General features: G+C 69.9%; 126 protein-coding genes, 3 tRNA genes, 1 other RNA gene and 1 pseudogene (2 of these 131 running past the window's edge). 38 read left to right on the top strand and 93 right to left on the bottom strand.

Going from position 1 to position 105,674, the window contains the following annotated elements; all coding sequences use genetic code 11:
- A protein-coding gene (locus LHJ74_RS15210; RefSeq protein ID WP_260218552.1) for an HNH endonuclease signature motif containing protein crosses the window boundary here: on the bottom strand, positions 1-177 show its 5' end (the start). 900 nt of this gene lie to the left of the window's left edge; 177 of the gene's 1,077 nt are visible here — the first part of the coding sequence; its start codon is at positions 175-177; its stop codon lies off the left edge, out of view.
- Between the two features lie 111 nt (positions 178-288).
- On the bottom strand, positions 289-756 hold the full coding sequence (gene bcp / locus LHJ74_RS15205; RefSeq protein ID WP_260218551.1) for a thioredoxin-dependent thiol peroxidase: 468 nt from the start codon (positions 754-756) through the stop codon (positions 289-291).
- A 147-nt stretch (positions 757-903) separates the two neighbouring features.
- Here bcp and LHJ74_RS15200 point away from each other — a divergent pair, with 147 nt between their 5' ends.
- Both LHJ74_RS15200 and LHJ74_RS15195 read left to right on the top strand, forming a co-directional pair.
- Positions 904-1,227: a DUF3618 domain-containing protein gene (locus tag LHJ74_RS15200; protein ID WP_260218550.1), complete on the top strand. Its 324-nt coding sequence runs from the start codon at positions 904-906 to the stop codon at positions 1,225-1,227.
- Positions 1,228-1,411: 184 nt separating this feature from the next.
- Positions 1,412-1,714, top strand: coding sequence for a GroES family chaperonin (locus tag LHJ74_RS15195; RefSeq protein WP_260218660.1), 303 nt, complete (start codon positions 1,412-1,414; stop codon positions 1,712-1,714).
- Between the two features lie 13 nt (positions 1,715-1,727).
- On the opposite strand, the gene LHJ74_RS15190 is transcribed toward LHJ74_RS15195, so the two are convergent.
- Positions 1,728-2,048 (bottom strand): DMT family transporter, encoded by a 321-nt coding sequence (locus LHJ74_RS15190; RefSeq protein WP_260218549.1) that lies wholly within the window; start codon positions 2,046-2,048, stop codon positions 1,728-1,730.
- Positions 2,049-2,269: 221 nt separating this feature from the next.
- Positions 2,270-4,780, bottom strand: coding sequence for a transglycosylase domain-containing protein (locus LHJ74_RS15185; RefSeq protein WP_260218548.1), 2,511 nt, complete (start codon positions 4,778-4,780; stop codon positions 2,270-2,272).
- 294 nt (positions 4,781-5,074) lie between these two features.
- Here LHJ74_RS15185 and LHJ74_RS15180 point away from each other — a divergent pair, with 294 nt between their 5' ends.
- Genes LHJ74_RS15180 through LHJ74_RS15170 form a run of 3 tightly spaced genes read left to right on the top strand, consistent with a single transcriptional unit; the run spans position 5,075 to position 7,717 of the window.
- Positions 5,075-5,887, top strand: a complete 813-nt coding sequence (locus LHJ74_RS15180) for an ABC transporter permease (protein ID WP_260218547.1) — start codon at positions 5,075-5,077, stop codon at positions 5,885-5,887.
- Positions 5,888-5,930: 43 nt separating this feature from the next.
- Entirely contained in the window at positions 5,931-6,695 is a 765-nt protein-coding gene (locus LHJ74_RS15175; protein ID WP_260218659.1) for an ABC transporter permease, read from the top strand.
- Positions 6,696-6,715: 20 nt separating this feature from the next.
- A complete protein-coding gene (locus LHJ74_RS15170; RefSeq protein ID WP_375546760.1) occupies positions 6,716-7,717 on the top strand; it encodes an ABC transporter ATP-binding protein in 1,002 nt (333 codons plus the stop codon).
- Between the two features lie 169 nt (positions 7,718-7,886).
- Here LHJ74_RS15170 and LHJ74_RS15165 read toward each other — a convergent pair whose 3' ends face one another.
- Entirely contained in the window at positions 7,887-9,194 is a 1,308-nt protein-coding gene (locus LHJ74_RS15165; protein ID WP_260218546.1) for an SGNH/GDSL hydrolase family protein, read from the bottom strand.
- A 173-nt stretch (positions 9,195-9,367) separates the two neighbouring features.
- Between LHJ74_RS15165 and LHJ74_RS15160 the strand changes: the two genes are divergently transcribed.
- The 4 genes from LHJ74_RS15160 (at position 9,368) to LHJ74_RS15145 (ending at position 12,996) form a co-directional block, all read left to right on the top strand.
- Positions 9,368-10,699 (top strand): DUF445 domain-containing protein, encoded by a 1,332-nt coding sequence (locus tag LHJ74_RS15160; RefSeq protein ID WP_375546751.1) that lies wholly within the window; start codon positions 9,368-9,370, stop codon positions 10,697-10,699.
- 190 nt (positions 10,700-10,889) lie between these two features.
- Positions 10,890-11,198, top strand: coding sequence for a DUF6412 domain-containing protein (locus LHJ74_RS15155; RefSeq protein WP_260218544.1), 309 nt, complete (start codon positions 10,890-10,892; stop codon positions 11,196-11,198).
- Positions 11,199-11,281: 83 nt separating this feature from the next.
- Positions 11,282-12,031 carry a YidC/Oxa1 family membrane protein insertase gene (locus tag LHJ74_RS15150; protein ID WP_260218543.1) on the top strand — a complete coding sequence of 250 codons (750 nt, stop codon included), beginning with the start codon at positions 11,282-11,284 and terminating at the stop codon, positions 12,029-12,031.
- A gap of 113 nt (positions 12,032-12,144) precedes the next feature.
- Entirely contained in the window at positions 12,145-12,996 is an 852-nt protein-coding gene (locus tag LHJ74_RS15145; protein ID WP_260218542.1) for a fumarylacetoacetate hydrolase family protein, read from the top strand.
- Positions 12,997-13,192: 196 nt separating this feature from the next.
- Here the strand turns inward: LHJ74_RS15145 and LHJ74_RS15140 are convergent, their stop codons facing one another.
- The 5 genes from LHJ74_RS15140 to LHJ74_RS15120 all read right to left on the bottom strand — a co-directional run bounded on the left by LHJ74_RS15140 (position 13,193) and on the right by LHJ74_RS15120 (position 18,156).
- A complete protein-coding gene (locus tag LHJ74_RS15140; protein WP_260218541.1) occupies positions 13,193-14,281 on the bottom strand; it encodes a Gfo/Idh/MocA family oxidoreductase in 1,089 nt (362 codons plus the stop codon).
- Positions 14,282-14,388: 107 nt separating this feature from the next.
- The gene (locus LHJ74_RS15135; RefSeq protein WP_260218540.1) at positions 14,389-15,168 is read right to left on the bottom strand and encodes an HAD-IIA family hydrolase; all 780 of its coding nucleotides are present in this window, start codon (positions 15,166-15,168) and stop codon (positions 14,389-14,391) included.
- Between the two features lie 42 nt (positions 15,169-15,210).
- On the bottom strand, positions 15,211-15,705 hold the full coding sequence (locus tag LHJ74_RS15130; RefSeq protein ID WP_260218539.1) for a hypothetical protein: 495 nt from the start codon (positions 15,703-15,705) through the stop codon (positions 15,211-15,213).
- Positions 15,706-15,908: 203 nt separating this feature from the next.
- Positions 15,909-16,778: a pentapeptide repeat-containing protein gene (locus tag LHJ74_RS15125; RefSeq protein WP_260218538.1), complete on the bottom strand. Its 870-nt coding sequence runs from the start codon at positions 16,776-16,778 to the stop codon at positions 15,909-15,911.
- An 886-nt stretch (positions 16,779-17,664) separates the two neighbouring features.
- A complete protein-coding gene (locus LHJ74_RS15120) occupies positions 17,665-18,156 on the bottom strand; it encodes a hypothetical protein (RefSeq protein WP_260218537.1) in 492 nt (163 codons plus the stop codon).
- A 122-nt stretch (positions 18,157-18,278) separates the two neighbouring features.
- Between LHJ74_RS15120 and LHJ74_RS15115 the strand changes: the two are divergent.
- Positions 18,279-18,721, top strand: a pseudogene (locus LHJ74_RS15115) (transposase); the annotation flags it as partial.
- Positions 18,722-19,192: 471 nt separating this feature from the next.
- Here the strand turns inward: LHJ74_RS15115 and LHJ74_RS15110 are convergent.
- Positions 19,193-20,530: a hypothetical protein gene (locus tag LHJ74_RS15110; protein ID WP_260218536.1), complete on the bottom strand. Its 1,338-nt coding sequence runs from the start codon at positions 20,528-20,530 to the stop codon at positions 19,193-19,195.
- Positions 20,461-20,730 (bottom strand): hypothetical protein, encoded by a 270-nt coding sequence (locus tag LHJ74_RS15105; protein ID WP_260218535.1) that lies wholly within the window; start codon positions 20,728-20,730, stop codon positions 20,461-20,463. The genes LHJ74_RS15110 and LHJ74_RS15105 overlap by 70 nt, the downstream gene beginning before the upstream one ends.
- Before the next feature lie 168 nt (positions 20,731-20,898).
- Here LHJ74_RS15105 and LHJ74_RS15100 point away from each other — a divergent pair, with 168 nt between their 5' ends.
- The 3 genes from LHJ74_RS15100 to LHJ74_RS15090 all read left to right on the top strand — a co-directional run bounded on the left by LHJ74_RS15100 (position 20,899) and on the right by LHJ74_RS15090 (position 23,550).
- Positions 20,899-21,666 carry a hypothetical protein gene (locus LHJ74_RS15100; protein WP_260218534.1) on the top strand — a complete coding sequence of 256 codons (768 nt, stop codon included), beginning with the start codon at positions 20,899-20,901 and terminating at the stop codon, positions 21,664-21,666.
- 5 nt (positions 21,667-21,671) lie between these two features.
- Complete coding sequence (locus tag LHJ74_RS15095; protein WP_260218533.1) at positions 21,672-22,349, top strand: class F sortase; 678 nt, start codon at positions 21,672-21,674, stop codon at positions 22,347-22,349.
- A 115-nt stretch (positions 22,350-22,464) separates the two neighbouring features.
- The gene (locus tag LHJ74_RS15090; protein WP_260218532.1) at positions 22,465-23,550 is read left to right on the top strand and encodes a glycoside hydrolase family 6 protein; all 1,086 of its coding nucleotides are present in this window, start codon (positions 22,465-22,467) and stop codon (positions 23,548-23,550) included.
- Between the two features lie 158 nt (positions 23,551-23,708).
- On the opposite strand, the gene glxA is transcribed toward LHJ74_RS15090, so the two are convergent.
- Together glxA and LHJ74_RS15080 are read right to left on the bottom strand one after the other, a co-directional pair.
- Positions 23,709-25,715 (bottom strand): radical copper oxidase GlxA, encoded by a 2,007-nt coding sequence (gene glxA, locus LHJ74_RS15085; protein WP_260218531.1) that lies wholly within the window; start codon positions 25,713-25,715, stop codon positions 23,709-23,711.
- Positions 25,712-27,673 carry a glycosyltransferase family 2 protein gene (locus LHJ74_RS15080; protein ID WP_260218530.1) on the bottom strand — a complete coding sequence of 654 codons (1,962 nt, stop codon included), beginning with the start codon at positions 27,671-27,673 and terminating at the stop codon, positions 25,712-25,714. The genes glxA and LHJ74_RS15080 overlap by 4 nt, the downstream gene beginning before the upstream one ends.
- Before the next feature lie 457 nt (positions 27,674-28,130).
- Between LHJ74_RS15080 and LHJ74_RS15075 the strand changes: the two genes are divergently transcribed.
- Together LHJ74_RS15075 and LHJ74_RS15070 are read left to right on the top strand one after the other, a co-directional pair.
- Entirely contained in the window at positions 28,131-28,811 is a 681-nt protein-coding gene (locus LHJ74_RS15075) for a nucleoside/nucleotide kinase family protein (protein ID WP_260218529.1), read from the top strand.
- An 83-nt stretch (positions 28,812-28,894) separates the two neighbouring features.
- Complete coding sequence (locus tag LHJ74_RS15070) at positions 28,895-29,929, top strand: ABC-2 transporter permease (RefSeq protein ID WP_260218528.1); 1,035 nt, start codon at positions 28,895-28,897, stop codon at positions 29,927-29,929.
- 66 nt (positions 29,930-29,995) lie between these two features.
- On the opposite strand, the gene LHJ74_RS15065 is transcribed toward LHJ74_RS15070, so the two are convergent.
- Positions 29,996-30,069, bottom strand: a tRNA-Lys gene (locus tag LHJ74_RS15065).
- Positions 30,070-30,372: 303 nt separating this feature from the next.
- On the opposite strand from LHJ74_RS15065, the gene LHJ74_RS15060 reads away from it, so the two are divergent.
- From LHJ74_RS15060 to LHJ74_RS15050, 3 genes are read left to right on the top strand one after another with little or no spacing between them, the layout of a single operon-like run.
- Positions 30,373-31,725 (top strand): extracellular solute-binding protein, encoded by a 1,353-nt coding sequence (locus LHJ74_RS15060; RefSeq protein WP_260218527.1) that lies wholly within the window; start codon positions 30,373-30,375, stop codon positions 31,723-31,725.
- The gene (locus tag LHJ74_RS15055; RefSeq protein ID WP_260218526.1) at positions 31,722-32,669 is read left to right on the top strand and encodes a carbohydrate ABC transporter permease; all 948 of its coding nucleotides are present in this window, start codon (positions 31,722-31,724) and stop codon (positions 32,667-32,669) included. Before LHJ74_RS15060 ends, LHJ74_RS15055 begins: the two co-directional genes overlap by 4 nt.
- Positions 32,666-33,538 carry a carbohydrate ABC transporter permease gene (locus LHJ74_RS15050; RefSeq protein WP_260218525.1) on the top strand — a complete coding sequence of 291 codons (873 nt, stop codon included), beginning with the start codon at positions 32,666-32,668 and terminating at the stop codon, positions 33,536-33,538. The genes LHJ74_RS15055 and LHJ74_RS15050 overlap by 4 nt, the downstream gene beginning before the upstream one ends.
- Positions 33,539-33,648: 110 nt before the next feature.
- Here LHJ74_RS15050 and LHJ74_RS15045 read toward each other — a convergent pair whose 3' ends face one another.
- The 6 genes from LHJ74_RS15045 to ehuB form a co-directional block, all read right to left on the bottom strand.
- A complete protein-coding gene (locus LHJ74_RS15045) occupies positions 33,649-34,815 on the bottom strand; it encodes an aldose epimerase family protein (protein ID WP_260218524.1) in 1,167 nt (388 codons plus the stop codon).
- Between the two features lie 205 nt (positions 34,816-35,020).
- The gene (locus tag LHJ74_RS15040; protein ID WP_260218523.1) at positions 35,021-35,779 is read right to left on the bottom strand and encodes an IclR family transcriptional regulator; all 759 of its coding nucleotides are present in this window, start codon (positions 35,777-35,779) and stop codon (positions 35,021-35,023) included.
- A 227-nt stretch (positions 35,780-36,006) separates the two neighbouring features.
- Positions 36,007-36,822 carry an ectoine/hydroxyectoine ABC transporter ATP-binding protein EhuA gene (gene ehuA, locus LHJ74_RS15035; protein WP_260218522.1) on the bottom strand — a complete coding sequence of 272 codons (816 nt, stop codon included), beginning with the start codon at positions 36,820-36,822 and terminating at the stop codon, positions 36,007-36,009.
- A complete protein-coding gene (gene ehuD / locus LHJ74_RS15030; RefSeq protein WP_260218521.1) occupies positions 36,812-37,462 on the bottom strand; it encodes an ectoine/hydroxyectoine ABC transporter permease subunit EhuD in 651 nt (216 codons plus the stop codon). The genes ehuA and ehuD overlap by 11 nt, the downstream gene beginning before the upstream one ends.
- Positions 37,459-38,199 carry an ectoine/hydroxyectoine ABC transporter permease subunit EhuC gene (gene ehuC, locus LHJ74_RS15025; RefSeq protein WP_260218657.1) on the bottom strand — a complete coding sequence of 247 codons (741 nt, stop codon included), beginning with the start codon at positions 38,197-38,199 and terminating at the stop codon, positions 37,459-37,461. The genes ehuD and ehuC overlap by 4 nt, the downstream gene beginning before the upstream one ends.
- Before the next feature lie 2 nt (positions 38,200-38,201).
- The gene (gene ehuB / locus LHJ74_RS15020) at positions 38,202-39,110 is read right to left on the bottom strand and encodes an ectoine/hydroxyectoine ABC transporter substrate-binding protein EhuB (protein ID WP_260218520.1); all 909 of its coding nucleotides are present in this window, start codon (positions 39,108-39,110) and stop codon (positions 38,202-38,204) included.
- 123 nt (positions 39,111-39,233) lie between these two features.
- Here ehuB and LHJ74_RS15015 point away from each other — a divergent pair, with 123 nt between their 5' ends.
- The gene (locus LHJ74_RS15015) at positions 39,234-39,734 is read left to right on the top strand and encodes a DUF3830 family protein (RefSeq protein WP_260218656.1); all 501 of its coding nucleotides are present in this window, start codon (positions 39,234-39,236) and stop codon (positions 39,732-39,734) included.
- On the opposite strand, the gene LHJ74_RS15010 is transcribed toward LHJ74_RS15015, so the two are convergent.
- Positions 39,715-41,175 carry an amidase gene (locus tag LHJ74_RS15010; protein WP_260218519.1) on the bottom strand — a complete coding sequence of 487 codons (1,461 nt, stop codon included), beginning with the start codon at positions 41,173-41,175 and terminating at the stop codon, positions 39,715-39,717. The genes LHJ74_RS15015 and LHJ74_RS15010 overlap by 20 nt on opposite strands.
- 131 nt (positions 41,176-41,306) lie before the next feature.
- Entirely contained in the window at positions 41,307-42,269 is a 963-nt protein-coding gene (locus tag LHJ74_RS15005; protein ID WP_260218518.1) for a D-2-hydroxyacid dehydrogenase, read from the bottom strand.
- Positions 42,270-42,482: 213 nt separating this feature from the next.
- Here LHJ74_RS15005 and LHJ74_RS15000 point away from each other — a divergent pair, with 213 nt between their 5' ends.
- From LHJ74_RS15000 to LHJ74_RS14990, 3 genes are all read left to right on the top strand, one after another.
- Complete coding sequence (locus LHJ74_RS15000) at positions 42,483-43,526, top strand: maleate cis-trans isomerase family protein (RefSeq protein ID WP_260218517.1); 1,044 nt, start codon at positions 42,483-42,485, stop codon at positions 43,524-43,526.
- Positions 43,527-43,675: 149 nt separating this feature from the next.
- Positions 43,676-44,398 (top strand): maleate cis-trans isomerase family protein, encoded by a 723-nt coding sequence (locus tag LHJ74_RS14995; RefSeq protein ID WP_260218516.1) that lies wholly within the window; start codon positions 43,676-43,678, stop codon positions 44,396-44,398.
- Between the two features lie 190 nt (positions 44,399-44,588).
- The gene (locus LHJ74_RS14990) at positions 44,589-45,659 is read left to right on the top strand and encodes an LLM class flavin-dependent oxidoreductase (protein WP_260218515.1); all 1,071 of its coding nucleotides are present in this window, start codon (positions 44,589-44,591) and stop codon (positions 45,657-45,659) included.
- Between the two features lie 398 nt (positions 45,660-46,057).
- Here the strand turns inward: LHJ74_RS14990 and LHJ74_RS14985 are convergent, their stop codons facing one another.
- Positions 46,058-47,824 (bottom strand): putative bifunctional diguanylate cyclase/phosphodiesterase, encoded by a 1,767-nt coding sequence (locus LHJ74_RS14985; protein ID WP_260218514.1) that lies wholly within the window; start codon positions 47,822-47,824, stop codon positions 46,058-46,060.
- A gap of 349 nt (positions 47,825-48,173) precedes the next feature.
- On the opposite strand from LHJ74_RS14985, the gene LHJ74_RS14980 reads away from it, so the two are divergent.
- A complete protein-coding gene (locus LHJ74_RS14980) occupies positions 48,174-49,439 on the top strand; it encodes a M6 family metalloprotease domain-containing protein (RefSeq protein WP_375546750.1) in 1,266 nt (421 codons plus the stop codon).
- 54 nt (positions 49,440-49,493) lie between these two features.
- Here the strand turns inward: LHJ74_RS14980 and LHJ74_RS14975 are convergent.
- From LHJ74_RS14975 to LHJ74_RS14960, 4 genes are all read right to left on the bottom strand, one after another.
- A tRNA-Lys gene (locus tag LHJ74_RS14975) sits at positions 49,494-49,567 on the bottom strand.
- 24 nt (positions 49,568-49,591) lie between these two features.
- Positions 49,592-50,206: a bifunctional DNA primase/polymerase gene (locus tag LHJ74_RS14970; protein WP_260218513.1), complete on the bottom strand. Its 615-nt coding sequence runs from the start codon at positions 50,204-50,206 to the stop codon at positions 49,592-49,594.
- Between the two features lie 126 nt (positions 50,207-50,332).
- Entirely contained in the window at positions 50,333-50,689 is a 357-nt protein-coding gene (locus LHJ74_RS14965; protein ID WP_260218512.1) for a DUF8844 domain-containing protein, read from the bottom strand.
- 111 nt (positions 50,690-50,800) lie between these two features.
- A complete protein-coding gene (locus LHJ74_RS14960; protein ID WP_260218511.1) occupies positions 50,801-51,709 on the bottom strand; it encodes a phosphatase PAP2 family protein in 909 nt (302 codons plus the stop codon).
- Positions 51,710-51,958: 249 nt separating this feature from the next.
- Between LHJ74_RS14960 and LHJ74_RS14955 the strand changes: the two genes are divergently transcribed.
- Positions 51,959-52,555: a histidine phosphatase family protein gene (locus LHJ74_RS14955; RefSeq protein ID WP_260218510.1), complete on the top strand. Its 597-nt coding sequence runs from the start codon at positions 51,959-51,961 to the stop codon at positions 52,553-52,555.
- Between the two features lie 42 nt (positions 52,556-52,597).
- On the opposite strand, the gene LHJ74_RS14950 is transcribed toward LHJ74_RS14955, so the two are convergent.
- A complete protein-coding gene (locus tag LHJ74_RS14950; protein WP_260218509.1) occupies positions 52,598-54,265 on the bottom strand; it encodes an NsdA family TPR-like regulatory protein in 1,668 nt (555 codons plus the stop codon).
- A gap of 170 nt (positions 54,266-54,435) precedes the next feature.
- On the opposite strand from LHJ74_RS14950, the gene LHJ74_RS14945 reads away from it, so the two are divergent.
- Both LHJ74_RS14945 and LHJ74_RS14940 read left to right on the top strand, forming a co-directional pair.
- Positions 54,436-54,885: a hypothetical protein gene (locus LHJ74_RS14945; RefSeq protein ID WP_260218508.1), complete on the top strand. Its 450-nt coding sequence runs from the start codon at positions 54,436-54,438 to the stop codon at positions 54,883-54,885.
- Positions 54,886-55,288: 403 nt separating this feature from the next.
- Complete coding sequence (locus LHJ74_RS14940; protein ID WP_260218507.1) at positions 55,289-56,239, top strand: spermidine synthase; 951 nt, start codon at positions 55,289-55,291, stop codon at positions 56,237-56,239.
- Between the two features lie 132 nt (positions 56,240-56,371).
- Here the strand turns inward: LHJ74_RS14940 and LHJ74_RS14935 are convergent, their stop codons facing one another.
- From LHJ74_RS14935 to LHJ74_RS14920, 4 genes are all read right to left on the bottom strand, one after another.
- The gene (locus LHJ74_RS14935) at positions 56,372-57,793 is read right to left on the bottom strand and encodes a GH1 family beta-glucosidase (protein WP_260218506.1); all 1,422 of its coding nucleotides are present in this window, start codon (positions 57,791-57,793) and stop codon (positions 56,372-56,374) included.
- A 106-nt stretch (positions 57,794-57,899) separates the two neighbouring features.
- A complete protein-coding gene (locus tag LHJ74_RS14930) occupies positions 57,900-58,736 on the bottom strand; it encodes a carbohydrate ABC transporter permease (protein WP_260218505.1) in 837 nt (278 codons plus the stop codon).
- Positions 58,737-58,747: 11 nt separating this feature from the next.
- Positions 58,748-59,779 (bottom strand): carbohydrate ABC transporter permease, encoded by a 1,032-nt coding sequence (locus LHJ74_RS14925; protein WP_260218504.1) that lies wholly within the window; start codon positions 59,777-59,779, stop codon positions 58,748-58,750.
- Positions 59,780-59,795: 16 nt separating this feature from the next.
- The gene (locus LHJ74_RS14920; RefSeq protein WP_260218503.1) at positions 59,796-61,106 is read right to left on the bottom strand and encodes an ABC transporter substrate-binding protein; all 1,311 of its coding nucleotides are present in this window, start codon (positions 61,104-61,106) and stop codon (positions 59,796-59,798) included.
- A gap of 191 nt (positions 61,107-61,297) precedes the next feature.
- On the opposite strand from LHJ74_RS14920, the gene LHJ74_RS14915 reads away from it, so the two are divergent.
- A complete protein-coding gene (locus LHJ74_RS14915; RefSeq protein ID WP_260218502.1) occupies positions 61,298-62,329 on the top strand; it encodes a LacI family DNA-binding transcriptional regulator in 1,032 nt (343 codons plus the stop codon).
- Between the two features lie 100 nt (positions 62,330-62,429).
- Complete coding sequence (locus tag LHJ74_RS14910; RefSeq protein WP_260218501.1) at positions 62,430-63,098, top strand: M23 family metallopeptidase; 669 nt, start codon at positions 62,430-62,432, stop codon at positions 63,096-63,098.
- Between the two features lie 133 nt (positions 63,099-63,231).
- Here LHJ74_RS14910 and LHJ74_RS14905 read toward each other — a convergent pair whose 3' ends face one another.
- Positions 63,232-64,602 (bottom strand): glycoside hydrolase family 5 protein, encoded by a 1,371-nt coding sequence (locus tag LHJ74_RS14905; protein WP_260218500.1) that lies wholly within the window; start codon positions 64,600-64,602, stop codon positions 63,232-63,234.
- 407 nt (positions 64,603-65,009) lie between these two features.
- Between LHJ74_RS14905 and LHJ74_RS14900 the strand changes: the two genes are divergently transcribed.
- Together LHJ74_RS14900 and LHJ74_RS14895 are read left to right on the top strand one after the other, a co-directional pair.
- On the top strand, positions 65,010-66,089 hold the full coding sequence (locus LHJ74_RS14900; protein WP_260218499.1) for a LacI family DNA-binding transcriptional regulator: 1,080 nt from the start codon (positions 65,010-65,012) through the stop codon (positions 66,087-66,089).
- A gap of 616 nt (positions 66,090-66,705) precedes the next feature.
- Positions 66,706-66,963, top strand: coding sequence for a helix-turn-helix domain-containing protein (locus tag LHJ74_RS14895; RefSeq protein ID WP_260218498.1), 258 nt, complete (start codon positions 66,706-66,708; stop codon positions 66,961-66,963).
- Position 66,964: 1 nt separating this feature from the next.
- Here LHJ74_RS14895 and LHJ74_RS14890 read toward each other — a convergent pair whose 3' ends face one another.
- The 8 genes from LHJ74_RS14890 to LHJ74_RS14860 all read right to left on the bottom strand — a co-directional run bounded on the left by LHJ74_RS14890 (position 66,965) and on the right by LHJ74_RS14860 (position 70,430).
- Positions 66,965-67,087: a hypothetical protein gene (locus tag LHJ74_RS14890; RefSeq protein ID WP_260218497.1), complete on the bottom strand. Its 123-nt coding sequence runs from the start codon at positions 67,085-67,087 to the stop codon at positions 66,965-66,967.
- A 51-nt stretch (positions 67,088-67,138) separates the two neighbouring features.
- The gene (locus tag LHJ74_RS14885; RefSeq protein ID WP_260218496.1) at positions 67,139-67,342 is read right to left on the bottom strand and encodes a hypothetical protein; all 204 of its coding nucleotides are present in this window, start codon (positions 67,340-67,342) and stop codon (positions 67,139-67,141) included.
- A gap of 87 nt (positions 67,343-67,429) precedes the next feature.
- Positions 67,430-67,627 carry a helix-turn-helix domain-containing protein gene (locus tag LHJ74_RS34415; RefSeq protein ID WP_375546749.1) on the bottom strand — a complete coding sequence of 66 codons (198 nt, stop codon included), beginning with the start codon at positions 67,625-67,627 and terminating at the stop codon, positions 67,430-67,432.
- 99 nt (positions 67,628-67,726) lie between these two features.
- Complete coding sequence (locus LHJ74_RS14880) at positions 67,727-68,107, bottom strand: hypothetical protein (protein WP_260218495.1); 381 nt, start codon at positions 68,105-68,107, stop codon at positions 67,727-67,729.
- Complete coding sequence (locus tag LHJ74_RS14875; RefSeq protein ID WP_260218494.1) at positions 68,094-68,339, bottom strand: hypothetical protein; 246 nt, start codon at positions 68,337-68,339, stop codon at positions 68,094-68,096. The genes LHJ74_RS14880 and LHJ74_RS14875 overlap by 14 nt, the downstream gene beginning before the upstream one ends.
- Entirely contained in the window at positions 68,336-68,680 is a 345-nt protein-coding gene (locus tag LHJ74_RS14870; RefSeq protein ID WP_260218493.1) for a DUF6415 family natural product biosynthesis protein, read from the bottom strand. The genes LHJ74_RS14875 and LHJ74_RS14870 overlap by 4 nt, the downstream gene beginning before the upstream one ends.
- Positions 68,677-69,060 carry a recombinase family protein gene (locus LHJ74_RS14865; protein WP_260218492.1) on the bottom strand — a complete coding sequence of 128 codons (384 nt, stop codon included), beginning with the start codon at positions 69,058-69,060 and terminating at the stop codon, positions 68,677-68,679. Before LHJ74_RS14865 ends, LHJ74_RS14870 begins: the two co-directional genes overlap by 4 nt.
- Before the next feature lie 137 nt (positions 69,061-69,197).
- A complete protein-coding gene (locus LHJ74_RS14860; RefSeq protein WP_260218491.1) occupies positions 69,198-70,430 on the bottom strand; it encodes a helix-turn-helix domain-containing protein in 1,233 nt (410 codons plus the stop codon).
- A gap of 491 nt (positions 70,431-70,921) precedes the next feature.
- Here LHJ74_RS14860 and LHJ74_RS14855 point away from each other — a divergent pair, with 491 nt between their 5' ends.
- The 3 genes from LHJ74_RS14855 to LHJ74_RS14845 all read left to right on the top strand — a co-directional run bounded on the left by LHJ74_RS14855 (position 70,922) and on the right by LHJ74_RS14845 (position 71,709).
- Positions 70,922-71,128, top strand: coding sequence for a hypothetical protein (locus LHJ74_RS14855; protein WP_260218490.1), 207 nt, complete (start codon positions 70,922-70,924; stop codon positions 71,126-71,128).
- Between the two features lie 105 nt (positions 71,129-71,233).
- Positions 71,234-71,416 carry a hypothetical protein gene (locus LHJ74_RS14850; RefSeq protein ID WP_260218489.1) on the top strand — a complete coding sequence of 61 codons (183 nt, stop codon included), beginning with the start codon at positions 71,234-71,236 and terminating at the stop codon, positions 71,414-71,416.
- A gap of 74 nt (positions 71,417-71,490) precedes the next feature.
- Positions 71,491-71,709: a hypothetical protein gene (locus tag LHJ74_RS14845; protein WP_260218488.1), complete on the top strand. Its 219-nt coding sequence runs from the start codon at positions 71,491-71,493 to the stop codon at positions 71,707-71,709.
- A 64-nt stretch (positions 71,710-71,773) separates the two neighbouring features.
- On the opposite strand, the gene LHJ74_RS14840 is transcribed toward LHJ74_RS14845, so the two are convergent.
- From LHJ74_RS14840 to LHJ74_RS14705, 28 genes are all read right to left on the bottom strand, one after another.
- Entirely contained in the window at positions 71,774-72,502 is a 729-nt protein-coding gene (locus LHJ74_RS14840) for a collagen-like domain-containing protein (RefSeq protein ID WP_260218487.1), read from the bottom strand.
- Complete coding sequence (locus LHJ74_RS14835; RefSeq protein ID WP_260218486.1) at positions 72,499-72,747, bottom strand: hypothetical protein; 249 nt, start codon at positions 72,745-72,747, stop codon at positions 72,499-72,501. The genes LHJ74_RS14840 and LHJ74_RS14835 overlap by 4 nt, the downstream gene beginning before the upstream one ends.
- Positions 72,748-72,780: 33 nt before the next feature.
- Positions 72,781-73,101, bottom strand: a complete 321-nt coding sequence (locus LHJ74_RS14830; RefSeq protein ID WP_260218485.1) for a hypothetical protein — start codon at positions 73,099-73,101, stop codon at positions 72,781-72,783.
- A gap of 2 nt (positions 73,102-73,103) precedes the next feature.
- Positions 73,104-74,048 carry a peptidoglycan recognition protein family protein gene (locus LHJ74_RS14825; protein ID WP_260218484.1) on the bottom strand — a complete coding sequence of 315 codons (945 nt, stop codon included), beginning with the start codon at positions 74,046-74,048 and terminating at the stop codon, positions 73,104-73,106.
- A gap of 10 nt (positions 74,049-74,058) precedes the next feature.
- A complete protein-coding gene (locus LHJ74_RS14820) occupies positions 74,059-74,565 on the bottom strand; it encodes a hypothetical protein (RefSeq protein ID WP_260218483.1) in 507 nt (168 codons plus the stop codon).
- Positions 74,566-74,577: 12 nt separating this feature from the next.
- The gene (locus tag LHJ74_RS14815; protein ID WP_260218482.1) at positions 74,578-78,417 is read right to left on the bottom strand and encodes a hypothetical protein; all 3,840 of its coding nucleotides are present in this window, start codon (positions 78,415-78,417) and stop codon (positions 74,578-74,580) included.
- Positions 78,417-80,450, bottom strand: coding sequence for a hypothetical protein (locus LHJ74_RS14810; RefSeq protein ID WP_260218481.1), 2,034 nt, complete (start codon positions 80,448-80,450; stop codon positions 78,417-78,419). The genes LHJ74_RS14815 and LHJ74_RS14810 overlap by 1 nt, the downstream gene beginning before the upstream one ends.
- An 84-nt stretch (positions 80,451-80,534) precedes the next feature.
- On the bottom strand, positions 80,535-80,996 hold the full coding sequence (locus LHJ74_RS14805; protein ID WP_260218480.1) for a hypothetical protein: 462 nt from the start codon (positions 80,994-80,996) through the stop codon (positions 80,535-80,537).
- A gap of 1 nt (position 80,997) precedes the next feature.
- Positions 80,998-81,411 (bottom strand): hypothetical protein, encoded by a 414-nt coding sequence (locus LHJ74_RS14800; RefSeq protein ID WP_260218479.1) that lies wholly within the window; start codon positions 81,409-81,411, stop codon positions 80,998-81,000.
- 5 nt (positions 81,412-81,416) lie between these two features.
- Entirely contained in the window at positions 81,417-81,842 is a 426-nt protein-coding gene (locus tag LHJ74_RS14795; protein WP_260218478.1) for a hypothetical protein, read from the bottom strand.
- A gap of 5 nt (positions 81,843-81,847) precedes the next feature.
- Entirely contained in the window at positions 81,848-82,603 is a 756-nt protein-coding gene (locus tag LHJ74_RS14790) for a hypothetical protein (protein ID WP_260218477.1), read from the bottom strand.
- The gene (locus LHJ74_RS14785) at positions 82,603-82,902 is read right to left on the bottom strand and encodes a hypothetical protein (RefSeq protein ID WP_260218476.1); all 300 of its coding nucleotides are present in this window, start codon (positions 82,900-82,902) and stop codon (positions 82,603-82,605) included. The genes LHJ74_RS14790 and LHJ74_RS14785 overlap by 1 nt, the downstream gene beginning before the upstream one ends.
- Entirely contained in the window at positions 82,899-83,354 is a 456-nt protein-coding gene (locus LHJ74_RS14780) for a hypothetical protein (protein ID WP_260218475.1), read from the bottom strand. The genes LHJ74_RS14785 and LHJ74_RS14780 overlap by 4 nt, the downstream gene beginning before the upstream one ends.
- The gene (locus tag LHJ74_RS14775) at positions 83,351-83,734 is read right to left on the bottom strand and encodes a hypothetical protein (protein WP_260218474.1); all 384 of its coding nucleotides are present in this window, start codon (positions 83,732-83,734) and stop codon (positions 83,351-83,353) included. The genes LHJ74_RS14780 and LHJ74_RS14775 overlap by 4 nt, the downstream gene beginning before the upstream one ends.
- A 4-nt stretch (positions 83,735-83,738) precedes the next feature.
- The gene (locus tag LHJ74_RS14770; RefSeq protein ID WP_260218473.1) at positions 83,739-84,788 is read right to left on the bottom strand and encodes a hypothetical protein; all 1,050 of its coding nucleotides are present in this window, start codon (positions 84,786-84,788) and stop codon (positions 83,739-83,741) included.
- Positions 84,789-85,290: 502 nt separating this feature from the next.
- Positions 85,291-85,701: a hypothetical protein gene (locus LHJ74_RS14765; RefSeq protein ID WP_260218472.1), complete on the bottom strand. Its 411-nt coding sequence runs from the start codon at positions 85,699-85,701 to the stop codon at positions 85,291-85,293.
- An 85-nt stretch (positions 85,702-85,786) separates the two neighbouring features.
- Entirely contained in the window at positions 85,787-87,163 is a 1,377-nt protein-coding gene (locus LHJ74_RS14760) for a phage major capsid protein (RefSeq protein WP_260218471.1), read from the bottom strand.
- A gap of 11 nt (positions 87,164-87,174) precedes the next feature.
- Complete coding sequence (locus LHJ74_RS14755) at positions 87,175-88,242, bottom strand: head maturation protease, ClpP-related (RefSeq protein ID WP_260218470.1); 1,068 nt, start codon at positions 88,240-88,242, stop codon at positions 87,175-87,177.
- Positions 88,242-88,547: an endonuclease VII domain-containing protein gene (locus tag LHJ74_RS14750; protein WP_260218469.1), complete on the bottom strand. Its 306-nt coding sequence runs from the start codon at positions 88,545-88,547 to the stop codon at positions 88,242-88,244. The genes LHJ74_RS14755 and LHJ74_RS14750 overlap by 1 nt, the downstream gene beginning before the upstream one ends.
- Before the next feature lie 786 nt (positions 88,548-89,333).
- Positions 89,334-90,878, bottom strand: coding sequence for a phage portal protein (locus tag LHJ74_RS14745; RefSeq protein WP_260218468.1), 1,545 nt, complete (start codon positions 90,876-90,878; stop codon positions 89,334-89,336).
- The gene (locus LHJ74_RS14740; RefSeq protein ID WP_260218467.1) at positions 90,878-91,051 is read right to left on the bottom strand and encodes a hypothetical protein; all 174 of its coding nucleotides are present in this window, start codon (positions 91,049-91,051) and stop codon (positions 90,878-90,880) included. Before LHJ74_RS14740 ends, LHJ74_RS14745 begins: the two co-directional genes overlap by 1 nt.
- A complete protein-coding gene (locus LHJ74_RS14735) occupies positions 91,048-92,550 on the bottom strand; it encodes a hypothetical protein (RefSeq protein WP_260218466.1) in 1,503 nt (500 codons plus the stop codon). The genes LHJ74_RS14740 and LHJ74_RS14735 overlap by 4 nt, the downstream gene beginning before the upstream one ends.
- Entirely contained in the window at positions 92,534-93,040 is a 507-nt protein-coding gene (locus tag LHJ74_RS14730; RefSeq protein ID WP_260218465.1) for a hypothetical protein, read from the bottom strand. Before LHJ74_RS14730 ends, LHJ74_RS14735 begins: the two co-directional genes overlap by 17 nt.
- A gap of 166 nt (positions 93,041-93,206) precedes the next feature.
- Positions 93,207-93,518 (bottom strand): hypothetical protein, encoded by a 312-nt coding sequence (locus LHJ74_RS14725; RefSeq protein WP_260218464.1) that lies wholly within the window; start codon positions 93,516-93,518, stop codon positions 93,207-93,209.
- 15 nt (positions 93,519-93,533) lie between these two features.
- Positions 93,534-93,605, bottom strand: an RNA gene (locus LHJ74_RS14720) — hammerhead ribozyme type II.
- A gap of 1 nt (position 93,606) precedes the next feature.
- A complete protein-coding gene (locus tag LHJ74_RS14715) occupies positions 93,607-93,969 on the bottom strand; it encodes a DUF3846 domain-containing protein (RefSeq protein ID WP_260218463.1) in 363 nt (120 codons plus the stop codon).
- A gap of 32 nt (positions 93,970-94,001) precedes the next feature.
- Entirely contained in the window at positions 94,002-94,133 is a 132-nt protein-coding gene (locus LHJ74_RS14710) for a hypothetical protein (RefSeq protein ID WP_260218462.1), read from the bottom strand.
- On the bottom strand, positions 94,130-94,492 hold the full coding sequence (locus LHJ74_RS14705; RefSeq protein WP_311203297.1) for a DUF6011 domain-containing protein: 363 nt from the start codon (positions 94,490-94,492) through the stop codon (positions 94,130-94,132). The genes LHJ74_RS14710 and LHJ74_RS14705 overlap by 4 nt, the downstream gene beginning before the upstream one ends.
- A 100-nt stretch (positions 94,493-94,592) precedes the next feature.
- On the opposite strand from LHJ74_RS14705, the gene LHJ74_RS14700 reads away from it, so the two are divergent.
- Positions 94,593-94,787, top strand: a complete 195-nt coding sequence (locus LHJ74_RS14700; protein ID WP_260218461.1) for a hypothetical protein — start codon at positions 94,593-94,595, stop codon at positions 94,785-94,787.
- A complete protein-coding gene (locus LHJ74_RS14695; protein ID WP_260218460.1) occupies positions 94,784-94,969 on the top strand; it encodes a hypothetical protein in 186 nt (61 codons plus the stop codon). The genes LHJ74_RS14700 and LHJ74_RS14695 overlap by 4 nt, the downstream gene beginning before the upstream one ends.
- A 39-nt stretch (positions 94,970-95,008) precedes the next feature.
- Here LHJ74_RS14695 and LHJ74_RS14690 read toward each other — a convergent pair whose 3' ends face one another.
- The 13 genes from LHJ74_RS14690 to LHJ74_RS14630 all read right to left on the bottom strand — a co-directional run bounded on the left by LHJ74_RS14690 (position 95,009) and on the right by LHJ74_RS14630 (position 101,126).
- The gene (locus LHJ74_RS14690) at positions 95,009-95,203 is read right to left on the bottom strand and encodes a DUF8847 domain-containing protein (RefSeq protein WP_260218459.1); all 195 of its coding nucleotides are present in this window, start codon (positions 95,201-95,203) and stop codon (positions 95,009-95,011) included.
- 70 nt (positions 95,204-95,273) lie between these two features.
- Entirely contained in the window at positions 95,274-95,864 is a 591-nt protein-coding gene (locus tag LHJ74_RS14685) for a hypothetical protein (RefSeq protein WP_260218458.1), read from the bottom strand.
- A 127-nt stretch (positions 95,865-95,991) separates the two neighbouring features.
- The gene (locus LHJ74_RS14680; protein WP_260218457.1) at positions 95,992-96,120 is read right to left on the bottom strand and encodes a hypothetical protein; all 129 of its coding nucleotides are present in this window, start codon (positions 96,118-96,120) and stop codon (positions 95,992-95,994) included.
- 87 nt (positions 96,121-96,207) lie between these two features.
- Complete coding sequence (locus LHJ74_RS14675; RefSeq protein ID WP_260218456.1) at positions 96,208-96,408, bottom strand: hypothetical protein; 201 nt, start codon at positions 96,406-96,408, stop codon at positions 96,208-96,210.
- 27 nt (positions 96,409-96,435) lie between these two features.
- Positions 96,436-96,699: a hypothetical protein gene (locus LHJ74_RS14670; RefSeq protein ID WP_260218455.1), complete on the bottom strand. Its 264-nt coding sequence runs from the start codon at positions 96,697-96,699 to the stop codon at positions 96,436-96,438.
- Positions 96,699-97,613 carry a hypothetical protein gene (locus LHJ74_RS14665; RefSeq protein WP_260218454.1) on the bottom strand — a complete coding sequence of 305 codons (915 nt, stop codon included), beginning with the start codon at positions 97,611-97,613 and terminating at the stop codon, positions 96,699-96,701. Before LHJ74_RS14665 ends, LHJ74_RS14670 begins: the two co-directional genes overlap by 1 nt.
- Position 97,614: 1 nt before the next feature.
- Positions 97,615-98,001, bottom strand: coding sequence for a hypothetical protein (locus tag LHJ74_RS14660; RefSeq protein ID WP_260218453.1), 387 nt, complete (start codon positions 97,999-98,001; stop codon positions 97,615-97,617).
- 19 nt (positions 98,002-98,020) lie between these two features.
- Positions 98,021-98,617 carry a hypothetical protein gene (locus LHJ74_RS14655; RefSeq protein ID WP_260218452.1) on the bottom strand — a complete coding sequence of 199 codons (597 nt, stop codon included), beginning with the start codon at positions 98,615-98,617 and terminating at the stop codon, positions 98,021-98,023.
- Positions 98,610-99,032 (bottom strand): hypothetical protein, encoded by a 423-nt coding sequence (locus LHJ74_RS14650; protein ID WP_260218451.1) that lies wholly within the window; start codon positions 99,030-99,032, stop codon positions 98,610-98,612. Before LHJ74_RS14650 ends, LHJ74_RS14655 begins: the two co-directional genes overlap by 8 nt.
- A complete protein-coding gene (locus tag LHJ74_RS14645) occupies positions 99,029-100,429 on the bottom strand; it encodes a hypothetical protein (protein ID WP_260218450.1) in 1,401 nt (466 codons plus the stop codon). Before LHJ74_RS14645 ends, LHJ74_RS14650 begins: the two co-directional genes overlap by 4 nt.
- Before the next feature lie 54 nt (positions 100,430-100,483).
- A complete protein-coding gene (locus LHJ74_RS14640; RefSeq protein WP_260218449.1) occupies positions 100,484-100,702 on the bottom strand; it encodes a hypothetical protein in 219 nt (72 codons plus the stop codon).
- 65 nt (positions 100,703-100,767) lie between these two features.
- Positions 100,768-100,941, bottom strand: a complete 174-nt coding sequence (locus tag LHJ74_RS14635) for a hypothetical protein (RefSeq protein ID WP_260218448.1) — start codon at positions 100,939-100,941, stop codon at positions 100,768-100,770.
- Entirely contained in the window at positions 100,941-101,126 is a 186-nt protein-coding gene (locus tag LHJ74_RS14630) for a hypothetical protein (RefSeq protein ID WP_260218447.1), read from the bottom strand. The genes LHJ74_RS14635 and LHJ74_RS14630 overlap by 1 nt, the downstream gene beginning before the upstream one ends.
- A 128-nt stretch (positions 101,127-101,254) precedes the next feature.
- Here LHJ74_RS14630 and LHJ74_RS14625 point away from each other — a divergent pair, with 128 nt between their 5' ends.
- The 3 genes from LHJ74_RS14625 to LHJ74_RS14615 are packed head-to-tail and all read left to right on the top strand — an operon-like array spanning position 101,255 to position 102,208.
- Positions 101,255-101,608: a helix-turn-helix domain-containing protein gene (locus tag LHJ74_RS14625; protein ID WP_260218446.1), complete on the top strand. Its 354-nt coding sequence runs from the start codon at positions 101,255-101,257 to the stop codon at positions 101,606-101,608.
- Positions 101,598-102,029 (top strand): DUF6221 family protein, encoded by a 432-nt coding sequence (locus LHJ74_RS14620; RefSeq protein ID WP_260218445.1) that lies wholly within the window; start codon positions 101,598-101,600, stop codon positions 102,027-102,029. Before LHJ74_RS14625 ends, LHJ74_RS14620 begins: the two co-directional genes overlap by 11 nt.
- Positions 102,026-102,208, top strand: coding sequence for a hypothetical protein (locus LHJ74_RS14615; protein ID WP_260218444.1), 183 nt, complete (start codon positions 102,026-102,028; stop codon positions 102,206-102,208). The genes LHJ74_RS14620 and LHJ74_RS14615 overlap by 4 nt, the downstream gene beginning before the upstream one ends.
- A gap of 57 nt (positions 102,209-102,265) precedes the next feature.
- Here the strand turns inward: LHJ74_RS14615 and LHJ74_RS14610 are convergent, their stop codons facing one another.
- From LHJ74_RS14610 to LHJ74_RS14565, 10 genes are all read right to left on the bottom strand, one after another.
- Positions 102,266-102,439 carry a hypothetical protein gene (locus LHJ74_RS14610; RefSeq protein WP_260218443.1) on the bottom strand — a complete coding sequence of 58 codons (174 nt, stop codon included), beginning with the start codon at positions 102,437-102,439 and terminating at the stop codon, positions 102,266-102,268.
- A gap of 200 nt (positions 102,440-102,639) precedes the next feature.
- A complete protein-coding gene (locus tag LHJ74_RS14605) occupies positions 102,640-103,056 on the bottom strand; it encodes a hypothetical protein (protein ID WP_260218442.1) in 417 nt (138 codons plus the stop codon).
- Between the two features lie 124 nt (positions 103,057-103,180).
- Positions 103,181-103,462, bottom strand: a complete 282-nt coding sequence (locus LHJ74_RS14600; protein WP_260218441.1) for a hypothetical protein — start codon at positions 103,460-103,462, stop codon at positions 103,181-103,183.
- A complete protein-coding gene (locus LHJ74_RS14595; protein WP_260218440.1) occupies positions 103,459-103,890 on the bottom strand; it encodes a hypothetical protein in 432 nt (143 codons plus the stop codon). The genes LHJ74_RS14600 and LHJ74_RS14595 overlap by 4 nt, the downstream gene beginning before the upstream one ends.
- Positions 103,891-103,922: 32 nt before the next feature.
- Positions 103,923-103,995, bottom strand: a tRNA-OTHER gene (locus LHJ74_RS14590).
- A 26-nt stretch (positions 103,996-104,021) separates the two neighbouring features.
- Positions 104,022-104,378, bottom strand: coding sequence for a hypothetical protein (locus LHJ74_RS14585; protein WP_260218439.1), 357 nt, complete (start codon positions 104,376-104,378; stop codon positions 104,022-104,024).
- Complete coding sequence (locus tag LHJ74_RS14580) at positions 104,378-105,250, bottom strand: hypothetical protein (RefSeq protein WP_260218438.1); 873 nt, start codon at positions 105,248-105,250, stop codon at positions 104,378-104,380. The genes LHJ74_RS14585 and LHJ74_RS14580 overlap by 1 nt, the downstream gene beginning before the upstream one ends.
- Positions 105,247-105,378, bottom strand: a complete 132-nt coding sequence (locus LHJ74_RS14575; RefSeq protein WP_260218437.1) for a hypothetical protein — start codon at positions 105,376-105,378, stop codon at positions 105,247-105,249. Before LHJ74_RS14575 ends, LHJ74_RS14580 begins: the two co-directional genes overlap by 4 nt.
- Positions 105,372-105,665, bottom strand: a complete 294-nt coding sequence (locus LHJ74_RS14570) for a hypothetical protein (RefSeq protein ID WP_260218436.1) — start codon at positions 105,663-105,665, stop codon at positions 105,372-105,374. Before LHJ74_RS14570 ends, LHJ74_RS14575 begins: the two co-directional genes overlap by 7 nt.
- Positions 105,659-105,674, bottom strand: the final stretch of a protein-coding gene (locus LHJ74_RS14565) for a hypothetical protein (protein WP_260218435.1). Its footprint extends 893 nt past the window's final position; only the last 16 of its 909 coding nucleotides appear in the window; its start codon lies off the right edge, out of view; the stop codon is at positions 105,659-105,661. The genes LHJ74_RS14570 and LHJ74_RS14565 overlap by 7 nt, the downstream gene beginning before the upstream one ends.

The raw sequence follows: 105,674 nt of genomic DNA, 5'->3' as shown, positions 1-105,674 counted from the left end.
CCAGGGGCTCTTCTTCTTGAAGTGGCTGGTGTCGATTCCATGGGAGCGCACGTGCTCCTGAACGACGCGCCGCCTTCCCCCGCTGGGCCGGAAGCCCATTCGGCGCAGCAGCTCCGCCCAGGAGGTGGAGGCGGTCACAGCCTCGGTCAGCACCTCAAGGTCGTAGATCCCGGGCATGCGCGCTCCCCCTCCGCTTGCTCTGCGGCGTGCGTGTGTTCTGGTCTCGCAAGGGAGAACGAGCGGAGGGCCTGCGGGTTACGCCGTGCGAGTGGGTGGGGAGGGGGGCGGTCAGATGTGGAGGTCCTTGATGAGTTTGGCGACGTGGCCGGTGGCCTTGACGTTGTAGAGGGCGTGTTCGACCTTGCCGTTCTCGTCGACGATGACGGTCGAACGGATGACGCCGGTCACTGTTTTGCCGTAGAGCTGCTTTTCGCCGAAGGCCCCGTACGCGTCCATGACCTCTTTTGACGGGTCGCCGACGAGGGTGACCTTCAGGCTTTCCTGGTCACGGAAGGCGGCCAGCTTCTCGGGCTTGTCCGGGGAGACGCCGATGACGTCGTATCCGGCGCCCGCCAGCAGCTCCAGGTTGTCGGTGAAGTCGCAGGCCTGCTTGGTGCAGCCGGGGGTCAGCGCGGCGGGGTAGAAGTAGACGATGACCTTGCGGCCGGTGTGGTCGGACAGGGAGACCTGCTTGCCGTCCGCGTCGGGCAGGGTGAAGGCGGGGGCGGTGTCGCCGGGCTGCAGTCGCTCGCTCATCGGTGCTCCTTGGAGGTCGGTGCCGTACGGGACGAGGGTAGCGAGCTGTCCGTTCGGGGGAGCCGTGGGGCGCGGGCGGTGCGAAGCTGACAGACTGTCCGGTAGGAGAGCAGGCCGAGTGCTACGAGCAGCGACGGAGGCAGCGCGGTGTCGGATGCCAGGACCCCGGTGGACATCGAGGCGGACATCGTCCGCAGGCGGCGGGATCTCGCGGTCGCGCTGGACGAGATCGCCGTGCGGGTGCACCCGCAGACGCTCATGGGTGACGTCAAGGCCAAGGCCGCCGCGAGCGTCGACCGGACGGTGGGTCGCGCCTACGTCGCCGTGAATCAGGGCGTGTCCGGGGTGCGGGCACAGTTCGTCGGTGAGGACGGCTCGCCGCGTATGGAGCGGATCGTGCCGGTGGCTGTGGTGGCGGCGGTGGTGACGGGCGGGCTGTGTTTCCGTTCGGCCAGGCGGCGACGGCGCTGACCCGTCGCCCGGCCTCCGGGCCCGGCAGGATCCAAACGAGAGACCCTGAGCCTGGCCACCAGCCGCCGGTCGCAGCCGCCACGGCCCAGCGGCCCGTGGCGGCGCGGTCCTGTTATACGGTTCGGCCGTGAGTTCCCTGACGCCCGCATCTGATTCCCCGCGGCACGACAAGCTGCCGATCCGGATGCTGCACGACCGTGTACTGGTCCGTACGGACATCCCGGAGGGCGAGCGACGTTCCTCGGGCGGCATCGTGATCCCGGCTACGGCCGCGGTCGGCCGCCGCCTGAACTGGGCCGAGGTGGTCGCCGTCGGGCAGAACGTACGGACGGTGGAGCCGGGCGACCGGGTCCTGTTCGACCCGGAGGACCGGGCCGAGGTCGAGGTGCGCGGTGTGGCGTACGTGCTGATCCGCGAGCGCGATCTGCACGCGGTGGCGGCCGAGCGGTTGCAGGGGTCCGAGGACTCCACCGGCCTGTATCTGTAGGCCGGTCGGCCCGTCAGTGTCCTGAGGTGGCCTTGAGGCCGACGATCGCGACCAGCAGCAGGCAGACGAAGAAGATCCTGGCCGCTGTCGCGGGCTCGCCGAGCGCGAACATGCCGATGAGTGCGGCTCCTGCCGCACCGATGCCCACCCAGACGCCGTAGGCGGTGCCGATGGGCAGCGTGCGGGCGGCCTGGGAGAGCAGGAACATGCTGGCGGCGAAGCCCGCGATGGTCAGGACGCTGGGCACCAGCCGGGTGAAGCCTTCGGTGAACTTCAGGCCGATCGCCCAGCCGACCTCGAGCAGACCGGCGAGTGTGAGCAGAATCCAGGCCATGACGGCACCTCCGTGGTGGGAACTGATACGGGGTGCGTCGTCTTTCCTGATGAGCGAATGGGCGGATGAGCTGGTCCCCACTGCCCTGCTGCGTTCTGCGACCCGGTACGGCGCGTCTCGTCGGATCAAGACCCACCGTAGCAAACCCGGCCCGGAGGCCGCCTCCGACGCCCGGCCCGGTCCGACGCCCGGCGCGGGTCACTCCGCCGGGCCGGCCCGGCTCAGGTGTCTCCGCCCTCGGTGACCCCGCCGTCCGGTTCCCCGTTCGTGCCGCCGGGATCGCCGCCTTCGGTGACTCCGCCGTCCGCGCCTCCGGGGTCGCCGCCACCTGGGCCACCGCCGCCCGGATCGCCGCCGCCGGGGTCACCCCCGCCGGGGTCGCCGATGCCGCCCGTCCCTTCGGTTCCTCCGCTTCCTTCGGTGGTCCCGTCGGTGCTGCCGCCGACGGCGCCGCCCGTCGTCGGGTCGTCGGGGTCCGGGGGGATCTCGGTGCCGGGGTCGCCCGGTGTCTCGGGCTCACCGGGGGTGTCCGGGGGGTCGTTGGCGGGCGGCTCGGTGCCGGGGAGGCGGTCGGTGGGCCGCGTGGTGGGCTGGGTGTCGCCCGTGGGGGACTCGGGCGGGCGGCTGGAGCCGTCGTCGCTGGTCTTGAGGTCGAAGTCCTTCTCCGGTTCGCCGTCCAGCGCGTCTGCCGTGTAGGCGCCCCAGATCTGGGCGGGGAAGCCGCCGCCGTTGATCCGGGGGAGCCCGGCCGCCCCGTACAGCGGTTCGTGCCCGCCCTCGGGGTTCTGGCCCATGACGCTGATGACGGTGGCCAGGTCCGGGGTGTAACCGGCGAACCAGGCCGCGCGGTCCTCTTCGGCGGTGCCGGTCTTGCCTGCGGCGGGGCGTCCGGCGCTCTTGGCGGCGGTGCCGGTGCCGCCCTCGACGACGCTCTGGAGGATCGCGGTGGTGGAGTCGGCCGCGTTCCGGGGCACGGCGCGTTCGGTCGCACGCTTGGGCAGACTGATGACCTCGCCGCCCCGGGTGGCCTTCTTCACCAGGCTGTGGTCGCGGTGCTCGCCGTGCCGGGCGAGGGTCGCGTACGCCTCGGCCATGTCGAGGGTGGAGGCGGTGGCGACTCCGAGGGCGATGGAGCCGTCGGCAGGCATGTTCGGGGTGTCCTTGGGCAGACCGAGGTCGATCGCGGTGTCCTTGACCTTCTGCGGGCCGACGTCCACACCCATCTGGGCGAAGACGGAGTTGACCGACTTGTCCATCGCGGTGATGACGGGGATCTGGCCGTAGGAGCGGTCGTCCTCGTTGGCGGGCGCGTAGTCGGTGCGGCGGCCCTCGCTCATCACCTCGCGCTTGTTGGTGCCGTCGTAGATCGTGCGGGTGCCGATGGCGCGGCCGTCCTGGGTGGTGGCGTCGTTGCGCAGCGCGGCCGTGTAGATGAACGGCTTGAAGGTGGAGCCGACCTGGTAGTCGGTACGGGTGGCGTTGTTGACGTACTGCTTGAGGAAGTCGACGCCGCCGTACATCGCGACGACCTCGCCGGTCTTGGGATCGATCGAGGTGCCGCCGGCGCGCACGAAGTCGTCCACGTCGCGGTCCTTGCTCAGCTGCGACATCAGCTGGTCGTCGACCGCGTCGACGAGGGCGTCCTGCTTGTCGGGGTCGATGGTGGTGGTGATGCGGAAGCCTCCCGCGCGCAGGCGCCGCTCGTCGATGATGTCGTTCTCGATGAGGTAGTTCCGCACCGCTTCGACGAGATAGCCGCGCTGCCCGGAGAGGGCGTTCGGCGGCTTGTACGGGCCGGGCTCGGGGAACTTCATCGCGTCCCGCTTCTTCTGCCCGAGCCAGCCCTTCTCGGTCATCCCGTCGAGCACGTAGTTCCAGCGGGCGAGGGCGCGCTCCCTGTTCTCCGGGTGGGCGTGGGTGTCGTACGCGCCGGGGGCGTTGACCAGGGCCGCGAGATAGGCGCTCTCACCGGTGGTGAGGTCTTCGGCGGACTTGCCGTAGTAAGCGTGCGCTGCCGCCTGGATGCCGTAGGCGTTGCGCCCGAAGTAGCTGGTGTTGAGGTAGCCGAGCAGGATCTCCTCCTTGCTCACCTCGTTGTCGAGCTTCAGCGCGATGAAGAACTCCTTGGCCTTGCGGCTGAGGGTCTGGTCCTGGGTGAGGTAGTAGTTCTTCACGTACTGCTGGGTGATCGTGGAGCCGGACTGCTTGTCGCCGCCCGTGATCATGTTCCAGCCCGCGCGGGTCATGGCGGTGAGGTCGACGGCGGATTCGTTGTAGAAGTTCCGGTCCTCGGCGGCGAGCACGGCGCGCTGGGCGCTCTTGGGGATCTGGGAGAGGGTGACGATCTCCCGGTTGATCTCGCCGTCGCGGGCGATCTGGGTGCCGTCGGAGTAGAGGTAGACGTTGTTCTGGGCGGCGGCGGCCTTGTTGGGTGCCGGGATGTCGACCAGCAGATAGCCCGCGACGAGGCCGCCCGACAGGATGAGCACGATCATCAGGAACGAGCCGACCACCAGGCGCCAGGTGGGGATGAGGCGCCGCCAGCCGGTCCGCCGCCGCGCTGCCTTGGCAGGTTTGCCTGCGCTTTCCGGGCTGCCTGAGCTTTCCGGGCTGCCTGAGCTGTCGGAGCCACCGGAACTGCCTGAGCTGCCCTGTCCTCCGGCTTCGCCCGCTGATCCTGTGTCCGGCCGGGACTTGTGGCCCTCGGCCGCGTCGTTCGGCTCGTCACTCATCGCTGCAGGCACTCCTCGTCCAGAGTCGGGCGATTCGTGTCGTACGCCCCATAAGTCACTCTCGCATCATCCATGCCGTACCCCGTCCGCCCGTGAACGGCCACACCGTCGACGGCCACACCTGTGACAACGGTGGCTGCCTCCGTGCGTGTCCCCTCACCCGGTCGAGTGAGTTCGGCGTGCGGGAAATCCGATCGCTGCGTGCCGGTCAGGTCGGTTAGGCTCGCGTGCTTCGGCCGTTTCCTGCTGCCGTACGGAAGTACTACTGGGTAGACGGAGGAGCGGCCCAAAAGGATGCGCCATCTTCCGCTCTATTTCGCCGTCCTGGGCAGCAGCTTCCGCCGGTACTCCACCTACCGGCTCGCGACGGCGGCCGGAGTCTTCACCAACACGGTCTTCGGCTTCATCGTCGCCTACACCTATATCGCGCTCTGGTCGCAGCGTCCGGAGCTGGGCGGGTACGACCAGGCACAGGCGCTGACCTTCGTCTGGCTGGGGCAGGCGCTGCTCGCCGCGACGGCGCTGATGGGCGGCGGTGCGCAGGAGGAGCTGGAGGCCCGCATCCGGACGGGTGACGTGGCCGTGGACCTCTACCGGCCCGTCGACCTGCAGGCGTGGTGGCTGGCCGCCGACCTGGGCCGGGCGGCGTTCCAACTGCTGGGACGCGGGATCGTGCCGATGCTGGTGGGTGCGTTCGCGTTCCAGCTGGCGCTGCCCACAGCACCGCTGACCTGGGCGGTGTTCGCCGTCTCCGTCCTGCTCGCGGTGGTCGTCGGCTACGCGCTGCGCTATCTGCTGGCCCTGACCACCTTCTGGCTGATGGACGCGGCCGGGCTCAGCACCGTGGGCGTCCTGCTCAGCATCTTCTTCTCCGGGATGCTGCTGCCGCTCACCGTCTTCCCGGGCACCTTCGGCGAGGTGGTACGCCAGCTGCCGTGGGCGGCGATGCTCCAGGTGCCCGCCGATGTGCTGCTGGAGGAGCGCGCGGGGGCGGGCAGCCTGGCCCGCGCGCTCGGTTTCCAGGCGGGGTGGGCGCTGGTGCTGCTGGCGGCGGGGCGCGCCCTGCAGTCCGTGGCCACCAGGAAGGTGGTGGTGCAGGGTGGTTGAGCGGATCTGGTGGGGGACGCGGGCGTACTGCCTGATCGTCGGGATGTGGGTAAGGGCGACGCTGACCTACCGCACGTCCTTCCTGATGATGGCGGTCGGGAATCTGGTCACGACCCTCCTCGACTTCGCCGCGATCGCGATCATGTTCATGCACGTCGACGAGCTGGGCGGGTTCTCCCTGGCGGAGGTGGCCTTTCTCTACGGCACCTCCTGCACGGCCTTCGGGCTCGCCGATCTGCTGCTGGGTTCGCTGAGCAGCATCGGCAGCCGGGTGCGCGACGGCACGGTGGACACGCTGCTGGTGCGCCCGGTGCCGGTGCTGGTGCAGGCCGCCGCGGACCGTTTCGCGCTGCGCCGGATCGGACGGATGCTCCAGGGCCTGCTGCTGCTGGGCTGGGCGCTGTCCGGGCTGGACATCGACTGGACACCGGTGAATGTGCTGCTGGTGCCCGTGATGCTGCTGAGCGGCGCGGCGATCTTCGCCGCCGTGTACGTGCTGGGCGGCGCCTTCCAGTTCTGGGCGCAGGACGCGGCGGAGGTGCAGAGTGCCTTCACCTACGGGGGGACGACGCTGCTGCAGTATCCGCCGACGATCTTCGCCGAGGACCTGCTGCGCGGGGTGACGTTCGTGGTGCCGCTGGCGTTCGTCAACTGGCTGCCCGCGCTCCGTGTGCTGGGCCGGGACGATCCGCTGGGGCTGCCCGGCTGGGTGGACTTCGCGTCCCCCGCGGTGGCCGTGGCCTGCTGTGCGGTGGCGGGGCTGGCCTGGCGTGCCGGACTGCGCGGCTATCAGAGCACGGGGAGTTGAGGAGGCGCGGCATGGACGGCATGGACGGTGTGGACGGTGTGGGCCGCATGGCCAAGCGGGAGCGAAGCGGCGACTGCATCGAGGTCGAGGGCCTGGAGAAGGTCTTCCGGGTGCGCCGCCGCACCGGGCCGCTGCGCCGTGAGCGCCGCGAGGTGCGGGCTGTGGACGGCATCAGCTTCACGGTGCCACGCGGCCAGATCGCCGGTTTCATCGGGCCGAACGGCGCGGGGAAGTCGACGACCATCAAGATGCTGACGGGGATCCTGACGCCCAGCGGCGGCCGGCTGCGGGTGGCCGGTATCGAGCCGTCCAGGGACCGGACCAAGCTCGCGCGCCGGATCGGAGTCGTGTTCGGGCAGCGCACGACCCTGTGGTGGGATCTGCCGCTGCGCGACTCGTATGCGCTGGTGCGGCGGATCTACCGGATTCCGGAGGCGCGCTACCGGGCGAATCTCGAGCGGTGTGTCGAACTGCTGGATCTGGGGGCGCTCCTGGAGGTGCCCGTACGGCAGCTGTCGCTGGGGCAGCGGATGCGCGGCGACATCGCTGCCGCGCTGCTGCACGATCCGGAGGTGCTGTATCTGGACGAGCCGACGATCGGGCTCGATGTCATCAGCAAGGCCCAGGTGCGGGAGTTCCTGCGCGTGCTGAACGAGGAGCGGAGCACCACCGTGGTGCTGACGACTCACGACCTGACCGATATCGAGCAGCTGTGCGAACGCGTGGTGGTCATCGACCACGGGCGGCTGATGTACGACGGCTCGCTGGCGGGGCTGCACGAGGTGGGCGAGAGTGAGCGCACCCTGGTGGTGGATCTGGAGCGGGAACTGCCGCCGATCGAGGGCGTGCCGGGTGCCCGGACCGTACGTACCGAGGGGCCGCGCCAGTGGCTCGCCTTCGCCGCCTCGGCGAGTGCCGCGCCGATCGTGTCGCGGATAGCGGCCGACTATCCGCTGGTGGACCTCTCGCTGCGGGAGCCGGACATCGAGGCGGTCATCGCGAGGATGTATGCCGGTCGCTAGTGCTGTGGCCGGGAAGGTTTACCGGGAAGTGCGCGGCGTCCGGTGCGGTTCCTCGCAAGGCGGAGGATCGCCCTCGTAGTGGGCTACTCGGGCGACTCCGACAACGCGGCGAGGGGCCGTGCCGGGCGTCGCGAGCCGGTGAACCTTCCCGGCCACAGCACTAGCTGTGTCAGAGCTTCGCCGGGGTGGAGTCCCGCAGCTGTGCCACGTCGACGGCCTGGGCCATGGCGCGGTAGCCGTTGTCGCTCGGGTGCAGGTGGTCGCCGGAGTCGTAGGCCTTGCGCAGCCGCTCCGGGTGGGCGGGGTCGCGCAGCGCCGCGTCGAAGTCGACGACCGCGTCGAAGACTCCGCCCGCGCGTATCTGCTGGTTGACCGCCTGCCGGATGGCGTCCAGCCGCGGCTCGTAGCCACGGTGCCCGCCGAAGGGGGTGAGGGTGCCGCCGAGCACCTGGAGGCCCCGCTCGTGCGCCTGCTCCGTCATCTGCCGCAGACCTTCGACGATCTTGTCGGGGTCGCTCTGGCGGGGCCCCTTGAGTATGTCGTTGAGGCCCATCTGAATGATCACGGCTTTGGCACCCGTACGGGAGAGGACGTCCCGTTCCATCCGCAGCAGGCCGCTCGGGCCGTTGTTGGGGTAGTACTTGTTGCCGTCGATCAGTATCCGGTTGCCGCTGATGCCGCTGTTGAGCACGCTGTAGCGCGGTGCCTGGCGTTCGGTGCGCAGCCGTTGGGAGAGGAAGTCCGTCCAGCGGCGGTTGGCGCCGGGACTGGAGGTGATGCCGTCGGTGAGCGAGTCGCCGATCACCACGACGGAGCCCTCGGCCTCGGTGCTCCACACGTCGATGCCGGTGAGGTAGCGCCAGTAGGGGATCTGCTTGGTGAAGGCGGTGCCCGCGGTCTGCTCTGCCTGGTCGCCCTGTGCGAGGTAGCTGGTCTGGCGCGCGTACGGGTGGTACGTCACCGGGCCGGAGGTCCTGGGGGAGTACGTGGTGATCAGCAGGTCGGCCGCGGCGGGGACGTTGAGCCGGACCGCGTCGCTGGTGACCCGGCCACCCGGAGGGATCGTCACCGAGCGCTTCTCGCCGAAGGTCAGCAGCCGCATGCTGCCCGAGGCCGCGGTCGGGTTGCTGGGCGCGGCGGCCAGCGCCAGGCTCGCGTGAGTGATCGTCAGCGGGCTGTTGCCGTAGAGGTTGGAGAGGTGGATGCGGGCCCGGCTGCCGCCGACGGAGCTGTGCGCCACGTTGCGTATGGACGTGTCGCTGATGCCCTCGTGGGTGTCCGGCTCCGCTGCCGCCGCGGCGGCGGACCAAGTGCCGACCCAGGTGCCGGCGGAGGCCGGATCGGCCGGGTCGCGCGGAGACGGGGCGGCGTTGATGTCATCCTTCGAACCTCCGACACCGATGAATATCGCTGTCGAGATCAGCACCACCACGGCCGCCAGTCCGGCCAGCAGGGCATAACCCATGTTTCTGGTCATGCTCGGTGAATCCCCTCGGGCGGACGGAGCCCGGGCTCCGGGCGGTCGGCAGTGTCATGATCCCACGGTTGGAGCAGCGCCCCGCACGCAGAGACGCGAGGAACCCCTAGATCGTTCCTCCCGTTGCGCGGATTGGGACAATGGGGGAACCGGGGGCTGGACAGGTGGAGTGGATGGAACGGTCAAAAACGGGTGAAGTCGCTGCCGATGACAGCGTTCATGTGAGCGCACTCACAAGCGGTCCTGGCGTGTTCACGGCGGCCGACGAGGAGAAGCAGCGCGGCGTACGCGCGATGAAGGCGATCGCGACCGGAGCCCTCGGGGTGATGGCGCTGATCTTCGTCCTCGCCACGTGGGCCAAGAACTCGGGTGCCGGAGGCTGGGCGGGCTACGTCGCGGCGGCGGCCGAGGCGGGCATGGTCGGCGCGCTCGCCGACTGGTTCGCCGTCACAGCGCTGTTCCGGCGGCCGATGGGCCTGCCGATCCCGCACACGGCGATCATTCCGACGAAGAAGGACCAGCTGGGTCAGAGCCTCGGCGAGTTCGTCGGAGACAACTTCCTCGCGGGGGAGGTCGTACGGGGGCGGCTGCGCAGTCTGGGCATCGGCGCCAGGCTGGGTACCTGGCTCGCCGAGCCCGAGCACGCGGACCGGGTCACCGAGGAGCTCGCGACCGCCCTGCGGGGCGCGCTCACGGTGCTCCGTGACTCCGATGTGCAGGCCGTGGTGGGCGAGGCGATCACCCGCCGGGCCGAGGCGCAGGAGATCGCGCCCGGGCTGGGCACGATGCTGGAGAAGATCGTCGCGGACGGCGGGCACCGGAGAGTCGTGGACCTGGTCTGCACGCGGGCCTGCGACTGGCTGGACGAGCACGGCGATTCGGTGATGGACGCGGTGAGCGGTGGTGCGCCCGGCTGGACGCCCCGTTTCGTCGACCGCAAGATCGGCGAGCGCGTCTACCGGGAACTGCTGCGCTTCGTCACCGAGATGCGCGACATGCCCGAGCACCCGGCGCGCGGCGCCGTGGACCGCTTCCTCACGGACTTCGCCCAGGATCTGCGGACGGACCCGGAGACCAGGGAGCGGGTGGAGCGGCTCAAGCGGGATGTGCTGGGGCGCGGCGAGGTCCAGGAGCTCATCGCCTCCGCCTGGTCGTCCGTACGCGGCATGATCGTCGCTGCGGCGGAGGACGAGCGGAGCGAGCTGCGGGTGCGCGCCCGTGCGTCGCTGCTGTCGCTGGGCGCCCGGATGTCCGTGGACGGGCGGCTGCAGGGCAAGGTCGACGGGTGGATCGAGGGTGCGGCGGTCTATGTCGTGACCACCTACCGGAGGGAGATCACCTCGTTGATCACGGATACGGTGGCGGGCTGGGACGCGGAGCACACTTCCCGGAAGATCGAGGCCCACATCGGCCGCGACCTCCAGTTCATCCGCCTCAACGGCACGGTGGTCGGCGCGCTGGCGGGCCTGGTGATCTACGCGGTCTCGCATCTGCTGGGGGCGTAGTGCCGCGCGGCGGCCGGGTGTTGTCCGGTGGCTTGGCCACTTGGGTGGCGGTGGCGGGAGCGGGAACCGCCCGCACCGCTCGCGCGTTGACGGCTGTAGCGGGCAGGTGCGCAGAGGTCCGGTGACCGGTGTGGTCCGCACGGAGTGTGGTCCGCACGGCTGGTGCCGATGCCGAGGGGAGGGCAGCGACATGTGGGGTCGGGGTTTCGCCGGCCGCGCGGAGTGGTGCGCGCTGTTCCTCCTGCTTGCCGAGTTCCTCCTCTGGCAGACGGGCCTGACGGGCGGGCTGGCCCTGGCGGCCACCGCGGCCGTCGGTCTGACCTTCGCCGTCTGCTTCCTGCCGCTGGCCCGTCCGGTCGGCTCCGCCCCGCCGGGCCGAATACGTACGGTCCTGCGCGACCGCGCCCTCCGGGTGGCCTTCCTGCCACAGCGCGACCCTGACGCCGCGGGCAGCACCAGGCCCCGGGCTCCGGGCCGTCCGATCCGGACGGCCGCGTAGGCGCACGCACAGTCTGAGCCTGCGTGGCTCGTCACGCCGCATTTCTCCTGCCGGCACGACGAGACCTCGTGGAGGGCTCCCGCATGTCTTCTTCTTCCTCTTTCTTCGACGGCGCCGCTTCTCTGGTGATGTCCCTGTCGGAGTCGCTCGACCCGGTGTTCCACGCCCAGGCCACGGCCGTGGCGATCGTCCTGTGCACCATGCTGGTGCGGCTGGCGCTGCATCCGCTGGCCCGTGCCGCCGCCCGCGGAGAGGGGGTGCGTGCCGAACTGGCGCCGCAACTGGCCAAGCTGCGGCACCGGCACGGCTCCGACCCGGAGCGGATGCGACGCGCGGCGGCGGAGCTCTACACCGGCCGTGGAGTCTCGCCGGTGGCGGGCTGCCTGCCGATGCTGCTGCAACTGCCGGTGTTCTTCGTCATGTACCACCTGTTCACGACGGACGGGGAACTGCTCGGACAGCAGCTTTTCGGCACCCCGCTCGGCGGGCGGTGGGCCGACGCGCTGGGGGACGGCGGTGTGTTCGGGGCGCAAGGGCTGGTGTACGCGGGGCTGTTCGCTGTCATCGGTGCCGTGGCCGTCTGGACGTACCAGCAGGCCCGCCGCTCGGCTGCCCAGGCTTCGGCTGCCCAGGCTTCGACCGGCCGGACGCAGGACGTCCCCGCCGCGCCCGGTGCCGCCGCGATGGCCCGCTGGCTGCCGCTGCTCTCGTTCGGGACTCTGATCACGGCGGCGGTCGTACCGCTGGCCGCCGGGCTGTACCTGGTCACCACGACCAGTTGGACGGCGGTGGAGCGGGCGCTGCTCCAGCCGCTGCGCCGTCCCAGCAGGTGAACACGGGGTTGTGAAGCCGCGCCCGCTCCTGGAGGCTGCCGGGTGGCCTCTCAGAGGCTTGGCCGAATCCGCCTCGATGGCCGTCCCCATCGTTCATGACCACGGGAGTGATTGTGAAGCTGCTGCGTGTGGGAACGAAGGGGGCCGAGCGCCCGGCTCTGCTCGACGCCGAGGGGACGCTACGCGACCTGTCCGGTGTGGTGCCGGACATCGACGGGGCGCTGCTCGCGGACGATGCCGCACTCGCCTGGGTGCGTGCGGCGGCCGCGGAGCTGCCCGTCCTGGACGCGACGGGCCTGCGGACCGGCCCGCCCCTCGCCCGTATCGGCAAGATCGTGTGCATCGGGCTGAACTACCACGATCACGCGCGGGAGACCGGCGGGGCCGTGCCGGCTGAGCCCATCCTCTTCATGAAGGCGCCGGACACGGTCGTCGGTCCGGACGACACGGTGCTGGTCCCGCGCGGCAGTGTGAAGACGGACTGGGAGGTCGAACTGGCCGTCGTGATCGGCCGTACGGCCCGCTGGCTGGAGACGGACGAGGAGGCGCTCGCTGCGGTCGCCGGATACGCCGTCGCACACGACGTCTCGGAGCGCGAGTTCCAGATCGAGCGCGGCGGCCAGTGGGACAAGGGCAAGAACTGCGAGACCTTCAACCCGCTGGGCCCGTGGCTGGTGACCTCCGAAGAGGTGCCCGATCCGCAGGCGCTCGCGTTGCGGCTGTGGGTCAACGGCGAACTGCGGCAGGACGGCAGCACGTCCGAGCAGATCTTCCCGGTGGCCGAAGTCGTGCGCTATGTCAGCCGGTTCATGACGCTTTATCCGGGAGACGTCATCAACACCGGTACTCCGGCCGGTGTCGCCATGGGCCAGCCGGACCCCAAGCCCTATCTGCGGGCGGGTGATGTCGTCGAACTGGAAATCGACGGCCTGGGCCGCCAGCGCCAGATGCTCAGGGACGCGTAGCGCGTAGCGGGCGAGCTCGGCGGGGCCGCGACTCGCCGCCTACGAGGGCGGTCCTCGGCCGCGCGAGCCGTGCCCCGCCTGCGGCGGAGAGCCCCGGCACCAGCCTTCCCGGCCCGGCAGCCGGGGAGGCGCCTCCTGCGGGCTGTCCTCGCAGTTCCCCCGGACAGACGCTCGTGGGCGGCTCCGCGCGATGCGGTCAGTCGCGGGCGGCGGTCAGCGGCACCGTGTCGCCCGAGGCCGCCGCGTGGCGGGCCGCTTCGAGGACCCGCAGGGTGGCCGCCGCCTCCCGCGCGGTGACGGGCGGCGGTCCGCCGTCACGCAGGGCCGTGGCGATCGCGGCGTAGTAGGCGGGATAGTCGCCGTCGAGGCTGCGGACCGTGCGAGCCCCCTCAAGAGTTCCGAGGGTGCCCCAGGCCGTTTCGGGCTCCACGCCCCACGGCTCCCCGCGCTGCGGGCGGGCCCCCGCCCGCAGCGCCGCCTCCTGCGGATCGAGGCCGTGCTTGACGTAGGCGGCGCGGCTGCCGAGCATCCGGAAGCGGGGACCGAGCTGTGCGGCGACCGAGTTCATCCACAGGTGTGAGCGGACGCCGCTCTCGTGGGTGACCGCCAGGAACGTGTCGTCGTCTGCCCCGGCCCCCGCCCGGCGGACGTCCGACTCCGCGTAGACGGAACGTGCCGGTCCGAAGAGTGTCAGCGCCTGGTCGACGAGATGGCTGCCCAGGTCGTACAGCAGCCCGCCGATTTCGGCCGGGTCGCCCGACTCCCGCCAGCCGCCCTTCGGCTGGGGCCGCCAGCGCTCGAAGCGTGACTCGAAACGGTGCACTTCGCCGAGCGCGCCCTCGTCGAGGAGCGCGCGCAGTGTGAGGAAGTCGTTGTCCCAGCGCCGGTTCTGGAAGGCGGAGAGCAGCAGGCCGCGTTCGTCGGCGAGGGTGGCGAGCGCGTCCGCCTCAGCCGCCGTCGCCGCGAGCGGCTTGTCGACGACGACGGCGAGGCCCGCTTCGAGCGCCCGGCGGGCGAGCGGCACATGGGTGCGGTTCGGCGAGGCGACCACGATCAGGTCGAGGGGCCGCGCCCCGGCGTCGGCGAACAGTGCGTCGGCCGACGCGACCGTACGGACGCCGGTGCCGTGTTCGTCGTGGATCTGCCGCTGGCGGGCCGGGTCGGAGGTGACCACCGCGTCTAGCGCGAGACCGCTGGTGGCGGCGATGAGCGGGGCGTGGAAGAAGGATCCGGCCACGCCGTAGCCGATCAGGCCGACGCGCAGGTCACTGGTGGCAGCATGCATGCGGCCCACCTTGCCACAGGGGCACCGGCGGCGGCCGGGGCGCCAACGACGGCCTGCCACGCCGCGTCACTCTCTGCCTGCCTGACAGCCCGTCGGATGGCCCACGATCAGATGCGGTCCACCAGGTCCGCGATCGAGTCCACGACCGTGGTCGGCCGGTACGGGTACTTGTCGATGTCACTCTTCGTGGTCAGCCCGGTGAGGACGAGGAAGGTCTCCATCCCGGCTTCGAGCCCGGCCAGTACGTCCGTGTCCATCCGGTCACCGATCATGGCGCTGCTCTCGGAGTGCGCTCCGATGACGTTCAGGCCGGTCCGCATCATCAGCGGGTTCGGCTTGCCGACGAAGTACGGCTCCTTCCCTGTGGCCTTCGTGATCAGCGCAGCCACGGAACCTGTCGCGGGCAGTGCGCCATCCGGCGACGGTCCGGTGTTGTCCGGGTTGGTGGCGACGAACCGGGAGCCGTTGTTGATCAGGCGGATGGCCTTCGTCAGCGCTTCGAACGAGTAGGTCCGGGTCTCGCCCAGGACCACGAAGTCAGGCTCGGCGTCGGTCATCACGTAAGCCGCGTCGTGCAGGGCCGTGGTCAGGCCGGCCTCGCCGATGACGTACGCGGTACCGCCGGGGTGCTGGGTGTCCAGGAACTTCGCGGTGGCAAGGGCGGAGGTCCAGATGTTCTCCACCGGCACTTCGAGCCCGATCCGGTTCAGACGGGCGTGCAGGTCCCGGGCGGTGTACATCGAATTGTTGGTCAGCACCAGGAAGGGCCGGCCGGAGTCGCGCAGCTTCTTGATGAAGGCGTCGGCACCGGGGATCGGGACGCCCTCGTGCATCAGCACCCCATCCATGTCGGTGAGCCACGATTCGATGGGCTTGCGCTCTGTCATGAGGGCGGACTCCTGCCGTACGCGGACCATGGGACACCCATGCTATGCATTCGTCCTCCGCAGGGATCTCCCTGACGGCAGGCGCAGCCGGTCACCGGCCGCAGCCGCCTGCTGCGCCCGCGCATTCACGACGGTCTGCTGCGCGATCACTGGTGCCGCTCGTCGGCGTCGCACGGCTCCGCCGAGCCCGACGCGGACGCGGGCTCTCGGATGGCGCGCCGCATTGCGGTGAGAACGGGACCGGCGACGGGCGGTGCCGGTACCGCGCCATGGCACCCGCAGCATGATCTCCTTGAGCGCGACGGTGGCCCGGTCGGTGGTGCCCTCGCGCAGGCGTGGCCATCCGGCGCCACCAGCGGTCACGGCCTCCCAGCCGGGTTCGGCTCCGTGGCGCGTCAGGCGTTCTCCGTACCGCTCCACCGAGTAGTGCGGCTGGTGCAGTTGGTCGGCCCGTACCTCCGCGTACACCTCGATCAGCGTGTTCCACACGGCCTCAATGTCGGTGGCGTGGCGCAGCTCCAAGCCTTCACTCGTCACACTCCAGGTGCGGGTGTAGGGGACTGGACGCGGCGGTCAGGCGAAGAGCATTGCCGAAGTCGTGCAGCATGCCGGACACACGGGGGTGCTGACCGGTGGGCTCGGCGGGGACCCTGCCGAGGACGAATCCCACAGCGCGCACCTCGGATGTGATTTCCCGGGCCGGAAGCTACCGGCGTGTGCTCCACCGAAGGCGAACGGCGTCACCTGAGGGCACCGGTCAGGTCGGCATCGGTCAAGTCGGCGTCCTCCAGGTTCGCGCCGCGCAGGTCAGCACCCGCCAGGTTCGCGCCGGATAGCTTCGCCCGGGTCAAGTCTGCGCCGTGCAGAGGCACACCGGCTAGCCACGCCCCGGTCAGGTCCGCGTCTTTCAGGCGTATGCCACGCATGTCTCCGCCCAGCGCCGAACCGGCCAGGTTCGCCCCGACGAGGTTCGCCCCGACGAGATTGCAGTCGCCGAAGTTCACACCGGAGAGGTCCGAGCCGCGCATCCCCGCCCCGGCCAGGTACGCGCCGCGCAGGTCAGCGCCCCTCAGGTCGGCATCAGAAAGGTAAATCTTGCCGGAGTCGCTGCGGTGGTCGCGGCGGCCGATCGCCGAGAGGGCGGCCTGTAGGTCCCCCCGCAGCCGCACCTGCTGCCCGGACGTCTGCCCGTAAGCCTCTCCCATCGCCGGGTGGGCGTCTTCGTCGCGAGAACGCTCGCGGACGAACGCGGCCAGAACCGCCATCACCGCACCGTGGTCGCGCGGCGAGTCGCGGGCGATGCGCTCCAGCGCGTAGATGCCGCCGAGCCGCACCTCCAGGCTTGCGGAGCCTAGCTGCTCGACCGTCGTGGTGTAGCGGTCGGTCACCTGCTGCTGCTGGCTGAGCCGGTAGGTACGGGCCGTGTAGAACACCGCCACCGTGGCGAGCAGGCCGGCACCCGCCTGAAGCATGCGCCCCCGCACGTTGTTCTTCGCTTGGGCGTCCTGCTCACCGGTCAACCCGTGAACGCCGTCGACATGCTCGACCACCCACCCGGCTCCCGGCCCGAAGATCCACAAAGCCAGGCCTGCCGTCACCACACCGGGCACGATCCATCCTCACCATGGCCTCCTGCGAGGCTGCGTGTCCGCCATGACGGCACAGCTTACGACCTGGTGCACGATAGCCAGTGGATCAGCGAGCGGCGTCATGGGGCTTCGGATCCAAGGCGGAGGAGGGAGGCGACGCGGAGCGTCGTCGACGGCCGGGGGTGCGGCCTGCTGGTGGGTATGGGCGGGCGGCAGCCGTACCCGAGCGATCTGCCGGATGAGGCGTGGGAGCTGATCCGGCCGGTCATCACCGCGTGGAAGGGGCGGCTTCCCTCGGGCAGCGGGCACGAGGGCGACTACGACATGCGGGAGATCGTCAACCGGCTCCTGTATCTGGCCCGCACCGTCCTGCCAGTGGCGCTATCTGCCCCACGACCTGCGCATGGAAGCGGCGGCCAGAGCGTGGGCGAGCCGCCGCGCTCGGCAGGTCGTCCCGGTCGGCCAGCATCTGGTCCTGCATCTCGCGGCCCTCCGCGACCAGTTGGTCCCCTACTCCGTGAGCATCAGCCAGGGCGTGCGCCACACCGGCCAACGTGCGGGCCGTCTTCTGGAAGGAGGCGGAAGCCATTTTCAAGGCCGACGCCGACCCCAACTGCTGTCCCGCAGAGCGTGTATGTACGGCTGTCCCCTCAAGACGGCTTCGAGGGCGTCGAAACTGTGGTCTGCCGCCAGGTACAGCCTGGCGGTCTTCCCCTCCTCGGGGGGTGGGCCTATGATCCCGCCGTCGACAACCGTGACTCCGGGCGGGAAGCTCTGCGCGCTCCGCTCCATCCGGATCGGACTGATGGCGTGGGCGTCCACGTACATGCCCTCAAAGCCTTGGTCAGAGACACTGGTCGCGATGTCCTCCGCCGCGTGTGGTGGGCAGATGGAAAGGACGACGTCGCTACGCCGCAGGGCTTATGGCGAGTCGCCGTTCGAACTGACTCAGTCGTCGCGCGACACTTTCGGTCCGGCGACGTGCTGCGACAGGAAGTACGCAATGCACCTCGGCAGCGGCTCCGTCCGCGTCGCCACGACCCAAGCGCGCCATCGCCAGGTCCAGGCGGGCCAGCGCCAGTTCCCCGGCTCTGCGCTCTGCCAGCTCGGCCATTTCGAACATCCCGATGGCTTCCTCGGCGCGCCTCTGAGCATCGGTGAGTGCAGGCTCCGTGCCCAGCCACAGATGAGTTGTGCTCGCGTAGAAGAGTTGTTTGGCCAACGGGAAAGCCATCATGCCGCCGGGCAGGTTGTCGTTCTCCAGGAGCTGGTCGCGTAGGTTCTCGGCGTTCTGCAGGTTGCGCGAAGCTTCGGTTAGATCGTTGAGCTGACCGTACGCACGGGCCTGTGTCTCAGCCGCCGGATAGGCACCCAGGTCAAAGCCGGCGTTGGCCAGCACCCCGCAGAGAACACCTGCGGCGAAGTACAGGTCCCGTGTGTGTTCCGGGGGTTGCTTTCCTTCGAGGAGCTCGAAGGTTGGTCCCGCAGGCCGCGGGCTTCCATGAAGACCGGATCTGTTCCTATCTGGCGACCGTCCTGGACTGCTTCTCGCGCCGGGTGGTCGGCTGGTCGATCGCCGGCCATATGCGTACCGAGCTCGTCGCCGACCCGCTCAAAGACGCCGCACCGACCCGCGGCAGCCCGGAGGGTGCACAGTTCCATTCCGATCACGGGGCGCAATACACGTCAAAAGACTTCGCCAGGCTCTGCAAAGATCTGGGGGTGACCCAGTCCATGGGCGCCGTCGGGACCTCCGCGGACAACGCTGCCTGCGAGAGTTTCCACTCATCCCTGAAACAGGAGATCCTCCAGGGCGCGCCCAGCGCTGGGACGGAGTCCCCAACTGCCGCCGCAGAGTGTTCCGTTGGCTCAATCAGTACAACACCTGGCGACGCCACTCGGCCATCGGGCAAGTCTGCCCGTGCAGTTCGAACGCCAACACGAACTGCGGTCAAGTAACATGAAGCGCACCGCATAAGCGCATGAGTGCATGAGCCGGGTATCTGTCATCCGGGAAGGGGGTGCCCTTCCGGTAATGCTGTGGGGATGAGATGACGAACAGGGAAAGTAAGTGGGAATCACTACAGGGTGGCGGATTCCTCAAGGGCTCCGCCGCCGGGTTGAGCGAAATGCTCCTCGGGTGGCGATCGCTCTTTCTCGGTTGTTGTGGAACCTTGGCCGGCTTCATAGGGGCCATCACCAACAAGGGCCTCACCGTGCGATTGACGCTCATAGCGATCGGCTGCGTGTCGCTCATTCTTTCGACAGTTTCGTGGAAATACATGAAGCGCCAACAGAGCGAGCGGAATGTCCAACGTGGCAATAGGTAGACCCGATCTCCCGAAACGGCCCGCCAGGTGTGCCGGATCTGCCCCGCCGGGCGACGGGGAACCCGGCGCCCCGGGACTTCACCGCCCGTGTGGCGAACAGCAGGGTCAGCCCTTGCCGCCCGCGTCGTAGCGGGCAAGTACGGGACGCCGTGGCGGGTTCCCGGTGGGCGAGGAGTTGTTGAAGATCACGACTCCCGCCGCGAGGACGGTCCGGGTGCCGGGGATCAGTCGCGTCGTGGCGATGTCAAACGGCTGCTTGAAGTCGTACCTTCGTTTCGGCTTCGGCACCTCGGACGGCTCGGGCAGCCGGCCCGGGTCGTGCAGCTTGTGCACCTTCCCGTCCTCGGTGCGGCGTGTCCGCGAGTCCAGGAGCAGCCCGCCCGTTCCGTCGGGGACGGTCTCGGCGGTCGAGAGGGCACGGCCGAACTCGGGAGTGCGCACTTTCGTCCACGCAGCGCCGTCACCGGTCAGCACGACGCTCTCGTCGTCGGGCTCGTTGTCCACCTCGCCGTGGTTGAAGCCGTGGCGGCCGAGCGCCCACAGACGGCCGCTCACGGGGTCGTGAACGAGGGTGTCGAGCGTGGCGGACGCCTCGGGCGGCACGGGGTCGGGGAAGTGGTACGAGGGGGTGTCGAGCCGCTGCCAGGCGCCGTCCGCCCACCGGGCCGTGGCGGGCTGCGGGTAGCACTCCCCCTGACCGCACTCGGTGTCCACCGATCCGGCCACCCAGGCGCGGGGGGTGCCGTCCTCGGCGGGCGCGGCGGCGAGAGCGGCGGCGGGGAAGGGGAGAGCGGGGACATCCCAGCGTTTCCCGTCCCAGTGCACGACCTTGCCGTAGGGGCTGGCCCACAGGTGCGCCCCCGAGGCCACACACCAGGCGCCTTCCGTCGCCCCGTCCGACCATCGGCCGCCCTTGACGGCCGGGGGGTCGGGTAGCCGCTGCCACGACCCGCCCTTCCGGCGGAACACGGCGAGCTGTCCGTCCTCCCCCGTGCGCTGCGCGAGCCAGACCTCGCCGGGCGCGCCCGCGGCCAGTGCGCAGGAGGAGCGCCGGCCACCCGCTTTCAGCTCGTCGGGCGGCGCGGGCTCGCTCCACCGCTTCCCGTCCCAGTGCTCGAGGAACGGAGCGGAGGATTGTTTCTCCCGCGTCCCCAGCAGCCACACGTCGTCCCGCGACGTGACGGCGAGTGCGTGGTAGGAGGCGTTGTGCTCGGGCGAGAGCCGCGTATAGCGCCAAGCCCCGTCCGTCGATCTGGCCGAAGCGGTGTCGGCGGCGGGCGGGGCGTCGCCGAGCCGGGCCGCGTCGGTGGCGGACGGGGTGGGCGAAGGCTGTTTCTTCCCCTTCTCGCCCGACTCGTCCTTGGCACAACCGGTCAGCGCTGCGACCCCGGCGGCAGCGGCCACGCCGATGAGCGTGCGCCGGGTGGGCAGGGAAGCATCCATGCGCAACGACTGTAGTACCGGATCACCGGCCCACCGGGGGTGCGGGCGAACATGATCCCGTGCACATCGCGCCAGTAGTCCTCGCACACGCCTTGCGGGAGGTCGGTGCGCCACCAGCAGAGAGCGGTCAAGGCGCGGTCGGCGGCGTTCTCGTCGTGGTCGGCCGTGCCCACCACGTCACACGCGTGTCCGTTCGCCATCGCAGTCTCCGCCCTGCCTCGTCCGGCTCCCCTCCACCACGCTGACGGATCGCGTGCAGCAGCGCCACGGCGCGGGGCGATCGGGTGAGTGCGGGCCTGAACGGACTAGCCGGGCGTGCGGGGCGGCACCGGGAGGTGGATGTTCGGGGGAGCGACCCGGAGGTTCCCATGGCCCGGACATCACTTCCCCACGCCCGACGCGGTTCACTGTGCGCCACCGCGCTGACCGCTTCGGTGCTGACCGTCTGCACCGCGGCGGTCGGCGCGCTGCCGGTCGCCGCCGGCACCGCCGCCGCGGCGTCCGCCGCCGTACCCGCGCCCGCACCGCTGCCCGAACCAGGGGCTGAACCAGGGGCTGAACCAGGAGCCGAAGCGGAGGGGGAAGCTGAGCTGGAGGCCGAAGCGGAAGCCGAAGGCGAACTGGAGATGCGGGGGGACGACCCCACCGGCGGGAAGCCCGGCGGCGGCCGGGTCGAGGTCACGCCGCGCAAGGCCAAGCCCGGCGACTGGGTCGATCTGCGGGTCGACTTCTGCGCCGACGACGAGACCGCGCTCGCGGCCTCCGACGCCTTCGTGCGCGACATCCAGCTCGAACCGGCCGACGAGGGTGAACTCGTCGGCACCGCCCGCATCCGACCCCGGGCCAAGCCCGGTTCGTACGAGATCACCGTCGACTGCCAGGTGGTGGTCGATACCGGCCAGGGCCGGGGTACCGTCACCGTCGTCGGCGGGCATCACCGATCGGACAAGCCCACCACCCCCGCGTCCCCGGTCGCGCCGGTGCGCGCGGGCGGCGGCGGCACCGCTGAGGAGTCCACCGGCGGCACGAGCGCCGCGCGGACGGCGGGCCTCACCCTGGCCGGCGGCGCGGTGGTGCTGGGAGCCGCGGCGTTCGCCGTGCGGCGCAGGCGTGCGGCGGACCCGACCAGGCGCTGAGCCGCATGGCCGGGGAAGACGAACCGCCCACCCGTGACCGCAGCCGGTTCCTCACCGGCGCCGTCTGGGCGGTCCTGCTGCTGGGACTGTGGCTGTGGGGACGTGACATCACCGGCGGGGTGACCGACGGCGGGGTCTTCGGCGACGGGTCGGTGACGGGGAGCCGGTCCGGTGAGGGACCGCCGCTGCCCGACGCCCACGACCCGTTGGAGGGCACGGCCCGGCCGGTGCAGATCGACATCCAGGATCTGGGTATCCACGCCTCCGTCATCCCCCGCTCGCTTGATTCCGGCGGTGCCGTCGCCGCGCCCCCGTACGCCACGCCCCAGGTGGTGGGCTGGTACGGCGACGGTCCCACGGCGGGTGCGGAGGGCGCGGCCGTCCTGGTCGGGCATGTCGACACCGACCGGCGGCGTGCCGTCTTCTACTCGCTCAGCAGCGCCCAGCCGGGTACCGAGGTCGAGGTCACGCGTGGCGACGGGCTGGTGGCGGAGTTCACCGTCGAGTCGGCGGAGGTGGTGGGGCGTGCGGAGTTCGACGCCGGCGAGGTCTACGGTCCCCGCGAGGACGGGCGTGCCGAGCTCCGGCTGCTCACCTGCGGCGGTACCTTCGACCGTGACCAGCGGGCGTACACCTCCAATGTGGTGGTCTCCGCCTACCTCACCGGGACCCGTCGCAGCTGACGTACGGCCGGTCGGAGGAGGGCCGGATGACGGCCGCGACACGTTGCGGGCGTGCCCGCCGCCTGTGCAACGATGATGGTCATGACCTGTCCTGGTCTTCTCCGAGGGGGAGTGCATGTACGGCACGAACGCCGACCGGACGCACCGCGGCGCAGCACCGGGCGCACGCGCCCGGTTCGTCTCCGGAAGCGCGTTGCTGGGTGCGGCGGCGCTGCTGCTCACGGCCTGCTCGTCCTCTTCCTCGGGATCCTCGGATTCCTCCGACTCCTCCGACGGCGGCTCGTCCGACGGCAACGCGTTGAAACAGCGTCCGAAGGCCCAGGCCCCCTACTGGGTGAACCCGGACGGCAGCGCGGCCGAGCAGGCCGAGGAGTACCGCGAGGGCGGCAAGGAGGAGAAGGCCGCGCTGATCGAGGAGATCGCCGAGCAGCCGGTGGCCGAGTGGATCGGCACCGAGGACCCGGAGGCCGAGACCCGTGCCCTGACGGAGGACGCCGAGAAGGCCGACCGCGAGGCGCTGTTGGTCCTCTACAACCTGCCCCATCGTGACTGCGGCCAGTACTCCCAGGGCGGCGCGGGCAGCGGCGACGAGTACCGCGAGTGGCTCGGCAAGGTCATCGACGGCATCGGGGACCGCGCCGCCACCGTCGTCGTGGAGCCCGACGCGCTGCCGCACCTGCTCCAGGAGGGCTGCACTCCCGAGGAGTTCCACGAGGAGCGTTACTCGCTGCTCAAGGAGTCCGTCGAGAAGCTCACGGAGCTGCCGCACACGAAGGTCTATCTGGACGCGGGCAACCCGGACTGGGTGCGGGATCCGGGCGGGCTGGTGGAGCCGCTGCACCGGGCGGGCATCGAAGCGGCGGACGGCTTCGCGCTCAACGTCTCCAACTACCAGTCGACGACATCGAACGTCGCGTACGGCAAGAAGCTCTCGGCGATGGTCGGCGACAAGCCGTTCGTCGTGGACACCAGCCGGAACGGCAACGGCCCGGCGAAGGGCAGCGGTGAGGAGACCTGGTGCAATCCGCCCGGCCGGGCGCTGGGCGAGGAGCCGACGACCGAGACGGGCGACGAGCTGGTGGACGCCTACCTGTGGATCAAGCGGCCGGGAGAGTCGGACGGCACCTGCAAGGGCGGTCCGAAGGCGGGCGAGTGGTTCCCGGAGTACGCGCTCGACCTGGCCCGGAACGCTGACGGCTGACGCCCGGTCAGGCATTGAGGTTGCCGGGCGCGCCCTGCGTCTCCCCGGCGACGCGAAGGTGCCCCGCGCCCGTCCGCTGAGGAGGGGCGCGGGGCACCGTCATGTGCGGCGTGCGCGGTCTGCCGCGCGGGTCCGCAGGGTCCGAAGGGGCACCGGCCTCAGTCCCCCGGGGTGTCCGGCGGTGACTCGGGCACCGTGGGGTGCGAATCGGCGTTCGCGTCCACGGGAACCTTCACCCAGACGGCCTTCGAGGGCACGCCCTCGCCGTCCACGGCGTTGACCATGTACCAGCCGGGCGGCACCAGCGAGGGATCGTCCGGGAGGGTGACCTCGATCCCGTCCGGGGTCTTCTCGTAGTCCAGCGCGATGGACCGCTGTTCGACGTTGGTGACGTGGGTGAACGCGCCGGGCCGGATCAGCCGCATCTTCTCGACGGACTCCGCGTCCTTCGTGCGGAAGGCCACCGACTCGCCGAGCCGCACCGTCTTGCGCGGCTTGCCCGCGTCCTTCAGTTCGGGGCGCTCGCCGTCCTGGTGGAGATAGGGCGGCGTGTAGATCTCCATCCGCTGGTCGAAGGTGCCCGGTTTGGTGTTGGCGTCGTCGGCGAACAGCGAGTCGGAGCCGAAGGTCATCACCCGTCCGTCGGGCAGCAGCAGCCCGCCGGAGTGGTAGTTGCGGCCCACCAGCGGGTCGGCGACCTCGCGGAACTCGTTCTTCTCGGGGTCGTAGAGCGCCGCCTTGAGGACGTTGCTGCCGCTGCGCCCGCGGTATTCGCCGGAGCCGTTGGTGGTCAGCACCGTGTCGTCGGGGAGGATGACGCTGGTCGGGTAGCGGGCCTCCGAGTAGAGGTCGGGGCCGTCCCTGAAGCGCGGGTTGTCCTCGGTCAGGTCCGCGATGCGGGTCTTCGCTGTCGACTTGGGGCTCTCCCCGACGCCTCCGCCGCCGAGCACCATGTACTTCTGGTCCTGGGCCGGCGGCAGCAGTACGGACATCGAGGTCTCCAGGATGTCCGGGTCGCTCATTCCTGGCACCTCGGTGAACTCGTTGCTCCCCAGGTCCCACACTCCCGGCACCCGCCCCTTGTCGGCCGGCCCGTATCCGGCGTTGGAGCCGGTGTAGAAGACCTTGCCGCCCTGGGCGAGGAAGAGCGCGGGGTAGGTGGGGAAGAAGCGCTTACGGGGGAGGTAGCCCCACTTCTTCGTCTTCGGGTTGTAGACCTCGTTCTTGCCGGGTACGACCTGGCCGATCTCGTCGAGCCCGGAGACGGAGAGGACCGAGCCGTCCTCCAGGGTGGTCAGGGTCGGATACCAGCGGGCCTCACCCATCGGGTCGACGGTGATGTAGCGCTCGGCGACCGGGTCGAACTCGTAGGTGTCCTTGATGCCCTGGAAGTCCTTCTTGTCGAAGGACAGCTTCTGGGCGATGCCGTAGAGGTTGTCCTTCTCGCCGGCCTTGAGGCCGTGGATCCGGTACTGGTCCTGGGTACCCGTCTGGTGCTCCTTGCCCTTCTCGGGGGCTTCGACGTACACGCGTGCGCTGCTGGGTGTGACGCTCACCTCGCCGGTGACCGGGTCCGCCTGCTTCTTGGCGCGCGGCACGAGCACGTTGCTGTGGGCGACGAACGTCTTGCCGTTCTTCCGACCGGTGAAGCGGGTGCCCTTCTTCAGGGTCTTGGCCTTGTCCGGGTTCTCGTTGTAGACGATCATCAGGCCGCCGGCCTTCTCGACGTCGCCCTCCAGCGTCTCGTAGCGCTGGGTGCCGCCCGCGACGAGCAGCTTTCCGTCCGGCAGCTGGGTGTGACCGGCGCAGAAGAGGTCGGCGGGCGTGTCGACGTTCTTGTAGCTGTTCTTCACCGGGTCCCACAGCACGGTGCGGAAGGTGCCGGCGTCGAACATCTTCGAGTCGTTTCCGGAACCGGCGATCAGCAGGACCTTGCCGGTCTTCAGCAGGGCGGCGTGAATCGTGTTGATCTTGAATTCGTCCGGGACGTTCACCACGTCCCAGTGTCCGTTCTCCGCCTTGTACCCGGGCTGGTTGATCTTGTAATCGTGGTACTTGTCCGTGGTGAAGTTGTAGAGCGCTGGACCGTTGAAACCCGCCAGTACGAGCACTGCCGCCGCACCGATCGCCAGGCGACGGGTACGGCGGCTCGGGCGGTAGTTCATTGTTCACGTCCCCCAAGGGCGATTTGCATGGTGTGTTCCGAGCTTGCGGAGGGCGGCGTACGCGGCTGGCCGACGCCCTGCACCGGAGGCATGCCGTCGGACGGGGGCCGCTGCCCGCGCCTCCGCCCATGCTTGCGCTTCTTGCGCTCGGCACGGACGGTGACGCGCCAGCCGATGATCGGCGCCGCCGTGATCAGCAGCGCCAGCGCGGCCCAGGTGAGCATCGCCGGATGGTCGTGGCCGAGGTAGAACGAGCCGCCCAGCGAGCCGCCGAACACGGCGATGAAGAAGAGGTGGATCCGGAAGGTCCCGAAGAGCGTGTCGGGACTCGAGGAGTCGCCCTTGGGCGTCACCACGAACTTGCTCTTGCGGCGCAGCACCGTGTCGAAGAGTGAGCGGGCGTAGATCGGCGCGGAGAGGGCCGACATCAGCATTCCGGCCAGGCCGCCGGAGCCCTCGGGTTCGTGCGGGGAGACGTTGTGGCGGCGGTTCCAGATGTAGAGCCCGATCTGGAGGGCGGTGGCGTTGCCGTACAGCATCATCCACATCGCCGGGTCGATCTGGACGCCGGAGGCGCCCATCCCCAGGAAGAGCGCGCAGCTGAGGGCGGCCAGGATCCAGTTCATCGCCGAGATCGGGTAGAAGATCATCAGCATCGTGTAGTTGAAGAGCTTCCCCGGCCCCAGCGTGAACACGCCGCGCCAGTACTGCTTGAAGATCGTCTCGTAGGTGCCGCGGGACCAGCGCAGCTGCTGGGTGAAGAAGTCCGTCCAGGCGTTCGGGCCCTCGCCGACGGCGAGCACGTCCGGGGTGTAGACCGAGCGCCAGCGGTGGCCGGTCTCCTGGTTCCGCGCCCGGTGCATCTCGAAGCCGGTGGCCATGTCCTCGGTGATGGAGTCGTAGAGCCCGCCGATGCCCTTGAGGGCCTTGATGCGGACGGCGTTGCTGGTGCCGACGAACATCGGCGCCTCGTAGTGGTTCCCGGCGCGCTGGATGAGGGCGTGGAAGAGGAACTGCTGGCTCTCCGCCGCCTTGGTGACGAAATTGTCGTAGTTCCCGTAGACCTGGGGGCCGATGACGAAGCCCACGTCCGGGTCGCGGAAGTAGCCGAGCATCCGCTCCAGGTAGTTGGGCAGCGGTACGTGGTCGGTGTCGACGGAGGCGAAGTAGTCGTAGGCGTCGCCGTGCGCGTCCAGCCAGGCGTTGTAGTTGCCGTGCTTGGTCTTCGCGCGGTGCGGCCCCTTCGCCTGGTTCCACTGGGCGACACCCTTGCGGGTGAAGTGGCGTACGCCCAGACGGCGGCAGACCTCCTTCACCTCCGGGTCGTCGCCCTCGTCCAGCAGCCAGACGTGCATCAGGCCGCGGTGCCGGATGCGTACGGCCGCCTCGAGGGTCTTGGTGACCATCTCCAGCGGTTCCTTGCCCGGCACGAACGAGGTCAGGAAGGCGACGCGGGTACCGGCCTCGGGCACCACCGGGACGGGGTCCTTCGCGACGAGGGTTGCGTGCGCGTTGGAGAGGACGTTCAGCGTGCGGAAGAGCTCGATCAGGCCGATGGCGACCAGCATCACTATGTCGAGCTTCAGCACGAGGTCCGAGACCTGGTCCCCTTCCCGGTCCGTCCAGTGCTGCGGCTGCATCAGCCATACCAGCAGTCCGGCCGAGAGCAGCGGGGCGAGGCACAGCAGCACGGCGGCGCGGATGCGGTGCGGCTCGTCGGCCAGCAGGCTGCGGTACTTCACCCGGTAGGGCCGGTCCGCGGGCGGCTGGGTGAGCGGGCCGGCGAGGCGGCTGTAGTGCTCGTAGTCGTAGCGGGGGAGGGCCTTGCGCGGCCACCGCGGCGCACGGCCCACGCCTCCGCTGCCCGTGCGCTGATGGCGCGGCAGTCGCAGCCGGGTGGTCTGCGACGGGTCGGCAACGGCCTGCGGTGGCCGGGCGCCTTCAGGCGTCGACGTCATAATCCTTCCCCCTGTGCACGGCGCTCCGCGCGTCCTCGTTCTCGCCCACGTCTTAGCTCTGCCACGGCAGCGGTGGTCTTCCGCTTCCGGGCTGCTGACCACAAGAGTGCGGGCGCGGCACTCCGGTTCCGTATCACGCGGAGTCATTCGCGCCTGTGGGAAGTGCCTTCGGCCTTCGGTCACATATTCCGGCCAAGTGGTCTTGCTGCGCGCTGACTCTACGGCAGGCTTTCGCGGGAAAGCGCATGATCGCAAGAATCTAATACGGTGTTTTGCCTATTTTGGACTGTATGGGCGGGACAGTTGTGACGGAAGTGTCGATGGACGGTGCAGGCTGGGTGGTTGCATCGCAACCCGGAGTAAGGGTTGGGCCTGTGGTTCGGGGGGGCGCGCGGACCCGCGCGCAAGCCGGTCGCTTGCGGCAGCATGGACGGGTCACCGACCCCCGGGAGCCCGGATGGACCTCGCTGAAATCCTCGAAGCCGCCTGGCAGGTGCGCCGCGACACGGCACACCCGCGTGCCGTACTCGGCCTGGCCGGCGCGCCCGGCGCGGGCAAGTCCACCCTGGCCCGCACCCTGGTCGCGGAGCTGACCGAACGGCACGGCCAGGGCAGTGTCGCCTATCTGCCGCTGGACGGCTTCCACCTGTCGGACCCTCAGCTGACCAGGCTGGGCCTGCTGGACAGGAAGGGCGCACCCGCCACCTTCGACGTACGGGGTTACGCGGCGCTGCTGACCCGCGTCGCGGGGTGCCGGGAGCACGACATCTATGTGCCGGACTACGACCGCGTGGTGGACGCCCCCATCGCCGCCCGCCATGTGGTGCGTCCGAGGGCGGAGCTGATCGTCACCGAGGGGAACTACCTCGCCTGCGACCTGCCCGGCTGGCCCGAGGCCCGGCGCCACATCGACGCGCTCTGGTACGTCGACGCGCCCGACGCCGTACGGGAACAGCGCCTGACGGAGCGCCAGCTGACTCAGGGGCGCGACCGGCAGACGGCGCGGGACTGGATCCGCCGGAACGACATGCCCAACGGGGAGGTCGTCAAAGCCTCGCGGGGGAACGGCTGTGTGAGCCGCCACCTCGCCTGCCCCGTCAGCGGCGGCCCGGCCGCTCCAGGCCCGCAGGAGGGCTGATCGGGCCGCGCGTGCCGCCCGGTCCGCGGGTGTGACGTGCGGTATGCATGGGGACACATCGCCCGCAGAAGGACTTCTCCCCCATGCGCCACAGCCCGCTCGCAGCCGAACTGCGTGACGCGATCACCCCGCGCGCCTTCTTCCTCATGGTGGGAGTGCTCCTCGTCCAGCTCGGCTTCCTGCTCTCCTACGTCGGGGCCTTCCACCACCCGGACGCGCAGCGCATCCCGCTCGCCGTCGCGGCACCCGCCGAGGTCGCCGAGCGGCTGGACGGGCTGCGCGGCGAACCGGTCGAGACGACCCTCGTACGCGACCGGGGGGAGGCCAGGGAGCGGATCATGAACCGCGACGCCCAGGGCGCGTACGTCATGGACCAGCAGGGGACCCAGGACATCCTGCTGATCGCCTCGGCCGCGGGCAGCTCGGTGGCCCAGGCGATCACCGAGGTGGGCAGCCAGTTCGCCAAAGCGCAGCAGCGCACCGTCAGAACCGAGGACGTCGCCCCGGCGAACGCGGGGGACCGGGGGAGCCTGAGCGCCTTCTACCTCGTCATCGGGTGGCTCGTCGGCGGCTATCTCGCGGCCTCCATGCTCGGCATCACGGCCGGTGCGCGCCCTGCCAACACCCGTCGCGCGGTTTTGCGGCTCGCCGTCATGGTGGTCTACGCGGCGCTCTCCGGCCTGGGCGGCGCGCTCATCGTCGACCAGGCGCTGGGCGCCCTGCCCGGCCACTTTCTGGCGCTGTGGGGGATCGGCACGCTGGTGGTGCTGGCGGCGGGCGCGGCGACGATCGCGCTCCAGGTGATGTTCGGTGTGATCGGCATCGGCCTGGCCATCGTGGTCTTCGTGGTGCTCGGCAACCCGAGCGCGGGCGGCGCCTATCAGCGCAGCATGATCCCGCCCTTCTGGCGCACGATCGGCGACTGGCTGCCACCGGGTGCCGGTACGACCGCGGTGCGTCACAGCGTCTACTTCGACGGGAACGCGATGGCCGGCCCGATGTGGGTGCTGGCGGTGTGGACGGTCGCGGGCGTGCTGCTCACGCTGTTCTTCGCGGCCCGTCACCGCGACACCGAACCGCCCGCGCTGGGGCCCTACCATCCGGGTGCCTCCACCTGAGGGGCAGCGCAGGGCGCACGAAAAACCGCAGGTCGGCGTGATCGCCGACCTGCGGTCTGGTGTCTGTGCGCCGTCAGGGACTCGAACCCCGGACCCGCTGATTAAGAGTCAGCTGCTCTAACCAACTGAGCTAACGGCGCCGGATGACAATGTCATCTTACCCGCTCCGCGGGAGTGCTCCGGACCGCCGCCGCTCACCGGGTTGCCGAATGCCGGCCAGTGGCTCGAACGGCAACTCAGGCAGCGGGGAAGCGTGCGTCAACGCGTTGCGCAGGAAGAGAAGCAAGTGAGGTCAGGGGTTCGGCCTGCCGAACAACTTCGGGAATCTTTACCGGGACTTCGCCGAAGGTCTGTCCGAACCGTTGACGTGTTCCATCGCCGACCTTACGGTCCCGTTCGAGACTGCGATCGCCTTTCGAAATACCGAACAGAAGTGAGCCGCAATGTCGATATCTCTCCCGAGCCGCCGCGGTGTGCTCGGCGGGCTGGGGGCGCTCGCCGTCACGGGCAGTTTCGGACTCGCCGCCGCGAACCGCAGCGCCTCCGCGATCGCCTCGGACGCGGACGTACGAGTGCGCTACTGGAACCTGTTCTCCGGCGGCGACGGCGCCAACATGATCGCGATGCTCGACGCCTTCCGCGAGGAGAACCCCCGCGTCGAAGTGAAGGACTCGACGCTCCAGTGGGGCAGCCCGTACTACACGAAGCTGGCGATGGCGGCCGTCGGCAACCGCGCCCCTGACCTCGCCGTGATGCACCTGGGCCGGATCCCCGGCTTCGCGCCGGGACGCCTGCTCGACCCGTGGGACCTGCGGCTGCTGGCCGAGTACGGCGTGCGGAAGGAGGACTTCGACCCGCTGCTGTGGAAGCGTGCGGTCGTCGACGGCAAGCTCTACGGTCTGCCACTCGACGTCCACACCCAACTCTGCTTCTACCGCCGCGACGTGTGCGAGAAGGCGGGGCTGCTCGGCGAGGGCGGCGGTCTGGCGGCGGTCACCTCGCCCGAGGACTGGTTCAGGGCCCTCAAGGCCGCCAAGAAGGCAGTCAAGGGCGGCGTCCACACCATCGGCATTAAGGCCAACATGCCGGACTTCTCCTGGTGGTTCTTCCTGTCCTTCTACACGCAGCTCGGCGGCACCGTCCTGAGCGCCGACGGCCGCGAGGTCACCTTCGACACCGACAAGGCGACGCAGGTCCTGGAGTTCCTGCGGCAGCACATGACCGACGGCTACACCACGCCGATCGGCATCGCCGACGCCGAGAGCTTCGTCAACGGCTCCGCCTTCACCTGGGAGGGCAACTGGTCGGTGCCGGTCTTCACCGGCGCCAAGCTCGACTACGGCGCGACTCCGCTGCCGGCCGTCTTCGGCAAGCCCGCCACCCACACCGAGTCGCACTGCTTCGTCCTGCCGCACCAGTCGGAGCGCGGCGGCGCCACCAACGAGAGCGCGCACCAACTCGCCGCCTATGTCATCAAGAATGCCACCGACTGGGCGCTGGGCGGCCATATCCCCGCCCATCTGCCGACGCTGAAGGACAAGAAGTACCTGGCCCTGAAGCCGCAGTCCGAGTACGTCTCCGCGATGGACCACATGGCGGTCGAGCCGTCGGCCTGGTTCTCCGGCTCCATCGGCCTTCTCGGCCAGCGCATGGGCCCCGTCATCGCCTCCTCCAACGTCGGCTCCACCAAGCCGGAGGCCGCGGCCCGGAGCATGAAGGCCGTGCTCGAGAAACTCGTCGAGATGAAGAACCCGATGGAGGGCACGTCCGCGCGCGAGGGAGGTGCCGCCGCATGAGCGCCGTCGACACCGTGGTGGCACCGGCCGCCGTACGCTCCGCCCGGGCGGTGGACGCCGATTCGCTCCGGGCCCGGATGACCCGCAAGGTCCAGCACGGCGGCTGGTTCGTCGCCCCGTTCCTGGTGCTGTTCGCGCTGTTCGTGCTGCTGCCGATCGGCCGCGGGCTGTGGCTGAGCTTCACCGACTCCAACATCTCCGGCACAGACGCGAGTTTCGTGGGCTTCGACAACTACCGCGAGGCCTTCGAGGACCCCCTCATGTGGGACACCCTCGGCCACAGCGCGTACTTCACCCTGCTCGTGGTGCCCTGCATCGTCGTTCTCGCGTTCCTTCTCGCGGTGCTCGCCCATCACATCGAGCGTGCCAAGTGGCTGTGGCGGCTGTGCTTCTTCGCCCCGTTCCTGCTGCCGTCGACGGTCGCCGCGAACCTGTGGCAGTGGTTGTTCAACCCGGGCACCGGCATGATCAACCACGTCTTCGGGCTCGAGACCCCGTGGTTGACCGACAAGTCCTTCGCCATGATCGCCGTCGTCATCACCACCCTGTGGTGGACGGTCGGCTTCAGCTTCCTGCTGTTCCTGGCCGCGCTGCAGAACATTCCGCAGCATCTGTACGAGGCCGCCTCCCTCGACGGCGCCAACGCCTGGCACCGCATGGTGCACATCACCCTGCCGATGCTGCGCAACATCACCGGGCTGGTGGTCACGCTCCAGGTGCTCGCCTCGCTCCAGGTCTTCGACCAGGTCGTGGTCATGCAGGACTTCGGGCCAGGACCGGAGGAGAGCACCCGGACCTTCGTCCAGTACACCCTTGAGCAGGGCTTCACCGCATACCGCGTGGGCTACGCCTCCGCGGTCTCCATGATTTTCTTCTTGATCATCGCAGTCGTCGCCCTCGGCCGGATGTGGCTTCTGCGCAAGCGTGAGGAGGGCGTGCGATGACCGCCGCCACCGTCGTACGGGTCAAGAACCCGAAGCGCCCGAAGAGCAAGTGGACGCCGGGCCAGATCGTGCTCACCTCGCTGGGCGTCCTCGTCTCCGCGGCGTGGATGACGCCGCTGCTGTGGGCCCTGCTCACCTCCCTGAAGTCGGAGACGGAGGCCGTCGAGGTGCCCACCCACTGGGTGCCCGAGGAGTGGACGGCCCAGGCGTGGAAGGCCCTCTTCGAGAGCGGCAACATCACCAACTGGTTCGTCAACTCCCTCGTCGTCTCGGTCTGCGTCACCTTCATCGTGCTCATCGTCAGCGCACTCGCCGGGTACGGTTTCGCACGCACGGAGTTCCGCGGCAAGAACGCCCTGCTCGGCCTGGTGATGGCCGGCCTCATGGTGTCTCCCGCCGTGCTCGGTGTGCCGCTCTTCTCGACGGTCCAGTCGATGGGGATGGTCGACACCTACTGGGGCATGATCCTTCCGCAGTGCGCGCCCGCGGCGATGGTCTACATCCTCTACAAGTTCTTCCAGTCCATCCCGCGCGAGTTGGAGGAGGCCGCGTTCATCGACGGCTCGGGACGCTGGCGGGTCTTCTTCACCATCATCCTTCCGCTGTCCAGGCCCTCGCTCTCGGCCGTCGGGATCTTCACCTTCATCTCGTCCTGGAACAACTTCCTGTGGCCGTACATGGTGACCAACAACCCCGACCTGATGACCATGCCGAACGGCATCGCGACCGTCATGAACTCCTACGGAATCCAGTGGGCGCAGCTGATGGCCGGTGGCCTGATGGCGGGGCTTCCGCTGGTCATCGTCTTCGTCTTCTTCCAGCGCCAGATCGTCAGCGGTGTGGCGCACACGGGCCTCGCCGGTCAGTGACGGCCCGGTCTGCCCGGCGCCTGGTTCAAGATCCCTACCGGGTCACACCCCCGGGCGGCGACGGGTACGGCGCTCCGGGACGGCGCGCCGAGCGCCGTCCCGGAGCAAGCTCAGCGGGCGGCGAAAGTGTGGAGTGTGCTGGACCGGTACGTCTCACCCGGTCGCAGGACCGTGCTGGGGAAGTGGGGCTGGTTGGGCGAGTCGGGGAAGTGCTGGGTCTCCAGGCACATCCCGTCTCCCTGCCGGTAGGTGCGCCCCGAGGTGCCGGTCAGGGTGCCGTCCAGGAAGTTACCGGAATAGAACTGCACACCCGGCTCGGTGGTGGCCACCCTCATCACGCGCCCCGACCTGGGATCGCGGAGGGTCGCGAAGTGCTCGGGGCCGTCCGAGAGGCCCTTGTCCAGAACCCAGTTGTGGTCGTAGCCCTGGGCTGTGACCAGCTGCTCGTGGGCGTCCCGGATATCCTCGCCGACCGTCTTCGTCCGCCGGAAGTCGAAGGGCGTGCCCGCCACCCTGGCGAGTTCACCGGTGGGGATGAGGGTCGTGTCGGTCGGCGTGTAGCGGCCGGCGGCGAGCCGCAGCTGGTGGCCGAGGATGTCTCCGCTGCCTTCGCCCGCGAGGTTGTAGTAGGTGTGGTTCGTCAGATTCACCACGGTGGCCCGGTCGGTGGTCGCCGCGTAGTCGATCCGCCAGTCGCCACGGTTGGTGAGCGTGTAGGTGACGGTCACCCGCAGGGTGCCGGGGTAGCCCATCTCGCCGTCGGCGCTCGTGTAGTGCAGCCGCAGGCCGACGTCCGACGAGCGGCGGTCCGCGAACGGCTCCACGTCCCAGACTCGCTTGTCGAAGCCCTTGGCGCCGCCGTGGAGGCTGTTCTCGCCGTCGTTGACGGACAGCTGACGGGTGCGTCCGTCGAGGGTGAAGCGGCCCTGCGCGATGCGGTTGCCGTACCGCCCGATGAGGGCGCCGAAGAAGGTGGTGGCGGTGAGGTAGTCGTCGAGGTTGCCGAAGCCCAGGGAGACGTTGGCGTACCGGCCCCGGCGGTCCGGCAGTTCGAGGGACTGGACGATGCCACCGTAGGAGAGGACCTTCATGCGGGTGTGGCCGTTGGCCAGGGTCCAGCGATGGACCTTGGTGCCGTCGGGGAGCCGCCCGAAGAGCTCCTTGGTGGGCTTCCGCCCGCGGCCGGAGCCGTTCGACGCGTACGCCGTGTCCGCGGCGGCCACGGCGATTCCCGCGGCGGCGGCAGCCGCGAGGACCGTGCGTCTGCTCGTTTCCATGTGTGTCTCCAGACGAGGGGAGGAGGGGAGAGGGCGAGTGCGTGATGTTCGGCATTCCGTACAGCGTTCGGAGCACTGGACGTGGAACAGTCCGGGAGGTACTGACTGTTCGATATTTCGTCACATGTTCGAAATGGTGGCGTGACGGTATTCAGGGGGATGGCGGTGTGTCAATGGGTTGCGCAGAGGGGCTGCTGACGCGGGCTCAGATGACCAGCGACAGCATCACCGGTGCCGCCCGCTGGTTGAGGGCCTCGGCCGCCTTGCGGAGCCGGTGGGCGTCCTCGACCGGGAGGGAGAGCGCCAGGCAGCCAACCGACGCCCCGGCCGTCACCGGCACCGCCGCGCAGACGGTGCCCACCGCGTACTCCTGGAGGTCCAGCACCGGCACCGTGGGCGGCTGCTGGTCGAGGGCGTTCAGCAGCAGCCGTTCGTCGGTGATGGTGCGGGAGGTGAGCCGGGCGGTGCGGTGCCGGGAGAGATGGTCCTTGCGGCCGTCGTGGTCGAGCTGGCCCAGCAGGCACTTGCCGATCGCGGTGGCGTGCACGGCGGAGCGGAAGTCGACCCACTCGTTGACCATCGGGGTGCTGGGGCCGTCGGCGTACCGCATGACCTCCAGCTCGCCGTTCGTGTAGCGGCTGAAATAGACCGCGGCACCGAGGGAGTCACGCAGATCGGAGAGCGTGCGGTCCAGCCGCTCGCGCAGTGCGCGCCCACGGTCGCCACCGGAGCCCAGCAGTACGAGCGACTCGCCGACGACGTAGCTGCCGTCCGAGATCTGCTCCAGATAGCCCTCGCGGCGCAGCATCAGCAGCAGATGCGCGAGATGGCCCGAGGGCAGCCCCGTCTCGCGGCTGAGCTGTTCCTCGTCCACTCCGTCGCTGTGTCCGGCGACTGATTCGAGCACGCGCAGCGCGTACTGCACCGAATGGAACGGCGCGGTCGGTTCCGGCCTGAGCGCCACGGTGCCCCCTGAGGTTGTGACCGTCTGCTTCGTGACCTGAGCGGGGGGTCACGGCATATGTATCACGATAGCGGTCAACAGGGCCCGGGGAGCGGGGTGTCGCTGCTATCGGCATATGCCATACGCGGGTGCGGCCCCTGTTGTCCCCTTTCGCGGGGTACAGGGGCCGCAGTCGGATGAGCTGTCCTCAACGGGCCCGGGGGGCTCGGCGAGCGCTCACCGCCTACTCAAAGGACCGCGCTCAGGAACTCTCTCGTGCGTTCGTGCTCCGGGTCGGAGAACATCTTCTCCGGCGAGCCGGACTCGATCACCCGGCCCGCGTCGAACATCAGAACGTCGTCGGAGATGTCCCGCGCGAAGTTCATCTCGTGGGTGACGACGAGCATCGTGATGTCGGTTGTGTGCGCGATGTCGCGGAGGACGTCGAGCACACCGGCCACCAGCTCGGGGTCGAGCGCCGAAGTGACCTCGTCCAGCAGCAGCACCTGCGGGCGCATCGCGAGCGCGCGGGCGATCGCGACCCGCTGCTGCTGGCCGCCGGAGAGCTGGCTCGGGTACTTGTCGAGGTGCTCGGTCAGACCGACCAGTTCGACGAGTTCCCGCGCGCGCTCCTCGGCCTCGTCCTTGGAAAGCCCGAGCACGTGCACCGGCGCCTCGGTGATGTTGCGCAGCACGCCCATGTTCGGGAAGAGGTTGAACTGCTGGAACACCATGCCGATGTTCTTGCGCACCTCCCGGATGTGCGTCTCGCCCGCCGGGACCAGCTTGCCGTTGCGCTCCTCGTGGGTGAGGTACTCGCCGCCGACCTTGATGGTGCCCTCGTCGGGCTTGAGCAGGGTCATCAGCAGCCGCAGGATCGTCGTCTTGCCCGATCCGGAGGGCCCGATGAGGGTGACGTGCTTACCGGAGGAGACCGTGAAGTCCAGGTGGTCCAGGACGACGTTGCTGCCGAACCGCTTCATCACGCCGTCGAAACGGATCAGCTCGCTGCCGTCGGCAGCCGGGTTCGGAGTCTCTTTGGAAGTGCTGTTCTCAGCGGACAAGACGACGCTCCAGGGCTCGAAGAAGAAGAGAAGCCGGGTAGGCGATGACAATGAAGGCGACTCCGACCACGGTCAGCGCCTCGGTCGTGAAGGTCTCATTGCTGTACGCCTGGGCTTCGCCGAGCATCTCGAAGGCCCCGATGACCGCGATCATGGGGGAGTCCTTGAGCATGGAGATGACGTAGTTGCCCAGGGCGGGGATGACCCGGCGGATTGCCTGCGGCAGGATCACCGCGGTCCAGGTGCGGGTCTTGGGCAGGCTGAGCGCAGTGGCCGCCTCCCACTGTCCGGCTGGCACGCCCTCGATCCCGGCGCGGTAGACCTCAGCGGTATAGGTGGAGTAATGCAGCCCGAGACCGACGATGCCGGTCGCGAGCGGGGACATCGAGGGACCCCACTCCGGTACGACGTAGAAAAGGAAGAACAGCTGGACCAGCAGCGGCGTGTTCCGGATGAACTCGGTGACCGCGATCACCGGCCAGCGGATCCAGATCAGCGTGGAGCGCTGCGCGATGGCCCAGACCAGACCCAGCGAGAAGGCGATGAGGGAGCCGATGGCAAGGGCCTGCAGGGTGACCAGCACCCCGTCCCAGAACCTCGGCATGAAGTCGTCGACATTCGACCAGTCCCACTTGTTCATCCCATACCTCCTGCGACCTGGCTGCCGGCCTGGTCGGTCTCACCACGCGCGCTGAGCTTGCGGCTGATGAGCCCCGGCTTCTTCTCGGGCAGCTGCCCGATTCCCCGCTTCGCGTGCCGCTCCAGCGCCCGCATGCCGCGGGTCAGGACCCACGCCATCGCGAAGTAGATGACCAGCAGCAGGGTGTAGATCGGGGCGCTCTCGTTACTGCCGAGCCGGACCAGGTTGCCCGCGAAGAGCATGTCCGCGACGGTGATCGTGGAGACCAGCGCCGTGCCCTTCAGCAGCTCGATCAGCAGGTTGTTGAACGGTGGGATCATCTCGGGCCACGCCTGCGGGAGTTCGATACGCCGCAGCCGCTGCATCCGGGTGAAGCTGAGCGCGATGCCCGCCTCACGCTGCGCGGGCGACACCGCCGCGAGCGCGCCGCGTACCACCTCGGAGCCGTACGCGCCGTAGGTGAGGCCCAGTGCGCTCACACCGGCCCACATGGGGACCAGCTGCCACCCGAACAGCGGCAGCGCGAAGAACATCCAGAACATCAGCACCAGTGCCGAGGTGCCGCGGAAGATCTCGAAGTAGGTACCGGCAACGAAGCGCACGATCCAGAGCTGCGAGGTGCGCAGGGTGCCGATGATGAAGGCGACCGCGGCGGCCAGGGCGGCGCTGTACAGCGTCACCTGGATGGTGATCCAGATGCCCGGCAGGAACCAGGTGGTGAACATGCCAGAGGTCATCATCAGCCACACAGCTCCTTCGCGGTCTTGTGGGTCATCTCGTTCATACCGAAATCGAAGGGTTTGACGATCTTCAGGAGCTCCTCGAAGTTGTTCTCCTTGAGCCGGTGGATCTCCTTGTTGAACTCGTCGCGGAAGTTCTTCTCCGAGAGGCGGAAGGCGAAGCCGCCGGCGCCGTACTGCGGTTCACCGTCGACCGTCGGCTGGAACGCCTTGGTGGCCTCCGCCCGCCGGGAATTCTCGACAACGCCCTGCACGGTGACGTTGGTGCCCGCGAAGGCGTCCACCCGGCCCGTCTCCACCGCACTCAGACCTGCAACCTGGTCCGGCAGGATCAGGATGTCCTTGACACCCGCCGCCTCGGCGTACGCAATCTCCGCGTATGCCTTGCCGGTGGCCATCTTGAGGCCCTTCTCAGCAATTTCCTCGTATGTCTTGATCCCGTGCGGATTGCCCTTCTTGACGATGAAGGAATCCAGCATGATGTAGTCCGGATCGGCGAAGAGCACCTGCTCGCATCGAGTGGGATTGATGTACATCCCGGCCGAGACGATGTCGAACTGCTGGGCCTTGAGCCCGGGGATCAATGCTCCGAAATCCACCGGGATCGCCTTGACGTCCGGGACGCCGAGCCGCTTGAAGACGACCTTCGCGATCTCCGGTGCCTCACCCGTCGGGTCGCCGTCGTCGTCGATGTACCCGAACGGCGGCTCGCTGGCGATGCCGACCTTCACGGATCCCTGGTCACGCAGGCGCTCCAGCAGATCGCCCCCTTCCACCTTCCCTTCGTCCGGTGCCCGGCTGCATCCGGCTACGCCGAACGCACCCAGGGCCGCTGCACCCGCAAGCAGTGAGCGGCGGCTGAACCCTTTTCCGATGAATGGCGTACTCGCCCTAAGTGGTGGAGCCATGGGCGCGCGGCTACCCAAGCTGCCGAGAGTTATGCGGATTGTTTCCGGCCCTTGATGTGGTCGTTGTCGTGTTGACCGCTGCGTCAGTATTGACACGTAAACCACCAGCCTTGGGAGGCCATGATGCCGGACCGCTTCATCGAAGTGTCCCTGGACAAGCGGGGTGTGAGCTGCACCGCGAAGCTGCTCGACGACCGCGCACCCGTTACCTGCGCGGCAGTGTGGAACGCACTGCCGCTCGGCGGTGATGTCTACCATGCCAAGTACGCCCGGAATGAGATCTACGCGCTGATTCCGCCCTTTGCCCCGGAGGAGCCACCGCTGGAGAATCCCACCATCACGCCTATTCCGGGTGACCTGTGCTATTTCACATTCAGTGAGACGCAGTTGGGCACCAAGTCCTACGGCTATGAAGCGGAGGCCGATCACCAGGGCCGGAAGACGGTGATCGACCTCGCGCTCTTCTACGAGCGGAACAACCTCCTGATCAACGGTGACGCCGGCTGGGTGCCCGGTATCGTCTGGGGAAGCATCGTGGACGGTCTCGACCGGATGGCCGACGCCTGCCAGGACCTCTGGCGGGCGGGTGCCCTCGGCGAGACCCTCAGCTTCCGGCGGGCGTAGCCCCGGCTACTCCAGACCACGCCCCCCCGGGCCCGGCTGCCATCGCGGGCCCGGGGATGTCGGCGACCCCTGCCGCGTACAGAGCGTGGGCCGCGCGCAGCACCAGCGCGTCCTGGTGCCGCGCGGCGACCAGCTGCACGCCCACCGGCATGCCGTCCCCGTCCACCCCGCAGGGCAGTGAGCAGGCGGGCTGCTGCGTCATGTTGAACGGGTAGGTGAAGGGCGTCCAGCTCGTCCAGCGCGGGTTCGGCGCACCCGCCGGGACCTCGACCCCGCCCTCGAACGCCGTGGTCGGCATCGTGGGGGTCACCAGCAGGTCGAAATCGCGGTGGAAGTCGCCCATCGCCTTGCCCAGCGCCATCCGTACGTCGACCGCCGCCAGATAGTCCACCGCACTCGCCCGCAGCCCCTCCTCGCAGACCTCGCGCAGCCCCGGGTCCAGCGCCGCCCGCTGCTCCTCGCTGAAGTGCTGGGTGATCCGGGCGGCGCCGCTGAACCACAGGGTGTGGAACGCCTCGACCGGATCCGGCAGCGGCGGATCGGTCTCCTCGACCCGCGCGCCCAGCTCCGCCAGCCGCTCCACCGCGCGCCGCACCGCTGCGGCTACCACCGGATCGACCTCCACCTGCCCGCCCAGCGTGGGGGAGTAGGCGATCCGCAGCCCGGCGACACCCTCGGACAGTCCGTCACGGAAGCTGCCCGTCACCGGGCCGAGCTGCGACCAGTCACGCGGGTCGGCTCCGGTGATCACATCCATCAGCAGGGCGGCGTCCGCCGCGTCCCGCGTCATCGGGCCGACATGCGCCAGCGTGCCGAAGGCACTCGCGGGATACATCGGCACCCGCCCGTAGGTCGGCTTCAACGCGAAGATCCCGCTGAAGGAGGCCGGGATACGGACCGAACCGCCCGCGTCCGTACCCAGGCTCAGCGGACCCGCGCCCAGTGCGACGGCCGCCGCGCTGCCCCCGCTGGAGCCACCCGCGGTACGTGCCGGGTCGTACGGGTTGCCGGTGGCGCCGTGCCGAGGGCTGTCGGTCACGCCCTTCCAGCCGAACTCGGGCGTGGTCGTACGGCCGACGAAGACCGCACCCTGCTCGCGCAGCCTGGCCACTGAAGGGGCGTCCTCATCCCACTCCTGGCCTTCCTCCCGCACCGACCAGGAACCCTTGAGGGTCGGGACGCCTCGCTGGAGCAGGATGTCCTTCACGGTCACCGGTACTCCGTCGACAAGACCGGTGGGCGCGCCGCGCCGCCAGCGGTCCTCGCTGGCGCGCGCCTGGGCGAGCGCCTCCTCCGCGTTCAACCGGACGAAGGCGTTCACCTTCGGCTGGACGGCTTCCGCGCGATCGAGCGCGGCCCGGGTCACCTCAAGCGGTGAGAAGTCACGGGCGGCGTATCCGGCGATGAGCTGGACCGCGGACAGCGCGGTGAGATCGGACAACGAGTCCTCCTCGAATCGGGTGAAACAAGCGGGACATGCGGGACGGGCAAGGCGTGGGGGGAGGGAACAGGCGTGGGGGAGGGAACAGGGCACGCGGCACAGGCCGGGCGTGCGGGGTGCGGAGGCCGGGCTCAGCTGCCCGGCACGTACCCGAGTTGCTTGTCGACGACGTTCAGCAGGGGCTCACCGGCATCCCACCGGTCGAAGTTGTCAAGGAACTGCTCGGCCAGGTCGTCCCGCCAGCCGAGGGTGTCGCCGCTCATGTGCGGCGAGATCAGCAGCCCCGGCACATCCCACAGCCCGCTCTCCACCGGCAGCGGCTCCTCGTGGAAGACGTCCAGCGCGGCTCCGGCGATCCGGTGCGACAGCAGCGCGTCGACGAGGTCGGCCTCCACCACGTGCTGCCCGCGGCCCACATTGATGAAGCGCGCCTCCGGCTTCATCCGGGCGAACGCGGAGGCGTCGAACATGCCCCGCGACGCGTCGGTGAGCGGCGCCACACACACCACCCAGTCGGCTTCACCCAGCAGAGTGCCGAGGGAGTCACCGGAGTGCACCCGGCCGAAATCAGGATCGCCGGACCGCTCCGTACGCCCGACGAGGTCGACGGAGACACCGAGCGCCATGAGGGTGCGGCCGATCTTCCGGCCGATGGGGCCCGAGCCGACGACCACCGCCCGAGTGCCCGCGACCCGGAGTGTCTCCCGGTGCCGCCAACGTCGTTGCCGCTGCAATTCCCGGCTGCCGTGGAAGTCCTTGGCCATGGCGAGCACGAGCCCCGCGACGTATTCGGCGATGGGCTGGTCGAAGACACCGCGGGCATTTGTGAGAACCGTCTCGGAACCGGCCAGCTCGGGCAGCAGCCGGTCGACGCCCGCGCTCGGTGTGTGGACCCAGCGCGGACGGCGGCCGGGGCCGGACCACGCCTCGCGCACGGCGTCCGAGAGGAAGTCCCACACGAGCAGGACGTCGGCTTCCGGCAAGCGCTCTGCCAGCGACTTCTCGTCCGCGTGCAGCACGCGGGCACGATCGGTGAGGCGGTCGAGCCGCGGCAGTGGATCAGCATCCAGGACAAGAACACATGTTTCGGACATAGGAAGTAAACCATTTCGAAACGAAGGGCGGCTGGGCTGTGCGGACGGGCGCGGGGACAGCGCGCGGATGGTGTCGCAGATGCGAGGATTGACCACGGTAGGGACGGCGAACTACCTTCGTCAACAAAGGCATCTGTCCCGGCGTTCCCGGCGTCTGACCGGTTATCTCTTTCTTTGGCCCGTGCCACCCCTCCGTCTCTTTTGGGGCTCGAAATGGATGTCTCCTTCCTCGGTGGACCGCAGCCGCAGCGCGGCGTCGGAATCGTCGCGCCGTTCGACTTCGCGCTGGATCGCGAGCTGTGGCGCTGGGTGCCCGACGATGTGTCGCTCCACCTCACACGCACACCCTTCGTCCCCGTCGAGGTCAGCCTCGACCTGGCCCGTCTCGTCAGCGAACACGAAACGCTGCACGAGGCCGTACTCGCGCTGACCGCGGTGGCCCCTGAGGTCGTCGCCTACGCCTGCACCTCCGGAAGCTTCGTCGGTGGCACCGCGGGAGAGAAGGCGATGACCGTGGCCATGCAGCAGGCCGGAGAGGTGCCTACCCTGACCACCTCGGGCGCGCTGCTCGAAGCGCTGCGAGAGCTCGGCGCACGCCGCGTCGCCGTGGTCACCCCGTACACGAAGTCGGTAACCGACTCGCTGGAGGACTACCTCGGCGAAGCGGGCATCGCGGTCACCGGGCGCAGCTATCTCGGGCTGACCCGGCACATCTGGAAGGTCCCGTACCGGGACGTCGTCGACATGGCCCGCGAGGCGGCCGTCGACGCCCCGGACGCGCTCTTCATCAGCTGCACCAACCTGCCGACCTACGACGTCATACCCCAGCTCGAAGCGGAGCTGCGGATGCCGGTCCTCTCGGCGAACCAGGTGACGATGTGGGCGGCGCTGCAGCGGATCGGCAAGCAGGCGGTCGGCCACTACCAGGCGCTGCTGGACCCGGTGGCGCGACGCGGCCCGGCGGCGATGGCGCCGTCGGAGCCCTACGGGCCGTACGAACCGCTGGAGAGCCACGGTCCGGGTGAGCAGCAGTACACCCCCGGCCCCGGGGAGCAGTTCGGTCCGGGCGAACCGGTGGACGCCGGCCCGGTGGACACGGCCCCCGCGGATCTGGCGCATCCCGCGGGCCCGGCCGGGCCGGAGGCCGCACTGGCCGGTGCGGACCAGGGCGGCGGCGCCGAGCCCCTGGATCCCTACGACCCGCCGTATCCTCCCGCCGGTCCCGACGACCGGGCCGCGGGCCAGCCACCAGTGTGAGTTGAATCACATTGACCGGGGTGTCCGAGTGGGCGCCCCGGCGAGCGTACGTGCGCGCACGGGCGGGTTGACCCCGTCCGAGCAGTGACCGACCGAGTACCGCATCCCTCCACCGGCACGAACCGGTGGTTCCACGCGAAGGAGCACACATGGCACAGGCGGTGGGGTTCCTCTACCCCGGATACTCCGCGGAAGACGACTTCCCGCGCCTCGAAGGCATCCTCCGGGAGGCCGGCGCCGACGTACGGCTGCCGCTGGTGCATACGGACATCGGTGAGGACGCCCACCGGGTCGACGCCCTGCTGGAGATGGGCTCGGCGGCCCGGCTCGCCGCCAAGGTCGAGGAGGTGAAGGCACTCGGCGCGGAGGCGGTCGTCTGGGCCTGCACCAGCGCCAGCTTCGTCTTCGGCTGGGACGGCGCGCACCAGCAGGTCCGCGAGCTCTCCGGCACCTCGGGCCTCCCGGCCTCCAGCACCTCGTTCGCCTTCGCCCAGGGCGTACGCGCGCTGGGCGTCGAACGGGTCGCCATCGCGGCGACCTACCCGGAGGACGTCGCGGAGCTGTTCACCGACTTTCTGAAGGCCGCGGGCGCGGAGGTGGTGGCGATGCGCGGAAGCGGCATCATCACCGCCGCCGAGGTGGGCACCTGGGGCCTCGAAGAGGTCCTCGCCCTCGCCCGTGGCGGCGACCACCCGGACGCCCAGGCGGTCCTGCTGCCCGACACGGCACTGCACACGGCGGCCTGGATCCCCCAGCTGGAGGAGGCGCTCGGCAAGCCGGTCCTCACGGCGAACCAGGTGACAGCCAGGGAAGGGCTCCGGCTGCTCGACGTCACGGTCCGCGCACCGGCCCTGGGCACGCTCTTCTCCTGACGTGCGTGCGGCCCGCCCGGCGGGGCGAGCCGCTCCGGCCCCGCCCCGCCGGGCCACCAGCCGGTGGCCGGGCGGGCCGGGACCGGTGGCCGGGAATAGCGCGCCGCCGCGCCGGGTTGGCCCCGGCGTACGTGCAGGTAGCGCAGGCGCGTCTTCCCGGCCTGCGGACGATGGAGGAGGCGGGCCGCCCGTGGCCGACGAAGGCACCGACGACATACGCGGCGAAGCGAGGGGCACCGCGCCCGTGCCGCTCTCCGTGCTGGACTTGGCGACGGTCGGGGAGGGCTTCACCGCCGGAGACGCCCTCCGCACCTCCACCCGCATCGCCCAACTGGCGGAGCAGCGCGGCTTCACCCGCTTCTGGGTGGCCGAGCACCACTCGATGCCGGGTGTCGCCAGCTCCTCCCCCGCGGTGATCCTCGCCTATCTCGCCGCGCGCACGGAGCGCATCCGGCTGGGCTCCGGCGGCGTCATGCTGCCCAACCACGCCCCGCTGGTCATCGCCGAGCAGTTCGGCACGCTGGAGGCGCTGGCCCCCGGCCGCGTCGATCTGGGGCTGGGCCGGGCGCCCGGCACGGACGGCGCGACCGCCGCCGCGCTCCGGCGCGGCGACAGCACGCGCGAGGGAGCCGACGAGTTCCCCCAGCAGCTCGCCGAACTGACCCACTTTCTGGACGGCGACTTCCCCCAGGCCCACACGTACTCCCGCATCCACGCAGTCCCCGGCCCGGTGCAGGGCGGCACCGCACGGCCGCCGGTGTGGCTCCTCGGCTCCTCCGGCTTCAGCGCGCGGCTCGCCGGTTCCCTCGGCCTGCCCTTCGCCTTCGCGCACCACTTCTCGGCCGCCAACACCCTTCCCGCGCTGGAGCTCTACCGCGAAACCTTCCGCCCGTCCGCGGTGCTGGCGGAGCCGTACGCGGTGATCGGCGTCTCCGCCCTGGCGGCGGAGGAGGAGGCGGAGGCCCATCGGCAGGTGCTCACCGGCGCGCTGTCCATGCTGCGGCTGCGCACCGGGCGCCCGGGGCTGATCCCGACGCCCGAGGAGGCGGAGGACTACGCCTTCAGCCCCATGGAGCGTGACTTCGTGGACGGCTGGCTGGGCAACATCATCAAGGGCACACCGGACGCGGTACGGGAGGGGCTGGACGCGCTCGTGAAGCGCACCGGAGCGGACGAGCTGATGATCACGGCCAACGCCCACACCCCGGACATCCGAGTCCGCAGCTACGAACTCATCGCGAACGCCTACGCCATGCCCTGAGGGCTCATCCCGTAATCCCGTGATCCACCAGGGATCACGGGACAGCTCTTAGAGCCCCTGACAGAATGGGCGGTCGATCAGCTTGCGGCGTCTGGTGCGTGCGCTCGCAAGGCGGAGGATCGTCCTCGTACTGGGCGTACATGGACGACTCCGACAACGCGGCGAGCGCGCGTGCCAGGCGTCGCAAGCCGACCGCCCATTCTGTTAGGGGCTCTTAGCCCACCTGCCCCTCTTCCCGCGCGCCCGCGCTGCCGCGCGGGGTCCGACGACGGCCGCACCCCCGCCGGGCTGATGGGGGTGGCGGCCGGTGGCCGCCACCCCCGTGCCGCCGCCGCGGCGCGCAGCCACCGCGAACTGGGTCCGGCGGAATCCGCGACGGCGGGAACCGGGCGTACGGCTCACCCCAGGAGCGCCGTGATTCCCTCAGGTGCCATCGGCCTGGCGTAGTACCAGCCCTGCCCCGAGTCGCAGCCGATCCGCCGCAGCCGTTCCGCCTGGGCCTGGCTCTCCACGCACTCGGCCGTCACGGTGAGACCGAGCTTGTGTGCGAGCTGCACGAGGGCCGTGACGATCGTCTCGTCGGCGGGGTTCAGATGCCGGGCGGTACGGAAGCCGCGTACGAAGGTGCCGTCCAGCTTCAGGGTTCGTACCGGAAGGCGGCTGAGGTAGGCGAGGTTCGAGTAGCCGGTGCCGAAGTCGTCGATGGCGATCCGGACGCCCATCTCGCTGAGCGCGTGCAGCGCCTGGAGCGGGCGCCCGGCCGAGCCCATCACCGCCGATTCGGTCAGCTCCAGCTGGAGCAGGTCGGAGGGCACGCCGGTCTGCTCCAGGATGCGCTGGACGTCCGTGACCAGATCGGAGTCCCAGACCTGACGTACGGCCACGTTGACGCTGACGAAGACCGGCCGTCCGGGGTGTGCGTCCAGCCAGCGGCGTGCCTGGCGGCAGGATTCGGTGAGCACCCAGCGGCCCAGCGGGACGATCGCGCCGTTCTCCTCGGCCAGCCCGATGAAGCGGTCGGGGCCGAGTGTGCCGAAGCGGGGGTGGCGCCAGCGCACCAGGGCCTCCACGCCCTGCAGCGTGTCGTCCCCGAAGTCCATGATGGGCTGGTACTCGAGCACGAACTCGCCCCGTTCGACCGCCGGGCGCAGCGTGCTGGTGAGCGCCTGCCGTGTCATGCGGTGGGCGTTGCGCTCCGGGTCGAAGAGCGTCCAGCGGGCCTTGCCGTCCGCCTTCGCCCAGTAGAGCGTGGTGTCGGCGGCCTGCATGAGCCCCGTCGCGCTGGTGCCTGCGGATTCCCGTTCCAGTACGCCGATGCTGGCGGAGACCGCGAGGCGCTGGCCGCCCAGCTCGAAGGGCTGCTGGAGGGCGAGCAGCACGGTCTGGGCGAGCCGGGTGAGCTGGTCGGTCCCGGTCGAGCCCTCCACCAGCAGTGCGAACTCGTCGCCGCCCAGCCGCGCCACCAGGTGGCCGCCCTCCTCGCCGCAGCGCAGGAGCCGCTGGGCGACCGCGTCGAGCAGTTGGTCGCCGACCGGATGGCCGAGGGTGTCGTTGACGGCTTTGAAGCCGTCCAGGTCGAGGTAGCACAGCCCGATCCGTCCGGTGGCGGATTCGGAGAGGGCGGCGGAGAGCCGTTCGAAGAACAGCGTGCGGTTGGGCAGCCGGGTGACCGGGTCGTGCATCTGGAGGTGGCGGAGCCGCTGCTGGAGGGCGCGCCGCTCGCTGATGTCGACGACGGACAGCAGCGCCTCTCCGCGGCGGGGATCCGCTTGGCGCACGGTCGGGGCGACGGTGATCTCGGCCCACAGGGGGTGTCCGTCGGCGTGCTTGAGCCGCCGTGTGCAGGACATCTCCGGAGCACGTCCGCGCAGCGCCTCCTCGTAGTCGCCGTGCGCGCGGGAGTCCAGGTCGAGTCCGGGGAGGCCCGCCACGGGGGCGGCGATCAGACCGTCCGGAGCGGCACCGAGCAGGCGTTCGAGCGCGCGGTTGGCGCTGCGTACGTGGCCATGGCCGTCGAGCACGGCCATGGCGGTGTGGGCGGCGTTGAAGGCGGCCCGGAAGTCGCTCTCCCGGGGACGGGTCTCCTCACTTTCCGTGAGGGTGTGCGCTGGTGTGGTCGAAGCCTCGTGCGAGGCTTCGCCTGGTCCGTCGGAGGGTCCGTTCACCGATCACTCCTGCGGTCACTCGTCGCGTGCGGACCAATCGAGCGACCGACCGTAGGCCATCCGGAGGCAGATCCGCGCTGGAAATGTGGCGATCATAGAGGTTCGTGCGGTACGCGATCCAGCCTCCGGGCGGTACTTCTGACACTCGGTCGAGTGTTGTCGGAGGTACGCACGAAAGAGAATGATCGATTCTGCACCGCAGCCGGAAGTGAGTGGTCAAGCACGACCAGAACTACTCCGAGTAATCATATTGTGGGTGACCCAACCGGCGTAGCCAAATACGGCGAAAACAGAGTAAAGAAGACATCGTGGGTGAGAACCGTAGCTTCCCACCCCGCGAGGTCCACACGTGGCGCGATCGGCTGTACCCGAGGGGGTGGCCCGGCGACGCCCGTGGCGGCGTACCGCGTGCGTGCTCAACTCGTTGACGGCCATCGTCTGGACGGCGCTCGCCGCCGGACCGTCCACCGCCGCGGCCGTGGTGGGCTCCTGCGCCCTCCCGCGCACCGGCGCCCACCACTCCGAGGGGCTCGACACCTGGAACTCCGACTACCCGCGGCCCGTCCGCCCTCTCGACGCGCTGATGCTCTTCCTCTCGTTCCCGGACCGGGAGCCCTCCGTGACCACGGACGCACTGGTCGCCGATCACTTTCCGGTCACCTCGGACTTCTTCGCCCGCGCCTCCTACGGCCGCCTGGAGCTGCGGCCCCGGCCTCGGGAAGTCTGGGTCCCGATGCCGGCCCCCTCCACCGCCTACGGAATACGGCGGGACTGGGACGCCGAACTGCGCACCGCCTTCCTGCGCGACGCCGTGGCGACTGCCGACCCTCTGGTGGACTTCGGCGACTACGACCTCGTCTATCTGGTGGCTGACCCGCACGCCCCGGGGGTGAACTCGGATGCCACCAAGGTGGTGAACTTCGACGAGCCCATGGTTGTCGACGGCACGGAGATACGGCGCATCGTCACCGTCTTCGAACAGCACCCGCCCGACCGGAACGTCCTCGCCCATGAGACCGGGCACGTCTTCGACCTGCCCGACCTCTACCGCCGTCCCGGCGACGGCAAGGGCGACTGGGACACCCATGTGGGGGACTGGGACCTGATGGGCAGCCAGTTCGGACTGGCCCCCGACCTCTTCGGCTGGCACAAGTGGAAGGTGGGCTGGCTCCGGTCGTGGAACGTGGACTGCGTACCCGCGGAGTCCGGCACCACCTGGCACACGCTGCGGCCGCTCGGCGCGCCGATGGGGGCCGCGGCCGGTCCGGGCGGTGACGCCCGCCTGATCGTGGTCCGTACCGGCACCTTCGAGGCGCTGGCGATCGAGGCGCGCACCCCCTTGGGGAACGACGCCGGGATGTGCGGCGAGGGAGTGCTGCTCTACCGGGTCCGGGCCGACGCGGCCTCGGCGGACGGCCCGGTGCAGGTGATCGACGGACATCCGGACAGCGAGGGCTGCCAACCCGACTCCGTCTATCCGCCGCTCGCGGACGCGACGCTGAAAGCGGGTGAGAGCTACGACACGGATGCGGGCGGGGGAGTGCGGGTGGAGGTCGGCGAGCCCGCGACGGGCGGCGGCTGGGATGTGAAGGTGACCAGGGGGGAGCGGCAGTGAGGACGGGAGACGCGGAAGGCCCCCTCGTCTGCACGAGGGGGCCTTCGCTGTCTGTGCGCCGTCAGGGACTCGAACCCCGGACCCGCTGATTAAGAGTCAGCTGCTCTAACCAACTGAGCTAACGGCGCCTGCTGACGTTGTAGACCCTAGCATCAGGATCCCGCGTAGTGAAAATTGGTTCTCCCCCCGCCGCCACCGCCCCCACCTGCACGGGAGGAGCGGAGGGTACGCACGCAGGCCCAGAGCAGCAGTTCCGGGCCAGGCAGCCACGGATGCCGTACGCCGGGGGGCACCAGCCAGCGGGAGGGTCCTGCGGGGAGACGGCAGGGCGGCGCCTCCCCGGCCGAGGCGTCCGGGATCAGGGCAGGCACGGTCACCGCGTCGCCGAGTCCGTGGCACAGCAGCGGGGGGAACGCCGCCCCCTCGGCGTCGCTGCGCCACTCCTCCCAGCGCAGCAGGGCGGGCAGCCGGTCCGCGGTGCCGGGCGCCGCGAACAGCAGCAGCCGCCCGCGGTGAACGGCGACCGGTCCGCTGCCGCGCCCCCGGGACCAGAGGCAGTCCAGCAGCGCGCGCCCCTGGTGTGCCGGGGTGCTCGCCACATCGAAGACGGAGCCGCACGGCAGCACGCTGGGTGCACCGGGGCGGAGCGCCCACAGGGCGTGGACACTGCGGGGGAAGCGGCTGGCGGAGGCCAGCCAGTCGGCACCCTCGGGGGTGACGGGTGCGGCGGGGGCGACGTTCGCTGCGGGGCCGACGGGATCGCTCATGACGAACAGGTCTACCCGTCTCCTCGGAGGGAATTCCATGAATCGCCGGAAACCGGGACGGGGCGGAGTGCGTTCGGGTACTCTCCGCGTTCGCCCGCACCCCCTCCGTGGTGCTTGGGGCAGAGGTCAGGCGCGCTTCCCCAGCAGCTCGCGGCCGAACTCGATCATTTTGCGGGCGTAGTCCTCCGTCCAGTCCGCGCGCTGGGCGATCACGTCGTCGGGCAGCCGGTCGAACCGCTTGGGGTCGGCGAGCTGCGCCGCGGCTATCGCCTGGAACTCCATCGCGCGGTCGGCAGCCGCCCGGAACGCCAGTGTCAGTTCGGTCGAGCGTTCCAGCAGCTCACGCGGGTCCTCCAGCGAATCAAGATCGAAGAAGTGCTCGTCGTCGGGCGCCGGCGCCGCAGGTTCGTAGAGCAGCGGTGCGGGGCGCCGGAAGCGCGGCGTGCCGCCGGGCTGGTCGGGAGCCGTGTGCGGCTCTGGCATAGGAGGACCTCCAGGTTCGGGTGCCGCCGTCCATTGTCGCGCGTCGCGCAAGCCCCCGGGATGGGGCGTGGATCCGAACGGCGACGGCAGCGACGGCAGCCAGACCTCGGGTCAGCGCGCCGCGGGCTCGGAGGCGTCGGCCGGCCCGGACGCCCCGCCGTGCTCGGGACTGCTGACGCTGCGCGGGGTCTGCGCCCCGCGCTGGAGCACGATCCCCGACCCCGACGAGTACAGGCCGGGCCACAGCCGCATCCCCGCCCGTACCCCAACGACCCGCACCGCCGCGATACGCAGCGCCTCCGCGCCGCGTATCGCCGGACGGGCCAGCGCCGCGCCCAGGCCCATCACCGCCACACCGGCGGCGGCGTCCAGGAAGTAGTGGTTGGCGGTGCCCATCACCACGATGACGATGCACAGCGGGTAGGCGACCGCCAGGACGCGCAGCCAGGGTGACGGGCGGCCGTACCGCCACAGAGCCACCCCGCACCACAGTGCCCAGCCGACATGGAGGCTCGGCATCGCCGCGTACTCGTTCGTCAGCCCGCCCAGCCCCTGCGGCGCGCTGGCCTCGGCGCCCCACCAGCCGTAGTCCCCGTACTGCGCCATGGTGTCCGTGAAGCCGTACGCGGCGTCCAGCAGCCGGGGCGGGCAGGTCGGATAGAGGATGAAGCCGACAAGGCCGATCAGCGTGGAGGTCATCAGCCAGCTGCGCAGCGCGCGGTAGTGGGCGTGGTGGCGCTTCCAGACCCAGACCAGCACCGCCGGGGTCACCAGGTAGTGCAGCGTGGCGTATATGTAGTCGGACGGTATGCCCAGCCACGCCTCGGCGGTGAAGAGGCGGTTCAGCGGGTGCTCGAAGTTCAGCCGCAGATCCTGTTCGAGTCTGAGGATCGCGAGGCCGTGGTCCACCGCCTCCGACGCGTCGCCACGTGCGAGGAGCCGGCCGGCGGAGTAGAGCGAGTAGATCAGGATGATCACCGGCAGCTCCGTCCACCAGCGAGGTCGGTGGCCCTGGTGCATCCGATCGCTCTCCCACGGTCGTTACGGTTGGGCGGCGGGCGTCTGACCGGGTGGCGTACGCCGTGAGAAAGGACGCTGCCGTCAACCGAGTGGTTGACGGCTGGGGCGTGTTTCTCGGATCGCCGCAGGCCGGCGGCGATCCGAGAAAAACGCCCCAAGCCGAAGTGATGAGGTACCGGGGTGGTCCCGGGCGATTCCGGGCGGTTGACGGGGTGTTCCGCACCCCGAGGCGAGAGATGGAGAGAGTCGATGGCAGCGCGCATCATGCTGGTCCGGCACGGCGAGACGGAGTGGTCGGCGACCGGACGGCACACGGGCAGGACCGATGTCCCGCTGCTGGAGGAGGGGCGGCGGTCGGCGAAGCTGCTCGGCGAGCGCCTGCGCGGCGCGCCGTGGCACGGACTGCCGGACGCCGAGGTCCGCAGCAGCCCGCTGGTGCGGGCACGCGAGACCTGCCGGCTGGCGGGCTTCGGCGACCGGGCTGAAGACTGGGACGCGCTGATGGAGTGGGACTACGGCGCCTACGAGGGCCTCACCACCGAGGAGATCAGGGAGCAAGCCGGAGCGGACTGGTTCATCTGGCGTGACGGCGTCGCGGACGGCGAGCATCTCGGCGCGCTCGCGGCACGGGCCGACCGCGTCGTGGAGTGGGCCCGTTCGGCCGACCGCGATGTGCTCGTCTTCGCGCACGGTCATGTGCTGCGGATGCTCGGCGCCCGGTGGCTCGGCTACGAGCCGGCGTTCGCCGCGCGCATCCGGCTGGATCCGGTGTCCCTGTCCATCCTCGGCTGGGCCTACGACGCGCCCGCCATCGAACGCTGGAACGACACCGGCCATCTGGGCTGAGAGCCCTTCGAGTGACGTCGGGCCGGGCGGCCCCGCAGCCGATCAGCGTTGCGGTGGGAGGAAGAGCGGACGAACCGGGGGCGGTTCCGTGCCGTGCTCCGGTGACGGGCGCGGCTTGCGCAGGAAGGCCGCGACCGCGGGCTCGCCCCGGTACGGCTCGAGCCGCCGGGCCGCCGTCGCGATCATGGCACGGATGCGGGTGGAGCGCACCGGAGAGGTCCTGGAGGCGGCCCCGGTCCTGGAGGCGGCCCCGGACCTGGAGGCGGGGGCGGTCCTGGAGGCGGCCCCGGGGGCGGACCCTTCGCCCGGCGGCAGGTCCGCCGCACCCGCGGGCGTGTCGCCGAGCAGCTCCAGCGCCTCCGACGCTGCGGCGGCAGCCTCCTCCGGCTGGCGCCGGGCGGCCAGATCGCCCGCCAACTCAGCGGTGAACAGCGCCCTGTTGCGCAGAAAATGGGGATCCTGGAGGGCGACCGCCCGCCGCGCGTGGCTGATCGCCGCGTCCCAGACCCCCAGCGCGGACCAGCACTGGGCCTCGAGCCCCTCCAGTTCGGCCTCGCCGAAGAAGGTCATCCAGCCCGGGTCCGCGTCGGAGGAGCCCCGTGCGTACAGCGTGCGGGCGTGGCCGAGCGCCGCCAGGCACCCCGTACGGTCACCCATACCGGCCCAGCCGCCCGCCTCGCGCAGCGCGAGCAGCGACAGCAGGCGGGCCGAGCCCAGCTGCCCGGCCGCGCGTGCCCCGGCCTGCGCCGCCCATACGGCCTCACGGGGGCGCCCCGCGTCCCGGGCCAGGAAGGCGCTGTTGCAGAAGGCGTGCGCCTCGACCGCCGGATCGGCGGCGATCCGCGCGGTGGCGAGTGCTTCGGCGTAGTGCGAGCGCGCGTCGTCGAAGCGGCGCGAGTCGTGCGCCAGCCAGCCCACAGAGAGGGCGAGTTCACCCACGCCCGCGTGCAGCCTCTCGGAGACCGCGCGGCTGCGCGCACCGACGTCGAGCAACTCGTAGGCGCCGCGCAGCGAATCGCAGGCGCGGGCATAGAGATCGTCGGCGCCCTGCCGGTCGTCCAGCAGCCGGATGTGCCGTACGGCCCGCTCCACCGCCCCGACCTCGGCCGCCCCGACCCGTTCGGGGCGGGCGGAGGCGGCCGTGCCGTCGGTTCGCCCGAGGGGCTTGGGCGCGGCACCGCTCAGTGAGACTGCTGCCAGGGCGACCGGGCCGCCGGTCATGAACGCGCGACGTAGCACGTCGCTCTCCTCGTCGATCGCGGACTGCTCGTGGATCTCGGGCTCGGGGTGGACGGGGCCGGGCGTGTGGCTGTCGGGCTCTTCCGGGGAGGAGGGACGTCCGTGCTCCGGGACGGGTTGAGTACGGCGCGTCGGTGCGGACGGGGGCACGTGCTCACCTCCGCACGCCCCTTGGGCGCGCGCGGCACGGCCGCGGACTGACTCCCGGGGTGCGAAGCCCATGTCCGCGAGCGTGCAGCCCGGGAACATGTGCAGGAACACCCGCTCGTACGCGTAGTTCGGACACCGGATCTCTCCGGCCTCCACCCGCCCGACGTAGCGGGCGTCACAGCACACCCGCTCGCCGATCTCCCGCGCCGACCTGCGGACGGCAGCCGCGAACTCGCCCGGTGAGAGGCGGCCACGCAGCTGGCGGAAGGCCGAGTTGGGCCCCTGGGGTGGACCCGGTGACGTAGATGGTGACGACGCCATGGCGGGACCGTACCGGCTGTGACGGGACTGCCACGCAGGGTTTGGCCACAAAAGGGAGATCTCTCCCGCGATCTGCCATGAACTGCCATCCTTTGCAGCGTTCCGCCGCCGTAGCGGTTGACGCGCTGAGGCGTTGGACTGTGCACATCGACTGCGGAGGAGTGGTCCCCTTGCTGGACACCGGAGTAGCTGCTGCGTACGGAGCGGGTACCGGCGTCGCGCCCGGCCTCGGGGAGCCCTGCGACCTGGTGACCGTGCCGGTCCGGCAGGGCCTGGAGGCCGTGGACATCCTGCGACTGCGTGCCGGAGTCGGCCCCGTGCTGCACGACGGGGCCTGCGACACGCTCGGCTTCCTGGTGCCACCCGGCACGGCGGCGGGCTGGGACGTACCCGGCAGCGCCTGCACGTCGACGTACGGGAACGTGCACGGAAGCGGGGACCTGAGCGACGACGCCGGCGGCGACGCGAGCGGCGGCGGAAGCAGCCGGACGCCAACATCCGGCGTCGGCTGGCTGGTGCCGCCGGAGGGCGCGTACACGCGGGCCACCGAGCCGTCCCGGCTTCGGGCGGCCCTCGGCCAGGCCGCCCGTACGATCGAGGCCGTCGACCGCTCCCGCTAGGCCCTGTCCGGGCGATCTTCTCGGGCCTGCGACGCCCGGCATCCGTCCCCTCGGCCCTGCGGGCCAGGGGAGCCCCCATCCTCGCTGCGTTGTCGGAGTCGCCCGAGTAGCCCACTACGAGGGCGATCCTCCGCCTTGCGAGGCGTCCCCTGCCTGCGGCGTGGAGACCCCATGCACCGGACGCCGCGAGCTTCCCGGCAAACCTCCCCGGCCACAGCACTGGGGCCGGTCGGCGGACGAGGACGGATGTCGCGGTGCGGTGGTCGTCTGCGCCGCCGGACTCTGTCCGGTGTGGTTGCCCGCCGTGGCGGCGGAAGATTCCCGGGGCCGGGGCCGGGGCCGGGGCCGGGGCCGGGGCCGGGCCCCAGGCCCGGCTCGTACGGATCCGGCTCATAATGGCCACGTGGCCAAGAACAGACGCACCCGGCAGAGCGGTGAGGCGCCAGGTGCGCGGCGGACCAGGCAGCGCCGGGAGCCGCTCAGCGAGCAGGTCGACGGCGGGCTGGCCCGGCTTGAGCCCGATCCGGACCGGCCGCACGGCTGGACACTGCTGCTGGACGGCGCCCCGCAGTCGCATGTCGACCTCGACGACCCCGCCTATCTCGACTTCGCCTACCAGCGCAGGCTCGGCCATGTCATCGACCTCGCAGCGCCGCCCGGACGGCCCGTACGCGCGCTCCACCTCGGCGGCGGCGCGCTCACCCTCGCCCGCTACACCGCCTTCACCCGGCCCCGCTCCACCCAGCAGGTGGTGGAGCTGGACGGCGCGCTGGTGGGGCTGGTGCGGCGCGAGCTTCCCTGGGACGGCGGCTGGCGGATACGGGTGCGCACCGGCGACGCCCGGGCCGCGCTGGCACGCATCCCCGACGGCTGGGCGGACCTGGTCATCTGCGATGTCTTCGACGGAGCCCGCACCCCGGCCCATCTGACGAGCGGCGAGTTCCTCACCGAGGCCCGCCGCACGCTCGGGCCGCACGGCTGCTACGCCGCCAACCTCACCGACGGATCGGGCTCGGGGTCATCCGCCGGCGCCGGCTCCGGGCAGGGTTCGGGCGCCGCGCCGCCCCTCGCACATCTGCGGGCGCAGACGGCAACCGCACAGGCGGTCTTCGGCCAGGCGTGCCTGATCGCTGATCCGGCGGTGCTGCGCGGGCGGCGCTTCGGCAACGCGATACTGCTCGCCGCCGACCACGAACTGCCGCTCGCCGAGCTGACCCGGCGTACGGCGGCGGACGCGCACCCGGGCCGGGTGGAGCACGGACCAGCACTCACCGACTTCACGGGCGGGGCGCGCGCGGTGAGCGACGCGACGGCCGTACCGTCCCCAGCGCCCCCGGCGACGGCTTTCGGTTAGGGCGGCAGCGGCAGCCTCAGCCCAGCCCAGCAGCCCAGCCCAGCCGTAGCCCCAGTCGCAGCGCTTTCCGCGAGCGCAGACGCGGGCTCCCGCGCGGTGGCCGCGCGGGAGCCGGTGCCGTTCGGCCGTCGTTCAGCCCTCCGGCAGTGCCGGGATCTCTCCCGTGCGAGCCAGTTCCGCGTACCAGCGGGCACTGGACTTGGGAGTGCGCTGCTGCGTCTCGAAGTCGACGTACACCGTGCCGAACCGCTTGCCGTAGCCGTACGCCCACTCGAAGTTGTCCAGCAGCGACCACAGGAAGTAGCCCCGCACGTCGGCGCCCTCGTCAATGGCCTTCAGGATCGCGTGGAAGTGCCGTCGCAGATAGCTGATCCGCTCCGGGTCGTGCACCCGGCCATCGGAGTCCATCTTGTCGTCGTACGCGGCACCGTTCTCGGTGACGTAGAGGGGGAGTCCGGGCGCCTCGCGCGAGAAGCGGAGCAGCAGGTCGGTCAGGCCGCTGGGGTCGATGCTCCAGCCCATCTCGGTCTGCTCGCCGGGCGGCTGGTGGAAGGCGACCCGGTCGGCGGCCGGCCAGGGCGAGTGGGTGCTGTCGCCGTGCCCGTCGTGGCGCTCCACCACCTTGTCGCCGAGGACGGCCGAGACGACCGAGGGCGTGTAGTAGTTGAGGCACAGCCCGTCGAGCGGCTGCTGGATCGCGGCGAGGTCCCCGTCCCGTACGAAGGACCAGTCGGTGAGCCGTGCCGTGTCCGCGAGCAGGTCCTCGTCGTATGCCCCGTGCAGCATGGGCCCGGAGAAGACCCGGGTGGCCAGCGCGTCGATGCGGCGGGCCGCGTCCTTGTCCGCCTCCGAGTCGGAGTGCGGGCGTACGGCTGCCGGGTTGAGGCTCACCGTCACCCTGGCGCTCGCGGGCAGGGTCTCGCGGAGCACCTGTGTGCTCAGCCCGTGGGCGAGGTTGAGGTGGTGCGCGGCGCGCAGGGCGTCGGCCGGGTCGGTGCGGCCGGGGGCGTGCACGCCGGAGCCGTAGCCCAGGAAGGCGCTGCACCAGGGCTCGTTGAGGGTGGTCCACATCTGGACCCGGTCGCCGAGGGCTTCGGCGACGAGGAGCGCGTAGTCGGCGAACCGGTACGCGGTGTTCCGCTCGGGCCAGCCGCCCGCGTCCTCCAGATCCTGCGGGAGGTCCCAGTGGTAGAGCGTCAACAGCGGGGTGATGCCCTTGGCCAGCAGCTCGTCGACGAGCGAGCGGTAGAAGTCCAGACCGCGCTGGACGGCGGGGCCGCGTCCGGTGGGCTGCACGCGGGACCAGGAGACGGAGAAGCGGTAGCCGGACATGCCCAGTTCGGACATCAGTGCGACGTCGTCGCGGAAGCGGTGGTAGTGGTCGCAGGCGATGTCGCCCGTGTCGCCGCCCGCGGTCTTGCCCGGGGTGTGGGAGAAGGTGTCCCAGATGGACGGAGTGCGCCCGTCCTCCCGGGCGGCGCCTTCCACCTGGTAGGCGGCGGTGGAGGTGCCCCAGAGGAAGTTCGTGGGGAACCGTACGGAGGGGTCGGTCATGGAAGCGCTCCCATTTGTCGACAGTAGGAACAGTGAGGGGGTGGCAGGGGGCGAGGGCCGGGGCGGGAGAAGGCAGAGGGGACGGGCCGCGCGGGAGGCGCAGTGATCAGCCCTTGACCGCCCCCTGCATGATGCCGCCGACGATCTGCTTGCCGAACAGTGCGAACGCGATCAGCAGTGGCAGAGTGCCCAGCAGCGCGCCGGCCATGATCACCGATTGGTCGGGGATGTATCCCTGGCCGAGTCCGGTGAGCGCCACCTGCACCGTGGGGTTCTCCTGGGTCAGCGCGATGATCGGCCAGAAGAACTCGTTCCACGCCATCACGAACGTCAGCATCCCCAGTACGGCCATCGCGGGGCGTGCCACGGGGAAGACGATGTGCCAGACGATGCGCAGGCTGTGCGCGCCGTCCATCCGGGCGGCCTCGATCAGCTCCGTCGGCAGGGCGTTCACAAGATACTGCCGCATGAAGAAGACACCGAAGGCGCTCACCATCATCGGCAGGATGACCGCCTGCAGCTGGTTGGTCCACTCCAGCTCGGCGATCGCCATGAACAGTGGGACGACGCTGAGCTGAGGCGGCACCATCATCGTGCCGATCACGATGACGAGCAGGAAGTTCTTGGCCCGGAAGCGCAGTTTGGCGAAGGCGAATCCGGCAAGTGTCGCGAAGAGCACGGTCGAGAGGGCGATCGAGCTCGACACGATCGTCGTGTTCAGCAGCGCCTTGCCCATGTTCGCGTCGGTCCAGGCGGTGCTGAGGTTGTCGAAGAGATTGCCGCCGAACCAGAACGGCGGCGGGGTCTCGGCGAGTCGGGAGTTGTCGCGCGAGGCGGCGATCGCGGTCCATACGAGAGGGAAGAGCGAACCGAGGGAGAAGACGATCAGGATCGCGTAGGTGATCCGGCCGCCATGCAGATGTTTTCCGGCGCGTTGAGCCATGGCGTACCGCCTCACTGACTTTTCTGGAGCCGGCGGCTGATCAGCCAGTTGACCAGGCCGATCACCACCAGGATCAGGAACATCGTCCAGGCGATGGCGGAGGCCCGGCCGAGATGGAAGTTGAACCAGCCCTGTTCGTAGAGGTAAAGCCCCAGGGTCTGGAACTGATGCCTGTTGCCGCCGGTCTGCGTCCCGCCGAAGAGCAGGGGTTCACCGAAGAGCTGGGTCGCCCCGATGGTGGAGACGATGACGGTGAAGAGGATCGTCGGGCGCAGCGCGGGAATCGTGACATGGATGAACTGCTGCCAGCGGGTGGCACCGTCGAGTGCGGAGGATTCGTACAGGTCGTTGGGAATCGCCTGCATCGCCGCCAGATAGATCAGCGTGTTGTAGCCCGTCCAGCGCCAGATCACGATCGTGGACACCGCGAACTGGGAACTGAAGGTTCCGTTCCGCCAGTCGATATTGTCGATTCCCACGGAACCGAGTGCCCAGTTGATCATCCCGTAGTCACGTCCGTAGAGCATCGCGAACACCAGGGTGGCGGCGGCCACCGAGGTTGCGTACGGCGTGAGCACGGCGATCCGGAAGAACATCGATCCGCGCAGCTTGTAATTGAGCAGATGTGCCAGTCCGAGTGCCATCAGCAGCTGCGGAACGGTGGACATCACTCCGATGGTGAAGGTGTTCCGCAGCGCCAGCCAGAAGAACTCGTCCTCCCACAGGCGGGAGAAGTTGTGCATTCCGGCCCATTCCATGTGGGTCGGATCGTGCAGCGAGACCCGGTGGAGCGAGGCCCAGCCCGTGTAGAGCAGCGGGAAGAGCCCGAAGGCGGCGAAGAAGAGAAAGAACGGCGAGAGGAAGAGATAGGGGCTCCAGCGGGTGTCCCGCTGATAGCGCCGGCTGCGCCGGGCGGCCTTGCGTTCCTCTGGGGAGAGTTTCCCCGGTGCGGGCGAGGGTCCGGGCTTGCGGGCCCGAAGTCGCGGCCGGGCCGCGCCCCCCGGGGAGGCGGGGGGCGCGGCGTCTTGGTGTTCGGTGGTCATGCGGCGGCCGCCCCGGTCACGAATCGAGTGCGTTGTCGATCGACTTCACCGCGGCGTTCCAGCCGTCGTCCGGTGATGAGCCGTTCTCCACCTGCCGGATGCCCTCGGCGATCTTCTCGTTGATCAACTGGTCCTTCGGGCCCAGGATGGAGATCGGGATGTCCTTGGCCGCGTCGGAGAAGATCGTTCCGATCGGTGCGTCGCCGAAGTACTCGTGCGTGGCGTCCTTGACTTCGGGCAGGTCGAAGGCCGTCTGGGAGCTGGGGAAGCTTGCCTGCTTCTGGAAGAGCTTCGCCTGCTGCTGCGGAGCGGTCAGCCAGGTGGCCAGCTTGACGGCCTCGTCCTTGTTCTTCGCCGCTTCGGGTACGGAGAGGAACGACCCGCCCCAGTTGCCGGGCTTCGGGGCAGCGGCGACGTCCCACTGGTCCGCGCTCTTCTCGCCCGCGTTCTCCTTGATGTGACCGAGCATCCAGGGCGGACAGGCGACGGTGGCGAAGTCGCCGTTGGCGTACGCCTGGTTCCAGCCGGTGTCGAACTGCAGGAGCTTGGACGTCATGCCGCCCTCTGCGGCCCGCATCGCCAGATCCCAGGACTCCTTGACGGACGCGCTCTCCTTGAAGATCACGTCGCCGTTCTTGTCGTAGTTCTTCTTCGCGTAACTGTTGATGGCTCCGTTGTAGAGGCCCGCGGCGCTGTCCATGTAGTTGGTGCCCTTGGGCGCCTTCTTCATGTACGTCTCGCCCGCGTCCACATACTTCGACCAGTCACCGGCCCACAGCTCGCTCACCTCCTTCCGGTCCGTGGGCAGCCCGGCCTCCTTGAAGAGGTCCTTGCGGTAGCAGATCGCCATCGGTCCGATATCGGTGCCCAGGCCGATGACCTTGCCGCCCTCGGCGGTCGCCTGGTTCCACTTCCACGGCAGGTAGTCCTCTTTCTCGACTCCCGACGCCTTGCCGAGGTCGACGAACTTGTCGGCCTGGATGGTGGCCAGTTCGTTGATGTTGGCGACTTCGATGGCCTGGATGTCCTGTACACCGCTGTTCGCGGAGAGGCGGTTCAGCAGCGCGGGGTAGTAGTCCTCGTTCCGCTCGGTGGAGCTCTCCTTGATGGTCACATGGGGGTTGAGCTTCTCGTATTCGTCGTAGAGACCGGCCTGCTTGTAGCCGAAGACTCCGAAGACGCCGACGGAGACGGTGACCTTCTCCCCGTCACCGCCCGAACTGTCGCTGTCGGAGGAACAGCCCGCGAGCAACCCGGCGCTGAGTGCGGCGGATATGCCCAGCGCGGCCAGGCGGAATGAGGATGAGCGGGTTCTGCTGAGGTGCATCGCGACCTCCCGTGCGTACGGGACATGAAGGGATGGAGTGGCATGGTGCGCTTTGGGAGCGCTCCCACACGTTGATGCGTTGAAGAGTTGCGGACCATGGGCGGGGTGTCAAGGACTGCGACACGGATTCGCCCCGAACGAGATGTAGTTGAATGAAACCGACGTCGGGCATGGGGGCAGGTGAGGTGTGTATGGGAGCGGTACGCGGGCGCCGCGTGGTCAGACCCACGCTGGAACAGGTCGCCGTCCGGGCGGGGGTCGGCCGCGGTACGGTGTCCCGTGTCATCAACGGCTCACCCCTCGTGAGTGACCGTACGCGCGCCGCAGTCGAGGCCGCCGTCGCCGAGCTGGGTTACGTGCCCAACCGTGCCGCGCGTGCCCTCGCCGTCGGCACCACGGACGCGATCGCGCTCGTCGTGCCCGAGCCCCAGACGCGCCTCTTCTCCGAGCCCTACTTCTCCGGCATTCTGCGCGGCGTGAGCGCGGAACTCGCCGACACGGACATGCAGTTGCTGCTGACTCTTGTACGCGATCAGCGCGAGCGCGAGCGCTTCGAGCAGTTCGTCTCGGCGCACCGGGTCGACGGCGTGCTGCTGGTCTCCGTGCACGGCGACGATCCGCTGCCCGACCTGCTGGAGAGCATCGAGATGCCCGCGGTGCTCAACGGCCGCCGCTCCGCCGAGGAGCCGCTGGCCTACGTCGACTCGGACAACGCGGGCGGTGCCGTACTGGCCGTGGAGCATCTGATCGGGCGCGGGCGGCGTGCGATCGGGACGATCACGGGGCCGCTGGACATGTACGCTGCGAAGTGCCGACTCGACGGCTACCGCGAGGCGTTGCGGGCTGCGGGCCGGGAAGACGACGAATCGCTGATCGCCCATGGGGACTTCACGGAGGACAGCGGGCGCCGCGCCATGCGCGAACTGCTCACCCGTGCACCCCAGGTCGACGCCGTCTTCTGCGCCTCGGACGTGATGGCCGCGGGTGCCCGGATGGCGCTGCGCGAGGCGGGCCGTACGGTGCCGGGCGAGGTGGCACTCATCGGCTTCGACGACTCCTCGGTCGCCCGGCACATGGACCCGCCGCTCACGACGGTGCGCCAGCCCATCGAGGAGATGGGGCGCGCGATGGCGCGGGCGCTGCTGGACGAGATCGGGCAGCGGGCGGCGGACCGGCCCCACGCGGTGCTGCCGACGGAGCTGATCCAGCGCGAGACCACCTGAGCCGGGCAGGAGCATCACGGCTCGCATCACTCACCGTGATGTCACTCCGACGGACGGTTCCCGGGTGCGGAGAAGCGGCCGCTGTCATCTGCTCGCAGATATGAACTCAGCGACTCGACGGTCGGCAGCGGCACTGCGTCGCGTGGTCTGCGGGGCGGTGGTGACCTCACTGTTCACCGGTGGCACCTGTGGCGCGGCGGCAGCTTCGGCCACCACACCGGAGCAGCCGCACGGACACCTGCACGGCAACCTGCACGGCCACCCCCATGGTCAGCCCGCGGACACGGAACCCTATGCGGTCGGCGGCCCCTGGCAGTCGCAGCGCGCCCGCGTCTACGGCGAATGGCCCGCGGGGTCGCCGGATTCATGGTCGCGGCCGGCGGCGAACTCCCGGGTCTCCGCACCGTACGGAATCCCGGGGAACTGGAGCGCGGGCCACCACACCGGAATCGACTTCGCCGTCCCGGTCGGCACTCCCGTGCGGTCGGTCGGAGCGGGCACCGTCGTCTCCTCCCGCTACTCCGGTGATTACGGAAACATGATCATCATCCGCATGAAGGACGGGAAGTACACCTACTTCGCCCATCTCTCGAAGCGCTATGTGCGGAAGGGCGACCGGGTGAAAGCGGGCACGCTGCTCGGGAGGTCGGGCAACACCGGCCGCACCACCGGGCCTCATCTGCACTTCGAGGTCCGGGCGAAACGCGCGTACGGATCGGACGTCGACCCCGTCCCCTACCTGGCCCGGCACGGTATCCGCATCCGCTGACGCGCCTTTCGGACATGACCGGTCCCCGGCCCTGATGTGCGGGACCGGGGACCAGTGTCGGCCGGCGGCTCTGGCCGTGCGTACGGCTGCCGTCTCAGCCGTGGCGCACAGCCGTGACGCTCAGCCGTGGCGCTCAGCCGTCGGCACCGACGGAGATGCCGGTGGATGTTCCGGCGCCGCCCAGCGGCACCTCGTGATCGAGTCCGACGAACTTGCCGTCGGCCTGCCACAGCGCGGACTTCAGGAAGGCGTACTTCTCCTCGTCCCAGGTCGTCCAGTCGTGGTTGAGCAGGCCCCCCGTGTCACCGGAGTTGGGGTTCAGGCACCAGAAGGTCTGGTGGATCTCCTCCTCGACGATGAAGTCGCGGATCGCCTCCATCCACTTCTGGTTCTCGCCGCCGTCGAGCCGCCCGCCCCACTCGCCGATCAGCAGCGGTGAGGTGCCGTTCTCCTGCAGATAGAACCAGTTGGGCTGCCAGACGTCCCTGATGAGGGATGCCTTGTCCCATTCCCCTTCGAACCAGGGCTGCTGGGAGACGGCCGGCCCGTAGTCGTGCGGCGAGTAGACGAGTTGGTCCTGGTGTCCGCCCAGGTCGACCGGGTGGTCGGCGACGCCGCGCAGGTTTCCGCCCCACCAGTTGAAGTGGTAGTCGTCGCCGTTGGCGGACTGCCAGTCCGCTCCGTCGACCGGGTAGATCTCTATGCCCTCGCAGAGGATCAGCAACTCCGGGTTGATCGCCAGCATGCGTTTTCCGGCGGTCTCGCAGGCATGCTTGAAGTTGTCCTGATCCGTCGAACCGTCCCACTTGGCGCGCGGGGACTGCTGGTGCTGGCCGTGCGGCTCGTTCTTCACGTCCATCGCGAGGATGGTGTCGTCGGTCTTGTAGCGGTCGGTCACCCACTCCCAGGCGGAGTAGAAGTCCTCCGAGGTGATGCCGTCCTTCCACCACACCGGGTAGACGTGTCCGGCGTTGTCGGCCTCCGCGCTGTGCACGTCCAGCATCACCTTGATGCCGTACTCGTCACACAGCTTCAGCCAGTAGTCGAAGACCTCGAGGGTGGTCTTGCCCTCCAGTTCGGGATTGGCGTAGGTGTTGACCGCACTGGAGGTCGCGTCCTGGCCGTTCTTCCACTCCAGCAGCAACTGCGTGCTGATCGGCACCCGGAGCATGTTCATGCCCCGCTCGGCCATCGACGCGGTGAGGGTCTCGATGTTGGCGGACCACAGGCCGTGGAAGACGCGTTCGGTGGTGTTGAAGCCGAACCAGTTGGTGCCCGTCATCCACACCTCCCGGCCGTCCTTGTCGACGACTTTGCCGCCCTCGGTGTGCAGCCAGTCGTCGCCCTCGGCCGCGCGGGTCTCCCCGGCGCGGGCGGCGGGTTCGGCCGCGGAGGACGAGGAGCCGGTGAGCGGGGCCAGCAGGACCCCTGCCAGTGCGGCGGCGGTGAGACCGGCCAGCAGGCTTCTCCGGTGCCCTCTCTTTGTCCGTAAGGAGGTGCGCACTCGGGTGTTCCTTTCTGTCGGCTGTGGGGCGTGGGGTGTCGGTGGCGATCTTTTGGGAGCGCTCACACGGCGAGCGCGACGGCGGTGAGAGGGCTGCGCGACTTCTCTGTGGAGGGCCTCCGCTAGTGTGAGCGCTCCCATAGCCGTCCGGTGGTCCTTCCTCCGGAACGGCGAAGGGCAGTGAAACGGGTGGATCGTGCGAGGTGAGCCGCGCGGAAGGGTCGCATTGCGACAGGGGCATGTCAGGTGACAGCTCCACCGTCCGCGTAGGGAACGTTGCACCGGCGGTGCCGTGTGTCAACGGTTCCGGGAGGGATTCCTGCGCCGGGCACGCTGGACGTGCCCCTACGGGCCAGGCTTCCGCCCGGCCTTGACGAGTACGATCCCCACAACCGGGAGGGGCTGGTTTGAGCAGGTCCGACGGTCGGCCGGAGCGTTCCCGGCCGACGCTGGAAGAGGTAGCCGCGGCGGCAGGCGTGTCCCGTGGCACGGCCTCACGGGTCGTCAACGGCTCGCACCGCGTCAGTGACGCGACCCGGGCCAGCGTCCAGGAGGTGGTGCACCGCCTCGGATACGTACCCAACGCGGCGGCCCGCAGCCTGGTCACCCGGCGGGCGGAGTCGGTGGCCTTCATCGTTGCCGAAACCGAGTCCCGGGTCTTCCACGAGCCGTTCTTCGGCCGACTGCTCCGCGGTGCGAGCCAGGGACTCGCCGCCACCGGCCTGCAGTTGGTACTGGTGATGGCCTGGACGGCGGGCGAGCGCTCCCGCGTCGAGCGCTATGTGCACAACGGTCACGTCGACGGTGTGCTGCTCAGTTCGCTGCACGGAGACGACCCGCTGCCCGAGCGCCTCGCGGCTTCGGGCCGCCCGGTGGTGCAGGCGGGGCGGCCGTGGACGCCGCTGCGCGGGGTGGACTACGTCGACTCGGACAACGTGGGCGGCGCCCGTACGGCCACCGAGTACCTGCTCCGGCAGGGCAGGCGGAGGATCGCCACGATCGCCGGGCCGCAGGACATGGTGCCCGGCGTCGACCGGCTCACCGGCTACCGCGCCGCGCTGCGCGGCAGCCGGGCGGTGCCGTCCGGCCTCGTCGCACAGGGCGACTTCAGCCGGGAGAGCGGCGAGCGCGCGATGGAGGAACTGCTGGCCCGCAACCCGGATGTCGACGCGGTGCTGGCCGCCAGCGACCTGATGGCGCTCGGCGCCCTGCGCGTCCTGCGGGCCTCGGGGCGCCGGGTGCCCGAGGACGTCGCCGTCATCGGATACGACGACTCGGAGGTCGCCCGCAACGCTGAGCCCGCGCTCACCTCGGTCTGCCAGGACATGGAGCAGATGGGGCGGGAGATGGTGCGGCTGCTGGTCGGCAGGCTGGAGGCCGCTCCCGGGGGCGCCGGCGGGCAGGCGGGAGGCGACGGGGCGGGGGCACCGGCGCCCTCTCCGCCGCTGGTACTGCCGACGGAGCTGGTGGTACGGGCCAGCGCCTGACTCCGGTCCCGCCAGGCAGGGTCCCGCCCGGTCCCGCCCGGTCCCGCCCGGTCCGGCCCTGGCCCGTCGTCCGGCCGGCAGGACGGGGCTGCGCCCGCCTCACCGGCCTCCGAACTGGCCCGCCGCACCAGCATGCTGGCGGGCAGCGCGGTGAGCTGGGACACGAAAAAGGCCCCTGCCTCGAATCCCCAGGCAGGGGCCTTGATCAACAAGGGTGAATGACGGGACTTGAAACCGTTCCTTGAACATACTGTGACCTGCAACGATGCTGGAAACCCGGACATATGGGGGCGATCTAGTTGACGCCAGTTGACGCAGATTGACGCCCACGGACGCCAATTCGGCCCCTGTGTTCCCGTGGGAACAGGCAGCAGCCGCACAGCCCAGGTGCGCCAGAGGGTGAATGTCTTCGCCCCTTACCGCAGCGCGCATGACTGAGCCCCGGCTGATCAGGCCGGGGCTCAGCGTGGCCCCGCGCGGTCCGCCTGGGGGCAGGGTCCGCGCGGGCCGTATACGGGGTTGGCGGGTGGTCACCGGCATACCCGTCAGGACATGATCCAAAACTGATGCACGGGGTGATACTGACTTTCGATCATGGTCCGACCAGCGTGTCACGGTGCACCATTCGTCCGACCCTCCTCCGCCCTGGCTACTCCAGCAGCGCCTTGACATCGGACGCCGGATCGCCGCCGCGCGCATGGAAGCGAACCTGACGCAGGAGGGGCTGGCCGAACGGATCGGATCCAGCCGGTCGACGGTGGTGCGGATCGAGCTGGGCATCACCAGCACGCCGCTGGACCGCCTGCTGCACATCGCGCGGGCCCTGGGCGTACCGCCCGCGCAGCTGCTGCCCGACGACCAGGCGCCGGAGTGAGTCAGCGGACGGCGGCGGTGTACGCCAGCAGTCCCACCCCGCCGGCCACCACCAGCGCGAAGCAGATCCACCAGGCGGGCACACCGAAGAAGCGGGTGCCCTCGCCGTCGCCATGCGGCGGCATGCCAGCGCAGTCCGGGTCCTGGCACGTGCGCACTTCGCGGACCTTCATCGTCTACCGCCTCCGGGTTCGGATCAGGACGGCCGTCACGATACCGACCGTGAGGGGCGGTAAGGCGGCGATCATGCAGCCGGACGAGCCTCCGGCTGCTCCCTGGTCTCCGCCGGGGCCGGGCGCGCGGTGCTGCCCGGACTTCTTCGAGTGCTTGCCGTCGGTGGTGCCGTCGGCTCGGTCCTGGTATTCGCTGTAGTCGCTCACGCGTACCTCCGGTCTCTGGGTGTGGGCAGCGTCCGTGGGTGGTCGTGGCCGTGGTGCCGCCGCCGGACAGCACCACGGGGCGGGGCGCTAGGACCGAAACTTCACGTTTGCGTCAGCCAGGATCCCGTGGACGAATCCATAGGATCTGCCGCACTCTGCCGCTATCTGCCGGATGGCCTTCTTGTCCTCGGTGTAGGCGGCAACAACTAGCGCCGCGACATCTGCCCGCTGATCAGCGGGCAGCCACTTCCCTTTGGGAAGGGGAGGGAGATCAATCTTCGACATCATTTTCCTTTCTCACAGGTGCTTGCGGGCGGGGTGCGCCGGGGAGCGGGTGGTGGTTCCGGCCGTCCGCTACGGGGGAGCAGGCGGCCGGAACCGGCCTCAGAGGATCGGGCCGCGGGTTGCCAGCTCTTGCCGCAGCGCCTCCATGGTGGGGTCAGTGACCTGCCACGAATGCCCGCTCGGATGGGCGTGGAACAGCGTGCACGCGTCCCCGGACTCGTCTCCGGTGGTGGTGCCCGGGCACGGGTGACGCATGACGAACTCCCCGCCGCCCGGCCCCCACATCCACCAGATCGTCAGCTCCGGCCCAGGTCTCTTGAGATCGCAGATGAACGTCGCATGACGGTCGTCGTGGTCCTCGGCCAGTTCGCAGAGTGCCCAGCCGGGCTCAGCCGAGTCGAGCAGGGGCACCATCTGTGGTGGCGGGTGTACCTCGTCCGCAGCGGTGCATCGCAGGAGACCCGGGTCAGCGGTAGCCATCGGGCGGTGTCCTCTCGGTGTCGATCGCGGCGAGATCGCCAGCGAGCCACGTGTGGCCGGCACCGTGGAGCAGCAGGCTGCGGGCGCACGGCAGGCAGCAGAGTGGAGCTTGGGCCGGGCTGGAGCCGCGCTCGGCGTAGGTGACGGTGATGCGTTCGTCCGCGTGCTGCTTGCAGTGGCAGCAGGGGCCTGCGGGCTTGAGGATGTCCGCCGCGCGGGGGCGGGGGCTCACTGCTTGGCCCCGATGTGGTCGAGCAGTGCGGTGCAGTCGGCGGCGAGGTGGCTGACCTGAATGTGGGCGGTCAGCGGGTCGACGGCGCGGGGTTTGGCGAGGACGCCGCGGAGGAGGCTGACGCGGGACTGGAACTGCCACCACTCCAGCGAGTCGTGCCACAGTTCGGCGCCCGCGGCCTCGGCAGCGGGAAGCAGCGCCTCCGCGTGGGCGCGCAACTCGGCCTCGAGCGGAGCCAGGTCGGGGCGGCCGGGGAGCGCCAGCGTCTCCTGGGCACGCTCGATCGCGGTCCGCACCGCCTCGACGTCCACCGGGGTGCCGGTGGACGGTGCGGCGGTCACGGAGTGCACTCTCCGTCGTGGGTGCACTCGGCGACGGACACGGCGAACGCGTTCCGATCCGCCAGCCAGTCGAGCAGCCGCCTTCGACCGACCACGCACAGGCTGGGGACGACGAGACCGCGTACGTGCCCTGACTCGATCAGGAGCCGGATCCGGGGCCACTCGGAGCGGGACTCCAGGGATGCGCCAGCGGGGCCGTCGTCGGTGACCTCTTCGGTGACGTCCCAGTCCCGTGCGTGCGCGTAGCGGCGTAGCTCGGCGAGGTCTTCGGCTGCACTGTCGCGGGGGTGGGTGGCCACGTACAGGGCCACGCTGGTGCGGGCGAGGCTTGCTTCGGCGAGGTGTCGTCGTCGCCGGGTCTGTCCCTCTGTCCTCTGCATGTGGGTAACGGTCCCGCTACTGAGCGTGGCTGTGAAGAAGCGAGGCGGACGACTCCCGCCATTCGCAAGGCTGGGAGTCGTCCGCCTCGGAGGACCGTTAGCGGCTCAACTACACAGAGTCGTCCGCTGCATACCAGTCACAGCGCTGTCTTCGCTGTCGCCTGCGCGAAACCGGTGCCGGTGTGCCCGCCGATCAACTTCGAGACGCGCCGCAGTCGTGCGGTGCTCGCTCGCCCTACCTTGTCCGCGATAACCCCCGGCAGTGCCTGATGCCGCGCCCACTCCGGGGACCGGACCAGCGCCTCCTCCAACGTGTCCAGGCTGGCATCCCACATCCGCGCGTCAGCCTGCGCCATGCTCTTGTCCAGGGCGTACCGGTTGCGTGCCGCATCCGTCAGGCCCGACACATCCCGGATCGACTCCGCCAGCGCCAGCGCCTTCCCGGACTGCCCCAACGACACGTTGACGCCCACAGCCTGCGTGGTCGCGGTCACCGGCCCGAACAGCGTCCCGTGGGCCCGGTGTTCGCTGCCCATGCGGGCGCCCGTCGCATGCGACTGCGACAGGAAGTCCGCCGCACGCTCCTTGTCTCCCATGCGGCTCGCCACGACCGCTGCGAAGTTGACGTGCGAGCCGTACGCCGTGAGCTCGTCGGAAGTCGCCCGCGAGAACTTCGGCTCGATGTCGATCGCCGACTTCTCCGCGAGCTTCAGCGCCTCGGCGAGCCTTGCGTCCCGCAGGTACACCCAGGAGCGGCCCGAGGTCACCAGCGCCTCGCGGATCCCGTCCCCTGCCATCTGCGCAGCGTGCTGGGCGTGGCCGATCGCGGCGTACGCCAGGTCGCGCACGCCCAGCAGGTTGGAGACGTAGGCACTGACCCGGTACGCGTCCGCCAGCGCGCCCCACGCGGCGGCCTGCTCACCGGCGGGCTGGGCGTGGAGGTGAGCGGCGGCCTCCTTCAGTAAGGGGGACGCAAGCGCGCCCGCCTCGGAATACCGGCCCTGCCAGTACGTGGACCAGCAGCGCTCCGTCATGGTGCGCAGCTGGGCCAGCGTGGGCTCCTCCTCGGTGTCGGGCAGGGCGCCTGCGGCCGTGTCGTGAACGGCGTGAGAGAGGGTGCGGAGCATCGCCCGGTCTTCCCTGCAGAGGGAACGCCGAGGTGCCTGCTGCCCGAGGATGACGGAAGTGTCGACACCCAGAGAGTCGGCGATGGCCAGGAGGGTGGGGAGGGAGAGGGTCTTGTCCTGCTCCGCTTTCTGGATTGTGACGACCGAGAGGCCGGTCATCTCCGCGAGTTGCGTCTGCTTGATCTCCCTGCCTCGGAGGATCTTGATGCGCTCGCCGGTGCTGTAGTCAGACCACTGCGGCATAATGAACTCCGTTCTGACGTAGACACTCAGAACGGTACGCGCGGCCGACGCCGCACGGTAGCGATTGGCCTCCACCAGGTAAGGGTGGAGGCCATCGCCATGTCGGGGGCTCGTGCTCCCGTGCGCCCCTCCCGCAGCCTGCGCGGCGCCGCTACGCTGCGCCCCATGACCGACCGACGCACATACTGGACAACCGTCAAACAAGAGCCGCGCCAGACCGACCGGCACACCCCCCACATGGCATGCCCCCGCATGTGCGGACGCTCCATGACCGGCACCCCAGACGGCCCCCTCGTCCGATGGTCCTGCGAATGCGGATACGTCATCCACAGCTGAGGAGACCCCGATGAACTGCGGAGAATGCGGCCAGGCCATGCAAGCCGTCCCCAACGGCAACGGCGTGCTGTGGATCTGCCCCAACGGCCACACCCGAGACGGCAGCCAGTAACACCCGACGTGCGCGCGGTGGGGTCCGGCCGCACTCTGGCCTCATGGCCCACGCCCGGATCGTCGTCTACCCGCCGTCCCCCACCGGCGGCAGGCGAGTACGCGCAGACGGGGAAGCCATCGGCATCGCCCACAGTGAGCGCGATCTGCTGGAGTTCTTGCGCAGGATCGGCCTCGACCCCGGTGACGTCGACCTGGACGACACTCACCTGATCGAGTGGCTCGGCGGCGGACCAGACGTGTGGCTGTGACGGCGCTGGTGATGCGGGTTCACCACTTGACACCTTGCATCACGTGCTGCAAGAATGAGGTCATAGCCAAGGGCAACCGCCCAAGGCAAGGAGAAGGAGCCTCCAATGACCATCACCCGCAGCGACGTCCGCCACCAGGTCGCCACCGCCACCGACGCCTCCGAGGGCACCTACGACGTGGACGCCATCGTCGCCGAGATCATCGACCAGCACGGCGCCGTCGACATCGACACCCTCGACCACGACGAGTTCTGGGCGACCGTCGGGAAGCACGCCACGGACGCCTGACCGAGGCACGACGAGCGGCCCGCCCCGGATGGTCCCCGGTGGCGGGCCGCGCCAGTACGGAAGGAGCCCGCACCATGCCCGACGATACCGAGCTGTGGAGCATCGCCGAGGCAGCCGAGTACCTCGGCATCAAGCCCTCATCCGCACGCGGGCAACTCTCCCGCTGGGGCGTACGCGGAACACACCGCGTAGGCACCGACGGACGCGCCCGCGCCTACTACCCCGCCGCCGCCGTACGCGCAGCCCATGCAGCCCGACCCGGCCCCGGCGCCCGCACCGACCGCACCACCTGACCCCGGACACGACGAAGCGCCCCCGCTGCCCGCCCGTGAGGGCAGAGCAGCGGGGGCGTGGTCGTCACGGGTACTGGCGGCGGTCGACGGCGAGCGCTTTCGGCCCGGAGTTGCCGGGCTGGTCGGGGTCGGGTGCTCCGTCCCTCCGGCACACCAGCGCATCCGGATCATCAGCCGGGGCCTGGAGGCTGTAGCCGTCCGGGCAGGTGGGACCAGCGGGCCCGGTTTCCCCGGCGGGGCCGCGCTCACCCGCAGGACCCTGCTCACCCGCCGGACCCCGCTCGCCTCCCGGCCCAGCGGGGCCTGGTGGTCCAGCAGGACCGGTCTCACCCTGCGGCCCGTCGGCGCCGTCCTGCCCTGCCTCGCCGTCCGTGCCGGGGTCTCCGGCCGGGCCCGACTCCCCGTCGCTGCCGTCCTGGCCCTCGCCTCCGTCGGAACCCTGCTCACCCGCCGGGCCGCGACGACCGGGCTTCCCATCCGCCCCCGACGGGCCAGGAATCGGCACCGGCACCTCGGCCCGGTCAGGCAGGTCATCCACCGCCTCGGACGGGTCCGGTGCGTCCGGTGTCTCACCCTCCGCCGCCAGCTGCGCCCGCAGCGTCCGCACATCCCCCGCCAGCGTGGAGACGGCAGTGCCGCGCCGATCGGCCTCCGTGCGCAGATCATCCGCCCGCCCATCCGCTCGGTCCACCCTCGCCCACACCATCACCACCGCCCCGGCCAGCGCCACCAAGACACAGGCCAGCAGCACCGGCCGCCAGCGCCGCGCCAGCACGCGCTCAGTCCGCGTCACGATGGATCCCCTCCGAGTCGGGTGATGATGCCGCGAAGCCGGGTGATCTCCGCCTGGTCAGCGGCCCGCAGCGAGTGCGCCTCCGCCAGCTGCACGCGTAGTTCGGCCCGCTCCTCCTGCAAGTCCTGCGTCAGGTTCGTGTAGCCGGTGACGGCGTTCTCTCCGCGCTTGCCCAGGTAGGTGACCAGGCCGCCGAAGACCGCGCCGACGCCGACGAGCAGCGCGCCCAGAGTGGCCAGGTCCATCAGCGACCTCCCAGGGCGCGCCAGTCAAGCGGATCAGGCAGCCTGCGGGCCGGTCTTCGCGGCCCCCAGCTCCTGCGCCTTCGCGCTGACCCCGGTCGGCTTGTACAGGCCGAAGTGCGTGAGGACGCCGATCGCGAAGGACACGGCGGCCAGCACGGCGGCGGACCCGACGGCGTACCCCTCGCCCGCCGCAGCGAGTTCGACAAGGAAGCCGTTTGCGGTGCTGAGCGCGAGCAGGAGTACGGCCTTCACGCCCGCGTGCGTCACCCGCGTGGTGACCAGACCGACCAGCACCGGCAGGCCCACGGAGATCAGCAGACCGAGCCAGTACGCGGTATCGAGATTGGGGTTCATGATCAGGCTCCTTCGGGGACGTTCAGTTCCACGGTGACCCGCTCGATGGCGGCCTCGATACGGGCGACGAGAGCGTCGACGTCGACCAGCTCGTCACGCGCGCCCAGCGCCTTCGCCAGCTCGGCAACGGCCGCGTTCCCTGCGGTGACCTTCTTCTCCGTCCGGTCGATCTGCTTCCAGATCGAGGTCAGGACGTTCTCCGGCTGGCGCGTGGGGTTCGCCTTGGTCGGGTGCAGCGGTTCGACCCCGTCCCAGTTCCACGTCATGTCGGCACTCGCCCGCGCGATCCGCTTCACGTCGGCATCTGTGATGGCCATGTCCTCGTCCTCCTGGTCTTCGTCGTCTCCGCCCCAGCTGGGGCTGTGCTGAAGTCGCTCGTTCACGTCGCTGCGGAACTCGGTCATGCTGAAACTGGGGTCGATCTTGCGGCGGGTGCCTTCCTTGTGGCCGATCACCGAATCGGCGGTCCACCCGTGGGCCCGGCAGATCGCCGCCGCCCACCGCACCGCCTGCTCGTACTGGCCCTTGGGGTACGGGTCTTCGCCGTCGCCACGGTTCTCGATCTCGATGCCGTAGTAGTGCCTGTTGCCGTCGATCGGCTCGGAGGAGTCGGGCCGCGGGTGCTTGGACGACTCCCGCACCACCGCGTCGTGCGCGTTGCGCGCGAAGCTCCCCGCATGGTTCGCGCGGCCGGCCGATAGCATCGTCGCCGTGCCCGCCTTGCTGAGGTGGGTGTGGCACAGCGGCCCCGGCAGAGCCGCGGTGCCGCCCCAGCACAGGCCCAGCGAATCGACCCCGGCCGTGTGGTGGATGACCAGCCCGTTCACCCCGCCCCAGGCGCCCTTGTGGTTCCGGTCGTGCGACCGCCAACCCGGGTGCTCCCGCACCTTCACGCCCTCCGCACGCAGGGCAGCCAGCAGCCGGTCAGCGGACAGTGGTGTAGCCATCAGAACCTCCTCAGCTCGCTGTCTCGTACATGAAGAAGAAGCGGATCCAGTCGCCGCTTTGCCACGTCCACGGCGCCGAGGCGTCGACAACGCCGATGTTGGTGATGGCCGCGCCGTTTACCCCGCCGCTGCTGATCTCCAGCCCGAAAGTGTCGACCGTGTTCATCCTGATCCGGGTGCCGCATCGGTTGTTGCCGCCGTCGTCTTGGAGTTCGCCCCACCCGGCGATCAACGTCGTGTCCGCTGCTGTGATCGGTGTGCTGAACTGCCAGTTGTCGCTGCCGGTTGCGCCGACGCCGAAGGACGTGGTGCTACCGAATTGGATCTCCAGGCGGCCCATGCACAGCTGCCCGAACTGCACGTACTCGCCGGTCACCCCGGCGTTGCCGTAGCTCGGCAGGGCGGAGCCGGTGACCGTGTCCCACGTCGGTGTCCACGTCGTCCACGCCTGCGGAACGGACGCCCGCATCCGATCAGCAGTGATCCGCATCCCGGCTTTCCAGTCAACTGCGGCCACGGTGCTCCCCTCCTACAGCGCGACGTGCGCGGGTTGGGCCAGCTCCACAGAGGTGCCGGCGGTGTGGCTCTTGGTGACGCCGTTGATGGAGCGGGTGACCGTCATCGCCTGCGGGTTCACGACCTCGAAACCGTCGTAGGCGAAGGACGGCGAGATGTTGGTGTTGCCCGAGAACGCGCTGCCGGTGACGCCTACCGCGCCGACCTCGACCAGGCCGCTGGCGATCGTCGCGTCCACGTGCCAGACACACGGCTCCGGCGCCGCGTCAGTCCACACGCGGCCCATCACGCGGTGGCCGATGATCCGCACCCGCATGTGCAGTGCAGTCCCCGCCCCGTACGTCCAGGTGGTAGTGCCGGTGGCCACCACGGTGGTCGTCTGCGTCACCTGCAAGCTGACGGAGCCGGAGGTGCCGAGCAGGAGGCGGCACCGGTAGTAGAGGGAGCCGGACGCGCGGAGCAGCACCGCAGGCAGGAACTCCGCGCCGGTCGCGAGCTGGGACGGGGTGATGGTGACGGTGATCTCGCAGCCGCCGAGCTCCTCCGGAGCCTGGGCGAACCGGGTCGTGGACGGCGCCGAGGTGAGGGTGATGGTGCCCGCGCTGCCGTTCACGGCGTAGTCGGCGGGGGTGCCGGTGGTGACCCATGTCTGCCCGGAGTCCGCCGTCCCCCAGCCGGACGCGACGACCCGACCGAACGAGTCGTAGGCCAGCGGTGTGATCGCGGTGGCGCGCACCACCTCCCCGCCCACCCGCACATCCAGTGGGAGATCCTCCACCGAGGCGCAGGCCCCGGCCGAGCACACCCACACCGCGCGGGTGATCTGCCCGTCCTGCGGCGTGTGCACCACCAGCTGCGTGCCGGTTTCGGTCACCTCCCGCTCCAGCTGGGAGCCCGTCGTGTCGACCCGGTTCGGCTGATCCGCCCCGGCGTCCGCCGGCACCGCGATGGTGAGGTCATCGATCCACGCCGCGTCACTGCCCGCAGTGTCACCCACGTCCTTGCTGTACCGGAAGGTGACGGTACTGGCGCCGGACACGTCGACCACCGCGCGCGTCCAGCCGACCTCACCCGAAGTCTTGATGCGTTCCAGGCCGTCGAGGAGGACGCGGAGGTAGTCGAAGTTCGGCTCGCTGGAGACCCTGTACCAGAAGACCAGCTCATCCGCGTTCGGCGGGAGTTCGAGGACAGCATCACTGGTCTGGCCGTGGGTGATGGCCCCGGACTTGAGGGACCAGGTGCCGGTGTGTGCCTGGTCGCTGGCGCGCGCCCACGGCAGGTCACCGGCATCGGCGATGGTCACGTCCAGCGTGGCGTCCTCGAAACCCTCCTCGACCGTGGTGCCTTCCACCAGGGTGGCGACCAGCCACGGTGACGCCGCTGAGCAGTTGAACGTGATCTCCCACCGGAAGGCGTTGAGGATCTCGGTGTAGCCCTCGACGCGCAGACGGACATCGCCCGGCGCCAACCACGGCGGCAAGTTGGTGAGGGTGATGATGTCGCCCACGTCCAGAGACATCACCTGCGTGATCAGGTGCGGGGCCGTGCGCAGATTGACGGACACCTGCGGGTAGCGGGCCTCATCCACCGTGCCGAGGTGCAGCCGCCACGCCGCCAGCTGCGGCAGCTGCTCATCCGTGTACGCGTTGACGCTGACCGCCTCGTTGTACACCCCGGCGCCATCCGGCGGCGGCGCGATCGACAGCGGCCCCTCCTCCTCCACCGCATCCGCACTGGACCCGCCATCCCGGCTGACCGTCACCCAGTTGCGCAACGCCTGGTCATCGTCCACCGGCTCCAGGCCCGGCATGATCTCGCCAGACACCATGTAGTCCAAGGTCAGGGCGGACGCCTGGTTGTAGAGGGTGTCCCGCGCCCGGTACGCCATCCCCAGGGTTTCCCGCTGCTCGATCAGCATGCCGCCATCCACATCGGCCGCGGCCTGCACGTTGGTGAGCACGGTGTCGATCTGCTGCGGCCCGACCTGCTGGCTCTCATAGAAGTCGCCGCTGTAGATGAGGGGTAGGTCCTCCTCTTCCGCGAGGCGGCGGAGGCGATGCCACGTCCGCTCACCTGCGAAGGCTTCGTCCGCGCTGTCGTAGATGCTCACGTTCGGGACCGAGTGTCCCGCGCCGAAGGTCCCTGGGATGTCGAAGACGGCGAGGTGCCCGATCGCCATGCCGTTGAGGTCGGAGCCCCAGTCTCCGTCGATGGACACGACGCGGCCCGCGTCGGTTGATAGGGGCCAGCGCACGTACCAGCTGATGTCGGTGATGACGTCACGCCAGCTGATGTGGAAGTACGTGTCACCACTGCCCGGATCGACAGCGGTGAAAATTCGCAGCCGGTTCCAGACGCCCACAAAGTCAGCCAGCGCCCCCGCATCTGTCAGCGATGCGGCACCCAGTACCGTGCCGTCGACGTCGTGCAACTCCAGGCGGATCTGCCCGGAGTCGATCAGCACCAGCACGGTGGAAACTGTGCTGCCGACCAAGTTGACCTCGAGCATCGTGCGCCTGGTGGTCGGCAGCGTCTCCAGCTTGTAGACCAGCTCCACATGCCAGCCGTCTGCCGCGGCGCGGGGCACGCGGGCATACAGCAGGGACGAATCCCCGAGCGTGGGCAGCGCATCAGACCCCGGCAGGCTGGAGTCCGCTGCCCAGGTCATGCGGGGGGCGTGCATCGCGGGCACACCCTCTATCGGGCTGTACGCGACTGTGGCGTCCGTGCCCTCCTCCATCGGCCAGTACGCCAACGGAAGCCCGCTCGGGATGCGGCGGCGCAGCGTCGACTGAAGCGGCGCAGCACCCTGTCCGAGGCGGCGCGTGATTCCCGCAGCCTCGACCTCGGTCCACACGTCCAGCCCGCCCGTCGTCCACCGGGTGGGCCAGGCCGGCACCTCCGCTCGGATACGCCGGTACATGTCGGTGATCAGCGCCGCACCCTGGAGCTCCCACAGGTTGCCGGCGTCGTCGGTGAACGACGTGATGCCCGGTGTCTGGGCGGTGAAATCCGGGTCCGCCAAAAGCGTTCCGCCGATGCCGTCCCGCAGTTCCATCCCGTAGTAGCGGCCGGCGCCCGTCCCAAACCCGAGAGACGTGACATCGCCGATCTCCAGCGCTGCGTCGGCAGGGTTGTAGATGGAGGTGGTACCGGTGCCGGTGACTGGGTCGCCGAGCTGGGTCCACGGCCCAGCCAGGGTAGGTGCGGTGAAGAACCGAGCGGTGTGGCCGCCGCTGCCGTTGTCGACATCCAAGGTGACGCGGACGGTGAATCTTGCGCCCGACGCGTAGGGCACGAGCGTGTCAGCCGCCAGCTGAGGGGCGACGGTGACACCGTCCGGTGACCAGCCGAGTTGAGGCTGTCCCAAAGTGTTCATCAACAGCCGCCAGGAGCGTTGATCCCCGGTGGTGTTGTAGCGCGCGGCGATCTCGTTGACCCGTGCCGCGTACGTACTGGATTGGGTCGGGTTTTTGTCCAGTGACAGCTCGATCCGGACGTCCAGGTCGGTGGTCAGGTCAAGAGCGCTGCCGGAGGCGACGCTGGCTCGGGAGCCGCCGTCAGGTATCCACAGGTAGGGCTCCAGGCCGCGCACCCACACGAGCATTGGTGCGTTCCTGCCGAACCCGCCGTAGTACGGCGAGTTGGGGTTGCGGGGGCTGTACCGGCCGTCACGGTTGTTGAGCGTCGCCGTAACCCGCGACGGCTCCAGCGACGACGACTCATTCGCCCTGCCCCTGGTGATTGCGATCTCGCCCCGGTCGTGCCCATACACATGTTCGGTGATGTCCCGCCACGCCCCCGACAGGTACGCCTCCACCACCACGTCTAGGCGGTCCTCCGGCCACGCCATCAGCGGCCCTGCCCGAGCACGACCTGGACGTCGCCGCCGCGGTCCCGGATGCTTTTACGCAGGACCTCCAGCAGCAGCTCCGCGAGGCGTGAGCCGTCAGAGCGCAGCTCAATCACCGTCCGCCCGCCACCGCCGCCGCGTGAGCCCTCCAGGATCCGCCGCGTCTGACCGTGCGGCGTCACCGACGATCCGCCCGGCAGACGTACGATCTCCGGCCCCTGCTCACCCACCAGCACCCGACCACCACGCGGACCCCCCTCCGCCGCATGCTGCGCCCCCACCACACCACCAGACGCGTACATACCGGCAATACCTCCGCCGATCGTTGAGAGGACCGTGGTGATGGTCACGGTCTTGCCGCGCACCGACGCGATGCGGGCCTTCGCTGTGCGGATCTTCTGCTCCAGGTCGGCGATCGTCGCGCGCAGGGACGACCGCTTGGACTTCGGCACGGACCGGAGTTTCCTCTTCGCGTCCGCGACCTTCCGCGACAAGTCCGAGAGCGTGCCCCGCATACTCGACAACTTCCACTGCGGAACAGACTTGATCTTCTCTTTCGCCTGCTTGACCTTCTTCGCTAGGTCTTTCAGATTCCCCTTCAACTGGGCGGTCTTGTTCGGCGTCCGCAGAATCTGCCCAGCGAGTTTCTGCGCCTCCACACGTGTCAGGCCCATCTGCATCGCCGCGTCCACCAACTTCTTGCGGCCGCGCGTGTAGATGCCGTTCACCTTGGACCAGGCAGCCCCGTTCTTGCCCGCTGCGGTAGCGGCTTCCTTTGTAGCCCCGGCCAGGCCGGACAACGCTCCGTACGCGTCCCTGGACTTCTGGCTGTTCAGGTCGAGTTCCCCGCCGGACATGCGGAGCGAGTTGGCGTTCTTCTTTGCCGCCTCAGCCACATCATCAATGGCCTGCTCGAACCCAGCCTGCGCGTCCAGGCTGCCGCGCGCCTTTTCGTTGAGTGCCTCCATCGCCGACATCAACGACTTGAGGGAGCGTGAATTCTCCTTCGCGGCTTCACCCGCCTCCGACAGGGCGGACTTCCACTTCTTGGTGGTCGGTGTGACCTCGTCCGCAACCTTCGAGACGAAGCCTCCCGTTACCTTGTCGACCAGGCCGAGCCCTGCTTCTAGGCCCTTGAACATGGCGTTTACGCCCTCGATCACCAACTTCAATTGCCCAAAGGTTGCGGCCATGGCGAGCGTCGCGGTCTTGCTGCCGATGAGGGTATCCATCAGCCCACCCAGCGAATCCAGCAAGCTGTTGATCCCGGCGCCCATCTGCCGCCAAGTGTCGCCCAGTGCCTGGCTGTTGGACCCGGCGGTTATCGTGTCGAAGAAGTCACCGACTCCTGTGCCGATATCGCCGAGCGCCTCTTTGAAGCCCTGCATTATCGGACCGGACCGGGACAACGATGCGTTGAATCCAGGCATCGCGCCTTTTGCCAGGCCGAGGAGGCCCTCGGTCAGAGGCCGAATCAGCGGCCCCGCACTGGAGAAGGCTTGCGTCAGTGCGGGCTTCATCTTCCGCGCCTCGCTGGCCACCAGATTCATGCCGTCGATGAGGTACGGCTTCATCGGCGCGGCGGCCTCTTTCACCGTACTGACAACGTTGTCTTTCATTCCCGAAAAAGCGGCCTTGACTTGCTTATCGCCCTTCAACGCCATCGCGCCCAGCCCAATGAACGCGGCGCCCAGCCCCACGGTGAGGATCGCCGCAAGCGCGCTGGCGGCCGGCCCCAGCAGCGCCAACCCGACTGCCACCAGCGCGATGCCGCCCTTACTCTTCCCCGCCGCCCCGGTCAGCGCGCCGAACCCGGAGATGAGCGCGCCCGTGCCACGCCCAGCCGCCTGAAGACCAGTCCGGAGAACACCCAGGCCACGCGCGGTGGTCCGCAGAGCGCCGCTGAAATGCGTGCTGTTGCGGGAGGCACGCAGCAGCCGCGCCTGCGTACGCCGCAGGCTGCGGTCAACGCCGTTGAAAGCGGACCGCGTCCGGTTCTGCGCCCGGATGGTGATCGACACGGTGTTAGCCATCGTCGCCTCCCTCCGGCGTCTGGTCGGGTGTGGGTGTGCCGGCCTCCTCGATGGCGAGGAGACGCATCAGCTCGGCGTCCTCGTCTAGGAGGCTGCTGGGGAGAACGTGGAAGGTACGGCAGAGCCCGAGGATCCATTCGGCGCGGACCAGCTCGCGGGGCTTGGTGACAGGGGTGCCATCGGAATCTGTACCACCGGGGACGGCCCGCCAGCGGGCGAGCTGCTCTCCAAAGGGCCGGACACGCCGCCGATCGCGTCGACCCACGCCTCATTGATCCGCGTGACGAAGTCCCAATCCAGCTCAAGGATGGCGTCCAGCGTGCACGGCACAGGCCGGCCGTCCTCTTCCTCCTCAAGGTTCCAGGAGATGAGCCGCGAGGCGAGCAGCTCGAAGCCCCACCGCTCGTCGTCCTCCGTCGGCTCGGTGATGCCCTGGATTCGCAGCATCTCCGCAACGGACAGCCCACCCATGCGGACCTGGAGGCCGGCGTCCTCGGTCCCGGTGAAGTCCAGGTCATAGGTGCGGCGCTTGCGCTTGTATCCCATGTCAGGCCGCCGACCAGACAGGCACGACACCGTCGGCGAGCACGCCAGGTACGGCCCATGTCAGTTCACCGGAGTCCGATCGGGACAGCGGATAGTCCGTGTAGAGGCACTCGTTGGCGAGGGTCTGGCCGGAGACGGTGAGCGTGGTGGTGCGCGCCACCGAGGTGGAGGGCACGGTCTTGAACACGTCGTGCGACATGTTCTCGGCGTAGTTGGCCACGCCGTTCAAGGTGATGCTGAAATCGGCCAGGAGCAGCAGGCGCTCCATCGCGCTCTTGTCGATACCCGTTACATCTTGGACGGCCCTGGGCGTGGCGAACTCCAGGTTGGTCACGTCGTTGCGGATGTCCTGCGGCGCGCCCGCGCTGTCATCGACAGAGCACACGCTCCACCCGAGGCCGCTTTGCTTTGCCATGGTGGCTATCCCTTCTCGTGCTGGTCAGCGATGTGCTGCTGGTGCTCGCCGAAGTCCTCGACCCAGTCGGCGGGCCGGGAGTGCGTGCGGGTGCGGCCGGTGGGGTTGCCGCGGTGGTCCCCGTCTCGCACCGCGTACAACTCCGGCCGGGTCGAATGCTCGGCGAAGCAGCGCTGACCAGGTTCGAACCGGAACACCGTCAGCCCGGCCTGAGTGCGCTGCTCCCGGTACGTGCGCTGCGACCGTTGCCGAATGTGCGCGGCCTGCCGCTGCCCCAGCTCAGTGGCCTCGTCCACCACCGACTCCCAGCCGTGGGCCCACGCCTGGCAGCCCACCTGCTCGCACGCCGCACGCACGAGCCGGTCCGGCGGGCTGACGATCTGGTACGTCTGGTACGCCTGCACCGGATGGTTCGGATCAACCCTGGACATCTGCATCAGAACCTCGTCTCGACATCGTTGCGGGCTACCAGGACGCAGAACTGCAGATCGGTGAAACCGCCCGTTGTGGAAGTGGTGACGCGGAGGTAGCGCTCCACGGTCTGATCACGGGCTGTCTCGAGCCGCTCCCACGTCGGGCCCTCGTCCACCGCCATGAACGCGCCGCCGGTGACGGGCGCCCACGCATCGGCCGCGGCGTCGTCCGAGGACTCCTCGATAGTGATCGTCACGTCCGTCCCGGTGAAGGACACGACGTGCAGGTACGCCTGAAGGCCGTGCGCGGTGGAGCCGGTGCCGAGATCCACACTGGTGCCAGCCGTCGCCGCAGCATCCGTGCGGATGCCGTCCGTCAGCTGCGTGCACCACTCCAGCCCGTAGCCGTTGGCCTGCGCCGACACGCTGAAGGTCAGCGCGCCGTCGTCTGCGCGGCTTCCGTCGTAGCCGATCTGCCGGGAGTTGAGGCAGGCGGCTGGGCGGCCGATGCCTTCACCGCGCAGGTAGGTGACCAGCTGGTCGCCGGTGGGCAGCGCGGACAGCCGCTCATGAGCCTGGTCGGGGGCCGGGTTGAAGAAGGTGGTGTACTCGATGGCGCCGTCCCGTCGTCCGCCGATGCGCTCGTGCGCGCTCTTCGTGATGCCGGTGACATTGAGCGGGGAGTTGCCGCCGGAGATGTTGCCCAGCGCCTGCACATCCCCGCCGAGGACATAGCCGGAGACAAGGAGCTGGTCACCGAGACCCGACTGCTTGGACATCAGGCGCCACCCTCTTCGATGGCCTCGATGGGTCCGTTGGTGAAGCCGCGGTGTCGATGCGTTGCGAGCCGTCGCACATCTGCGTCCCGGCCCGCGGACAGCTCGGCGTGTGCGTCGCGGGCCGCTGTGATCCAGGCGTCGGGGACGTCGGTCAGGTACTCGCCGGACTGGAGCTTGACGCCGTTGCGGGAGGCGCTGAGGACCGCCCGATAGGTGGTCGCGTCCTGCACGCTGCGGTACCAGCGGGCGACCTGCCCGTCCATGACGGTGTGCGTCACGATGATCACCGGATCGGTCATGGTGCCTGCTCCCAGAGGTCGTTGATCACCAGCGGTAGAGCGATCGTGATCACGCGGAAGGTGGTGCCGTCCTGCTCCAGGTATCCGGCTTGTGCGTCCATCGGCTCGCCGTGCGCGCCCAGGAGGTCGACCTGCCGCACCGCTCCGCCCAGCTCGAAGTCCCCGCTGTAGGCGGCCATCAGGGCGTCAGCGGCGGCGATCAGGTTCGGGTCGATGCCGTCGGGGTCGCCCACGTCCACCGGCGAGTACAGGCGCACGCCCAGCTCCACCCGCACCGTGGTCGAGGTGAGCCCGGAGGTACGGACAGGCGTGACGCGCTGCACCCAAATCGCGGCGCTGAGCCCGTAGCCGGGCGGGTTCTTCGGCTCGTGCGTGTTGATCCGCTCGAAGTGCCCGAGCGCCGCGGCGTGGGACTGCGCGCGGCTGAGGAGGTCCCGCAGGTCAAGGCTCATCCCATCCTCCCCGCAAAGCGTGACCACTCGCGTTCGGCGATGTTCGTCGCCCGCCGGTCGAGGAGCGCCTGAGTCCGCCGGAACGTCGAGTACCCCCGGAACCGCGTCTCGGGGAAGTTCCTGCTGCCGACGCCCTCCAGCCAGGGCCCGTACACCACACCGCCGTCAGTCACCACGTGCCGGCCTGCCGTCTCCCGCACCCGTACGTGGGACACGTAGTAGCCGGTGGGGTGGCGCAGCACCTGCCGGAACCTTGCGGTCGCCATCCGCAGGCCCTCTTTGGCCACGGCACCCTCTACGGCCTCGGCGTAGTCGGCGGCGGCGCGATGCGCGCGGCCGTCGAAAACCGGGCCGCGCACGCGGATCTGCATGCTGTCCATCACGTCAGACCGCCCTGGTTCGTGCTTTGCGGCCGTGGCTGTTGTAGACCTGTGTGCGGAGGTCTCGGATGCCGCGGCCCGAGGACTCGCGCTCGCCCTCGCCGGAGCCGGTGGTGCGGGCGTAGCCGCTGCTCTTCTGGAGTACGGAGTTCATAGCGAGGGCTTCCGTCAGGTCGCGTACGGGGCCGGGCGGGTCCCAGCGGTGAAGGGCGGTCGCGGTCAGGTGGGCGGTGGCGGTGGTGCCGAGTGCGGCACGCTGCACGGTGAGGGTCCGCGGCGTGTACACGGCGGCGCCGGCGGTGTGCGCGGCCAGCACACTGCCATCCCAGCCTCGCTTCACGACCAGGTTGTTGCCTGCGATGTCGACAATCAGCATGCGCTCGCCGTCGATGAGCAGCACCTCGCCCACCGCGAACTGCGCGCCGTCCTGCACTGCGACGGTGGCCGCGCTCATCTGCACCGCCAGGTCGACGGCGAGCGTCTGCCCGGTGTCCAGCTGCGCCCGGCCGACCACCGTCATCCGCTCCTCGCCGACGCGCAGCACGGAGCCCACCCCTACGGCGGCCGACGTCGCAGCGTCCACATCGACCGCGGTCTCGGACGCGTCGAGCGCCTCGCCCAGCGCCCCCACTGCGGTCTCGTCGTTGCTGTAGCCCCAGAGGCCGGTGGCGACGATGGACTGCTGGTGTGTGTCCCCGCCGGACCAGGCCGCGGCGGACGCGAGGTCGACCTCGATCCTGTTGTACGGCGGCCCGTCGTTGACGGGCTCAAGGAAGTAGTCCGCCGCGGGGATCGTGACGCCTCCGGAGGTGAGCGAGTCCAGCGAGATGACGTCGTGCTGGTTGAGCCACAGCCGCCACGACCGGGCCCTCTGCGCGTTCGGCCAGTCGAAATACCTGGTCGCCTGCACCGGAGCGAACGTCCTGTGACACAGCGACTCGACATCCCGGCTCACGGCCTCGATGGCGCGGTCGATCTGCCAGTCGCTGCGCGAGGTTTCCTTGTAGTCGAGCGCCGTCTTCACGTGCTCACGGGTGCAGTACCAGGTAGCCATCGAGGTCACCTCCGTTCGTGGTCAGCAGGGTTGTGTGGTCAGTCGTCAGCGGGGTCCGGTGCGGGACCCGTCGGGTCGCCATCCGTCGAACGGGCAGTAGAGCCGCCCGTCCGGCCCGCTGAGGAGCGGTTCTCCGTCGTTCGGGCACGCCTCCGGGTCCCGGCCGCGCTCGTCTTCGGCGAGCTGGCGGGCTTCTTGGGCGATGGCGAGGAGCTGCTCCCAGGCGATGACGACACCTCCCTGTCTTCCGCAAAGTGCACGGACTCGGGGCCGTGCTCGCCCTCGATGCGGGTGTGGTCCGGTGCCGCCGAGGAGCCCTCACTCCCAGCGGCACCGGCGTTGGTGGTCCCGCCATGGCGGGTGATCTTCGGCATGGGGTCGGTACCTCCTCGGTACGGATCGGCGCTTTGCTCCTCGCCCCGCTCCGACTGGCAGTGCGGGCAGTGCGTCACCCCGACCGCGTAGGCCGTGGTGCAGTCCAGGCAGAGCCGGAGCGTCATCGTCAGGCCGCCACAGCCGGAAGGTTCTGCGGTGCTCGCTGCACCGCCAGGTCGCTCGTGACCGCGGTGACCAGACCGGCCGCCGTCGAGGCGCACGCCAGGTGCGTGAACCCGTCGGACAGTGCCTTGGTGGATACCTCGATGACCGCGACGCCCGCCGCGATGGTCACCGCGGCGGCGGCAGTCTGCTCCTCGTGCGTCCACGCAGCGGCCCCCGCCGCCGAGGTGTTCGCGTAGTAGTGATCCACCACCACGAGGCTCTGTGCGCCCGTGCCAGCCGCGTCGGTGGCCTCGGTGATGGTGTAGGTGTCCGCGCCGGTGCAGACGAAGGTGACCGCCGAGCAGTCACGGGCGTTCGCGTACACGCCATCGGCGGTGGGGACCACGTTGAGGGTGCGTCCGAGTGCTTCCATGATCTTCTCCTTCTCGGGGCGGGGCGCTGCTGCCGCCCCGGGTCAGGCCCTGGCAGGGGGTTGAGTGCCTGCCAGGGCAAGGGGGTTAGGCCGCGTCGCCGAGCTTGACGATCGGGGACAGGCTGTTGCCGCCGTTGGCGGGAGTGATCGGCGACTGGAGCCACGGCCGGCCGTCGATCCGCTCGATGATGCGGAAAGCGACCTCGTCGGTGTCGAACTTGAAGTCGTCGGACTGGCGGGCCTGCATGGCCTGACGGTCACCGATCAAGTAGAACCCGAAGTCGACCAGGCTGAGGTCACCGGCGCCGCCCAGGGCGGGCACCTTCTCGGTGAACACGACCGGCCGGCCGAGCAGGGTCATGGGCGGGGCGCCGATGAGCTGGCCGTTGTTCAGCCACTGCATCGGGGACACCGGGACGGTGCCGCCGTCCGGAGTGAAGGACATGGACGCCAGCTGCGGGAACGAGTCGATGCTGGCGACCCACACGGCGCGGGACATGGACTGCGGCAGCATCCGCGCGTACATGCTGATGACGTCAGTGAAGGCGATGGTGTTCGCCGTGCCCCTGGCCACGGACACAGCCGCGGCGCCGTTGAGGACACCGAGGGGTTCGCCGACGCCCGACCCGTTGAGGAACGCCTGGTCCTCGAAGAACGCCAGGGCCTCGGGGAACATCTGGTCGATGAACATCGACAGGCTGACGATGCTGTCCGACAGCAGCTCGCTGGGGACCTCGGTGTACGCGGTGAGCTTCTTCGCGTCCAGGACGACGCGGCCGAAGCGGGGCTTGGACTCCTGGAGGCGTGCGCCTTCCTCGGTCCAGAACCCGGTGATCCCGCCGTACACCGAGCCGACGTTGGTCGTCGAATCGATCGAGGGGAACGGCACCCGCAGCGTCTCCATCGGCACCACGCGGGCACGGGGACGCACGAGCGCGGTCTCCAGGGCGACCTTCAGCAGCTCGCTACGCAGCGTCTCGGGGATGAGGAACCCGCCGTCGCTGGGCACGTCCGAGCTGAAGTTCTTCAGCTGCTCCAGCTTGCTCTGTACCTCGCTGGACTGCCGGTTGGAGTTGCCTCGCCAGATGGTGTTGAAGTACTCGCCGGAGTCGGTGAAGAGGGCGTCCACCTTGGCGCCGAGGGCGTTGCGGTTGTAGAGGCCCTGGGAGCGGGTGGCCTTGGAGGCGCCCGCATAGGGGTCGGCCTCCGGCGCCTTCGCACGGACGTCGGGCCGCTTGACGTCCTCGGCGCCGTTCTCCCGGAGGAAGTCCGCGAACTGCCGCTGCGTCTCCTCCGACACCAGCCGCTGAAGGTCTGTGCCCTCGCCTTGCGCGCGGTTGGCGTAGTCCTCGATGAACTTCGTCAGCGACTCGGTGCTGGCGAGGATGTCCTTGGCCCGCGTCTTGTCGGCGAGGATCTCGCCGAGCTGCTCGCTGTCGCGCGGGATGGTGGGTGTTGCCACTGGTGCCTCCTTCAGGCGGTCGCCGCGCTGGACGACAGGGCCGGGGACGGGGGGTTGGTGAGGGGGGCCACGAGCGCGGCCCAGTCGTCTGCGGGTGGCGTGGTCAGGTGTGCGGTCTGGTCCGCCCAGCCGTCCGGTACGGGGGGCACGTCGGGCTGGGCGGCAGCCTCCGGGGCGGGGTCCGCTGCGGGCTCGGCCGCCGGGTCGTCGGCAGCAGCGGGCGGGACGGCGGTGGGGGTCTCGGTGACGGCGGCGCGGAGCACGGCGACGAGCTGCTCGCCGAGAGCGGTACCGATGTCGATCCGCAGCGCCTCCGACTGCACCGACTCCGCAGGCTGCGGTGTGGCGGTGGCTGCGGGCAGGATGCACTGGCCCGCCTCGCCCACCACCGGCATGGCGGACTTCGCTGCGGGCGCCGGGGCGGGGGCCTCCTCGCGTCCGGCGTACCGGAAGACCGTCAGGTCCCAGGTAGCGCGTGGCTCCGCTGCGGGCTCCTCGGCCGGGTTGCGACGCGGGGGCATCACTTCGTCAGCCAGACCGGCAGCCACGGCCTCCTCCGCGCTGTACCACGTCTCCACCTTCATCGCGGCCCGCCAGTCCTCCACGGTGCCGCCCGCGCGTTCGGCGTAGATAGCAGCGATCTTGTTGGACTGCCGGTCTAGCAGCTCCGCCATCTCCCGCATGTCGTCGGCGTTGCCGAGGGAGAGGCCCGCCGCCTCGTGGATCATCAGCTCCGAGGCGCTGCGCATCACTACCTTGTCGCCCGCCATGGCGATGACCGAGGCGATCGACGCGGCGAGGCTATCGATGTAGATCGTGACGTTCGCCGGATGGGAGCGCAGCCCGTTCATGATGGCGATGCCGTCGAAGACAGACCCACCAGGGCTCGACAGGTGCAGGTTGATCTGTGTCGAGCGAAGCTGCTTGATCTCGCGCACGAACTCCTCGGCATCGTTGCCGAGCCAGCCGATCTCGCCGTAGAGCATGACGTCGGCCTCGTCGCCCGCGAGGTTGTCGATGCGGTACCACTGCTTCTCGGACGTGAGGCGCGCCCGGATCTTCGACGGATCAATCGGCATCAGGTCCTGGTCCCCTTCCCATTCGTGAGGTAGGCGATCGCTGTGGACAGCCGCTGCGGGTCGTCACGGAAGTTGCCGAGCGCCGTATTGCAGGCGTGGCAGAGCAGCCCCCGAATGCACTTCCCGCACGACTTCTTCCCGGGGCAGCACGCGTGGTCGTGGTCGACGTGAAAGCGGTTGGTGCGAATGTCTGTGGGTGCGCCGACCTTGCAGATAGCGCAAGCGCCGCCCTGCTCAGCGAGCATGGCCCTGTACGCCTCAAGGGACAGCCGGTACTTCGCCCACAGCGTGCTGCGCAGCGCCAATTCAGGATCATCTGTCCGGGCATGGGCCTGGACAGACGCAACTCCTGCGAGACAGGCAGGGCACGCGGGCTCGTCTGCGTACTTGTGTGCGTGGAATCCGGCGCGGGTTCCTGTGCGTCCGTGCGGGTGGAGAACGGTGGGGCGGCTGCACACCGGGTCGTAATCGTGGGCTGCTGATGCGTCACGGCATGGCTGGCAAGGGTTCTGCCCAGCAGAGATGTGCGCCTGGTATCCGGCGATGGTGGCGCGGCAGCCGTCGGGCTGCTCCTGGCTGGGTAGGAGGCAGGCGCTTGTCGTTTCCCGGCGTCGACGGGCGCGTGCAGCGGATAGCTTCCGTTCCCGTTCGATGAAGACCGGGCTGAGGCTCGCTTTCCGCCCTGCGCTCTTGGCGGAGTGCGCAGCGGTGCAGGGCTTGCATGCCTGTTCGTCTGCGGCTCGGTGTGCCAGGTAGCCCGCCGAGGTGCCTGTGCGGCCCTCAGGAAACCTCTTCGTGGGACGTGCGCAGGCAGGCGTAGCCTGGGTCATGTCGACCTGCTCTCTCAGGTTGGCCATGCCCCGGGACGGCTGCAACCGTCGCCGGGGTTTCGTTGTGGTCATTCTATCGAGAACAGGCATGAACTGGCCTGATTCGGGGCGCAGTTCGCGGAGGGCGCAGTGCGGCGCGTGGGGTGCTATCTCCTTGATCCACGGCATGCGGGCGCCCTCCCAGAGAGTGAGTGACATCGTTGTCAGACAACGTTGTCATAACCCATTGTGCACTACTGTGCGATCAGTTGGGCGCCCCCGTCACGACTGGCGCCGCTTCACCACCCGACACCGGCACTCATTGCCGTACTCAGCACCGACGCAGTGCACATAGCCAGAGCCGCCCGGATAGTCCTCGTACGCCTGCTCCCTGTTGCGGTACAGGTGGCCGTCGTTGTCCCGGCAGGGCTGGCACGTGTCGTCATCCAGCGTGGCCACCACCTTCCACCGCATCGCCGCCTCCAACTCCGGGGCTTCACTGCCCAGCTCGAGCCGGTTACTCGGCTCCGCCCCCGTGCTGCTGGCCAACGCCGCCGCCGACAGATCGAACCCCAGCAACGGCAGAATCACCGGCGCGGTGGACGGGGCACCGCGCACGATGTCCACCAGCAGCTCCTCCTCCGGCGTACGCGCCTGCATCTCCGGCAGCCCCACGGCCGCGAGGACATCCGCCGCCAGGTAGCCCGCCGCCCGCAGCGACTGCGCTGCCGCCGCCTGCGCGGTCAGCTCCTCGTTGCGGGCCGCCGGGTTGGGCGGCACCGGACTCTCGTAGTCGAACTCCAAGCCGTTCGCGGAGGCGCCGTACAGCGGCAGCAGGTCGTGGTTCAGTGCCGCCTTGATGCGCTCCAGCCTGGGCACGGTCAGCTGCTCCGCGAACCACGCCATGGACGCCTCAGCGCTGGCCCGGTTGACGTCCTCGACATCACCGACAGCGAACTTGGGCATGCCGAATGCTTCGCGGATGACTTTGCTCGACACGTCGCGCAGCTCAACGAACTGCATGTCGCGCTGGCTGAGTTTGCGGTCCTTCCAGACGCCGTGCTCCAGGATCGCGACCCTGTGGGCGTTGGCGACGCCGCGGTGCTGTTCGTTCCAGCGGTCCCGTAGCTCATCGAACTGGTTGTCGTCCAGGCCGTTGGGCACTTCGATGATGCCGCCGGGTTCGGCGCTGTTCAGGAAGAAGGAGCGGTTCCACTCGGCGCTGTACTTCGTGGCGTCGAGGTCGGCGAGGACCGACTGCACCGGCCCCATCCCCCTATACGGATCGAGGGGGTTGGGCATGCGCAGCTGGACGACGTCGTTCAGTTCCAGCGGTACCCGCTCACCTGCTGGCCCCAGGTAGACGTAGCCCTTCAGGAAACGCTCAGGGTCGGGCACTGGCTCCATACGGTCTGGGCGTACGGGCCACAGCTCGAGCGGCAGCGTGCTGCGCGGGTCGCGGCCAATGACCCACCAGCCCTCGCCCGTGAGGTCGATGTGCTGTTGGGTAGTTTCCACGAACTCCTGTCGCGGCATGTACGCGTTCGGTTTCCGCCACAGGTCGAGGGCGGCGTGGCTGGTGACTTCGGTTCGGTCCTCGGCTCGGCCGGACTTGGCCTTGCGCCATAGTTTCCAGTCGACCAGCGCGGTGGCGTTGCTGGTGCGGTTGACGATGGCGAAGAGCGTGCCGACGCTCGACATGGCGCTCATCTGCGCTTCGGCGTCGCGGCGCATCCCGAACGGCAGGGCGAAGGAGTGGGCTCGGGACACGAACGGCACCGGGGTCTGGGCCGCCTGGTTGAACAGGGCGCGCAGTGGTGACCTCATCAGCTGTCCTCTCCGGTCAGGTACTCCAGCGCGAAGCACGACAACCCAGCGCTGGCGAGGCCGGCGCCGAGTCCGAACGTGGACCAGGCGGCGGCGGTCAGCGCGCCGAGGCCGCTGACGGTGAGCAGCGCGGTGCGCGCGGCCTTCAATCTGGTGACGACGCTGGTCTTCACATCCACCTCACTCGTGTGCGGGCGGCGCTGTAGTACGCCAGGAGCAGCGCGTCCGCGTTGTCGGGGGACCGTCCGAGGCGGCCGATGATGTCGGTCTTGGGCTCCACGCGAATGCGGCCCGCTGGGTCGATGTCCCATCGGGGTTCGAGCATCTGCGCCACGGTGGTGTCCGGGTTGGCCATGGTGGACAGGTCCCAGCCGCCCCGCTCGGACAGGCCGCGGCCGATGTCCCACCACAACTCGGCCCTCAAGTTGACGAACTTGTCGGGGCGGGACGCCTTCTCGGCGACGTTGACGGCGTAGATGTGCGCGGTGTGCTTGCCCTGGTTGGCGAGGTTGCGCAGCTCGCCGATGACGCCGAACCCGATGCCGATGGAGTCCACCTTGACCGCCGTCGCGCCGGACTCCCGCAGCGCCGCGAGGATCATGGGGGCGATCTTCTCGGGCCGGTCGGTGTGCGCCCGCCACTCCCTGCCGGCCTTGATGCCGCGGCGCTCCCGGATGACGGTCTCGTCTCCGCCGCCGCCGACGTCGACGCCGAGTTCGATGGGGAGCAGCATGTCGGGGGTGGGTGGGGTGTCGGGTTCGATGCGGCAGGCGGCGATGTCGCTGGAGCGCACGACCTGCGTCGCCGCGTCCGTGGAGAACTCGCCCAGGACCTTCGAGCGGTAGAGGGGGTTGTCCTCGCCCCACTCCCGGGCCTTCTCCTCCACCCACTCGCGGCCGACCAGGGCGAGCGCCACATCCTCCGGCACGTCCTCGCCCGTGAGGTTCGGTGAGTCGAACGCGGAGATGCCGAGGACGTGCCACCCCGAGCCCGGCGAGCAGACTTTGCGGAAGTGGCTCGCCGGGTTGTCGGGGTTGCCGATCGCGACCAGGCGGCAGTCCGAGTTGGTCGTCAGCGCATCCGCGGCGACCCACAGCTGTGCGGGCACGCCGCACGCCTCATCGATGATGACCAGCACGTACCGGGCGTGGATGCCCTGGAAGGCGGACTCGTCGTGATCGGCAGGCTTGCGGCCGAACGCTACGATCTCGTCATCGATGTGCCACTCGGTCTGGTTCACCCGGCCGGCCAGCTGGGCGCGCTTGTGGTTGCGGCGGATGTACCGCCACAGGATCGCGCGGACCTGCGCGCCGGTGGGGGCGGTGGTGACGACGAACGCGGTGCCGGGCGGGTGGGTGTCCAGCCACCAGCAGGCCAGCAGGGATGCGGTGTGACTCTTGCCGACGCCGTGGCCGGACCGTACCGCGGTGCGCCGGTGGTCGCGGACGCTGGTCATGATGTCGGCCTGCTTGGACCACACGGTCTGGCCGAGGCGTTCGCGGACCCAGCCGATCGGGTCGGCGCCGTACTTGGCTGCGCGGGTCGCCAGGTTGCGCTTGTCGACGGTGGACTGGAGCCGGTCACGGACCTGCTTGAGCTGGCGGGTGTCGCCCGCGCTGACGAGGAGTCCGATCTGCTGCCGGAGGTGGTCGAGGTCAGGTGCCGTCGTCATCGCCGCTGTCCTGGGCCGCGCGGTCGATCAGGTTCAGGATCTCCGCGCCGAGCTGCTCCGCGTCCACGGAGACGCGGGAAGGTGCGTTGAGGCCCAAGAGCTTGGCGCGGCGTTCCTGGATCTTCAGGAGTCGGTCGATCGCAGCGAGCACCGGTCCGTCATCGAGGAGGGGTTCACCGTCCTGGCGCACGATCTGGCCGTGGGAGACGGTGACGTGCTGCCGCTCCAGTACGTCGGTGGCGGCGCGTGCCAGCTGGTCGAGGCGGTCCAGCTCCAGGGCCCGTACCTCGTCGGCCGGCTCCTGCACGGTGTCCTTGAGGGCGCGTTGCACGCCCCTGTATGCCTCCGACTTGTGGCCGTAGCCGAGGAGGTCCGCGATCTGTTGGTAGGTGTGGTGGCGTGCGCGGAGGCGGCAGGCGTCGGCGTCGCGGGCGGCGGAGTCGCCGGTGTAGATGAATCGGCCGTTGCCGTCGCGGGGTCGCTCGTCCATGTGCGGCCTCCCCGTGTCTGACAACGTTGTCATAACCCATGGTAGCTGCGCACGGCTCGGCCCCCACCACGCGAGGCGCGGCAGGGGCCGGGGTGTCCGAGTAGCCCGGCAGCCAGCACGGGTGAATGGACACCTGAAGCATGGCAGCCGGGACTGACAACGGCGGTCAGGAACCATCGCCGGGGAGGTAGTACAGGTCGCAGCGGGTGAGCACGCACAGGTTGCCGCGCACCTTGAAGTCCTCGGGCTCGCCGGTGGCCAGGTCCACGGCGGTACCGATCACCCATCCGAACGTGTCGCCGGGCACGTCCTCGATGCGGATCGCGGTGAGGACAACGGACCGGACCCCGTTCCCTCGGTACAGGGAGACGACGGTCCCAACTTCGTGCCGGGAGAGGCGGCAGGTCGTCCAGGACTCCTCACGGAAGATGACCTTGGCGGTCAGTCCGGCGATGGTCGCCGGGTGAATGCGCTTCATGTGCTGCCTCTCGCTACGGGTCTGCCTCGTCAGCACCAGGGGGACCATTCCCCGGCGGACGCCCCGCCGTGGCGGCGCGTTTCGGCTATCAGCTGGCGGTGTCGTGCAGCGCGGCGAGCAGCGCGCGTGCCCGGTCGAGCGTGAGCGGCAGCGTTTCGCCGTCCTGGTCCGCGCCGCCGGTCAGCAGTACCGGCCCGTGGTAGGGCTGGTGCGTGAAGCCGTAGCGGCGGGCCAAAAGCGTCGCGAACGGGTTGATCTCGTCCGGGTAGTTGTAGAGGAACTCGTCGTCAACCCACATGTCCAGGTGACTGGTGAGGGCAACGAGATCAACTCGCTGGCAGCGCAGGACGGCGCGCATCACGATGAGGTGGTCGTCGCTGCTGGCGGGGAGGTCGATGACCTGAAGGCCGCCGTCGGAGGCGAGAAGCAGGGCGTCGGGCGTGGCGGGCATGTGGGTCTCCAGTCTCGGGATGGGTCTGGCGGTCACTCGTCGTCGGGCTCGTGGTCGTAGAGGTCGTTCCAGTAGTCGCGGTCCTCGCGGGCGACCTCGCGGCACAGCGCCGGATCGGGAGTGTTGACCGTGACGGTGATCTGCATGTGGCGCTCCGGGGTCACGCGGCGAGGCTGAGGATGTGGGCGGCGATCCGGTGCTTGCAGGGGTGCAGGCCCTTGATCCCGGCGGGGCAGGTGCAGGCGGCGCGGTGGGTGCGGTAGGTGGCGGCGCCGTCGCTGCTGACTGCGAGGAACACGCGGTTGGCGCGGAGGGGGATGAGGCCGCCCTGCTCGAGCAGCTCCTCGGCCTTGGCGACCTGGTGGGCCTTGTACTGGGCGACGACCTCGGCGCGGGCGGCGGCCTTGACCTTGCGGGTGCAGGTGGGGCCGTAGCCGGTGGCGATGGAGCGGGCGGCGGTGAGGGTGCGGCCACAGCGGAGGCAGGCGCCGGTGGTGCTGGTCTGCTGGGTGGTGGCCTTCATGGTGTGTCCCCTCGTCGCCGTCCTTGTGCCTCACACTCTAGGCCTAAGACGTGAGGCATGGCAAGGGGTCTAGGCCTAGCGGTTGTGGCACACTCGGGGGATGGTCACAGAAGCCGAGCTCAAGGCCCTCGACGCCAACTACCAGGAAGCGGTCAAGGCAGCCGAACGCCATCGATCAACCACCATCGCCCGCGCCATCGACCAGGGATGGGCCCAGAAGGACGTCATCACCGCCACCGGTTACAGCCGCGAGACAGTACGCCGCCTCGCCAAGGAAGGGCGGAGGGCCGAGTGAGCTACCGCCCGTTCCCGGACCGCGGCCGTGCGCTGCGGCAGCTCGAGCGCCACCAGGCGCCGCCACCCGCGCCCGGCATGCTGCTGCCGCGGGTCCGTATGGCATCCGCTGCGGTCACCGGCACCGGCGGTCAACTCGGGCCGGTCATCCCGGCGGAGGGCTGGACCGCGGCACGCAGATAGGCCCCGCCCAAGCGCTTGGGCGGGGCCGTGGTGCTGCTGCTACATGGCGTCCCAGGGCACGTCTTGCACCCACCGCCAGCGGCCGGCGGGGTCGGGCGCGTAGAGGGAGCGTCCGCCAGGGTGGGCGCAGCCGGGGGTGAGGATCGCCGTCCACGGGTCGGGATCGCCGTCGTCCGTATCCACGGGGACGGTCTGCCCGTCGAGCGGTCCGCCGTACAGCTCCACTTCGGTCATGCGGTCATCCTTCCGCAGAACGGCCCCCGCCGGGAGGGTGGTCCGGCGGGGGCCGTGGTGGAGCAGGCTGTTAGAAGTTGCCGTTGGAGAGGATCTCGCCAGCCGAGTCGTAGACCGTCACGAGTCCGTTCTTCGAGTCGCGCCAGTCCGCGAACGCGGAGGCGAGCAGCTTGCCGTCGCCCGTGTGCGGGCCGACGATACCGCCGGTGTAGTCCGTGTGGATCTCCGCGCTGTCGAGGATGTCGTTCTGCTCCCCGGCGCCCTGCACCTTGACGACGTGCTTCGCCGCGTCCTGCTCCTGCGGAGTGCCGTTCTTTGCGATGAACGCCTTGAACTCCTCGGCCTGGGACTTCTTCTCCGCCGGGGCCTCGGGCTCGGGCTCGTCCTTGGGCTTCTCCTCGGCCGGCTTGTCGTCCTTCGCTGCGGGTGCCTGGTCCTTCGGCTGCTCGGCGGCAACCTGGTCCTTTTCGCCGTCAGCGGTGTCCTCGCCGCCGCTCGCGACCGCGCCGACGACGATTAGCGCGAAGAAGATGCCGAACCCGATGCCGATCTTCTTCCCGCGGCTCATCTTCGGCTTCGGCGCCGGGGGCTGCGGGGTGCCGTATCCGTACGGCTGCTGGGGCTGCTGGGGCTGCTGCGGGTTCTGCTGGTACTGACTCATGCTGTCGCTCCTGATGGTGATGGTACGGGAGCGGGGGGTGACGGTAGAGAGAGTGTCAGACCCCGCTGGGTTATGGGGAGTTACAGGGAAATGGCCGCTGATTCCGTACTGACCAGTTGCCTGCGTGTCAGTGGTCGTCAGGGTTGGCGGCCTTCTTGGTCCAGCCGCCGGTCTTCGCGTCGTAGTCGCGGGACTGGCCGGAGTCGGATTCGGCGCGCTTGGGGTCTCGGGTGGGCATGTCTCGGCGAAGTGCCACGATGGTGGTCCTGTCTCCTGGTGGGGATGGGGTCTGGGGCGGCCGATCGCCTGGCAGTGAGTCGGCCGCCCCAGGGCTGGCTGGTAATCAGGTGGCGGTCATGCAGGGACACGGCACGGTGTACGGAGTGCCGTCCGCGTAAGCGGGGCGCTCCGCCCGCGCCCAGGCGCGGGTCTCGCAGACGCGCGCGGTGTGGCAGGGGCAGGCCGGGCAGTCGTCCGGGGCTGGGCGCTCCCAGCGGTGCCCTTCGGGGGCTTCCATGGACGAGTCTTCGATCCAGCGGGTCATAGGTGGTCTCCTTCGGTGGGTTGGGGGTCAGAGGATGCCGATCCAGCGGGCGACGTCGTCCGGCGCGATCCCGGTGACCGTCTCGACCAGCACGCACAGGAGCAGCACGACGATCACGGTGGCGGGGCCGAGAACGCCCGGAGTGACGTGACGAACCCGGTCTCCGGCTGTGGGCTGCATGCCAGCGTGCGCCTGGGTGCGGTGCTCGTCCTGGGCGGTGCGCGCGGGGCCGCGCCAGCTGCTCACCTCGCCGCGGATGTTGCAGGCGTTGCACTCGTATCGGTAGGGCATCAGGCGCTCTCTCGGGTGGGTTGAAGGGGCGTAGCGGGGGCCGCTACAGCTGTAGCGGGGTCCGCTACATTGCTGGTCAGGGGTGGTGTAGCGGGCGTAGCTACAGTGCTGGGCTGGGCCGCGGGGCGGAGGTCGGAGAGGGGTCCGATGACGGCCTCCAGGTCCTCCCGGTGCACCCCTCGGCGGACCTTCCTGGGAGCGCCCGGGACACCCCCTCCCGGGGCCCCCACGGAGGGCCGGGTGGGCACCCCCCGCTGCGCCAGTGCCGCGCGCACCTCGGGCCCCTCCCGGGTGCGGTGCGGTGCGGCCTCGTTGACGGCTGCCACCAGGGTGTCGAGGTGGACTCCGCGGGCGTCGCCGATCAGCTGCGCGCACAGCGTCAGCAGCGGGTCCAGGGCTGGGAGTTCGGGCTCCTCCTCGGCGGGAGCGGAGAAGGCCGGCACCGGCGCCGGATGGCGAGGGCGCTTCCTGCGCCGCTCGGGCAGCTGCTCCGGCTCACTCCCCGCGGCGTACGCGACGGCTGCGCCGAGCCCGGCGGCGCCGGTGAGTGCCCAGGGCAGTACGCCCTCGGCGGCGGCCCACTGCCACGCCCACCAGCCGCCGCCCGCGACCGTGGCCGCACGGCCCGCGCGCGACTTCACCGAGCCCGCGCGGCCACGGCCCTTGCCGCGGCGGCGCATGAGCGTGCGCAGCCCGTCCAGCAGGCGGCGGGGCGCGGTCCGGCCCCGGCGCGCGGCAGCGCCCGCGGCGTGCCGCAGTCCACTCCCCGCCCGGTAGGCCACGCGCCAGTGCCAGGTAGGCGCGGGGGCGCGGCGGATCGGGGTCGCCATCACGCGGGTGGCGCGGGCGTAGGTACGGCCGATGACCTCGCCCACCCGCTCGGCCCGGCACTCGTGCACGTCGTCGCTGGCCATGTCAGCCCGCGAAGATCGTGATGAAGGACCCGACCACGCTGGTGATCTCTTTCCATAGGCCGCTGCTGGCGCTGGCCGCGGTCATCAGCAGGAAGCCCAGCACCACCGAGCCGAGGAGCTTGGGCCGGGTGTACCACCACCAGGCGTAGAGCGAGAGCGCGACCGCCGCGGGGACGACACCGAATTCGGCGCCGCCGGTCGCGGTCATCTCCTGGGCCTTCTCCGCGAGGATCGACCACGGCCGACCGGTGCGCGCGTACGCGTAGGCCATCGCCACGCCCGCGGCGAGACCGGCGGCGGGGCCGATCGTCTGACCGCCCTTCTTGACGGCAGCTACGACGAGCACGGTGAGCAGCAGCGACAGGCCGTGGAGGCCGATTTCCAACATGGCGACGAGTCCTTGCAGGTCAGGGGTGGAGGAACGCGGCGATGACGCAAGCGGTGTAGGTGCAGCGGCCGACCCAGGCGACAGCGGTCACAGCGCGGGCGGTGCGGTGGCCGACGGCCCAGCCCGCCAGGATCAGGGCGACGGAGATACCGGTCGGCGCACCGGATATGGCGCCGGTGAGCCAGGGGGTGACGCCGATCCACCACGGGACGGCGATGGTGCTGATGCCGTAGGCGAGTTGGCCGAGTCGTGGCCGGGGCTGGGTGACGGCGGACATGGCGGCGCGGGCCTGGTCGGCGGCGCGCTGCTGTATGGGCCTGGTGCGGTGTGCGTCCACGAGCCGGTCAGCTACGCGGGTCGGGTCCCAACGGTGTGCCGCTCGCTCGGTGTCCGGACTGTCCGGCACCTCGTCGGCGTCGTCCGGCCCCGTGTCGGCCGTGTCGGGGTCGGTGTCCGGCTGCTGCTCGGCGGCGTCCAGGTCGACCAGTTGGCCGGGGGCGGGGAGCCGGCCGCCACCCGCCGCACGGCGGATGGTGCCGGCCTTCGGGGCCGGGCTGCTGCTCGCGGTGTCCGGGGCGTCCGGGTCGTATACGTCGTCCCACCAGTCGTCAGCCACAGCTGACCTCGGGGATGCATTCGTGTCGGGTGGCGAAGGCGAGTGCCTTGCCGAAGTCGCGTGCGCTGTACCCGCGGTCGAGGTGGCGGCACCCGGGGCAGATCCAGGCGTATCCGTGCTGGGTGGGTGCTCCGGTGGTGTCGTGGGCGGTGTACTCGGCGCGGTGCAGATTGATGGTGCAGCCGCAGCGGGCGGTGGTGGTGGTGAGGACGCCGGAGTACACGCCGCGGGGTGCGACGGGGCGGCGTGCGGGTGCGGGGTGGGGTACGGGTGCGGGACGGTCGGCCGGGTGCACCTCGGCGTGTACGTAGCCGGAGGGCAGGCGCGGCGGCAGGGCCGGGAGTGCACCCGGGTGGGGGGTGCGCACCCGGGTACGGCGGGTGCGGGACTTGAGCAGCATGGCGAGGGTCCTCACGGGGCGGTGGTGGTCAGTGCGGTCTGGAGGCGCTGCGCTCGGGCCTGGCCGATGCCGAGGCTCTTGAGTTGGCGCAGGGATGGGGTGCGGCCGGGTGCGAGTGCGCGGGCCTGGTCCAGCAGTGGGTCGGTCTCAGCGGGTTCGGGTGCGAACCCAGAGGGCACGGTGGCGTGCACTTCGAGGCGGCGGGGCGGGTCGAGTGCGGCCACGGGTGCGGGTGCGCACACCTCGGGGTGCGGCAGGTGCATGGGTGCGAGGTCGAGCACGAACCGGTGCAGCGGCTCGGGCTCGGAGGCCGGGGCCTCGGGTGCAGGGGTCCGGGTACGCTCCGGGTGCACCTCGGGTACGGGTGCGGGGGTGCGGGGCGGGTTGGGTGCGCCGATCGCCACCCGCACCAGCTGCTCGGAGACGACCACCCCATGGCTGATGCACTCCGCGGCCAACTCGCCCGGGTTCAGGTTCGGGTGCGCACTCTGTACTCGGCGCACCGCGTCCAGCGGGTGCATGTCGGCGAGCTGCTGGTGCACGAGTGCGGCCGGAGTGCGCGGGGTGGCGGGCGGCTGCTCGGGCTGCCACGGAGAGCGCAGCTCGATGCTGGTCAGCTCGGCTGCGCCGCGGCGAGCGGAGAGGAGCAGGAGCAGATGATGCCGCTGCTCGGGGTCGGCGCCGACCCCGGCGCGGGCGACTGCGGCGGCGAGCCGGGCCCGTCCCCAGGGGGAGAGCCAACGCCGGGAGGCGAGGCGGACGGCGCGGGCGGTGGCCCGGTCACGGGAGATCTGCTCTGCGGTACGGTCCCGGACGGCGAGGCCGAGGCGGGACAGCATCCGCTCCCGCAACTCCCGCCCGATCATGGCGAGGAGGCCGGAGGAGAGGGCGCGGGGCCGGGCGACGCGGATCTCCAGGCCCATGGCCAGGTGCCACAGCAGGCCGGCCATGACGGGGCCGATCACGGCCCGGACGGTGCCGCCGATGAGGCCGGACTCCGCATAGGCGGGGATGACCTGTACGCCGGTGATGACCCAGACGAGGATGCCAGGAACGCCGGAGGTGCCTGAGGTGCCGGAGGTCTCGGCGGTGGTGGCCTTGTGCGCGCGGGCCATCAGGGCGCAGGCGAGAAGCGCCACTTCGGCGGCGGCGAACATCATGACCCGCTCGGCCGTGGATGCCATGTCGAGGCGGTGCGCGGCGAAGCGCCACGAGGTGTCTGCGGTGTAGGCGGTGCACACGGCGGCGCCGATGGCTGCGACGACGACGGAGGATTGCGGGCGGATGGCGGATCGGACGGCGCGGGCCACGCACCAGACGGTTCCGGCAGCGAGCAGCAGTGTGGCGGCGGCGAGTGCGGCGGCTGGGTAGGGGTGGTGGCTGGCCCAGCTGGTGACCGCGGCGGGGTCCATGGCGCTCCTGTGCGGAGATGGGGCCGGGCCGTGTGGTGGCGGCCCGGCCGGGTGTCAGACGGAGGGGCGGGGCATGGCGCGGCAGGTATCGGCGTGCCGCTGTGCCCAGCGATGGGCGGTCGGCTCGTGCTCTGTCGTGTCGGTCTCGGGGCAGCCGCGGCACTTCATCTCGTAGCGGAGGTAGAGGTCGCCGCCGAGGTCGGTCACGTCGACGGGGGCGCCGCCGAGGTTGAGGTAGCGGGCGACGACGCCTTCGGGCCAGGTGCTGGTCATGCCAAGTCCTTCTCGAGTCCTAGGGGGCCGGGCCGCAGTGCGTGACGTGCGGCCCGGCCGGGGTGTCAGACGGAGGCGAGGGCGAGGGCGGCGAGCCGCCGCTGCTCGGCGGCGGCGGCGAGGCAGTTGGCCCGGTGCGCTGGGTCGGTGGTCTCTTCGGCCACGGCCTCCCAGCGGGTGGCGGAGGTCTCGCACAGCCACGCCACATGGCGGGCGATGTCGGCGCTCAGTGTGGGCATCAGCGGCGCCCCCGCTCGGCTCCGGCGGCCTCGTTGCCGGAGGCGCGAGCCTGGCCGAGCTGCTCGCGTGCGGCGGCCTTGGTCACCTCGGACTGGGCGTGCGCGTAGTCGTCAGCGGCCTGCGCGAGGATGAGCGCCGCTTCGGGGCTGGGCGCGGGGTCGGGCTGGTCGGTACGATCCGACATGGTCATCACTCCTGGTAGTGCAGGTGGATGGCTGCCCCCGGCCCATATGGCGTTCCAGCGCCGGGCCGGGGGCTTTTGCATCAGCAGCGTGGGCTGCTTCCCACGAGCGTATGGGACCCCCTACACTCATGGCAAGCGGCCTGCCCGAAGAGATGAGGCCGGGCGTGACCGAGGAGGCCAAGCGGGTGATCAAGGCCATGGATACCGTCGAGGCGATGCCGGACCCGGAGCAGCGCGCCAAGGCGATCAGCGAAGTCCTGGCAGATCAGGCGAAGAGGGCGAAGAAGTGGCGCGACGACCGCCGTGAAGTGGTGCTGAGCATGCGGGCGCAGAAGCCGCCGGTCTCGTACCGAAAGATCGCGGCTGCGCTCGGGGTGTCCCTGCGCACGGTGCAGGACATCGAGACGGGCTACAGCGGTTCGGGGTCACATAGGCCACGCGTCAAGGACCGAGCGGCGAAGGAGACCCCTGATGACGGCTGACTTGACCGCGTTCCTGCGGGCGCGGCTGGACGAGGACGAAGCGGTGGCGCGGAAGGCGAAGCCCGGCCCATGGCGCGCCGACGGCGGCAGCGTGTACGCCGCACACCCGACCGACGAGGTCGTGGACTACGCCCGCGACAACAGCGCGCCGCACATCGCTCGCCATGGTCCGGCCCGCGTGCTGCGGGAGGTGGAGGCCAAGAAGCGAATGGTGACCGCGTACGAGTATGCACTCGAGATGAAGACGGCGAACGCTGCCAACTATCAGGCGTGGGTGAACAACGACGCTCCCCCGTACCCGGAAGCGGCTGAGGGGACGGACGAGCAGAGACGGGAGATCCCCGGCCTCGCGCATGCACTCCGCCTGCTGACCCTGCCGTATGCCGACCACCCCGATTACCGCGAGGAGTGGCTGCCATGACCACGTGCCGAGCTGTTCTCCACCATCAACACGGCATGGCCCAATGCGATCTCCCGCCCCACGACGATGAGCAGCAGCACGGCGCGTGGTGCGACAACTGCCTGGAGTACGGCTACGACGACCCTAGTGATCGCCTGGACTGGGGCCGTGACGGCGAGGACTGGCTGATCACGCCGTAGCCGCACCGCACACACGGAAGCGCCCGCCCTGTTGGCGGGCGCTTCGTCGTGCCGGGGCTATGCGCCAGGCGCCGCAGCCCGCTGATCGTAGGCGGCCAGCAGCACCACGGTGAGAGTCACCACCTCCTGCGCGGCGCCCCGTCCGGTCAAGATAAGCGCGGCCCCAGCGAGCAGCGCCGTGCAGTAGACGACGGCGCGGGCGGTAGAACTGGGCGTGCTGGGCTGCGACATGAAGTTCCTCTCCCCGGGCGGTGGGCGCATTGCCCCTGTCCTTAAGTGAGTAGCGCAACGTTTAGGCCCGGGGTCATCGACAAGCTGCCAGCTCACGTGAACGTACGGAAGCGCCCGCCCCAGCCGGGGCGGGCGCTTCGTCGTGCTGGGGTTACGCAGCGCTCCCCGGCTCCCCTTCTGCTGCGGGCGCGGCGGCTGGTTCAGTAGCCGCCGTTTTCGCGCAGATCCTTGGTGACCTGCTCGCGGAGGTCCGGGCAGTACGCGGTCACACCGAGGACGAGCAGCTGGTTGGCATCGGCCAACTCGGTGCCCCAGTCCATGCCGCTGGGGTAGAGCGCGGCCCCGTCGAAGTCATCGAACACGTACTCCACGCTGTGGCCGGCCTTGAGTTCGGTGCACCACTCCGGAGGAAATTCGAGCAGCTCCTCGTTGGTGGGGCGGGCGTCGGCCCAGCTGGCAAACTCCGCGGCTCGGACATCGGCGAGGAACTTCTGCTTCGGGCTGGTGCTGCTGCTGGCGGTGGGGGTCGCCTTGCTGTCGCTGCTGCTGTCGTCGCTGCTGCATGCGGCGGTGAGGGGGAGCAGCAGCAGGGCGGTGATGGTGGTGGCGGTGCGCATGTGCACGGTGTCCCCCCGGGACTGTGGTGGTGAGGGCCATCGTGGGGGGCGTGTCCCGGGAGTGTACGGGTTGTGATCGAACGGTGACCCGTGGCCCGGCCGTTGGGTGCGGCCGGGCCGGGGTTCAGCGGGTCGGGGTCCAGGTGGTGAGCGCGGGCCCGGCGTCGACGGCCGGGCAGGGGGCGCCGTTGGGGCACGGCTCGTCACGGGCCTGCTGGACGAGCTGAAGAAGGCGGGTCCCGGACGCGCATTCGGCCCCTCCGTCACCGTCATCCGGGTCGCGGGCGACGACCCAGTCCGGGCCTACGGCCTCGATACGGACGCAGTGGTAGTGATCGCGGCCGAACGCGCCGTACGCGAAGCCGTGGACGGTGTCGCCGGGGGCGAGGGGTCGGCGGGCGGTCACGACGCACCGCCCGCTGCGGCGGCGGCCAGGACCGCCCGGAGGTCGTCCGCGGCGAATGGTTGGCCGCCCGCGTCCCAGGCGTCGGCGAGGGCGGTGAGTTCGGCGCGCAGCGCTGTGTGCCCGTCTCCCGCTCGAACAGGCGTCCCGGTATCCGGAGATGCGTCCGTGGCCTCCTGTGCCACTGTGGCGCCCGTGTGGCCACTGTGGCGGGGCGGCTGGGCGTCGACAACTGCCTCGTACTCTCGGTGCACCCGTACCTCCACCGCGACATAAGCCACGACGGGGACGGCGGGGCCGAAGCCCTTCACCGCGGCCGGGCGGGGGCGGTCGCACCACACGTCCGCGCCGCACGAGCAGTCAGGCGGTAGTTCAGCTTCGGCGGAGGCGCGGACATTGACGGGGCGGTGCGCCTGGGCGGGTTCGGTCATCGCGGGGTTCTCCTGACGGTGGGTGGTCGGCGTGCCCGGAGCGGGGTTCGAACCCGCGCTGCGCCGTTTTTAGGACGGTGCCTCTGCCTGCTGGGCTATCCGGGCTGGGAGGTGTGGGGCCCTCCAAGGGGTCAGCCGGGGGGTGTCGTCTCCGCGGCGGGCGACGGCCGGAACTGTTGGCCGAAGACCGTGGTCCCCTCTGGTCCGGCGAGGATGACCGCGGCGGCGACCCCGTCCACGAGATCGTCGGTGCAGCGGATGACGGTGTTCCGCTGCCGACCGTTGCGGGGCCGGCGGTCCGAGTACTGCATGACGTCGCCGTAAGTGCCGAGCGAGGCGCCACCGCGGCGGGCGACGCCGATCAGCCACTCCTGGGTCAGGTGCTCGGTGGCGATCCGGTGCTCCAGGTCGCGGATGCGCAGCGGCACCGCGTACTCCAGCCAGTCGGCCAACCATTCGGCCCCGTCCGGGGGTTCCGGCTGGCGCATCACGCCACCTCCGCCCGGCGGCGCTGGCGCAGGCGAGCGACAGCGGATCGGGTGCCGACGGTGCCGCGTGTGCTGCCTGCGCGCCGGTCGCATCCCCACGGGCGGGAAGGGGTCTCACCCTCATGCCAGAGAACCCGGAACCGGCGTCGCGCCAAGGTCAGCTGGCTTTCGAGTCCGCCGGTGGAGGTCCCGTACAGGCGGGCGGCGTCCGCGTAGTCGCCCGTGGCGGCGAGCGCGTGCACGGCCGCGAGCTGGCCGCGGGTGAGGGTGGGGAGGATCTGTTCCACCGCCATCCTGTCCACGATGGCGGTCTCCGGGCTGGGTGCGGCGCGTCCTGCCCACGCCCAGTACGTGGCGTACTTGACGCCTGAGTTGCTGGTGTCGCGGCGGGCTCCGTGGTGGCGCATGGTGTCGCGGACGTCATCGGCGAGTGCTCTGCGGCCGGCCTCCATCAGGTCGACTCGGCGGGGTTCGGTGGCGGTGGCGTAGAGGTGTTCGACGATGCCGTGCCAGGCGGCGCTGTACAGGTCGTCGCGGTCGCCTGCGGGCCACCAGGCGCGGTTGTTGGAGACGACGGTGCGGGCGAGGCGGTCGAGCCCAACGAGGGTCCAGCCCCAGCGGATGCCGTCGCCGCGGACGGCGGCGGCGGGGTCGGGCTCCGGCTCGACGTGCTTGGTGATGGTCCAGGTGCCGGCGTGTTGGCCGTGGCTGATGATGGTGCCGGTGTGGGTGTCGGTGGTGTGGATGGTGACGCGGGTGGAGCCGAGGATGCCGCGGGCGTGCCGGTACACCTCGGGCGCGAGGGCGGCGTCCTGGTCGAGGTGGCGGATGTAGCGGCCGGCGGCAAGGTCGAGGGTCAGGGTGTGGGTCATCTGGTCCTCCTGGTGAGCCGGCGGGCGGCGGTGCGTATGGGGTCGGGGCCGGGCACAGCTGCGGCGTGGCCGAGGGGCAGCGCGGTGACGACCGCGACGAGCAGCACGTAGGCGATCAGGGTCAGCACGGCGGGTCCTCCGGGCTGGGGAAGGACACGGCGGGGCTGCGCGGGGGCGGCGGGTCGTGGCGGTGGCGCCAGGCGCGCACGGTGGCGCGGGGACGGGTGGCGAGCAGCAGCACGATCTCGACGCCGAACACTGGCTGCGTCGCCCACCAACGCCACGTGTTGCGGGTCACGGCGGAGCGGCGGATGGTGCACCAGGCCCAGTCGGATGCGCGGCGGGCGGGCCGGATACGGCCGAGGACGTATCCAGCAGCGAGCGCGGCGGCGGCGCTGATGGCGAGGGTCAGCACGGCGTGCTC

Source organism: Streptomyces gossypii, assembly GCF_025165795.1.
GTDB lineage: Bacteria > Actinomycetota > Actinomycetes > Streptomycetales > Streptomycetaceae > Streptomyces > Streptomyces gossypii.
This window is presented reverse-complemented; position numbering and strand designations above follow the sequence as displayed.

Excerpts from the sequence above, each read along its gene's own strand:
- bcp (WP_260218551.1), bottom strand. The coding sequence starts at position 756 with ATGAGCGAGCGACTGCAGCCCGGCGACACCGCCCCCGCCTTCACCCTG.
- LHJ74_RS15195 (WP_260218660.1), top strand. The coding sequence starts at position 1,412 with ATGCTGCACGACCGTGTACTGGTCCGTACGGACATCCCGGAGGGCGAG.
- LHJ74_RS15190 (WP_260218549.1), bottom strand. The coding sequence starts at position 2,048 with ATGGCCTGGATTCTGCTCACACTCGCCGGTCTGCTCGAGGTCGGCTGG.
- LHJ74_RS15185 (WP_260218548.1), bottom strand. The coding sequence starts at position 4,780 with ATGAGTGACGAGCCGAACGACGCGGCCGAGGGCCACAAGTCCCGGCCG.
- LHJ74_RS15180 (WP_260218547.1), top strand. The coding sequence starts at position 5,075 with ATGCGCCATCTTCCGCTCTATTTCGCCGTCCTGGGCAGCAGCTTCCGC.
- LHJ74_RS15175 (WP_260218659.1), top strand. The coding sequence starts at position 5,931 with ATGTGGGTAAGGGCGACGCTGACCTACCGCACGTCCTTCCTGATGATG.
- LHJ74_RS15170 (WP_375546760.1), top strand. The coding sequence starts at position 6,716 with ATGGACGGTGTGGACGGTGTGGGCCGCATGGCCAAGCGGGAGCGAAGC.
- LHJ74_RS15165 (WP_260218546.1), bottom strand. The coding sequence starts at position 9,194 with ATGACCAGAAACATGGGTTATGCCCTGCTGGCCGGACTGGCGGCCGTG.
- LHJ74_RS15160 (WP_375546751.1), top strand. The coding sequence starts at position 9,368 with ATGGAACGGTCAAAAACGGGTGAAGTCGCTGCCGATGACAGCGTTCAT.
- LHJ74_RS15155 (WP_260218544.1), top strand. The coding sequence starts at position 10,890 with ATGTGGGGTCGGGGTTTCGCCGGCCGCGCGGAGTGGTGCGCGCTGTTC.
- LHJ74_RS15150 (WP_260218543.1), top strand. The coding sequence starts at position 11,282 with ATGTCTTCTTCTTCCTCTTTCTTCGACGGCGCCGCTTCTCTGGTGATG.
- LHJ74_RS15140 (WP_260218541.1), bottom strand. The coding sequence starts at position 14,281 with ATGCATGCTGCCACCAGTGACCTGCGCGTCGGCCTGATCGGCTACGGC.
- LHJ74_RS15135 (WP_260218540.1), bottom strand. The coding sequence starts at position 15,168 with ATGACAGAGCGCAAGCCCATCGAATCGTGGCTCACCGACATGGATGGG.
- LHJ74_RS15110 (WP_260218536.1), bottom strand. The coding sequence starts at position 20,530 with ATGGATGCTTCCCTGCCCACCCGGCGCACGCTCATCGGCGTGGCCGCT.
- LHJ74_RS15105 (WP_260218535.1), bottom strand. The coding sequence starts at position 20,730 with ATGGCGAACGGACACGCGTGTGACGTGGTGGGCACGGCCGACCACGAC.
- LHJ74_RS15100 (WP_260218534.1), top strand. The coding sequence starts at position 20,899 with ATGGCCCGGACATCACTTCCCCACGCCCGACGCGGTTCACTGTGCGCC.
- LHJ74_RS15095 (WP_260218533.1), top strand. The coding sequence starts at position 21,672 with ATGGCCGGGGAAGACGAACCGCCCACCCGTGACCGCAGCCGGTTCCTC.
- LHJ74_RS15090 (WP_260218532.1), top strand. The coding sequence starts at position 22,465 with ATGTACGGCACGAACGCCGACCGGACGCACCGCGGCGCAGCACCGGGC.
- glxA (WP_260218531.1), bottom strand. The coding sequence starts at position 25,715 with ATGAACTACCGCCCGAGCCGCCGTACCCGTCGCCTGGCGATCGGTGCG.
- LHJ74_RS15080 (WP_260218530.1), bottom strand. The coding sequence starts at position 27,673 with ATGACGTCGACGCCTGAAGGCGCCCGGCCACCGCAGGCCGTTGCCGAC.
- LHJ74_RS15075 (WP_260218529.1), top strand. The coding sequence starts at position 28,131 with ATGGACCTCGCTGAAATCCTCGAAGCCGCCTGGCAGGTGCGCCGCGAC.
- LHJ74_RS15070 (WP_260218528.1), top strand. The coding sequence starts at position 28,895 with ATGCGCCACAGCCCGCTCGCAGCCGAACTGCGTGACGCGATCACCCCG.
- LHJ74_RS15060 (WP_260218527.1), top strand. The coding sequence starts at position 30,373 with ATGTCGATATCTCTCCCGAGCCGCCGCGGTGTGCTCGGCGGGCTGGGG.
- LHJ74_RS15055 (WP_260218526.1), top strand. The coding sequence starts at position 31,722 with ATGAGCGCCGTCGACACCGTGGTGGCACCGGCCGCCGTACGCTCCGCC.
- LHJ74_RS15050 (WP_260218525.1), top strand. The coding sequence starts at position 32,666 with ATGACCGCCGCCACCGTCGTACGGGTCAAGAACCCGAAGCGCCCGAAG.
- LHJ74_RS15045 (WP_260218524.1), bottom strand. The coding sequence starts at position 34,815 with ATGGAAACGAGCAGACGCACGGTCCTCGCGGCTGCCGCCGCCGCGGGA.
- ehuD (WP_260218521.1), bottom strand. The coding sequence starts at position 37,462 with ATGAACAAGTGGGACTGGTCGAATGTCGACGACTTCATGCCGAGGTTC.
- ehuC (WP_260218657.1), bottom strand. The coding sequence starts at position 38,199 with ATGACCTCTGGCATGTTCACCACCTGGTTCCTGCCGGGCATCTGGATC.
- ehuB (WP_260218520.1), bottom strand. The coding sequence starts at position 39,110 with ATGGCTCCACCACTTAGGGCGAGTACGCCATTCATCGGAAAAGGGTTC.
- LHJ74_RS15015 (WP_260218656.1), top strand. The coding sequence starts at position 39,234 with ATGCCGGACCGCTTCATCGAAGTGTCCCTGGACAAGCGGGGTGTGAGC.
- LHJ74_RS15005 (WP_260218518.1), bottom strand. The coding sequence starts at position 42,269 with ATGTCCGAAACATGTGTTCTTGTCCTGGATGCTGATCCACTGCCGCGG.
- LHJ74_RS15000 (WP_260218517.1), top strand. The coding sequence starts at position 42,483 with ATGGATGTCTCCTTCCTCGGTGGACCGCAGCCGCAGCGCGGCGTCGGA.
- LHJ74_RS14995 (WP_260218516.1), top strand. The coding sequence starts at position 43,676 with ATGGCACAGGCGGTGGGGTTCCTCTACCCCGGATACTCCGCGGAAGAC.
- LHJ74_RS14970 (WP_260218513.1), bottom strand. The coding sequence starts at position 50,206 with ATGAGCGATCCCGTCGGCCCCGCAGCGAACGTCGCCCCCGCCGCACCC.
- LHJ74_RS14965 (WP_260218512.1), bottom strand. The coding sequence starts at position 50,689 with ATGCCAGAGCCGCACACGGCTCCCGACCAGCCCGGCGGCACGCCGCGC.
- LHJ74_RS14960 (WP_260218511.1), bottom strand. The coding sequence starts at position 51,709 with ATGCACCAGGGCCACCGACCTCGCTGGTGGACGGAGCTGCCGGTGATC.
- LHJ74_RS14955 (WP_260218510.1), top strand. The coding sequence starts at position 51,959 with ATGGCAGCGCGCATCATGCTGGTCCGGCACGGCGAGACGGAGTGGTCG.
- LHJ74_RS14950 (WP_260218509.1), bottom strand. The coding sequence starts at position 54,265 with ATGGCGTCGTCACCATCTACGTCACCGGGTCCACCCCAGGGGCCCAAC.
- LHJ74_RS14935 (WP_260218506.1), bottom strand. The coding sequence starts at position 57,793 with ATGACCGACCCCTCCGTACGGTTCCCCACGAACTTCCTCTGGGGCACC.
- LHJ74_RS14930 (WP_260218505.1), bottom strand. The coding sequence starts at position 58,736 with ATGGCTCAACGCGCCGGAAAACATCTGCATGGCGGCCGGATCACCTAC.
- LHJ74_RS14925 (WP_260218504.1), bottom strand. The coding sequence starts at position 59,779 with ATGACCACCGAACACCAAGACGCCGCGCCCCCCGCCTCCCCGGGGGGC.
- LHJ74_RS14920 (WP_260218503.1), bottom strand. The coding sequence starts at position 61,106 with ATGCACCTCAGCAGAACCCGCTCATCCTCATTCCGCCTGGCCGCGCTG.
- LHJ74_RS14915 (WP_260218502.1), top strand. The coding sequence starts at position 61,298 with ATGGGAGCGGTACGCGGGCGCCGCGTGGTCAGACCCACGCTGGAACAG.
- LHJ74_RS14910 (WP_260218501.1), top strand. The coding sequence starts at position 62,430 with ATGAACTCAGCGACTCGACGGTCGGCAGCGGCACTGCGTCGCGTGGTC.
- LHJ74_RS14890 (WP_260218497.1), bottom strand. The coding sequence starts at position 67,087 with ATGCCGCCGCATGGCGACGGCGAGGGCACCCGCTTCTTCGGTGTGCCC.
- LHJ74_RS34415 (WP_375546749.1), bottom strand. The coding sequence starts at position 67,627 with ATGTCGAAGATTGATCTCCCTCCCCTTCCCAAAGGGAAGTGGCTGCCC.
- LHJ74_RS14880 (WP_260218495.1), bottom strand. The coding sequence starts at position 68,107 with ATGGCTACCGCTGACCCGGGTCTCCTGCGATGCACCGCTGCGGACGAG.
- LHJ74_RS14865 (WP_260218492.1), bottom strand. The coding sequence starts at position 69,060 with ATGCAGAGGACAGAGGGACAGACCCGGCGACGACGACACCTCGCCGAA.
- LHJ74_RS14860 (WP_260218491.1), bottom strand. The coding sequence starts at position 70,430 with ATGCCGCAGTGGTCTGACTACAGCACCGGCGAGCGCATCAAGATCCTC.
- LHJ74_RS14855 (WP_260218490.1), top strand. The coding sequence starts at position 70,922 with ATGGCCCACGCCCGGATCGTCGTCTACCCGCCGTCCCCCACCGGCGGC.
- LHJ74_RS14850 (WP_260218489.1), top strand. The coding sequence starts at position 71,234 with ATGACCATCACCCGCAGCGACGTCCGCCACCAGGTCGCCACCGCCACC.
- LHJ74_RS14845 (WP_260218488.1), top strand. The coding sequence starts at position 71,491 with ATGCCCGACGATACCGAGCTGTGGAGCATCGCCGAGGCAGCCGAGTAC.
- LHJ74_RS14835 (WP_260218486.1), bottom strand. The coding sequence starts at position 72,747 with ATGGACCTGGCCACTCTGGGCGCGCTGCTCGTCGGCGTCGGCGCGGTC.
- LHJ74_RS14830 (WP_260218485.1), bottom strand. The coding sequence starts at position 73,101 with ATGAACCCCAATCTCGATACCGCGTACTGGCTCGGTCTGCTGATCTCC.
- LHJ74_RS14825 (WP_260218484.1), bottom strand. The coding sequence starts at position 74,048 with ATGGCTACACCACTGTCCGCTGACCGGCTGCTGGCTGCCCTGCGTGCG.
- LHJ74_RS14815 (WP_260218482.1), bottom strand. The coding sequence starts at position 78,417 with ATGGCGTGGCCGGAGGACCGCCTAGACGTGGTGGTGGAGGCGTACCTG.
- LHJ74_RS14810 (WP_260218481.1), bottom strand. The coding sequence starts at position 80,450 with ATGGCTAACACCGTGTCGATCACCATCCGGGCGCAGAACCGGACGCGG.
- LHJ74_RS14805 (WP_260218480.1), bottom strand. The coding sequence starts at position 80,996 with ATGGGATACAAGCGCAAGCGCCGCACCTATGACCTGGACTTCACCGGG.
- LHJ74_RS14800 (WP_260218479.1), bottom strand. The coding sequence starts at position 81,411 with ATGGCAAAGCAAAGCGGCCTCGGGTGGAGCGTGTGCTCTGTCGATGAC.
- LHJ74_RS14795 (WP_260218478.1), bottom strand. The coding sequence starts at position 81,842 with ATGTCCAGGGTTGATCCGAACCATCCGGTGCAGGCGTACCAGACGTAC.
- LHJ74_RS14790 (WP_260218477.1), bottom strand. The coding sequence starts at position 82,603 with ATGTCCAAGCAGTCGGGTCTCGGTGACCAGCTCCTTGTCTCCGGCTAT.
- LHJ74_RS14785 (WP_260218476.1), bottom strand. The coding sequence starts at position 82,902 with ATGACCGATCCGGTGATCATCGTGACGCACACCGTCATGGACGGGCAG.
- LHJ74_RS14780 (WP_260218475.1), bottom strand. The coding sequence starts at position 83,354 with ATGAGCCTTGACCTGCGGGACCTCCTCAGCCGCGCGCAGTCCCACGCC.
- LHJ74_RS14775 (WP_260218474.1), bottom strand. The coding sequence starts at position 83,734 with ATGGACAGCATGCAGATCCGCGTGCGCGGCCCGGTTTTCGACGGCCGC.
- LHJ74_RS14770 (WP_260218473.1), bottom strand. The coding sequence starts at position 84,788 with ATGGCTACCTGGTACTGCACCCGTGAGCACGTGAAGACGGCGCTCGAC.
- LHJ74_RS14765 (WP_260218472.1), bottom strand. The coding sequence starts at position 85,701 with ATGGAAGCACTCGGACGCACCCTCAACGTGGTCCCCACCGCCGATGGC.
- LHJ74_RS14755 (WP_260218470.1), bottom strand. The coding sequence starts at position 88,242 with ATGCCGATTGATCCGTCGAAGATCCGGGCGCGCCTCACGTCCGAGAAG.
- LHJ74_RS14745 (WP_260218468.1), bottom strand. The coding sequence starts at position 90,878 with ATGAGGTCACCACTGCGCGCCCTGTTCAACCAGGCGGCCCAGACCCCG.
- LHJ74_RS14735 (WP_260218466.1), bottom strand. The coding sequence starts at position 92,550 with ATGACGACGGCACCTGACCTCGACCACCTCCGGCAGCAGATCGGACTC.
- LHJ74_RS14730 (WP_260218465.1), bottom strand. The coding sequence starts at position 93,040 with ATGGACGAGCGACCCCGCGACGGCAACGGCCGATTCATCTACACCGGC.
- LHJ74_RS14725 (WP_260218464.1), bottom strand. The coding sequence starts at position 93,518 with ATGAAGCGCATTCACCCGGCGACCATCGCCGGACTGACCGCCAAGGTC.
- LHJ74_RS14715 (WP_260218463.1), bottom strand. The coding sequence starts at position 93,969 with ATGCCCGCCACGCCCGACGCCCTGCTTCTCGCCTCCGACGGCGGCCTT.
- LHJ74_RS14705 (WP_311203297.1), bottom strand. The coding sequence starts at position 94,492 with ATGAAGGCCACCACCCAGCAGACCAGCACCACCGGCGCCTGCCTCCGC.
- LHJ74_RS14700 (WP_260218461.1), top strand. The coding sequence starts at position 94,593 with ATGGTCACAGAAGCCGAGCTCAAGGCCCTCGACGCCAACTACCAGGAA.
- LHJ74_RS14690 (WP_260218459.1), bottom strand. The coding sequence starts at position 95,203 with ATGACCGAAGTGGAGCTGTACGGCGGACCGCTCGACGGGCAGACCGTC.
- LHJ74_RS14685 (WP_260218458.1), bottom strand. The coding sequence starts at position 95,864 with ATGAGTCAGTACCAGCAGAACCCGCAGCAGCCCCAGCAGCCCCAGCAG.
- LHJ74_RS14675 (WP_260218456.1), bottom strand. The coding sequence starts at position 96,408 with ATGACCCGCTGGATCGAAGACTCGTCCATGGAAGCCCCCGAAGGGCAC.
- LHJ74_RS14670 (WP_260218455.1), bottom strand. The coding sequence starts at position 96,699 with ATGCCCTACCGATACGAGTGCAACGCCTGCAACATCCGCGGCGAGGTG.
- LHJ74_RS14665 (WP_260218454.1), bottom strand. The coding sequence starts at position 97,613 with ATGGCCAGCGACGACGTGCACGAGTGCCGGGCCGAGCGGGTGGGCGAG.
- LHJ74_RS14660 (WP_260218453.1), bottom strand. The coding sequence starts at position 98,001 with ATGTTGGAAATCGGCCTCCACGGCCTGTCGCTGCTGCTCACCGTGCTC.
- LHJ74_RS14645 (WP_260218450.1), bottom strand. The coding sequence starts at position 100,429 with ATGGACCCCGCCGCGGTCACCAGCTGGGCCAGCCACCACCCCTACCCA.
- LHJ74_RS14640 (WP_260218449.1), bottom strand. The coding sequence starts at position 100,702 with ATGACCAGCACCTGGCCCGAAGGCGTCGTCGCCCGCTACCTCAACCTC.
- LHJ74_RS14635 (WP_260218448.1), bottom strand. The coding sequence starts at position 100,941 with ATGCCCACACTGAGCGCCGACATCGCCCGCCATGTGGCGTGGCTGTGC.
- LHJ74_RS14630 (WP_260218447.1), bottom strand. The coding sequence starts at position 101,126 with ATGTCGGATCGTACCGACCAGCCCGACCCCGCGCCCAGCCCCGAAGCG.
- LHJ74_RS14625 (WP_260218446.1), top strand. The coding sequence starts at position 101,255 with ATGGCAAGCGGCCTGCCCGAAGAGATGAGGCCGGGCGTGACCGAGGAG.
- LHJ74_RS14620 (WP_260218445.1), top strand. The coding sequence starts at position 101,598 with ATGACGGCTGACTTGACCGCGTTCCTGCGGGCGCGGCTGGACGAGGAC.
- LHJ74_RS14615 (WP_260218444.1), top strand. The coding sequence starts at position 102,026 with ATGACCACGTGCCGAGCTGTTCTCCACCATCAACACGGCATGGCCCAA.
- LHJ74_RS14610 (WP_260218443.1), bottom strand. The coding sequence starts at position 102,439 with ATGTCGCAGCCCAGCACGCCCAGTTCTACCGCCCGCGCCGTCGTCTAC.
- LHJ74_RS14605 (WP_260218442.1), bottom strand. The coding sequence starts at position 103,056 with ATGCGCACCGCCACCACCATCACCGCCCTGCTGCTGCTCCCCCTCACC.
- LHJ74_RS14595 (WP_260218440.1), bottom strand. The coding sequence starts at position 103,890 with ATGACCGAACCCGCCCAGGCGCACCGCCCCGTCAATGTCCGCGCCTCC.
- LHJ74_RS14585 (WP_260218439.1), bottom strand. The coding sequence starts at position 104,378 with ATGCGCCAGCCGGAACCCCCGGACGGGGCCGAATGGTTGGCCGACTGG.
- LHJ74_RS14580 (WP_260218438.1), bottom strand. The coding sequence starts at position 105,250 with ATGACCCACACCCTGACCCTCGACCTTGCCGCCGGCCGCTACATCCGC.